Annotated in this window: 100 protein-coding genes, 2 tRNA genes, 1 other RNA gene, 2 pseudogenes and 2 riboswitches (1 of these 107 running past the window's edge); of the genes and pseudogenes, 47 read left to right on the top strand and 58 right to left on the bottom strand. The window is 66.8% G+C overall.

Annotation, left to right across the window (positions count from 1 at the left end):
- From ACFWPH_RS07680 to ACFWPH_RS07670, 3 genes are all read right to left on the bottom strand, one after another.
- A protein-coding gene (locus ACFWPH_RS07680; RefSeq protein ID WP_378748791.1) for an acyl-CoA synthetase crosses the window boundary here: on the bottom strand, positions 1–1,242 show its 5' portion. The gene continues 405 nt to the left of window position 1, outside the view; the window shows 1,242 of its 1,647 coding nt (coding positions 1–1,242); the start codon lies at positions 1,240–1,242; its stop codon lies off the left edge, out of view.
- 172 nt (positions 1,243–1,414) lie between these two features.
- A complete protein-coding gene (locus tag ACFWPH_RS07675) occupies positions 1,415–3,034 on the bottom strand; it encodes an acyl-CoA synthetase (protein WP_378748790.1) in 1,620 nt (539 codons plus the stop codon).
- Between the two features lie 209 nt (positions 3,035–3,243).
- Positions 3,244–3,879 carry a hypothetical protein gene (locus ACFWPH_RS07670; protein ID WP_378748789.1) on the bottom strand — a complete coding sequence of 212 codons (636 nt, stop codon included), beginning with the start codon at positions 3,877–3,879 and terminating at the stop codon, positions 3,244–3,246.
- 463 nt (positions 3,880–4,342) lie between these two features.
- On the opposite strand from ACFWPH_RS07670, the gene ACFWPH_RS07665 reads away from it, so the two are divergent.
- Positions 4,343–5,077 (top strand): dienelactone hydrolase family protein, encoded by a 735-nt coding sequence (locus ACFWPH_RS07665; protein WP_378748788.1) that lies wholly within the window; start codon positions 4,343–4,345, stop codon positions 5,075–5,077.
- 248 nt (positions 5,078–5,325) lie between these two features.
- On the opposite strand, the gene ACFWPH_RS07660 is transcribed toward ACFWPH_RS07665, so the two are convergent.
- From ACFWPH_RS07660 to ACFWPH_RS07625, 8 genes are all read right to left on the bottom strand, one after another.
- Positions 5,326–6,546, bottom strand: a complete 1,221-nt coding sequence (locus tag ACFWPH_RS07660; protein WP_378748787.1) for an acyl-CoA dehydrogenase family protein — start codon at positions 6,544–6,546, stop codon at positions 5,326–5,328.
- 42 nt (positions 6,547–6,588) lie between these two features.
- The gene (locus ACFWPH_RS07655) at positions 6,589–7,998 is read right to left on the bottom strand and encodes an acyl-CoA dehydrogenase family protein (protein ID WP_378748786.1); all 1,410 of its coding nucleotides are present in this window, start codon (positions 7,996–7,998) and stop codon (positions 6,589–6,591) included.
- Between the two features lie 281 nt (positions 7,999–8,279).
- Positions 8,280–9,191, bottom strand: a complete 912-nt coding sequence (ftsX, locus tag ACFWPH_RS07650) for a permease-like cell division protein FtsX (RefSeq protein WP_378748785.1) — start codon at positions 9,189–9,191, stop codon at positions 8,280–8,282.
- Positions 9,191–9,880, bottom strand: a complete 690-nt coding sequence (gene ftsE / locus ACFWPH_RS07645; RefSeq protein ID WP_033243180.1) for a cell division ATP-binding protein FtsE — start codon at positions 9,878–9,880, stop codon at positions 9,191–9,193. The genes ftsX and ftsE overlap by 1 nt, the downstream gene beginning before the upstream one ends.
- 56 nt (positions 9,881–9,936) lie before the next feature.
- Positions 9,937–10,119 (bottom strand): hypothetical protein, encoded by a 183-nt coding sequence (locus ACFWPH_RS07640; protein ID WP_378748784.1) that lies wholly within the window; start codon positions 10,117–10,119, stop codon positions 9,937–9,939.
- Positions 10,106–10,981: a mechanosensitive ion channel family protein gene (locus ACFWPH_RS07635; RefSeq protein WP_280460659.1), complete on the bottom strand. Its 876-nt coding sequence runs from the start codon at positions 10,979–10,981 to the stop codon at positions 10,106–10,108. Before ACFWPH_RS07635 ends, ACFWPH_RS07640 begins: the two co-directional genes overlap by 14 nt.
- 60 nt (positions 10,982–11,041) lie before the next feature.
- Complete coding sequence (prfB, locus tag ACFWPH_RS07630) at positions 11,042–12,163, bottom strand: peptide chain release factor 2 (protein WP_378748783.1); 1,122 nt, start codon at positions 12,161–12,163, stop codon at positions 11,042–11,044.
- A 78-nt stretch (positions 12,164–12,241) separates the two neighbouring features.
- Positions 12,242–13,096 (bottom strand): helix-turn-helix domain-containing protein, encoded by an 855-nt coding sequence (locus tag ACFWPH_RS07625; RefSeq protein ID WP_378748782.1) that lies wholly within the window; start codon positions 13,094–13,096, stop codon positions 12,242–12,244.
- Positions 13,097–13,238: 142 nt separating this feature from the next.
- Between ACFWPH_RS07625 and ACFWPH_RS07620 the strand changes: the two genes are divergently transcribed.
- Both ACFWPH_RS07620 and hisN read left to right on the top strand, forming a co-directional pair.
- Positions 13,239–13,829, top strand: a complete 591-nt coding sequence (locus ACFWPH_RS07620; protein WP_378748781.1) for an NADPH-dependent FMN reductase — start codon at positions 13,239–13,241, stop codon at positions 13,827–13,829.
- 21 nt (positions 13,830–13,850) lie between these two features.
- Complete coding sequence (gene hisN / locus ACFWPH_RS07615; protein WP_378748780.1) at positions 13,851–14,636, top strand: histidinol-phosphatase; 786 nt, start codon at positions 13,851–13,853, stop codon at positions 14,634–14,636.
- Positions 14,637–14,762: 126 nt separating this feature from the next.
- Here hisN and ACFWPH_RS07610 read toward each other — a convergent pair whose 3' ends face one another.
- Positions 14,763–15,302: a DinB family protein gene (locus ACFWPH_RS07610; RefSeq protein ID WP_378748779.1), complete on the bottom strand. Its 540-nt coding sequence runs from the start codon at positions 15,300–15,302 to the stop codon at positions 14,763–14,765.
- 123 nt (positions 15,303–15,425) lie between these two features.
- Positions 15,426–16,397, bottom strand: a complete 972-nt coding sequence (locus tag ACFWPH_RS07605; protein WP_378748778.1) for an SMP-30/gluconolactonase/LRE family protein — start codon at positions 16,395–16,397, stop codon at positions 15,426–15,428.
- A 167-nt stretch (positions 16,398–16,564) separates the two neighbouring features.
- On the opposite strand from ACFWPH_RS07605, the gene recQ reads away from it, so the two are divergent.
- From recQ to ACFWPH_RS07590, 3 genes are all read left to right on the top strand, one after another.
- Entirely contained in the window at positions 16,565–18,430 is a 1,866-nt protein-coding gene (recQ, locus tag ACFWPH_RS07600; protein WP_378748777.1) for a DNA helicase RecQ, read from the top strand.
- A gap of 98 nt (positions 18,431–18,528) precedes the next feature.
- Positions 18,529–19,296 carry a hypothetical protein gene (locus ACFWPH_RS07595; protein WP_378748776.1) on the top strand — a complete coding sequence of 256 codons (768 nt, stop codon included), beginning with the start codon at positions 18,529–18,531 and terminating at the stop codon, positions 19,294–19,296.
- A 48-nt stretch (positions 19,297–19,344) separates the two neighbouring features.
- The gene (locus ACFWPH_RS07590) at positions 19,345–20,337 is read left to right on the top strand and encodes a helix-turn-helix transcriptional regulator (RefSeq protein WP_378748775.1); all 993 of its coding nucleotides are present in this window, start codon (positions 19,345–19,347) and stop codon (positions 20,335–20,337) included.
- A gap of 216 nt (positions 20,338–20,553) precedes the next feature.
- On the opposite strand, the gene ACFWPH_RS07585 is transcribed toward ACFWPH_RS07590, so the two are convergent.
- The 4 genes from ACFWPH_RS07585 to ACFWPH_RS07570 all read right to left on the bottom strand — a co-directional run bounded on the left by ACFWPH_RS07585 (position 20,554) and on the right by ACFWPH_RS07570 (position 24,065).
- Positions 20,554–21,567: an alpha/beta fold hydrolase gene (locus ACFWPH_RS07585; protein ID WP_378748774.1), complete on the bottom strand. Its 1,014-nt coding sequence runs from the start codon at positions 21,565–21,567 to the stop codon at positions 20,554–20,556.
- Positions 21,568–21,593: 26 nt separating this feature from the next.
- Entirely contained in the window at positions 21,594–22,691 is a 1,098-nt protein-coding gene (locus tag ACFWPH_RS07580; RefSeq protein ID WP_378748773.1) for a PDR/VanB family oxidoreductase, read from the bottom strand.
- On the bottom strand, positions 22,688–23,590 hold the full coding sequence (locus ACFWPH_RS07575) for a metal-dependent hydrolase (protein ID WP_378748772.1): 903 nt from the start codon (positions 23,588–23,590) through the stop codon (positions 22,688–22,690). Before ACFWPH_RS07575 ends, ACFWPH_RS07580 begins: the two co-directional genes overlap by 4 nt.
- Positions 23,591–23,708: 118 nt before the next feature.
- On the bottom strand, positions 23,709–24,065 hold the full coding sequence (locus ACFWPH_RS07570; RefSeq protein ID WP_378748771.1) for an ArsR/SmtB family transcription factor: 357 nt from the start codon (positions 24,063–24,065) through the stop codon (positions 23,709–23,711).
- A gap of 105 nt (positions 24,066–24,170) precedes the next feature.
- Between ACFWPH_RS07570 and ACFWPH_RS07565 the strand changes: the two genes are divergently transcribed.
- A complete protein-coding gene (locus tag ACFWPH_RS07565; protein ID WP_378748770.1) occupies positions 24,171–25,385 on the top strand; it encodes an MFS transporter in 1,215 nt (404 codons plus the stop codon).
- A 236-nt stretch (positions 25,386–25,621) separates the two neighbouring features.
- Here ACFWPH_RS07565 and ACFWPH_RS07560 read toward each other — a convergent pair whose 3' ends face one another.
- The 6 genes from ACFWPH_RS07560 to ACFWPH_RS07535 all read right to left on the bottom strand — a co-directional run bounded on the left by ACFWPH_RS07560 (position 25,622) and on the right by ACFWPH_RS07535 (position 28,401).
- Positions 25,622–26,257, bottom strand: a complete 636-nt coding sequence (locus ACFWPH_RS07560; protein ID WP_378748769.1) for a DUF2461 domain-containing protein — start codon at positions 26,255–26,257, stop codon at positions 25,622–25,624.
- Positions 26,258–26,308: 51 nt separating this feature from the next.
- Positions 26,309–26,656 (bottom strand): hypothetical protein, encoded by a 348-nt coding sequence (locus ACFWPH_RS07555; RefSeq protein WP_378748768.1) that lies wholly within the window; start codon positions 26,654–26,656, stop codon positions 26,309–26,311.
- Positions 26,657–26,827: 171 nt separating this feature from the next.
- Positions 26,828–27,196: a transfer-messenger RNA gene (ssrA, locus tag ACFWPH_RS07550) on the bottom strand.
- An 87-nt stretch (positions 27,197–27,283) separates the two neighbouring features.
- The gene (gene smpB / locus ACFWPH_RS07545; protein WP_062972833.1) at positions 27,284–27,757 is read right to left on the bottom strand and encodes an SsrA-binding protein SmpB; all 474 of its coding nucleotides are present in this window, start codon (positions 27,755–27,757) and stop codon (positions 27,284–27,286) included.
- Between the two features lie 49 nt (positions 27,758–27,806).
- A complete protein-coding gene (locus tag ACFWPH_RS07540) occupies positions 27,807–28,046 on the bottom strand; it encodes a hypothetical protein (RefSeq protein ID WP_378748767.1) in 240 nt (79 codons plus the stop codon).
- A gap of 46 nt (positions 28,047–28,092) precedes the next feature.
- Positions 28,093–28,401 (bottom strand): hypothetical protein, encoded by a 309-nt coding sequence (locus ACFWPH_RS07535; protein WP_378748766.1) that lies wholly within the window; start codon positions 28,399–28,401, stop codon positions 28,093–28,095.
- 404 nt (positions 28,402–28,805) lie between these two features.
- Here ACFWPH_RS07535 and ACFWPH_RS07530 point away from each other — a divergent pair, with 404 nt between their 5' ends.
- Positions 28,806–29,549 carry an NAD-dependent deacetylase gene (locus ACFWPH_RS07530; protein WP_378748765.1) on the top strand — a complete coding sequence of 248 codons (744 nt, stop codon included), beginning with the start codon at positions 28,806–28,808 and terminating at the stop codon, positions 29,547–29,549.
- Between the two features lie 46 nt (positions 29,550–29,595).
- Here ACFWPH_RS07530 and ACFWPH_RS07525 read toward each other — a convergent pair whose 3' ends face one another.
- Together ACFWPH_RS07525 and ACFWPH_RS07520 are read right to left on the bottom strand one after the other, a co-directional pair.
- Entirely contained in the window at positions 29,596–30,891 is a 1,296-nt protein-coding gene (locus ACFWPH_RS07525) for a D-arabinono-1,4-lactone oxidase (protein WP_378748764.1), read from the bottom strand.
- A gap of 72 nt (positions 30,892–30,963) precedes the next feature.
- Positions 30,964–31,641 (bottom strand): TetR/AcrR family transcriptional regulator, encoded by a 678-nt coding sequence (locus ACFWPH_RS07520; RefSeq protein WP_378748763.1) that lies wholly within the window; start codon positions 31,639–31,641, stop codon positions 30,964–30,966.
- Positions 31,642–31,778: 137 nt separating this feature from the next.
- Between ACFWPH_RS07520 and crcB the strand changes: the two genes are divergently transcribed.
- From crcB to pgm, 3 genes are all read left to right on the top strand, one after another.
- Positions 31,779–32,222, top strand: coding sequence for a fluoride efflux transporter CrcB (gene crcB / locus ACFWPH_RS07515; protein WP_378748762.1), 444 nt, complete (start codon positions 31,779–31,781; stop codon positions 32,220–32,222).
- 92 nt (positions 32,223–32,314) lie between these two features.
- On the top strand, positions 32,315–32,674 hold the full coding sequence (locus ACFWPH_RS07510; RefSeq protein ID WP_378748761.1) for a fluoride efflux transporter FluC: 360 nt from the start codon (positions 32,315–32,317) through the stop codon (positions 32,672–32,674).
- A 47-nt stretch (positions 32,675–32,721) separates the two neighbouring features.
- Positions 32,722–34,359, top strand: coding sequence for a phosphoglucomutase (alpha-D-glucose-1,6-bisphosphate-dependent) (gene pgm, locus ACFWPH_RS07505; protein WP_378748760.1), 1,638 nt, complete (start codon positions 32,722–32,724; stop codon positions 34,357–34,359).
- A 30-nt stretch (positions 34,360–34,389) separates the two neighbouring features.
- Here pgm and ACFWPH_RS07500 read toward each other — a convergent pair whose 3' ends face one another.
- Positions 34,390–34,731 (bottom strand): hypothetical protein, encoded by a 342-nt coding sequence (locus ACFWPH_RS07500; protein ID WP_378748759.1) that lies wholly within the window; start codon positions 34,729–34,731, stop codon positions 34,390–34,392.
- A gap of 197 nt (positions 34,732–34,928) precedes the next feature.
- Between ACFWPH_RS07500 and ACFWPH_RS07495 the strand changes: the two genes are divergently transcribed.
- The 4 genes from ACFWPH_RS07495 to ACFWPH_RS07480 all read left to right on the top strand — a co-directional run bounded on the left by ACFWPH_RS07495 (position 34,929) and on the right by ACFWPH_RS07480 (position 37,927).
- Positions 34,929–36,239 carry an MFS transporter gene (locus ACFWPH_RS07495; protein WP_378749425.1) on the top strand — a complete coding sequence of 437 codons (1,311 nt, stop codon included), beginning with the start codon at positions 34,929–34,931 and terminating at the stop codon, positions 36,237–36,239.
- A 57-nt stretch (positions 36,240–36,296) separates the two neighbouring features.
- Positions 36,297–37,031, top strand: coding sequence for a DsbA family protein (locus ACFWPH_RS07490; RefSeq protein WP_378748758.1), 735 nt, complete (start codon positions 36,297–36,299; stop codon positions 37,029–37,031).
- A 94-nt stretch (positions 37,032–37,125) separates the two neighbouring features.
- Positions 37,126–37,198, top strand: a tRNA-Ala gene (locus ACFWPH_RS07485).
- Positions 37,199–37,453: 255 nt separating this feature from the next.
- Positions 37,454–37,927, top strand: a complete 474-nt coding sequence (locus ACFWPH_RS07480; RefSeq protein WP_378748757.1) for a DUF488 family protein — start codon at positions 37,454–37,456, stop codon at positions 37,925–37,927.
- Here the strand turns inward: ACFWPH_RS07480 and ACFWPH_RS07475 are convergent.
- The 4 genes from ACFWPH_RS07475 to ACFWPH_RS07460 all read right to left on the bottom strand — a co-directional run bounded on the left by ACFWPH_RS07475 (position 37,924) and on the right by ACFWPH_RS07460 (position 41,432).
- Entirely contained in the window at positions 37,924–38,712 is a 789-nt protein-coding gene (locus ACFWPH_RS07475; RefSeq protein WP_378748756.1) for a hypothetical protein, read from the bottom strand. The two genes, ACFWPH_RS07480 and ACFWPH_RS07475, sit on opposite strands and share 4 nt — an antisense overlap.
- Positions 38,713–39,017: 305 nt before the next feature.
- A complete protein-coding gene (locus ACFWPH_RS07470; RefSeq protein ID WP_378748755.1) occupies positions 39,018–39,539 on the bottom strand; it encodes a type II toxin-antitoxin system RelE/ParE family toxin in 522 nt (173 codons plus the stop codon).
- A 4-nt stretch (positions 39,540–39,543) separates the two neighbouring features.
- The gene (locus ACFWPH_RS07465) at positions 39,544–39,852 is read right to left on the bottom strand and encodes a hypothetical protein (protein WP_378748754.1); all 309 of its coding nucleotides are present in this window, start codon (positions 39,850–39,852) and stop codon (positions 39,544–39,546) included.
- Between the two features lie 314 nt (positions 39,853–40,166).
- Complete coding sequence (locus ACFWPH_RS07460; protein ID WP_378748753.1) at positions 40,167–41,432, bottom strand: cytochrome P450; 1,266 nt, start codon at positions 41,430–41,432, stop codon at positions 40,167–40,169.
- A gap of 449 nt (positions 41,433–41,881) precedes the next feature.
- A riboswitch (cobalamin riboswitch) is annotated at positions 41,882–42,113 on the top strand.
- A gap of 354 nt (positions 42,114–42,467) precedes the next feature.
- On the opposite strand from ACFWPH_RS07460, the gene ACFWPH_RS07455 reads away from it, so the two are divergent.
- From ACFWPH_RS07455 to ACFWPH_RS07435, 5 genes are all read left to right on the top strand, one after another.
- A complete protein-coding gene (locus tag ACFWPH_RS07455) occupies positions 42,468–43,895 on the top strand; it encodes a short-chain fatty acyl-CoA regulator family protein (RefSeq protein WP_378748752.1) in 1,428 nt (475 codons plus the stop codon).
- A gap of 190 nt (positions 43,896–44,085) precedes the next feature.
- On the top strand, positions 44,086–45,588 hold the full coding sequence (gene prpD, locus ACFWPH_RS07450; RefSeq protein ID WP_378748751.1) for a 2-methylcitrate dehydratase PrpD: 1,503 nt from the start codon (positions 44,086–44,088) through the stop codon (positions 45,586–45,588).
- Positions 45,588–46,502 (top strand): methylisocitrate lyase, encoded by a 915-nt coding sequence (gene prpB, locus ACFWPH_RS07445; RefSeq protein ID WP_378748750.1) that lies wholly within the window; start codon positions 45,588–45,590, stop codon positions 46,500–46,502. The genes prpD and prpB overlap by 1 nt, the downstream gene beginning before the upstream one ends.
- A 17-nt stretch (positions 46,503–46,519) precedes the next feature.
- On the top strand, positions 46,520–47,665 hold the full coding sequence (locus ACFWPH_RS07440; RefSeq protein ID WP_378749423.1) for a bifunctional 2-methylcitrate synthase/citrate synthase: 1,146 nt from the start codon (positions 46,520–46,522) through the stop codon (positions 47,663–47,665).
- A 107-nt stretch (positions 47,666–47,772) separates the two neighbouring features.
- Positions 47,773–51,177: a pyruvate carboxylase gene (locus tag ACFWPH_RS07435; protein WP_378748749.1), complete on the top strand. Its 3,405-nt coding sequence runs from the start codon at positions 47,773–47,775 to the stop codon at positions 51,175–51,177.
- An 8-nt stretch (positions 51,178–51,185) separates the two neighbouring features.
- On the opposite strand, the gene ACFWPH_RS07430 is transcribed toward ACFWPH_RS07435, so the two are convergent.
- Positions 51,186–51,845 (bottom strand): GntR family transcriptional regulator, encoded by a 660-nt coding sequence (locus ACFWPH_RS07430; protein ID WP_378748748.1) that lies wholly within the window; start codon positions 51,843–51,845, stop codon positions 51,186–51,188.
- Positions 51,846–51,920: 75 nt separating this feature from the next.
- Here ACFWPH_RS07430 and ACFWPH_RS07425 point away from each other — a divergent pair, with 75 nt between their 5' ends.
- The 6 genes from ACFWPH_RS07425 (at position 51,921) to ACFWPH_RS07400 (ending at position 60,490) form a co-directional block, all read left to right on the top strand.
- Positions 51,921–53,291 carry an LLM class flavin-dependent oxidoreductase gene (locus ACFWPH_RS07425; protein WP_378748747.1) on the top strand — a complete coding sequence of 457 codons (1,371 nt, stop codon included), beginning with the start codon at positions 51,921–51,923 and terminating at the stop codon, positions 53,289–53,291.
- A 24-nt stretch (positions 53,292–53,315) separates the two neighbouring features.
- Entirely contained in the window at positions 53,316–54,500 is a 1,185-nt protein-coding gene (locus ACFWPH_RS07420) for a CaiB/BaiF CoA transferase family protein (RefSeq protein ID WP_378749421.1), read from the top strand.
- 25 nt (positions 54,501–54,525) lie between these two features.
- On the top strand, positions 54,526–55,443 hold the full coding sequence (locus ACFWPH_RS07415; RefSeq protein ID WP_378748746.1) for an HpcH/HpaI aldolase/citrate lyase family protein: 918 nt from the start codon (positions 54,526–54,528) through the stop codon (positions 55,441–55,443).
- A 47-nt stretch (positions 55,444–55,490) separates the two neighbouring features.
- A riboswitch (cobalamin riboswitch) is annotated at positions 55,491–55,672 on the top strand.
- A 16-nt stretch (positions 55,673–55,688) separates the two neighbouring features.
- Entirely contained in the window at positions 55,689–57,290 is a 1,602-nt protein-coding gene (locus ACFWPH_RS07410) for an ABC transporter substrate-binding protein (RefSeq protein WP_378748745.1), read from the top strand.
- 3 nt (positions 57,291–57,293) lie between these two features.
- Positions 57,294–58,268, top strand: a complete 975-nt coding sequence (locus ACFWPH_RS07405; protein ID WP_378748744.1) for an ABC transporter permease — start codon at positions 57,294–57,296, stop codon at positions 58,266–58,268.
- Entirely contained in the window at positions 58,262–60,490 is a 2,229-nt protein-coding gene (locus ACFWPH_RS07400; RefSeq protein ID WP_378748743.1) for an ATP-binding cassette domain-containing protein, read from the top strand. The genes ACFWPH_RS07405 and ACFWPH_RS07400 overlap by 7 nt, the downstream gene beginning before the upstream one ends.
- A 304-nt stretch (positions 60,491–60,794) precedes the next feature.
- On the opposite strand, the gene ACFWPH_RS07395 is transcribed toward ACFWPH_RS07400, so the two are convergent.
- The 3 genes and pseudogenes from ACFWPH_RS07395 to ACFWPH_RS07385 all read right to left on the bottom strand — a co-directional run.
- Positions 60,795–62,219: a WGR domain-containing protein gene (locus ACFWPH_RS07395; protein ID WP_378748742.1), complete on the bottom strand. Its 1,425-nt coding sequence runs from the start codon at positions 62,217–62,219 to the stop codon at positions 60,795–60,797.
- A gap of 102 nt (positions 62,220–62,321) precedes the next feature.
- Entirely contained in the window at positions 62,322–63,074 is a 753-nt protein-coding gene (locus ACFWPH_RS07390; RefSeq protein WP_378748741.1) for an SDR family NAD(P)-dependent oxidoreductase, read from the bottom strand.
- Positions 63,071–63,802: pseudogene (locus ACFWPH_RS07385) on the bottom strand (lyase family protein); the annotation flags it as partial. The gene ACFWPH_RS07390 and the pseudogene ACFWPH_RS07385, both read right to left, overlap by 4 nt.
- 69 nt (positions 63,803–63,871) lie before the next feature.
- On the opposite strand from ACFWPH_RS07385, the gene ACFWPH_RS07380 reads away from it, so the two are divergent.
- Positions 63,872–65,017, top strand: a complete 1,146-nt coding sequence (locus tag ACFWPH_RS07380; protein ID WP_378748740.1) for an RNA-guided endonuclease InsQ/TnpB family protein — start codon at positions 63,872–63,874, stop codon at positions 65,015–65,017.
- Between the two features lie 82 nt (positions 65,018–65,099).
- On the opposite strand, the gene ACFWPH_RS07375 is transcribed toward ACFWPH_RS07380, so the two are convergent.
- The 5 genes from ACFWPH_RS07375 to ACFWPH_RS07355 all read right to left on the bottom strand — a co-directional run bounded on the left by ACFWPH_RS07375 (position 65,100) and on the right by ACFWPH_RS07355 (position 68,588).
- Positions 65,100–65,342, bottom strand: a complete 243-nt coding sequence (locus tag ACFWPH_RS07375) for a hypothetical protein (protein WP_378748739.1) — start codon at positions 65,340–65,342, stop codon at positions 65,100–65,102.
- Positions 65,339–66,121: a LamB/YcsF family protein gene (locus ACFWPH_RS07370; RefSeq protein WP_378748738.1), complete on the bottom strand. Its 783-nt coding sequence runs from the start codon at positions 66,119–66,121 to the stop codon at positions 65,339–65,341. The genes ACFWPH_RS07375 and ACFWPH_RS07370 overlap by 4 nt, the downstream gene beginning before the upstream one ends.
- Entirely contained in the window at positions 66,121–66,813 is a 693-nt protein-coding gene (locus tag ACFWPH_RS07365) for a GntR family transcriptional regulator (protein ID WP_378748737.1), read from the bottom strand. Before ACFWPH_RS07365 ends, ACFWPH_RS07370 begins: the two co-directional genes overlap by 1 nt.
- Positions 66,814–67,110: 297 nt before the next feature.
- Positions 67,111–67,608, bottom strand: a complete 498-nt coding sequence (locus tag ACFWPH_RS07360; RefSeq protein WP_378748736.1) for a MarR family winged helix-turn-helix transcriptional regulator — start codon at positions 67,606–67,608, stop codon at positions 67,111–67,113.
- A gap of 569 nt (positions 67,609–68,177) precedes the next feature.
- Positions 68,178–68,588 (bottom strand): hypothetical protein, encoded by a 411-nt coding sequence (locus tag ACFWPH_RS07355; protein WP_378748735.1) that lies wholly within the window; start codon positions 68,586–68,588, stop codon positions 68,178–68,180.
- Between ACFWPH_RS07355 and ACFWPH_RS07350 the strand changes: the two genes are divergently transcribed.
- Together ACFWPH_RS07350 and ACFWPH_RS07345 are read left to right on the top strand one after the other, a co-directional pair.
- Positions 68,572–68,817 (top strand): hypothetical protein, encoded by a 246-nt coding sequence (locus ACFWPH_RS07350; RefSeq protein WP_378748734.1) that lies wholly within the window; start codon positions 68,572–68,574, stop codon positions 68,815–68,817. The genes ACFWPH_RS07355 and ACFWPH_RS07350 overlap by 17 nt on opposite strands.
- A 570-nt stretch (positions 68,818–69,387) precedes the next feature.
- The gene (locus ACFWPH_RS07345) at positions 69,388–72,561 is read left to right on the top strand and encodes a BTAD domain-containing putative transcriptional regulator (RefSeq protein ID WP_378748733.1); all 3,174 of its coding nucleotides are present in this window, start codon (positions 69,388–69,390) and stop codon (positions 72,559–72,561) included.
- On the opposite strand, the gene ACFWPH_RS07340 is transcribed toward ACFWPH_RS07345, so the two are convergent.
- The 3 genes from ACFWPH_RS07340 to ACFWPH_RS07330 all read right to left on the bottom strand — a co-directional run bounded on the left by ACFWPH_RS07340 (position 72,515) and on the right by ACFWPH_RS07330 (position 74,919).
- Positions 72,515–73,363 (bottom strand): class I SAM-dependent methyltransferase, encoded by an 849-nt coding sequence (locus ACFWPH_RS07340; RefSeq protein ID WP_378748732.1) that lies wholly within the window; start codon positions 73,361–73,363, stop codon positions 72,515–72,517. The genes ACFWPH_RS07345 and ACFWPH_RS07340 overlap by 47 nt on opposite strands.
- A gap of 48 nt (positions 73,364–73,411) precedes the next feature.
- Positions 73,412–73,780, bottom strand: coding sequence for a hypothetical protein (locus ACFWPH_RS07335; protein ID WP_378748731.1), 369 nt, complete (start codon positions 73,778–73,780; stop codon positions 73,412–73,414).
- A 305-nt stretch (positions 73,781–74,085) separates the two neighbouring features.
- Positions 74,086–74,919 (bottom strand): hydrolase, encoded by an 834-nt coding sequence (locus ACFWPH_RS07330; RefSeq protein ID WP_378748730.1) that lies wholly within the window; start codon positions 74,917–74,919, stop codon positions 74,086–74,088.
- 431 nt (positions 74,920–75,350) lie between these two features.
- Between ACFWPH_RS07330 and ACFWPH_RS07325 the strand changes: the two genes are divergently transcribed.
- The 3 genes from ACFWPH_RS07325 to ACFWPH_RS07315 all read left to right on the top strand — a co-directional run bounded on the left by ACFWPH_RS07325 (position 75,351) and on the right by ACFWPH_RS07315 (position 80,409).
- A complete protein-coding gene (locus ACFWPH_RS07325) occupies positions 75,351–76,682 on the top strand; it encodes a M20/M25/M40 family metallo-hydrolase (protein WP_378748729.1) in 1,332 nt (443 codons plus the stop codon).
- A gap of 308 nt (positions 76,683–76,990) precedes the next feature.
- Complete coding sequence (locus tag ACFWPH_RS07320) at positions 76,991–77,788, top strand: lytic polysaccharide monooxygenase (RefSeq protein WP_378748728.1); 798 nt, start codon at positions 76,991–76,993, stop codon at positions 77,786–77,788.
- 281 nt (positions 77,789–78,069) lie between these two features.
- A complete protein-coding gene (locus tag ACFWPH_RS07315) occupies positions 78,070–80,409 on the top strand; it encodes a protein kinase (RefSeq protein ID WP_378748727.1) in 2,340 nt (779 codons plus the stop codon).
- 254 nt (positions 80,410–80,663) lie between these two features.
- Here ACFWPH_RS07315 and ACFWPH_RS07310 read toward each other — a convergent pair whose 3' ends face one another.
- The 3 genes from ACFWPH_RS07310 to ACFWPH_RS07300 all read right to left on the bottom strand — a co-directional run bounded on the left by ACFWPH_RS07310 (position 80,664) and on the right by ACFWPH_RS07300 (position 84,662).
- Complete coding sequence (locus ACFWPH_RS07310; protein ID WP_378748726.1) at positions 80,664–81,725, bottom strand: hypothetical protein; 1,062 nt, start codon at positions 81,723–81,725, stop codon at positions 80,664–80,666.
- Positions 81,726–81,966: 241 nt separating this feature from the next.
- Complete coding sequence (locus tag ACFWPH_RS07305) at positions 81,967–82,887, bottom strand: helix-turn-helix domain-containing protein (RefSeq protein ID WP_378748725.1); 921 nt, start codon at positions 82,885–82,887, stop codon at positions 81,967–81,969.
- Positions 82,888–82,940: 53 nt separating this feature from the next.
- Positions 82,941–84,662, bottom strand: coding sequence for a nitric oxide reductase activation protein NorD (locus ACFWPH_RS07300; RefSeq protein ID WP_378748724.1), 1,722 nt, complete (start codon positions 84,660–84,662; stop codon positions 82,941–82,943).
- Positions 84,663–84,774: 112 nt separating this feature from the next.
- Here ACFWPH_RS07300 and ACFWPH_RS07295 point away from each other — a divergent pair, with 112 nt between their 5' ends.
- Together ACFWPH_RS07295 and ACFWPH_RS07290 are read left to right on the top strand one after the other, a co-directional pair.
- Positions 84,775–85,932, top strand: a complete 1,158-nt coding sequence (locus ACFWPH_RS07295; RefSeq protein ID WP_378748723.1) for an acyl-CoA dehydrogenase family protein — start codon at positions 84,775–84,777, stop codon at positions 85,930–85,932.
- Positions 85,929–87,032, top strand: coding sequence for an acyl-CoA dehydrogenase family protein (locus ACFWPH_RS07290; RefSeq protein ID WP_378748722.1), 1,104 nt, complete (start codon positions 85,929–85,931; stop codon positions 87,030–87,032). Before ACFWPH_RS07295 ends, ACFWPH_RS07290 begins: the two co-directional genes overlap by 4 nt.
- A 28-nt stretch (positions 87,033–87,060) precedes the next feature.
- On the opposite strand, the gene ACFWPH_RS07285 is transcribed toward ACFWPH_RS07290, so the two are convergent.
- The 6 genes from ACFWPH_RS07285 to ACFWPH_RS07260 all read right to left on the bottom strand — a co-directional run bounded on the left by ACFWPH_RS07285 (position 87,061) and on the right by ACFWPH_RS07260 (position 94,231).
- The gene (locus ACFWPH_RS07285; protein WP_378748721.1) at positions 87,061–88,320 is read right to left on the bottom strand and encodes a cytochrome P450; all 1,260 of its coding nucleotides are present in this window, start codon (positions 88,318–88,320) and stop codon (positions 87,061–87,063) included.
- A gap of 29 nt (positions 88,321–88,349) precedes the next feature.
- Complete coding sequence (locus ACFWPH_RS07280) at positions 88,350–89,567, bottom strand: cytochrome P450 (protein ID WP_378748720.1); 1,218 nt, start codon at positions 89,565–89,567, stop codon at positions 88,350–88,352.
- Complete coding sequence (locus ACFWPH_RS07275; protein WP_378749419.1) at positions 89,567–91,027, bottom strand: aldehyde dehydrogenase family protein; 1,461 nt, start codon at positions 91,025–91,027, stop codon at positions 89,567–89,569. Before ACFWPH_RS07275 ends, ACFWPH_RS07280 begins: the two co-directional genes overlap by 1 nt.
- Positions 91,028–91,087: 60 nt before the next feature.
- Positions 91,088–92,218: a spirocyclase AveC family protein gene (locus tag ACFWPH_RS07270; protein ID WP_378748719.1), complete on the bottom strand. Its 1,131-nt coding sequence runs from the start codon at positions 92,216–92,218 to the stop codon at positions 91,088–91,090.
- Positions 92,215–93,333 carry an ABC transporter substrate-binding protein gene (locus ACFWPH_RS07265; RefSeq protein WP_378748718.1) on the bottom strand — a complete coding sequence of 373 codons (1,119 nt, stop codon included), beginning with the start codon at positions 93,331–93,333 and terminating at the stop codon, positions 92,215–92,217. The genes ACFWPH_RS07270 and ACFWPH_RS07265 overlap by 4 nt, the downstream gene beginning before the upstream one ends.
- Before the next feature lie 85 nt (positions 93,334–93,418).
- Positions 93,419–94,231, bottom strand: coding sequence for a CbbQ/NirQ/NorQ/GpvN family protein (locus ACFWPH_RS07260; protein ID WP_378748717.1), 813 nt, complete (start codon positions 94,229–94,231; stop codon positions 93,419–93,421).
- Positions 94,232–94,727: 496 nt separating this feature from the next.
- On the opposite strand from ACFWPH_RS07260, the gene ACFWPH_RS07255 reads away from it, so the two are divergent.
- The 6 genes from ACFWPH_RS07255 (at position 94,728) to ACFWPH_RS07230 (ending at position 101,814) form a co-directional block, all read left to right on the top strand.
- Positions 94,728–96,017: an amidohydrolase family protein gene (locus ACFWPH_RS07255; RefSeq protein WP_378748716.1), complete on the top strand. Its 1,290-nt coding sequence runs from the start codon at positions 94,728–94,730 to the stop codon at positions 96,015–96,017.
- Between the two features lie 217 nt (positions 96,018–96,234).
- Positions 96,235–97,524 (top strand): TetR/AcrR family transcriptional regulator, encoded by a 1,290-nt coding sequence (locus ACFWPH_RS07250; RefSeq protein WP_378748715.1) that lies wholly within the window; start codon positions 96,235–96,237, stop codon positions 97,522–97,524.
- Positions 97,525–97,978: 454 nt separating this feature from the next.
- Positions 97,979–98,764 carry a spirocyclase AveC family protein gene (locus ACFWPH_RS07245; RefSeq protein WP_378748714.1) on the top strand — a complete coding sequence of 262 codons (786 nt, stop codon included), beginning with the start codon at positions 97,979–97,981 and terminating at the stop codon, positions 98,762–98,764.
- A gap of 38 nt (positions 98,765–98,802) precedes the next feature.
- Complete coding sequence (locus ACFWPH_RS07240; RefSeq protein ID WP_378748713.1) at positions 98,803–100,005, top strand: cytochrome P450; 1,203 nt, start codon at positions 98,803–98,805, stop codon at positions 100,003–100,005.
- Positions 100,002–100,904: an SDR family NAD(P)-dependent oxidoreductase gene (locus ACFWPH_RS07235; protein WP_378748712.1), complete on the top strand. Its 903-nt coding sequence runs from the start codon at positions 100,002–100,004 to the stop codon at positions 100,902–100,904. The genes ACFWPH_RS07240 and ACFWPH_RS07235 overlap by 4 nt, the downstream gene beginning before the upstream one ends.
- Before the next feature lie 31 nt (positions 100,905–100,935).
- Entirely contained in the window at positions 100,936–101,814 is an 879-nt protein-coding gene (locus ACFWPH_RS07230; protein WP_378748711.1) for a mycofactocin-coupled SDR family oxidoreductase, read from the top strand.
- 111 nt (positions 101,815–101,925) lie between these two features.
- Here ACFWPH_RS07230 and ACFWPH_RS07225 read toward each other — a convergent pair whose 3' ends face one another.
- The gene (locus ACFWPH_RS07225) at positions 101,926–102,879 is read right to left on the bottom strand and encodes a DUF5996 family protein (RefSeq protein WP_378748710.1); all 954 of its coding nucleotides are present in this window, start codon (positions 102,877–102,879) and stop codon (positions 101,926–101,928) included.
- Positions 102,880–102,973: 94 nt separating this feature from the next.
- Complete coding sequence (locus ACFWPH_RS07220; protein ID WP_378748709.1) at positions 102,974–103,414, bottom strand: DUF2267 domain-containing protein; 441 nt, start codon at positions 103,412–103,414, stop codon at positions 102,974–102,976.
- 86 nt (positions 103,415–103,500) lie between these two features.
- Between ACFWPH_RS07220 and ACFWPH_RS07215 the strand changes: the two genes are divergently transcribed.
- Positions 103,501–103,573, top strand: a tRNA-Ala gene (locus ACFWPH_RS07215).
- Positions 103,574–103,576: 3 nt separating this feature from the next.
- Here the strand turns inward: ACFWPH_RS07215 and ACFWPH_RS07210 are convergent.
- Positions 103,577–104,323: a DUF1542 domain-containing protein gene (locus tag ACFWPH_RS07210; RefSeq protein ID WP_378748708.1), complete on the bottom strand. Its 747-nt coding sequence runs from the start codon at positions 104,321–104,323 to the stop codon at positions 103,577–103,579.
- A gap of 195 nt (positions 104,324–104,518) precedes the next feature.
- Between ACFWPH_RS07210 and ACFWPH_RS07205 the strand changes: the two genes are divergently transcribed.
- The gene (locus ACFWPH_RS07205) at positions 104,519–105,274 is read left to right on the top strand and encodes a class I SAM-dependent methyltransferase (protein ID WP_378748707.1); all 756 of its coding nucleotides are present in this window, start codon (positions 104,519–104,521) and stop codon (positions 105,272–105,274) included.
- A 150-nt stretch (positions 105,275–105,424) separates the two neighbouring features.
- A complete protein-coding gene (locus ACFWPH_RS07200) occupies positions 105,425–106,399 on the top strand; it encodes a DUF2804 domain-containing protein (RefSeq protein WP_378748706.1) in 975 nt (324 codons plus the stop codon).
- 14 nt (positions 106,400–106,413) lie between these two features.
- On the opposite strand, the gene ACFWPH_RS07195 is transcribed toward ACFWPH_RS07200, so the two are convergent.
- The 4 genes and pseudogenes from ACFWPH_RS07195 to ACFWPH_RS07180 form a co-directional block, all read right to left on the bottom strand.
- Positions 106,414–107,778, bottom strand: a complete 1,365-nt coding sequence (locus ACFWPH_RS07195) for an MFS transporter (protein WP_378748705.1) — start codon at positions 107,776–107,778, stop codon at positions 106,414–106,416.
- Between the two features lie 114 nt (positions 107,779–107,892).
- Positions 107,893–108,069 (bottom strand): heavy-metal-associated domain-containing protein, encoded by a 177-nt coding sequence (locus tag ACFWPH_RS07190; RefSeq protein ID WP_378748704.1) that lies wholly within the window; start codon positions 108,067–108,069, stop codon positions 107,893–107,895.
- Positions 108,066–108,356, bottom strand: a pseudogene (locus ACFWPH_RS07185) (MFS transporter); the annotation flags it as partial. The pseudogene ACFWPH_RS07185 and the gene ACFWPH_RS07190, both read right to left, overlap by 4 nt.
- Before the next feature lie 109 nt (positions 108,357–108,465).
- On the bottom strand, positions 108,466–109,299 hold the full coding sequence (locus ACFWPH_RS07180; RefSeq protein ID WP_378748703.1) for a hypothetical protein: 834 nt from the start codon (positions 109,297–109,299) through the stop codon (positions 108,466–108,468).
- Positions 109,300–109,820: 521 nt separating this feature from the next.
- On the opposite strand from ACFWPH_RS07180, the gene ACFWPH_RS07175 reads away from it, so the two are divergent.
- The 4 genes from ACFWPH_RS07175 to ACFWPH_RS07160 all read left to right on the top strand — a co-directional run bounded on the left by ACFWPH_RS07175 (position 109,821) and on the right by ACFWPH_RS07160 (position 115,301).
- Complete coding sequence (locus tag ACFWPH_RS07175; RefSeq protein ID WP_378748702.1) at positions 109,821–111,203, top strand: hypothetical protein; 1,383 nt, start codon at positions 109,821–109,823, stop codon at positions 111,201–111,203.
- Positions 111,204–111,543: 340 nt separating this feature from the next.
- Entirely contained in the window at positions 111,544–112,788 is a 1,245-nt protein-coding gene (locus tag ACFWPH_RS07170) for an AAA family ATPase (protein ID WP_378748701.1), read from the top strand.
- A complete protein-coding gene (locus ACFWPH_RS07165; RefSeq protein WP_378748700.1) occupies positions 112,785–114,020 on the top strand; it encodes a VWA-like domain-containing protein in 1,236 nt (411 codons plus the stop codon). The genes ACFWPH_RS07170 and ACFWPH_RS07165 overlap by 4 nt, the downstream gene beginning before the upstream one ends.
- Positions 114,021–114,239: 219 nt before the next feature.
- Positions 114,240–115,301: a fatty acid desaturase family protein gene (locus ACFWPH_RS07160; RefSeq protein ID WP_378748699.1), complete on the top strand. Its 1,062-nt coding sequence runs from the start codon at positions 114,240–114,242 to the stop codon at positions 115,299–115,301.
- Positions 115,302–115,343: the final 42 nt, after the last annotated feature.

Below are 115,343 nucleotides of genomic sequence, written 5' to 3'. Positions count from 1 at the left end.
GTCGGTATAGGCCTTGAACGCGTGCGGGTTGTCGATGAAGATCGTGCCGGTCACGCCGGGTTCGGTGATCCGCTTGCGACTCTCGTCGTACAGCGCGATCCGCACCCCGACCGGTGGCCGACCCGCGGTGGTCGGCTCGGCCCGTAGTTCTTCCGGGGTGGCGACGGTGATCACCGCGCATTCGGTGGAGCCGTACAGGTTGTACAGCACATCGCCGAAGTATTCGCCGGTGCGCACCACCACATCCGGTGGGATGGCCGAACCGGCCGCGAAGATGACCCGCAGCGAGGACACGTCGTAGCGGTCCAGGATTTCGCGCGGCTGGTCGAGCAGGCGCTGCAGCATGGTCGGTACCACGACGAGCGAATCCGCCCGGTAGCGCTCGATATTGGCGAGGGTGAGTTCGGGGTCGAAACGCCGCTGCTGGAAGATCACCCGGTTGCCCAGGCCGAGGCCGAGGCTGAACTGAGACAGTCCGGTGCCGTGGAAGATCGGGGCCGCCATCACCATGGTGCCGTTGCTGGGCAGCGGTACCCGGTCGATGAACTGGGCGGAGATGAAGGGGCTGACCTTGTCGCGCGGGGCGCCTTTCGGGGTGCCGGTGGTGCCGCTGGTCAGGATGACCGTGCCACCGGGTTTAGCGGGCGCGGTGAGCGGCGCGGTGGATTGTCCGGCGGATACCGATTCGACCGTGGGGATCGCCGGATCCGCCTGGTCGGATTCGTCGACCCAGGTCAGGATGCGCGGGATCGAGTCCGGGATCGCGCTCATCAGCTCGAAGAATTCGCTGTCGTGCAGTACGGCTTTGACCTTCTCGCGTTCGGCCACATCGGCGAACTGCGGTTTGGCGAAGCCGGTGTTCATCAGGACCGCGCGCAGCCCCAGCTTGCCGGAGGTCAGCATGCTCAGCACCATGCCGCGATGGTCGCGGGCCAGGATGGCCACGACATCACCGGCGCGCAGGCCGCGTTCGACGAGTCCGCGCGCGAAGGCGTTCGACTGCTCGTCCAGCTCGCGGAAGGTGAGTTCGCCTTTTTCGTCGGCGATCGCGGGGGAATGGGGCCGGTCCTGCACGGCATGCATCACGACTGCCGCGAACGGACCGTATTTGCCCGCATTGACCATCGACTTGACGGCGTGGTCGAGCCGCAGCGGATCGAACAGGCCGCGTTTACGCATCACGTTCACGGCCAGCGCGATATCGCCGGCCTTGCGAGCGGGGCCGGGCAGCGACAATGTCATCGGCGACAACCTTCCGGGGCGCAACCGCCGGACCGGCGGCCTACCTGTTCGAGCTCCAGTGCTGTGCCAACCCTAGCAATCCGGTCGACATGTGCGACGACATTGTCTCGGACAGTAAAGAAACCGGGACATCATTGTGGAATGCCCCGGTTTCGTGGTGCGAGAGGCGGCGTCAGACCTCGTATTCCACCAGGACCCGGCGCAACAGTTTCCCGGTCGGGTTGCGCGGCAGATCCTCGAGGAAGACGACCTCCCGCGGAACCTTGTACCGGGCGAGGTTCTCCTTCACGTGGGCCTTGATCTCGTCCTCGGTCGGAGTGTGGCCGGGTTCGGGCACCACGAACGCGCGCAACCGCTTACCGAACTCCACATCGTCGACACCGACCACGGCGGCATCGAAGATGTCTTCACGTTCAAGCAGCAGGTTCTCCACCTCCTGCGGGAAGACGTTCTCGCCGCCGGAGACGATCATGTCGTCGTCGCGGCCGTCGACCATCAGCAGGCCGTCCTCGGTGAAATGGCCGACATCCCCGCTGGACATGTAGCCGTCGATGATCTGCTTGTGCCGGCCGTCGGTGTATCCCTCGAAGGGGGCACCGCTGCGGACGAAGATCCGGCCGGTGACGTTCCTGGCCGTGACCTGCTTGTCGTTGTCGTCGTACAACCGCACATCACAGGTCAGCGGGGGGCGGCCCACGGTGCCGGGGGCCTTGGCGAGTTCGTCCGGCTTGGCCACCGTCGCGATGGCGACCTCGGTGGACCCGTAGAGGTTGTGCACCACGGGCCCGAACACCTCGGCCGCGCGGACGCTCAGTTCCGGCGAGAGGGCCGATCCGGCCAGCACGATGCCTTTCAGCGAGGACGTATCGTACTTCGCCCGGACCTCTTCGGGCAGTTCCACCATCCGGTGCAGCATGGTCGGTACCGCGACGAGCATTTCCGCCTTGTGGTCGGACACCATCTTCAAGGTCGCCTCGGCGTCGAAACGGCGCCGCATGACGATCTTGTTGGTCAGTCCGGTGGCCACCAGCCAGGTGCCCAGGCCCGTGCTGTGGAAGATCGGTGACACGATCACCATCGTGGCGCGTTTGCGGAACGGCATCCGGTCCAGGAACTGGGCGGTGGCCACCGGTGACGCCTTCTCGCGCGGTGCGCCCTTCGGCAGGCCGGTGGTGCCGCTGGTCAGAATGATGAAACCGCCCGGCTTACTCGGGACGGGCAGTGCCTCGAGGCCGTTCTCGGCGATCAGATCGTCGAGGCTCTTCGCGCCTTCGGGGAGTTCGGTGCCCTCGTCCACCCAGGTGAGGAAACGCGGCATATCGGCCGGCAGGGCGTCGAGCAGACCGAGGAATTCGCTGTCGTGCAGGACCGCCGCGACCTTCTCGCGTTCACACACCTCGGCGAACTGCGGTTTGGCGAACCCGGTGTTCATCAGGGCGATCTTCACACCCAGTTTGCCGGCGGCGGCCATCGACAGGATCAGGCCGCGATGGTCGCGGGCCAGGATCCCGATCACGGTGCCCTCGGTGAGGCCGGCCTTGCGCAGGCCGTTCGCGATCTTCGTGGACTGCTCGTCGAGTTCGCGGTAGCTCAGCTCGCCGCGCTCGTCGACCAGGCCCGGCGCATCCGGGGCGATCCGCGCCGAATGCATGATCAGCGTCGCCTGCGGGATATAGGTTTTGGAATCCTTCAGCGTCCGCAGGGTTTCCCCCGGATTCTTCAGATCGATGAATCCACTGGACTGCAGCAGCCCATATGCCTTGACAGTCTCCAGCGTATGCGCCAGGTTCACCCTCGAACACCTCCACAGATCCTCGCGTCGGCACTCGACCTAGCGATTCCGAACGGCATATCGGGGCTCACGGTAGCAGTGAAAGTGCGTCCGCTCACAACGTACGCACCGGACAAAAGCGACACCGCCGTTATGGCCGCAACATCCCATGAAATGGGCACGCGCCGGATATCCGGCGCGTGCCCGAGCTGTGCTTATCTGCCGGAGGCTCAGTTGTAGATCGAGCCCAGTGACGGGAAGGTGATTTCCCCGCGCGCGTACTGGAAGCCATCCGGGTGTTCCGGGCTCACCGGCACCGGCCACCGATGCCACAGGCTGCCGTAGACGGCGGCCACAACCATGCCGGGACCCGGATCGATCACCCGCGTGCGGATGGTGGTGTCGGCGATGATGTCGATATGCTCGGTCAGCGGTTCGATCCCGCTGCGGCCGTTCGACAGGTTGAGCCAGACCACCTCCAGCCGGGCTCCGGCCTGATTCGGGGCGATGGTGCCGGGGCCGCCGAAGAACGCGAACCGGAACCCGTCGATATTCAAGGCCACACCCGACCCGTACATACCCGGCCCGCCCCCGCGGCCGATATTCGATTCGGCCGGGATCTGGAACGGCTGGGCCGGCAACGCGGCCTCGCGCGCCGCATCGGTGACCCGCGGATCGCCGATGAGCATATCGACGGCACGTTCGGCGCCGGGGTCGCCCGCGGCGGCCGTCCGCAGCTGCTGGGTCGCCGAAACCCAATCGACCTGGGCCGGCTCGGCGGTGGCGTGTCCGGTGAAGAGCATGGTGGCCGCGGCCGTGGCGGCGAGCGAGGTGACGAGCCGACGGGCGAAGCCCTTTGTGCGCATAACCAGTCTCCTTGCAGATACGTTGTCCGGGGAACTGCACCCGGTGGTGGGTTCAGCAGGGTGGAGAGGGGCAACACGTACCGGCGGATCCGGGCGTCGAGCGGATATGAACCCGCCGGGTCGAACCAATCGCAAAACGTTGACACCAACATGTCACCCGGTCGGCGCACTGTCCAGACCGCCGCGCGGGCGTCGCGGGCGCAATTTCGGTTCGCCGGCATGGAGTCCCGGGCGAGGGGTGAGGCGCGTACGGCCGGGTGATTCCCGATCGGGGGCCGGACAGGAAGCCGCCGGAATAATCCGTTGGCGAACGACCGCGGCCACTGCTACCTTTCCGGGGCCGTGCCAGAGGACGAGGAGGTGGTATCCGTGAACGCAGTATCGACATGGGTGCTCCCCTCCGGGGTCACGGTCGGGCGATAGGTCGTCCGGGAGCGCCGTAGCACTCCCGAAAGGCACGACCGTGCACTTCATTACCGAACAGCACCTCGACCACGACATCCTCGAACGCACATTCACCCTCGGCGAGATCCCCGGCATTCTGTGGACGCCGGAATCGGCATCCACCCCGGTGCCGTTGATCCTGCTCGGCCATCCTCCGCTCGGCCTGCAGAAGATGTACCCGCGACTGCTGGACAGGGCCCGGCAGGTCGCGGCGGAGGGCTTCGCCGCGGCCACTATCGAGCTCCCCGGCGGCGGTGACCGGCCCGGCTCCGCTGCCACCGATCGGGCCCGCGCCGATCTGCACCGGGCGTTGCAGACCGGCGGGCCGGTCACCGCCGATATCGTCGACCGGCTCATCCTGCCGCTGGTCGACCAGGCAGTCCCGGAATGGCAGGCAGCCCTGGACGCCCTCCTCCTGCTGCCCGAGATCGACGGCCCGGTCGGCTACTCGGGTGGGGTGATCTCCATCGGCATCCGGCTGGCGGTGGTCGAACCGCGCCTGGCGGCCGCCGTCCTGTTCGCCGGTAGTTTCGTGCCCCGCGCGATACTCGCCGAGGCTCGGCAGGTCACCATTCCGCTGCACGTCCTGCTGCAATGGGACGACGAAGGAAACGACCGGCAAGCGGCCTTGGACCTGTTCGACGCCGTCGGCTCCGAGGAGAAGACGCTGCACGCCAACATGGGCGGACATACCGGCGTCCCGCAGTACGCGGGGGAGGAGGCGGGCCGGTTCTTCGGCCGGCACTTGAAATGAGGCCGAACCGTCAGGCCGGCTGTGGACAGGCGGCCAGACGTCATACCGCCATCGCTCGGGTCCCGTCCGGCCCCGGCCGGGCATGCCAGGCCGTCGCCGATGCCGTCGGCACCGCGGAGCGTCCCGCCGATGACGGCCCGCAGGCGGCCGGCGAGCTGAAGTAGGGGCGTCGAGCGCTCCAGCAGGAAACAGGACACCGGCCCGGGCCGCTTGCGGCGGCCCGGACCGGTTTTCCGCGTCCGGCCTGCTTACTTGAGTTCGGCGCTGGACTTGTTCAGCACCCGGCGGGCGACGATGAGCTGCTGGATCTGCTGGGTGCCCTCGAAGATGTCCAGGATCTTGGAGTCGCGACCCCACTTCTCCAGCAGCAGGCGCTGCGAATAACCCACGGCGCCGGCCAGTTCGACCGATTTCAGCGTCACATCGGTGCCCGTACGGCCTGCCTTCGCCTTCGACATCGAGGCCTGGAGCGAGTTGGGCTGCTTGTTGTCGGCCATCCAGGCCGCCCGCATCGCGAGCAGGTACGCGGATTCGTAGTCCGCCTCCATTCGCAGGAATTCGGCGGCCGCGGCGTGCTGGTTGTTCGCCGGGGTGTCGTAGGAGATCTCGATACCCGCGTCGGTGAGGATGGTGCGCAGTTCCTCGAGCGCGGCCCGCGTGACGCCGATGGCCATCGCCGCGACCATGGGGCGGGTGTTGTCGAAGGTCTGCATGACCCCCGCGAAACCCTTCTCGACGTTCACTTCCGGGCTGCCGAGGATATTGTCCTTCGGGATCCGGCAGTCCTGTAGCAGCAGGACCGCGGTATCGGAGGCCTTGATACCGAGCTTGTGCTCGAGCCGGGCCACCGACAGGCCGGGGGCGTCGCGCGGGACCACGAACGATTTGATGGCGGCGCGGCCGAGGCTGCGGTCCACCGAGGCCCACACCACGATATGGGTGGAGCGCTCACCGGCGGTCACGAAGATCTTTTCGCCGTTCAGCACCCACTCGTCGCCGTCGAGGACGGCAGTGGTGGTGACGGCGGCCGAATCGGAGCCGAAGCTCGGCTCGGTGATGGCCATGGAAGCCCATACCTTGCCGAACCGTTCCAGCTGCTCATCGGTGGCGACCGCGGCGATCGCGGCATTACCCAGGCCCTGATACGGGATCGACAGCATCAGCCCGACATCGCCCCAGGAGGTTTCCAGGGCATTGAGCAGGGCCGACATATTGCCGCCGTTGGCGTTGACCGGCATGGTGGCGGGGCCTTCGTCCTCGTCGGACCGGCCGCCGGCCGCACCACTGATCTTCTGGGTGCCCGAATCGCTGAGCCCGTCGACCATGGCGGCCATCGTGTCGAGCTCCACCGGGTACTCGTGCTCGGCGAGGTCGTATTTGCGCGAGATCGGCCGGAAGATCTGCGCAGCCACCTGATGCGCCTGATTCGCGCTGGCCCGCAGCTTCTTCGGCAGTTCGAGATTGATCATGGAAAGTCTCCTGAGAAGGTCTGAATCCGCAGCGGCCGGGAACTACACCAACACGATTCCCTCGGCGACACCGATACCGCGCAGGTCGCGATACCAGCGTTCGACCGGGTGTTCCTTGGTGAAACCGTGCCCACCGAGTAGCTGCACACCGTCGAGACCGATCCGCATCCCCTTGTCGGTCGCCAGTTTCTTGGCCAGCGCGGCCTCGCGGGCGAAGGTGAGCCCCTGTTCGGCGCGGGCGGCGCCGCGCAGGGTCACCAGCCGCAGGCCGTCGAGTTCGATCGCGATATCGGCGACCATGAAGGCCACCGCCTGCCGGTGGCTGATCGGTTCGCCGAACGCTTCACGCTCGTTGACGTACGGGATCACGTAGTCGAGCACGGCCTGACCGGTGCCGGCGGCCAGCGAGGCCCAGCCCAGCCGGGCCAGCTGTACCGCGTCCCGGTAGTCGGCGGCGTGCTGTTTGGCATCGCCCTCGCCGAGGATCGCGTCGGTACCGACGGCAACGTTGTCCAGGACGAGCCGGCCGAGACCGGCCGCGCGCAGACCCATACTGGGATCGGCCTCCACCGACAGGCCCTGGGCGTCGGATTCCACGATGAACAGTGCCGGGCGGCCGTCGAGTTCCGCGCCGACCACGAAGATCTCGGCGTCGGCGGCGGCCGGGACCAGGCTTTTCACACCGTTGAGCCGGTAACCGCTGGGGGAACGCACGGCCTTGGTCTGCAGGGTGAACGGATCGAACAGCGCGCGCGGTTCACTGATGACGACCGACGCCTGCGGCACGTTCTCGCCGGTGAACGCGGGCAGGTAGGTCTGCTGCTGGGCGTCGGTGCCCCACTGGGACAGCGCGACGGCGACGCCGCTGGGCGCCAGCAGCGGCAGGGCCAGACCCATATCACCGTGTGCGAGCGCCTCGGCCACCATCGCGTTGGTGACGGCGCCGCGTTCGGTGGCCGCGCCCTCGAGTTCTTCGGGCACATTGATCAGGGTGATACCGAGCTCCGCGGCGCGACCCAGCAGGTCTTTCGGCGCGGCGGCGGCCTCGTCGGCGTCGTGCGCGGCCGGGCGCAGGATCTCGGCCGCGAATTCCCGGACCGTCTCGACGATCATCTGCTGTTCGTCGGTCGGGGTGAGATCGAAGTAGTCCTTGGTCTTCGACTCGTTGTCCGGGAGCCGCTTGGGTGCGCCACCACCGGCGACCTTGTTGAAGGCGCGGGTCGCGGCACCCAGAGTCCGGAAACCGGTTCTGGTGCTCTCGTAGGTGACCCGGTCGATCGGTTTGCGCAGGTTGTACTTCTCGGCGAGTTCCGAGCCGGTGATCGTCGACATGACCCGCATGGCGGCGCCCATCCAATCCCGTTTGGGTTGGTGCAGGCCCACCCCGTTCTCCTGGCGGACGCCGTTGTCCGGACGCCGCTTGGTAGCGCTGTCTCGAATGCTCATCATCACCTGTTTTCTCGCGCGGGGTGAGGGTCTGGCCCCAGCTATCTTACTGCGGAGTAAGGCTATCTTACTGAAGAGTAAGAACGGCGTCGAGTGCCAGTCCTGTCCTGGTGAGCGGACATACCCGAGGCACCGGCCCGCCACAAGCGGCGCCGCCCGTCCGATAGGGACGGGCGGCGCCGGAAGCGTCTACGGGCGGACAGCGGAACGGGGCCGTGATCGTCGGCGACGAAGCGGCGCGAAACAGTCGGGCCGAGACCGGAGGGGGCGGCAATGCGCCGGCCCTGTTACCGCTCCTCGCGCACGTACCAGCGCAACGTGGCGTACGCGGTGAGCCCGGCGAACACCACACCGACCGGTACAACCATCAGCGCCGTGGTGAAAATATCGTCGAAGGTGATCGCCGGGAAGACATTGCTCGCGAACAGATCGCCCAAGGCCCGGTCGATTACCAGCGGGCGGGCCGCGAACAGGCCCGCTGTCGCGAGCAGCCCGCCCGCCAGCGCGGCCACCACAGCCTCCAGCAGGAACGGCAGCTGGGTGTACCAGCGGGTGGCACCGACCAGGCGCATGATGTGCACCTCGGTCCGCCGGGTGAACGCGGCGATCTGCACCATGTTCGCGATCAGCAACAGCGCCGCCACCGCCTGCAGCACGGCCATCCCGAACGCCGCGTTGCGCAACCCGTCGAACAGGCTCACCAGCCGGTCCACGATGTCCTTGTCGTTGCGCACCATGCCCACCCCGGGACTGTCGGAGAACTGCTCGTAGATCGTGGGATACAGCGATGCGTCGCTCATCTTGACCCGCAGCGAGGCCGGTAGGGGCGTTTCGCTCACGTACTCGGCGAGTTCCGGCTGGTCCTTGAAGGTTTTCTCCTTGGCTTCGCGGACCGCGGCGTCGCGGTTGAGGTACTGCACCGTCTCCACGCCGTCGACAGTTTTCAGATCGGCCATCAAGGTCTGGCAGAGATCGTTCGCGCAGTCCGGATCGTTCGCCGAGATGTCCTCGGTCAGATACAGCCGCACTTCGAGCCGGTCCAGGAAGTACTGCTCGGTCTTGTCGGCGATCCGGATCGCCAGGATGCCGCCACCGAGCATGGTCAGCGAGACCGCTGTCGTCAGGATCATCGCGATCGTCATGGTGAGGTTGCGGCGCAGGCCCTCGGAGACCTCACCGAACAGGAAACCCGCGCGCATTACCGGCCCACCTCGTAACCGCCGGTCGCCTGATCGCGAACCAGCCGGCCCTCGTAGAGCTCCACCACCCGGCGCTGCATACCGTCCACGATCAATGGGTCGTGGGTGGCCATGAGCACGGTGGTGCCCATCCGGTTGATGTGCTCGAGCAGCAGCATGATCTCGTAACTCGTCTCGGGGTCGAGGTTGCCGGTGGGTTCGTCGGCCAGCATCACCAGCGGGCGGTTCACGAAGGCCCGCGCGATCGCGACCCGCTGCTGTTCACCGCCGGACAGTTCGCTGGGCAGCCGGTCGGCTTTACCGCCCAGCCCCACCAGCTCCAGTACCTCGGGCACGGTCCGGTCGATGAACTGGCGGCGTTTACCGATCACCTCCAGCGCGAACGCCACATTCTGGGCGACGGTCCGCTGTTGCAGCAGCCGGAAGTCCTGGAACACGCAGCCCACCCGCTGCCGCAGCCGGGGGACGCGCCGGCCGGGCAGCCGGTCCACCCGGAAATCCGCGACATGGATCTCGCCCCCGGTCGGGATCTCCTCCTTGATGAGCATCCGCATGAAGGTCGATTTACCGGAGCCGGAGGGACCGATGAGGAAGACGAACTCACCCTTGTCGATATGGACGGTGACGTTCTCCAGTGCGGCTCGCGTCGCGGTCGGATACGACTTGCTGACGTCGCGCAGGGTGATCACGAGGAGTCAGTGTAACCATTCGATAACGAACCCGTCGGCGGGCGGTATCGGCGGTCCTATTCCACCCGGACAGCCACCGCCGGTGAAGGCAGTTCGAAGCCGGCAGGGGCAGCGGGGGCCACGGCGGGCGCCGGCACCGGTTGCTGCCGGGCGATATCGTCCGGTTTGACGAACAGGTACAGCACGAAGGCCGCGAGCCAGCTCCCGGCCAGCACCACTGTCGATCTACGCGCGCGCATTCAAACCCTCCCGGCGCATCGCCGCGGCCACCCGCACCCGCAACTCCCGGCTGACTTCGAACTGTTTGCCCGGCAATGTCCGGGCCACCATCCGGATGTTCATCTGGTCCACGGTCAGGTCCTCCACGCCCATCACCGTCGGCTCGTCCAGCAGTAGCGGTTCGAGGCGGGGGTCGCGGTAGGCCTGTCCGCCCACCTCGTGCAGTACTTCGTTGATCCGCAGGATATCGGCGCTCGCCGCGACGGGTACATCGATCGCCGCCCGCGCCCAATCCTTCGACAGATTCGTCACTTTCACGATCTGGCCGTTCGGGACCGTGATCACCTCACCGTCCGGGTTACGCAGTTTGGTGACCCGCAGTGTCACATCCTCCACCGTGCCCTCGGCCGGATCCGCGACACCGGTCACCGCGATCCGCACCACATCACCGAAACCGTATTGGCGTTCGGTGATGAGAAAGAACCCGGCCAGGATGTCCTGCACGATGCGCTGCGCGCCGAAACCGAGTGCGGCGCCGAGGACCGCGGCGGGCGCGACCAGCCCCGACATGGAGAACCCCAGTCGCTGCAGCACCTCCATCGCGACCAGCACATAGGCGACGGTCAGGACGACCCAGGTCAGCACCTGGGCCAGGGCGTGCCGGTGTTTGGCCGCCTCGGACCGCACGAGCGCATCGCCCCCACGGAAACCGGAATCGATGCGCTGGGTCACCCGGTCGCGCACATAGGTGGCGAAACGGGCGAACAACATGGCCCCGAGGATCAACAGGACGATCTCGAGCCCGGACGAACGCAGCCAGCCAGTCACATCGGACGATAATGCCAGGGACAGCGCCAGGGTGTCGGAACCCTGCGCACGCATCAGACCACCCGCTCCCGCATCCACTCCGGATCCCTTGCGCTTCCCCGGGATCGGGGAGGGCTAGCTCTCCTGCAGAACTGTACTCATCCGCCAGCGGATCCCGGATTCGATGAAACCGTCGATATCGCCGTCGAGTACCGCGGAGGGGTTGTTCACCTCGTAGTTGGTGCGCAGATCCTTGACCATCTGATACGGGTGCAGCACATAGGACCGCATCTGGTTGCCCCAGGACGCGCCCTCGTTGGTCTTGAGCGCATCCATCTGTGCGCGCTCTTCCTGCCGTTTACGTTCCAGCAGTTTGGCCTGCAGCACTCGCATGGCCGAAACCTTGTTCTGCAGCTGGGATTTCTCGTTCTGGCAGGTGACTACGATTCCGGTGGGGATATGGGTGATCCGGACAGCCGAATCCGTGGTGTTGACGCTCTGCCCGCCCGGCCCCGACGACCGGTACACATCGACCCGGATATCGGTTTCCGGGACATCGATATGGTCGGTGGTCTCGACCACCGGCAGCACCTCGACCTCGGCGAACGAGGTCTGGCGGCGGCCCTGGTTGTCGAACGGGCTGATCCGCACCAGCCGGTGGGTACCCATCTCCACCGAGAGGGTGCCGTAGGCGTACGGGGTCTTCACCACGAACGTGGCGCTCTTGATACCGGCTTCTTCGGCATAGGAGGTGTCGTACACCTCGACCGAGTACTTGTGCCGGTCGGCCCAGCGGATGTACATGCGCATCAGCATCTCGGCCCAGTCGGCCGCGTCCACACCGCCGGCACCCGAACGGATATTGACCAGCGCGTCACGTTTGTCGTATTCACCGGACAGCAGCGTGCGCACCTCGAGGGCCTCGACATCGGTGTGCAACGTGGCGCGTTCGGCATCGGCATCGGCGAGGGCGCTCGTCCGCGCCTCGCCCTCTTCCTCCTCGGCCAGCTCGTAGAGCACTGGCACGTCCTCCAGACGCTGCCGTAACTCCTCGACCCGGCGCAGCTCACCCTGCGCATGCGAGAGCTCACTGGTCACCCGCTGCGCATGATCCTGGTCGTTCCACAACTCGGGATCGGCCGCCTGATGCTCCAGCTCATCGATACGACGGCGCAGCTCCTCGATATCGAGGACCGACTCGACGGTCTTCAGGGTCGCGTCGAGTTCGGCGAGGTCGGCGGTAACGTCAGGATGCACGGTTTCCAAGGCTACTAGCAGCGTCGGGCGCGATGAAACCGCACAGGCGCGGAGGTCGTCGGCCGCTTCCTCGAGCGGTCAGCCGGAGACTGCGCGGAGACCGCCGTGGTGCCGGCCGGCGAGACCGTCCAGGGCCTCGGCGGTCGCGGAATCGGCCGGTAAGTGAACGATCAGCTGCTGATCGTCGTCGGCGGACAGGGTCAGGGTTTCGTAGGCGAGGCGTAGCGGCCCGGCCTCCGGATGCTCCAGCCGGGTGATGCCGGTGGGGGCGGGCAGGTTGGGGACCGTGGTCAGGCGTTCGGTGAAGGACGCACCCGCGGCGATCGTCAGCTGATCGGCCAGCGCCGCGATATGGGGGTCGGCGCGGAACGGGCCCTGTTTGAGGGTGGCGACGATATGGTCGGCCTGGTGCTCCCAATCGGGGTACACGGTGCGGGCCCGAGGATCGGTGAAGGTGAAGCGGGCGAGATTGGCGCCGTGGCCGGCATCCAGTGCGCCGGCGGGTTCCATCAACCGCCGATAGCCGGCGGTACAGGCCAGCACTTCGGTCCGGCTGTCGACCACCACCGCCGCGGCGGGTTCGAGCCGGTCGAGCAATGCCCGCACCGTCGGGCGGATCTCCCGGACCGGCTGACCCGGGCCGGTGCAGCTGAAACCGGTATCGGCCTTGGTCAGCCGGTACAGGTGGACCCGCTCGTTGGTGGACAGGCCGAGCGCGTCCGCCAGCGCCGACAGCACCTGCGGTGACGGGTTGCGATCGCGACCCTGTTCGAGCCGGATGATGTACTCCACACTCACCCCGGCCAGCGTGGCCAACTCGGCCCGGCGCAACCCGGGGGTCCGGCGCCGCGGCCCGGTGGGCAGCCCGACCTGGGCGGGGCCGACCGCCTCCCGCCGGCTGCGCAGGAACAACCCCATCTCGTTCTCGCTCACCTGATCACGGTATCCGGGCGGGCCGCGCCGAGGGTGTCCCTGTCACTACCACTCTCCGCGCGGTCTCCCTGCGGGAGCGGCGTAGCGGCAGATTCGAGATCGGACGGCGGCCGCCGGGTCGCCCGATAGGAGGGAGCACACCATGTCCGTCAGCCCCTTACGTCTCGCGGTGATCATCGGAAGTGTCCGGGAGGGCCGGTTCGGCACCGTCGTGGCCGCGTGGTTCGCCGCACAGGCCGCCACTCACGGGCGGTTCGAGATCGACGTGATCGATCTCGCCGAGGCCGATATTCCGCTGGTACTGCCCGCGGTATCGCCCGCACTGGAGCCGAACCCCGAACGTCCCGCCGGTATGCGCGACCTCACCGAACGGCTGACGGCCGCCGACGCGTTCGTCATCGTGACCCCCGACTACAACCACAGCTACCCGGCCTCGCTGAAAGCCGTCATCGACTGGCATTTCACCCAGTGGCAGCGCAAACCGGTCGCCTTCGTCGGGTACAGCGGCGCCACCGGCGGGCTCACCGCGATCGAACATCTGCGGCAGGTGTTCAGCGAACTGGATGCGCACACCGTCCGCGAATACGTATCGTTCCCGCGCTACTACCTGCTGTTCGGTGACGACGGACAGTTGCTCGCGCCCGCCGAACCCGCGGCGGCAGCGCAGCAAATGCTGGACCGGGTGCACTGGTGGGCGGAGGCGCTGGTCGCGGCGCGGGCGGTCGCGGTGTGAGACTCGCGCTAGGGTTTCGGTGTGGCTGCTCACTCCTCTGACCTCGAACTCGCGTTGCGCCTGGCCGACGAGGCGGACACGATCACCCGCGAACGGTTCGGTGCGCTGGACCTGAAGGTCGACGCCAAACCCGATCTCACGCCCGTCTCCGACGCCGATCTGGCGGTGGAGGAGGCGATCCGCCGGATGCTGCGGCACGGTCGCCCGGACGATTCGGTGCTGGGGGAGGAGTTCGGTGGCAGTGCCGAGTTCACCGGCCGGCAATGGGTTATCGATCCGATCGACGGCACCAAGAACTTCGTCCGCGGGGTGCCCGTGTGGGCCACCCTGATCGCGTTGCTCGAGGACGGGGTGCCGGTGGTGGGTGTGGTGAGCGCGCCCGCGCTGGCCCGGCGCTGGTGGGCCGCCGCGGGGCAGGGCGCGTGGTCGACCTTCCATCCCGGGGCGCCCCGGCCGATCACGGTTTCGGCCGTCGCCGAGCTGGATTCGGCCAGCCTCGCGTTCTCCAGCCTGTCGGGTTGGCGTGCCCGCGGGCTCCGCGAGAAGTTCATCGATCTCACCGACGAGGTCTGGCGGGTGCGCGGCTACGGCGATTTCCTCAGCTACTGCCTGGTCGCGGAGGGGGCGGTGGATATCGCCACCGAACCGGAAGTGTCGCTGTGGGATCTGGCCGCGCTGGACATCCTGGTCAGGGAGGCCGGTGGCACCTTCACCGCCCTCGACGGCCGGCCCGGTCCGCACGGCGGGGACGCGGTCGCGACCAACGGACGCCTGCATCGGCCGATTCTGGACTATTTCGCCCGATAGACCCGGCCCAGGAATCGGTGAACCGGAGGCAAGGCGGGGCCGGTCGCCCATATCCCGGGCGTCGGCGCCGCGATATCCGGTGCAATGAGGCCCGCCCCAGGACCGGGGCGGGCCGAAATCACGGCATCAGCCCATGGTTTTCGCTCCGTCGATGGCTTCGCGAATGATATCGGCGTGACCGGCGTGCTGCGCGGTCTCGGCGATGATGTGCAGCAGCACCTGGCGGGCCGACCACGAATCCTCCTGGAACCACGGTGCCTTGGGCAGCGGCCACGCGCGGTCGAGGTCGGCGGTGGCGATCATGGCATCGGTCCGGGCCGCCACTTCGGCGTAGGCATCGAGGACTCCGGCGAGTGTCTCGTCGGGCAGCAGCCGGAACTCGGTATCGCGCGCGGCGAAATCCTCGGCAGTCATATCGTCGAAGTCCTTCATGGCCCCGGTGCCCTCCACGATGAAGTCCGCCCAGCCCCGTTCCACACCGGTGACGTGTTTGATCAGGCCGCCGAGGCACAGTTCGCTGTCTGCCGGACTGCTCGCCGCCTGCTCGTCGGTCAGGTCGCGGGTGGTGAATCGCAGGAAAAAGCGTGTCTTGCTCAGGACGGCCAGTAGATCGGCGCGTTCGCCGGTCAGCGCGGTGGTGGTGTCGAGGGCGGCGGTCTCGGCCATGGTCTTCGCCTTTCGTCAGGGGCTGCTTCGGGTTGTTTCCGTGTTCGATTGCCACGTTATTTCCCATAGCGGCCACTTTTTGACCTCAATTACGCGCGCATCGAAAATTTCTCGGATGTCCGGTCACCGCCGGGTGGCATCGGCGGGAGTCAGGTCCACATCGGGTGGTGGCCGCAGCCGGCGCAGGGTGCCGTCCATGCTGGTGACATACAACGCCCACGAATCACCGTCGCGGGCTATACGTACCGAGGTCGCACCGTCGGGCGGCATCCGGATCGGGTCGGGGCGTTTGATCAACCCGGTGATGACAGAGCAGCCGGTCCCGGTATCCGGGTCCACCCGGTACACCGCGCCGGCCAGATGGTCGGCGACGAAGAGGTCACCGTCGCGAGTGGCTTCCATATCGTCGGGCAGGGCGACGAAATCCGGGAGCCCGGCGATCACCGACGTCTCCGCGGGTGCGTCCAGCGGGACCTGGAACAGGCTCAGGGACATATTGCCCGTATAGATCGACTTCCCGTCCGGGGCCAGCGCCAGGCCGTTGGACAACGGTACGGGCGACCAGGAAGGCGTGTACTCACCGGTCGACGGCCGATAACGGGAGATGCCGGTCGGTGCCCCGCGTACACCGATAGTTGTGAACAGCAGATCGCCGTCCGGAAGCAACAGCAACCCGTTGGGGCCGTTGAGGCCGGTGAGCAGGACTGTCACCGCGCCCGTGTCGATGTCGTAGCGCTGCAGGGTGCCGGGTGCCTCCGCGAACCCGTCGCCGGTGAGGAAATACACCGAACCTTCCGCCACTCGTACACCGGCCGGATGATCGAGCCCGGTGACCAGCTTTTCGAATGTGCCGTCGGCGGAGACGTGGCCCAGGTACCCGTCGAGGATGCCGGTGACGTAGAAGCCACCGGCGCCGTCGGAATCCAGGTTCTCCAGGTTGCCGGCGCCCTCGAGTACGGTGTCCGACTGCCATCCGTCCGCGCACGCTATCGGCAGTATCTGGGCATGCGCTGCAGGTGCGGTGGTGACCAGGCCCGCAGTGGCCAACGCCATTACGCACAGTGCGGCCCGGGCCCGACTGATCGGGGAAATCATGGACCGGAACCTACGCGACGCGGTTGTCCGGTGCCCGTTTTCGCGTGGCGACCGTGCGACGAGCTGTGTACGGCTGGGTTGTCCCCATGTGGACAACTCGGCCGATCCGGCCCGTCGGGCCGTTCTTCGCGAGGTGCGGGAATCGACGTCGCTCGTAGGATGGCCGCGTGGATACCGCCGAAGACACCGCAGTGGCAGCTCCCGCACACTCCGACGACGCCGCCCACGAGGTGTTACGCCGGGTCTTCGGGTACGACAGTTTCCGTGGTGAACAGCACGCCATCGTCGAGCAGGTGATCGATGGCGGCGATGCGCTGGTGCTCATGCCCACCGGCGGGGGCAAATCGCTGTGCTATCAGATCCCCGCGCTGGTCCGCGACGGCGTGGGGGTGGTGATATCGCCGCTCATCGCGCTCATGCAGGACCAGGTGGATGCGCTGAGCGCGCTGGGCGTGCGGGCCGGGTTCCTCAATTCCACCCTGTTCCCGGACGAACGCCGTGCCGTCGAGGCGCAGTTCGCGGCCGGGGAGCTCGACCTGCTGTACCTGGCGCCGGAACGGTTGCGGATGGAATCCACGGTGGCGTTGCTCGGGCGCGGCCGGATCGCGCTGTTCGCGATCGACGAGGCGCATTGTGTTTCGCAGTGGGGTCACGATTTCCGGCCGGACTACCTGGCGTTGTCGGTACTGCACCAGCACTGGCCGGATATCCCCCGGATCGCGTTGACCGCCACCGCCACCGAGAAGACCCGCGACGAGATCATCACCCGGCTCGATCTCGGCGGGGCGCGCCGGTTCGTCGCCAGTTTCGACCGGCCTAATATCCAGTACCGGATCGAACCGAAGAACCGGCCCGATCGCCAGTTGCTCGATTTCCTGCGCACCGAGCATCCCGGCGACGCCGGAATCGTCTACTGCCTATCACGGAATTCGGTGGAAAAGACCGCGGCATTCCTCACCGAGAACGGTATCCGCGCACTGCCGTATCACGCGGGCCTCGATCATCGCACCCGCGCCGAGAACCAGGCCCGGTTCCTGCGCGAGGAAGGGCTCGTCATCGTCGCGACCATCGCGTTCGGAATGGGTATCGATAAGCCGGACGTCCGTTTCGTCGCCCATCTCGATCTGCCCAAATCCGTGGAAGGCTACTACCAGGAGACCGGCCGCGCCGGCCGCGACGGTCTGCCGTCGACGGCCTGGATGGTGTACGGGCTGCAGGATGTGGTGCAGCAGCGCCGGTTGATCGATTCCTCGGAGGGCGACGCGGCGCACCGCAGGCAGTTGCAACTGCACCTCGACGCGATGCTGGCCCTGTGCGAGACGATCGAATGCCGGCGGGCGCGGCTGCTCGCGTATTTCGGTCAGCCCGCCCAGTCGTGCGGGAACTGCGATACCTGCCTGAGCCCGCCCGAATCGTGGGACGGCACCGTCGCCGCGCAGAAGCTGCTGTCGGCCGTTCTGCGCCTGAAACGTGAACGCGGCCAGAGCTTCGGTGCGGGCCACCTCATCGATATCCTGCTCGGCAAGAAGAACCAGAAGGTCCAGCAGTACGACCACCACGAGCTGAGCGTGTTCGGTGTCGGCGCGGATCTGCGCGATACCGAATGGCGCGGGGTCGTGCGCCAGCTCCTGGCGCAGGGCTTGCTCGCGGTGCACGGCGATTACGGTGTCCTCACCCTGACCGAGGCCAGCGAGAGCGTGCTCTTCGACGGCCGCACGGTGCGTTTCCGCCGGGAACCCGAACGCCCGACTCCCTCGCGCGCGGCGCGCAGCGCCAAGACCGCGAAATCGGCGCCGGTCGAACTCACCGATGGCGATGCCGCCCTGTTCGACAGGCTCCGCCAGTGGCGTGCCGATACCGCCAAGGAACAGGGGGTCCCGGCCTATGTGGTGTTCCACGACGCGACCTTGCGTGAAATCGCGGCTCGCAAACCGGGGGGCCTGGCGGCGCTGGGTGAGGTGAGCGGTGTGGGTGAGAGCAAGCTCGCCCGCTACGGCGAGCAGGTGCTGGAGGTGGTGACCGCCGTGGAGTGACCGGGCGGCGAGAGGTCCTGCCTGCGGGGAGCTTTCATCCGATGACTTGTCCCCGTCAGTGACGATAGGGGGCTGAACAGACCGCCTAACCTGGCACTATGCCCAGCAAGCACACTCCGTGGTCCGGCTCACGCCGCGGAGTCGACTTGCCTGCCGAGCGGTTCGGGCTCTTGGATCCGCGAATAGTCGGCGGGGCGCGCCGCTCGGCCGATGGCTGGGGGAGCGAGTCCGAAGCCTCCGGGTCCGCTACCGATATCGGCTCACCCGGTTCGAATCCGGCCGCCGCCGAAGCCACTCTCGACGAACAGCCGCGGTGTGCCGGGCGCACGGCATCGTCCGGGACAGGGGAACTGGATCCGGTCGGCTCTCCGAACCGGGCCGGCGGCGGGTATCCGGCGTACTGGGGTGGTCACGCCCTGCTGGGACTCGTGCTCGGGATCGCGGTTCTGCTGGCTGTCGGTGGTTTCTACGTCGGTCGTGTCACCGACCCCCATGCGGCCGGGGAGCCGGCGGTGACCACTTTCGTCGCGGCAACACCGCAGGTGGGCGCCACCGGGCCGGCCCCCGCCGTCGCGTCCCCGCAGCCCGAGCCGGTCGGGCCCGCCTCGCCGGAGGTCGGGGCCGGGTTCGTCTTCGGCAAGGTCCGGGCCAACGACGGCGGGGTCCTTACCGTGCGTAGCGAGATCACCCGGGCGGAGGTGGTCGTGTACCCCGACAGTTCGACCAAGCTCTACGTGCTGATCGCGAGCGATCCGGCCGGTATCGATATCGGCGCGCCCGTGTGGATATGGGGCCGCAAGCACGCGGACGGGTCGCTCACCGCCACCACCATCGCAGGTATCTCCATGCACGGTAATACCAACTAGTCGTATCCAGCGGTCAGGAACCGGCCGCAATTCGACCACAATCGAGGTATGGCGAATACGAGCACGCGGACCCTGCGCCTGCTGTCGCTGCTGCAGACCCACAAGTACTGGCCGGGTACCGAGCTGGCAGACCGTCTCGGCGTATCACCGCGGACCTTGCGGCGTGATGTCGATCGGTTGCGCGACCTCGGCTACCCGGTCGAGGCGCAACGCGGCGTCGACGGTGGCTATCAGCTGGCGGCGGGCGCGGCGCTGCCTCCGCTGATGGTCGACGACGACGAGGCGGTCGCGCTGGTCATCGGCCTGCAGGTCGCGATGCAAGGCATGGTCGAGGGAGTCGCCGAATCCTCGGTGCGGGCGCTGGCCAAGGTGGTGCAGGTGATGCCGCCGCGGCTGCGCCGCCGGGTCGAGGCGATCCGGGCGATGACTGTTCCGGCCGATTGGGGTGGCCGCTCCGATCCGGGACCGGATCCGGCCGCGCTCACCACTGTCGCCCTGGCCTGCCGCGACAGCGAGCGCCTGCGCTTCACCTACACGGCGGCCGACAGCCGGCACAGTGAGCGCCATGTCGAACCACACCGCCTGGTCGCCCTGGGGCGTCGCTGGTATCTGGTGGCCTTCGACCTGACCCGGCACGATTGGCGCAGTTTCCGGATCGACCGGCTCACCGCGCCCGTCGGCGACGGTTCCCGTTTCCGTCCACGTGAACTGCCCACCACCGACGCCGCGGAGTTCGTCCGCGCCGGGGTCGACCGGATTTCGCGCCCGTACCGCATCGAAGTCCTGGTAGAAGCCCCGGCCGAGGCGGTCCGGGAACGGATCGGGCGCTGGGCCACGGTCGAGGCCGTAGCGCCCGGCCGCTGCCGGGTTTCGATGACCACCGATTCACTGGACTGGCCCACTATGGCGCTGGGTTCACTCGAGGCCGAGTTCCGGGTCCTCGAACCGCCGGAGCTGATCGCGCAGATCCGCGACTGGAGCGAGCGTTTCGGCCGCGCGCTGGCCGGCCCGGCCGACGGTTCGGCGGGATTGCCGGCGTGACACGACCAGGAGCACCCGCCCCGTCCTGGGCCCGCCAGCGGCCCGCCGAGTTCGCAACGTAAGGCTGCACCGGAGTTTCGCTGCGGATAGGCAGCCTGCCTGTGTCGATGTCACGGCCGGCCGCACCGGGGACCAGTTCTCCCGAGACCCTGCACCGCCGGAGATGCGGGCGCGACCGCCGTCTCCAGCTGCCCGACTGCGTCGACCGGTTCCAGCTCAGCGCGTGCCGTTCTCTCGGGCCGGCTCGCGCGTGACGGGCAGCTGTCGAACTCGACCGGGCGTTTCACCGGCGGCGACTGCTTCTCCCGCGGGCAATTCGCCTGTCTCCACCGCGTCCACCAGTTCGGTGGTCGCGGTCGCGAGGAGATCGGGATGCGAGAACGGCATCCAGTGCCCGGCCGGAACATCGCGGCGCCAGAGTCGCGAAACCCACTGCGCCGAATCGTCGTATCCGGCCGGCCGGACCGCGATATCGCGCCCGGCGACGATCAGCTGGACCGGTACATCGGTGGTCCGCTCACGCGGTTTCATCAGATGCGCGACGATATTGGCCCGATAGATGAGCAGGCCGTTGACCATGTCCTGTTTCAAGGTGGGCCCGAAGAAAATGGTCGACGGCGCGGTGTTGTTCATGAGCTGGATGAACCGCCGCCAGCGCTGTTCGGTGGCGAGCGCACCGAACGCCAGCCGCGGCAGACCTGGAGTCATGAAGAACCCGGTATAGGCCGACGACAGGAGCTGAGTGAACGGCTGCCAGATATTTCGTGCGCTCGGCCGGCGCAACCGGGCCCGCACCCAGGCGGCCAGATGGTCGAGGTTGGGGCCGGATACCGAGGTGAACGAGGCGATCCGGGCGCTTGCTCCCGGTTCGCAGACCGCCTCCCATACCTGTACCGACCCCCAATCGTGGGCGAGCACGTGTACCGGCCGGTCCGGGCTCACCGCCTCGGTGACCGCGAAGAAATCGGCGGCCAGTTCGGCGAGCCGGAAATCGGCGACCCGTGCGGTGCGGGTGGAGGCGCCGTGGCCGCGCGTATCGTAGGCGACGACGTGAAAGCGCTGGGCCAGCAGCGGGATCACGCCGTTCCACAGATGGTGGGTATCGGGCCAGCCGTGGACCAGGACGACGGTTTCGGCGTCCGGGTCGCCGTATTCGTAGACGGCGAGGTCGAATCCACGGTGGTGCACCGTCCGTTCGGTCGCCGGGTAGTCCGATATCGATACCGTCACGCTGATCTCCTGGTGCTGGGGTGGGGTCAGAGGTCGAGAACGAGTCGTCCGCCTGCACAGCGTGATACACACAGCAGCAGGTCGCCGTGGTCGCGTTCGGCGGGGGTCAGGACGCGGTCGCGGTGGTCGGGAACGCCTGCCGATACCCGTACCTTGCAGGTCCGGCAGAAGCCCTGCCGGCACGAATACGGCTGGTCGGGACGGTGCTCGAGCAGAACGTCGAGTGCGGATCGGTCGGCGGGCACGTCGATCACCTCGCCGCCGGCGCCGAGCTGGATCCGGAAAGGCACGCCGTTCACGACCGGTGGCGCCGAGAAACGCTCCGAATGCAGTTCTACCGCGGGCATAGTCCGCACTGTCTCGGCCATGGACGCGATCATGGGGGCGGGTCCGCAGCAGTACACGGCGGTTCCGGCGCCTGCTCCGCCGAGAAGTTCCGCGGCTGTGGGCAGCCCGTATCGGTCGTCGGTGCGGATCGTCACGCGGTCGCCGAATCGGCGCACCTCGTCCAGGAACGGCAGCGTGTCCAGGGCTCGCCCGGTGTACACCATCGACCAATCGACGCCGAGGGTTTCGGCCAGCCGCATCATCGGCAGGATCGGCGTGATCCCGATACCTCCGGCCACGAACCGCACCCGCCGCGCGGGCGACCCGTGACCCGGCGCGGCGAACGGAAACGCGTTGCGCGGCCCCCGAACCATCAGCGCCGAGCCGACGGACAGCGCGTCGTGTACTTCGTTCGAACCCGCACCGCCCGGAATACGGCGGACCGCGATCCGGTAGTCGCGGGTCGCGGTGGGGTCGCCGCAGAGCGAATACTGCCGCAGGCGTCCGGACGGTAGTTCGATATCGAGGTGCGCTCCAGGCCGCCACCGCGGCAGGCCGCGCCGGTCCGGTGCGGACAGGCGCAGGCTCACCACGTCTTCGTCGGAGGCTTCCACCCGGCGTCCGGTCACCACCAGGGGGATGCGGCGGTCGTCGGCGCGTGGTGTCAGATCGCGCCGGTTGGTCAGTGCCGTCCAGTTCAGCCGGGCGTTCACCACGGCGTCGAGGACGCGCAGGGTGCGGTCGTGCCGGCGCCGCCCGTACAGGTCGGCGGGCAGCGGTAGTACGGGCCCGGTCACGAAGCCGCCCGGGCCGCCGGTGATTGCGCCAGGTACGCGACGGCCTGTGCGGTCGAGCCGACCGACTCCGGACTGTATCCGGGTTTGAAGGTCGACAGCGCGCTGACCAGCAGGGCCGGGATGCCGGGGAGCGCACCGCGCCACATGGATCGCAGAATCTGCTGCAGCAACCGCGGATATCCGAGAACGGGCAAGTCGGGATCGTGGTGCACCAGGTACTTGGTCCCGCGCACCAGCAGCACCAGGAACGACGGGAAGACCAGCAGCATCACCGCGCCCCGCCGCAGGTAACCGACGCCGAAATACTCGGCTACATCGTGGGCGACATTGCGGTGCTCGACCTCTTCGGCGCCGTGCCAGCGATACAGATCCAGCATGCGCGGGTCGGCATCAAACTTCTCCAGTTCGCTGTTGAGCACCCAATCGCCCAGGAAGGCGAAGAAATGTTCCAGCGCGGCGATCACCGCGAGCCGATCCACCAGCTGCTGCCGACCGGCGCGGGTGGCGGTGGACCGCCGCGGGCCGATGGTCTTGCGGAACACGTACTCGGCCTGCTTCAGGTAAGGCCGCGGGTCGATTCCATTGGCGGTGAGCAGCAGCTCGTGCGATCCGGCATGGGTTTCGGCGTGCATCGATTCCTGCCCGATGAAGCCGAGCATGTCCGCACGCAGCTTCTCGTCCCGCACGAAGGGCAGGGCCTCCCCGAAGGTCGTCAGGAAGCTGCGTTCGCCTTCGGGGAGCAGCAGGTTGAGGGCGTTGAGGACATGCGAGGCGATCGGATCGGATTTCATCCAGTGCAGTGGGATGCCGGTCCACTCGAAATGCACGTTACGGGCGTTGAGCGCGACCTCTCCCGGGTCGGTCAGCCGTTCGGAGGCGTGGTTGCGGAACAGCCTCATCGATCCTCCTCGATCGTCACCGGCACCGGTGCGCTGTCACGCGGACGCCGGTACTTGTGACGATACACGTTAGTAGGACGACGAGTAACAGACAATGCGGTGAAAAATCCGCCCGAGGTCAGTCCGGTGGCTCCCACTTCGCCACCAGGTTCAGCAAGCCGGGAAAGCGGTCGTCGAGATCGGCCACGCGCACCACGTTGCGTCGCTCCAAGCCGTGCTGCCACTGCCGGATCAGCCCGGCCTCCCGTAGTACCCGCCAGTGGTGCGTCCGGGTCGATTTCGGGCGATCGATCGGAAACCAGCCGCACGGCTGCGGGATGCCGCCCGATTCCAGGTAGTAGGCGCGGACGATGCTGAGTCGCAATGGGTCGCTCAGGGCGGCCAGGACGGTTTCCAGGCGCAGTTCTTCGCGCGTGGGCTCGGGCAGTGGTTCGCCTGTCTTGCTGAATTCGGGCGTGGCGGTGAGGTCCGGCACGGCTCTCCTCCGATCGGTCGGTACGAGAATTATCGTACTAGGTGCTACAGTTCGACTTCGTTCGTATCGGTTCGAGAAAACTCGTACTTGAGGCAGGAGTTCGATATGGCCGCACCCGCAGTTCTCGACGTGGACGCCCCGGGCGCTCGAATGGTGAGCCTTCGAATCTGGTCCGCCGCCTGGCCCGTTGCCGCCGTATTCGTTCTGGCGAACGCGGCCACCCCGCTCTATGTGCTCTGGCAAGCCGAATTCGGTTTCAGCAAGAGCACACTCACTGCCGTCTTCTGCTGCTATATGGCCGGAATGGCGGTCGCCCTGCTGGTTTCCGGTGTCGTCTCCGACCGGCTCGGTCGCAAAACGGTACTCGTGCCTGCCCTCGTACTGGCGATCGTGGCCGCGCTGATCTTCGCCGTCGCGCCGAGCACCCTCGCATTATTCGTCGCACGCACACTCACCGGCGTCGCCAGCGGTGCCATGGTGTCCGCGGGAGTCGCCGCGGTCACCGACCTCGCCGGTCCGGCGCGCGCTCGTACAGGTGCGCTCGCCGGTGCTGTCGGAATCGCGGTCGGTACCGGACTCGGCCCTTTGCTGGGTGGGATCCTCTCGGAAATCGCGCCGGGCCCCACCGTCACCGTTTTCCTGGTCGAAACCGTATTCCTGCTGATCGCGCTACTACTCGTCGCCATACTGCCGATGCCGCGGCCGGCCGAGAGCCGGGCGCAAGGCTGGGTCCGCCTACCGCGGGTGCCCCGCCCGAACCGCCGGCACCTGGTCATCGGCGTAGCGGTCGCCGGCCCGGCACTGAGCACCACCGCGTTCACACTGTCGCTCGCGCCCTCACTGCTGTCCGAACTCCTCGGCACTACCAACCGGATCATCGCCGGAGCCGTGGCTTGCCTGACGTTCACTGTCGCCACCGGCGTCCAGTTCGCGCTGCGCGGCCTGCGCGTGCGACGTCTCCTGCTCATCTCGACGGTCAGCACCGTCGCCTGCGTCGCGACCCTGGTATTCGCGGTCGGCACCTCCTCGGTACCCGGCCTCGCAGCGGCCGCCGCATTGGCCGGTCTCGCCTACGGTCCCGCCATGCTCGGCGGCCTCTCCCTGCTCAACGGCGATATCCCGGCGGACCGGCTGGCCGAGGCCAATGCCGCGCTCAATATCGGTGCCTATACCGTCGCCGGCCTCGTGATCTTGGGCTTGGGCGCCCTGAGCGATCACCTCGGATTCGCGCTCGGTGTCACGGCCTTCGCTGTCGTGGTCGCGGCGGTATCGGTGGCGGCAGCGGCTCTCGTGCTGTCCGGTGTGCGGGTGCCGCGATGAGCCGTGCCGAACACCCGGCGCCGGACCCGACCGACGGAAAGGCCTTTGCTGTCAGTGGAGAGCCCAGGCAGCCGGGGCCGCGGGCGTCGACGTTTTCCCGTAGGAGTGGGATTCGCCGCCCTCCTCAACGGTCTCGACATCGCAGTTGTCGGACGAGTAGCCCCGCCGGTGGTGGCTCGTCGGCGTGACGGCCGGATCCGAGAGCCTGTGTGGGTGCCCTCTGGACCGACTGGGGCTCAGTTCCCTACGACCGCCCCGAGCCATTCCACGATGGGGCGCAGCGTTTCCCACGACTTGCGGATCTCTGTCGCGGCCCGCGGTGTCTCCAACCAGTCGGGGGCCCCGAACTCACGGCTCATCACCAGCGACTTGTGCCGCAGCAGGTCGATGCGGGGGTGGTCGATGGGATAACCCTTGGGGCGGGTCTTCAGTTTGCCGCCGCCGAGGGTGTAGCCGGCCGCTACGAGCTTGCCGGCGATCGACTCGAGCTCGGCGCCGCGAACGTCGTCGTCGAGGGTGGTGCGCAGGCGGGACAGCTGTTCCGGTGTGGCGGCGTAGAGACCTCCGGCCACGAACAGTCCCGGTGCGCCGATCTGGACGTACCAGCCGACCCCCGGCGCGGTGTGCACGACCGCGCCCTGATGGGTCTTGTACGGTGACTTGTCCTTGGCGAACCGCACGTCGCGGTAGGGGCGGAAGATTTTGGCAGGACCGAATCCGGGTTCGAGATCGGTGATCAGCGCGGTCATCGGCCGCTTCACCGCTTCCTCGTAGATGTGCTTGTTGGCGGTCCAGAATGTCCTCGAGTTATCGGCCTCGAGATCCTCGTAGAAGTCCGGCCCCGCGATCGGAAACCCCGCGAACTCGCTCATGACATCGAACCTATCGCCCACCGCGCGAGCGGACGACAGGAAGCCGGCCGGTCAATCCCTGGGTTCGTCGTGAATCTCCATGGCCGCTGCCTCTGCGGGGCGCCGGTCCTCGGCGCGCAGTTCGTCGCGATGCCGGCGGCGGGTCCATTCCTGGTCGAGTTCGCCGGCGATTCCCAATCGGCCGGTGTCGTCGTTCTCGTGATAGCGGATGACCAGCTCTTTCGGGGGATCGGCGATATAACGCTCGTATTCGCGGACCTCGTCGGCCTGATCGTCGTCGCCCAGGTCGTAGTCCAGATCTTCGCGGTCCTCGTCGCCGATATCGAGTACCTCGTCCATCAACCGGTAGCCGGAGCTCGCTCCGTCGTGCTCCGGACCGGGATCGCGCATATCGGGCATGGCGCCCACCTCTTTCGCGGACCGGCTCACCAATCGCAACCACTGTGAGCTGTGGTTCCTACGCTACCGCCGACTGCGGCGGCGTGGAACCCGGCGCCCTCGCCGATCGCGCCGCCGGGGCTCCGGGCCGGGATACGACGAAGGCCCGGTCCGTGTGGACCGGGCCTTCGGAAGTGGAGCTGCCGGGAATCGAACCCGGGTCCTCCGCCGCTTCTCCAGGGCTTCTCCGTGTGCAGTTCGCTGAGCCTCTACTCGGATCTCCCGGTCTCGCGAACAAGCCGGGATGACGATCCCAGTCGCTGTTGGATGTCCCGCGTTACTCCGCGACCGAGTCGCGCGGTGAGCCCTCTAGCTGATGCCGGCACCGAAGCCGAGGGCGAACCTCGGGCCGACAGAGACGCTATCGCTTAGGCAGCGAGAGCGTACTCGCGCTGATGAGAATCGGCGCTTAATTGGTTGCAACGACGCTTACGGTGGTCTCTTGCCTGCACCGACACGCTTCCCCTGAATCTACGTACGCAGTCGAAACCGTTCAGCCCCGTACGTCCCGGCACTTTGCCGGGCCAGTCATATTAACACTTCGGGCACCGTCGTTCATTCCCGTTTTCCCGGTGCTGTTCGCGCCGGTCAGCGCATCCCTTTGATACGCCGGCCGAGTTCGCGGGTGACCTCGCGCTCGGCGGTGCGCCGGGCCAGATCCTGCCGTTTGTCGTAGTCCTGCTTGCCTTTGGCGAGGGCCAGTTCGACCTTCACTTTGCCGTCGGAGAAATACATCGACAGCGGGACCAGTGTCTGGTTGCCCTCGCGGGATTTGCCGACGAGGCGTTCGATCTCCCGCTTGTGCAGTAACAGCTTCCGGACCCGGCGCGGCGAGTGGTTGGTCCAGGTTCCGTGACTGAACTCCGGGATGTGCAGGCCACGCAGCCAGACTTCCCCGTTGTCTACGGTCGCGAAGGCGTCCACCAGTGAGGCTTTGCCCTCACGCAGACTCTTGACCTCGGTACCGACCAACGCGATCCCGGCCTCGTAGGTGTCCAGGATCGTGTAGTTGTGCCGTGCCCGGCGGTTGGTCGCGATGACCTTGCGCCCCTTCTCCTTCATGACGACAACCTTAAAGCGCCGCGGCAACCGGATTATTCCCGGCCGCTGCTCAGCCCGGTTGCAGTAGCAGGTAGAGGATCAGAACGGCGGAAAACGCGGTGACGAGTAGCACGGTGGAAAGCCGCGGCAGATGTGTGCCGCGCGGGCGGGAGCGGCGGTTCAGCCAGCTGTGGTCTACTGCAGGGTCCGTGCCGGGGTTGCGGTGCGGCGCATCGACCGGTTCGGCCGGTGGGCCTGGACCCCCGCTGTTGCCCTCGATACTTTCCTCGGACCCGTCCCCGGATGCCATGCTCGCAGGCTAGTCCTGCGGACAGGTATTCGGGAACGGGGCGCGATCAGCGAGGGGTTCTCAGGATGCGCAGGGTGATGCCCAGGCCGACGAGGATGCTGGCCGTGGCAATCAGTGCGGTGGAAAACGATTGGGTGATGGCGGCGATTCCGGTACTGAAAATGAGGCAGGTGGCGAGCGCCAGCAGTGCGGTGCCCCATTCCATACCGGCGATCCGGGTTGGTCGGTTACGCAGTGCTGTCATGTTTTTCGAGTACCCCGCCGTCTCGGTTATCAAACCGTTATTGCCGTAGTTCCGGGCCGGGATGTGCTGGATCCGCAGTTCTGCCGTACGGGGTGCGCGGTGGCGAGCCATGGCGGGACCTCCGTCTCGGTTGGATGTGGCAACTGTCTTCACCGTAACGGACAAATCTCTACTTGGATACCGCGTGGCAAATCTCGAGACAACCATCACACAGAGTGGGAAAAGCTGGTGATCGGCTGTGCTCCTGACGTGATCTTTCCGGGAAAACCCCTGATCAGAAGGAGTGGGTATGCCCGACACGCCCAAACCGTACTCGAGGAATGTTTCCTGGCGATTCGCGGGGATCGGACACCAATTCGCGTTTGCTGAAAAGTAGCTGTCGGGCCTCGGGGAGGCTGCGGGGAGATGAGCACGGCCCGGCTTGCCTAAGCTGGTGATATGCGGATTCAGTACCGGCGCGTATCCCGGTCGAGTGCCCCTCCCCGCGGAACAACGCCGGTCCCGGGGGCACTTCGGTGACCCGGTGGCACCAGCGGGCGGGCCGTATCGCCGTACTGACGGGCGCGGGAATTTCCACCGACAGCGGGATCCCCGATTTCCGTGGTCCGCGGGGGGTGTGGACCGAAGATCCGGTGGCGGAACTGTTGTCCACCTACGACAATTACGTTTCCGACCCCGCCCTGCGTGAACGGTCCTGGCAGGCCCGCCGCGACAACCCCGCGTGGGGTGCCGAACCGAACCCAGCGCATCTCGCACTGGTGGAGTTGGAACGGGCCGGGCGTGCGCTCACGATCGTCACCCAGAATGTCGACCGCTTGCACCAGCGCGCCGGTTCGAACTCGCAGCGGGTGATCGAGATCCACGGCAACATGTTCGATGTGGTATGCGTGGATTGCGCATATTCCGCGACCATGGCCGAGACGCTGGACCGGGTCGGCGCCGGGGAACCCGATCCGCCGTGCCCGGAATGCGGCGGCATCCTCAAGGCCGCCGTGATCATGTTCGGCCAGGCGCTGGACCACCGCACACTGCTCAAGGCCTCGCTGGCGGCCGAGACGGCGGATATCTTCCTCGCCGTCGGCACATCACTCCAGGTGGAACCCGCGGCCTCGTTGTGCGGCCGGGCGGTGGCCGCGGGTGCTTCGCTGATCATCGTGAATGCCGAACCCACACCGTACGATTCGATGGCCACCGAGGTCGTGCGTGAACCCATCGGGGAGGCACTGCCCCGGCTGGTCGACCTGATCCTGGGGCAGTGAGACCGCCGACGGGCGTGCATCGCATGTCCGGCGAATCGGAATCGGTCTACACGGGACCGAGCACTCGGTCGAGGTAATCGTTGGCGAAACGGCCCGCCGGGTCGTAGTGCCGGCGCACCGCGGCGAAACGATCCCAGTCCGGGTAGCGGGCACGAAGTGTCTCCGCGGTCTGGTAGTGACGTTTGCCCCAGTGCGGGCGGCCCTCGTAACGGTCGAAAATCGTTTCGCAGGCGCGGAAGAACGGCTCGTGTTCCATACCTTCGTACTGGTGCACCGCGATATAGCAGGTTGCGCGGCCGCCGGCGGGGGAGAGGAAGGCGTCGTCGCCCGCGACCCACCGCACCTCGATGGGCATCGGCGAATCGAAACGGCGCGCGGTTTCCTTGATCTCCCGGATCGCCTCGACCGAATATTCGCGGGGGATCGCATATTCCATCTCGGTGAACCGGAACAGCCGCGGACTGGTGAACACCCTGTAGGAGCGGTCCACCTGACGCCGGTAGCTGAAGGCGTAGGCGGCGGCGCGCTGAAGTGGCGGGATGATGGCCGGCCGCCGGCGGGCCAGCCGGCACAGGGCGTCGCTGACGTAATTGGATACGGCGATATCGGCGAACCAGTCGACCGCCTTGTGCCGTGGTGCGGGCGGCAGGTCGACCCGGTTGTTGCGTTTGGTCATCGCGATCGGGCTGTGGGCGAACATATAGAACTCGAAATGTTCGTTGCCGTCGACATAGGAGTCCAGATCGTCCAGGATCTCCGCCACCGGCACCGGTCGCTCCACGCCCTCGAGCACGAAAGAAGGGACGAGTTGCAGGGTGAAGGCGGTGATCACGCCCAGAGCGCCCACGCTCACCCGTGCCGCCCGCCACGCCTCGGCGCCGGACTGTTCGGTCAGTTCCACCGTTCTGCCGTCGGCGGTCATCAGCTCCACCCCGTGCAGTTGCGCGGAGAGGTTGGGTAGCCGGGCGCCGGTGCCGTGGGTGCCGGTGGCGGTGGCGCCGGCGATGGTCTGGGCGTCGATATCCCCGAGGTTCGGGAAGGCGAGGCCGTACTCGTCGAGCCGGTCGTTGAGCGCGGCGAGGGTCATCCCCGCCTGGACCTTGGCCAGGCCGGTCTCGCGATCCACCTCGAGTACCCGGTTCATCCGGGACAGGTCGAGTAGCAGACCGTCGGTGAGGCAGGTGTCGGTGAAGGAATGTCCCGATCCCGCGACGCGGATCCGGTGCCCGTCCGCGGCGGCCCGGCCCAGCTCATCGGCCAGTTCGGCGTGATCGCGCGGCGCGGCCAGCCGGGCCGGTGCGCATCGCTGGTCGCCGGCCCAGTTCACCCATAACTTGGTCACATGTCCAACACTAGGGGATGGCGTCTCCGGCTGCCGGGTAAACGTCCTGACACGGAGAAAACCGGGACCCGTTCAGCGACGGCGGGCCACGCACGGTTTGGCCGCTTTGGCCCGCTCCACCTCCGCAAGACTGAGCGCATTCACCGCCAACGGTTGCGGGGGCATGTCCTGGGCGCGAATGCCGTTGAGGGTGATCGCCATATATCGGCGCCAGATATCGGAATCCACCGGGCGGGCGAACTCGGCGAGCGAATCGACCATATAGATCAACGCGAACAGATCGGTGTCCGCGATCCCCGGCTGCAGTACGCCCGCGTTCCGGGCCCGCTCCATTACGGCCGCCACCGCCGGCCCGAGCTGTTCGCGCGGATGGGCGAGGCGATCGGGGTCGTCATGCATTTCGAGCATGACTTCGCTGAAACCGCGGTTGGTCGCCATATGCCGGCACGCGTAATCGAAGAGCCGTACGACACCCTCCCATGGATCCGCGGTCGCGAGTGCGTCCTGTGCGGCTTGCGCGAATTCCCGGACGTGCACGGCGAAGACCTCGGAAATCAGTTCCCGCTTATTGGCGAACCGGCGATACACGGTGCCCACTCCGACCCCCGCGCGGTCGGCCACATCGTCGAGCGTGATCTCCAGTCCACGGTCGGCGAACAGCTCCCGGGCCGCATCGATGATCCGCTGTTGATTGCGCGCCGCATCCACCCGGAGACGGCGCGTCCGGGGCGCAGTGGTGGCGAGGTTCACATCCGGAATGGTAGCAAGCTACGAATTAACGCAAACCGTTTCGATCCGGCCGAATGTAAACCCCCTCCCGCCTGCGGATACCGTTGCGGGGCACGATCCACGCGCACGTCGCCGTGGAACGCAGGAGGTCCCGCAGCATGAGCGAACCAGTGCAGCCCGCACCGATCGATGCCGCCGTCCTGGCGGCCGTCGCCTGCGGTGGTGGGCTCGGTGCCGGACTGCGCTACTGGCTCACGCTCCGGATCCCGGTCCGGCCCGCCGGTTTTCCGTGGGCCACCTTCCTCGCCAACACCCTCGGCTGCCTCGCGATCGGCATCCTGATGGTGATCGTCACCGAGGTGTTCGCGCCGCCGCGTCTGCTGCGTCCGTTCCTCGGAGTCGGGGTACTCGGTGGATTCACCACCTTTTCCAGTTACAGCGCCGAGGTTCGTACACTGCTCGAATCGGGTGCCACCGGTGTGGCGCTCGGATACCTCGGGGGAACCGTGGTGACCTGCCTGATCGCGGTCGTCGCAGGAATGACGGCCACCCGGTGGATCGCGGGGAGACGCGGCGGGACAACGCAGTACGGCACGAGCTGAACGTAAGACGGCACGAGCGAGAGGGGTCGGGTGATGGCGGTATCGGTGGGTCCGGAACATCGGCGGCGGCTGGGCACCGGCTGGAGTGGCCGGTGACCGCGGTCTGGGTGGTGCTGGGCGGAATGCTGGGTGCGCCCGCGCGTTATCTGCTCGATCGCCTCGTCACCGCGCATACCGATTCCCGGCTTCCGCTCGGCACGCTGGCGGTTAATATTGTGGGCTCGGCGCTGCTGGGTGCGTTGATCGGGTCGGGTGTGAGCGGCGCGGTGGCCGCGGCCGCGGGAATCGGATTCTGCGGTGCGTTCACCACCTTCAGCACGTTCGGCTACGAGACGGTCGGGCTCGCCACCGGTGGTGCCGCCGGGTACGCGTTCGGCAATATCGTGCTCAACACCGGGATCTGCCTCGGCGCGGTCTATCTCGGCGCTGCCGCCGTGGGACTGTTCGGATGATCACGATGACCAGCCGGGTACGGCCGACCACGAAGGGAGCTCCGAACATGGCGCACAACCGAGCCGGGCGGCCCGCCCGCCCCGGCGATCTGGTGGACGTGCCGGGGCTGGTGACCGCGTACTACAGTCGCGTTCCCGACCCCGCCGAACCCACTCAGCGGGTCGTCTTCGGAACCTCCGGGCACCGCGGTTCCAGCCTGGACGCCACGTTCAACGAGGCGCATATCCTGGCGATCACCCAGGCCGTCGTCGAATACCGTGCCACCCGCGGAATCACGGGGCCGGTGTATCTGGCCCGCGATACCCACGCCCTGTCCGAACCGGCGTGGACCACAGTGCTCGAAGTTCTCGCGGGCAACGATATCGGCGCCGTGGTGGATTCCCGTGGCCGCTACACCCCGACGCCCGCACTCAGCCACGCGGTGGTCCGGCACAACCGCGACAGTTCCCGTCCACAAGCCGACGGCATCGTCGTGACCCCGTCCCACAACCCCCCGCGCGACGGCGGTATCAAATACAACCCACCCCACGGCGGCCCGGCCGATACCGGCGCCACCGACGCCATCGCCGAACGCGCCAACGAACTGCTGCGTGGCGGCCTGGCCGGGGTGAAACGGGCCGCGCTGACGCAGGCGATGGCCGCCGCGGGCCGCTACGACTTCCTCGACCACTACGTCGCCGATCTGCCCGCGGTACTCAACCTCGACGCCATCCGCGGCGCCGGAATCCGGCTCGGCGCCGACCCGATGGGCGGTGCCAGCGTGGACTACTGGGAAGAGATCGGGCAGCGCTACGACCTCGAGCTCGAGGTCGTGAACCCGACGGTCGACCCCACCTGGCGGTTCATGACGCTCGACGGCGACGGCCAGATCCGGATGGACCCCTCGTCCCCGCATGCGATGGCGTCGCTGGTGTCGATCCGCGACGACTACGACATCTCCACCGGTAACGACGCCGACGCCGACCGGCACGGGATCGTCACACCCGACGGTGGCCTGATGAACCCGAACCATTTCCTCGCCGTCGCGATCGACTACCTGGTGGCGAACCGGCACCGTTGGGATGCGCTCACCAAGATCGGCAAGACCGCGGTGACCTCGGCGATGATCGACCGGGTCGTGCGGGTGCTGGGACGTGACGTCTACGAGGTGCCGGTCGGGTTCAAATGGTTCGTACCCGGCCTGTTCAGCGGCAGTCTCGCCTTCGGCGGTGAGGAGAGCGCCGGCGCCTCCTTCCTGCGGATGGACGGATCCGTGTGGACCACGGAAAAAGACGGCATCCTGCTTGCGCTGCTGGCCGCCGAGATCGCCGCCGTCACCGGACAGAGCCCCTCGGCCCGCTACCTCGAACTGGAACGCAACCACGGCAGTCCCGCCTACGCCCGCATCGACGCCCCCGCCGACGCCGAACAGAAGAAGCTGCTGTCCGCTCTCGACCCCGGTCAAGTGACCGCCACCGAGATCGCGGGCGAACCGATCACCGAGGTCGCCACCAAGGCCCGCGGTAACGGTGCCGCGCTCGGCGGCCTCAAGGTGAGCACGGAAAACGCCTGGTTCGCGGCCCGCCCGTCGGGCACGGAGAGCAAATACAAGATCTATGCGGAGTCCTTCCACGGACCTGACCACCTGGGACAGGTCCAGGAGGCGGCGCGGGAGCTTGTCGGGCGAGTGCTGGCGGCAGACTGAAAGACGAAGATCCGGCCCGGTTCCTCCCTCTCATGCGGCGTCGAGGGCTGCGGTGATCTTGCGGGTCATATCGGCCACAACCGGGCTCGGCCCGCCCTTCTGCGGCCGGGTAGCTGTCTCGACAGCTACGAGAACCGTGCTTCGAAAATTGTCCGCCTCCGCTGCGTCCTGCTGCTTCAACAGCAGCATGGCCGCCGTAAGGGCAGGCAACACCTGGTCCGCGAGTTCGGCGACGTTCTTGCTCTTCAGCGCGATCTCCTTCGCTGTGACTGCGGCCAGTACGTGTCCGACCTGGCCGGTTGCCGAGCCCAGCGCGATCGAGCCACTGGTGGCGGCCTGTGCGGTGAGCTCATGCCGGGGCAGCGAATTCACTTGCCGGCTGCGGCCGGGGAATTGTGACGGCTACCTCGGTGTTGGTTGCCTGGGTGAGTGGTGAGGCCGTAGCGAACGATCGATCCGGTTCCCAGAGTGCGAAGGAGCCGGTTGGGTCGAACGCCGTGGGGCGACCCTCTATTCTGGGGCGCTTCCGCCGGCGCGGCCATCGGGTTGGAAAGGCGGACAGGCCGCCGCTGCCCAGCGAGATCTGGGTCCTCATCGCCGCCGCGTTCTGTGTGGCGATCGGGTTCGGCCTGGTCTCGCCGGTGCTGCCGCAGTTCGCGCTGAGCTTCGGGGTCGGGGTGGCCGCCGCGTCCGCGATCGTCAGCGCGTTCGCCGCTATGCGGCTGCTGTTCGCGCCGGTCAGCGGGCGGCTGGTGCAGATGCTGGGGGAGCGGCGGATCTATCTGGTGGGGCTGCTCATCGTCGCGCTCTCGACCGGCGCGAGTGCCTTCGCCCAGACCTACTGGCAGCTGATGGTGCTGCGTTCGCTGGGCGGAATCGGATCGACCATGTTCACCGTCTCCTCGATGGCGCTGGTGATCCGGCTGTCCCCGCCCACCGAACGCGGCCGGGTCACCGGGCTGTGGTCGACGTGTTTCCTGATCGGCGGACTGTCCGGCCCGCTGGTCGGTGGGGCGCTGGCCGGGTTCGGCCTGCGCGCGCCGTTCCTGATCTACGCGGTCGCGCTGCTGGCCGCCGTGGCGGTGGTGTACTTCAACCTGCGGGACTCGCGGATCACCGAAACCGAATCGGCCGCCGACGCCGCCACCGTGAGTTTCGTGCAAGGTCTGGCCCGGCCCGAATATCGTGCGGCGCTGTGGTCCAACTTCGCCAACGGCGCCGCGGTGTTCGGTGTCCGGATGGCACTCGTCCCCTTGCTGGTGGTGGAAGTCCTCGGCCAACCGTCCGGTATGGCCGGGGTGGCGCTGACCGTTTTCGCCGCCGGTAACGCGACCGTCCTGTTCTTCTCGGGCCGGCTCTCCGACACCTACGGCCGGCGCCCCCTGCTGATCTCCGGGGCCCTGGTGTGCGCGATCGGCACCACCGGTCTCGGTCTGTCCCCGAACCTGGTGTGGCTGCTGGTCACCTCGTTCGTCGCCGGTGTCGGGTCAGGCCTGTTCACCCCCGCCCAGCAGGCCGCCGTCGGCGATATCATCGGCTCCCGGGCGCGCGGCGGCACCATGCTCGCCGGATTCCAGATGTCCCAGGACCTGGGTACCGTCCTCGGCCCCATCGTGGTCGGCGCCATCGCCCAGCAGCTGGGCTACGGTGCCGGGCTCGCAGCCACCGGTTCACTGCTGGCCGTGGCCGCTATTGCCTGGTTCATGGTTCCGGAGCCGATGAAACGTGCGAGCCTCGAGCCCGAACCGGAGTCGGCCGGGACGGCCGAAGGTCCGGAGCCGACAGTGGTGAAGCCTGCCGGAGACGCACACAACGCCACCTCCGCCCGGATGGGAGACGCCGACTACACCGGACACGATGCCGCGAACTCGAAGCACTGAGCCCCCGCACCACCGGGTGCGCGTGACCGATTCGCCCGGATACGGCAGAGTGGTCGCGTGAGCAAACCGCCGTCCGATTACACCCCCCGGCCGATGTCCAACGGAACCACCTACGCCCTGGGTGGGGTGGCCCTGGCGCTGATCGCGCTGATCGTCTTCTTCGCCTTCCGCTGGGGGACCGGCGACGCCGAGGTGCGCAACGACGGCTACGGATCGGTCCGCAACACCGCGGTCACGGCCGCGGTGCAGAGCGACGGCGGCGTGCGCCTCGGCCTACCCGAAGCTCCGAAAACACTCGAAATCTACGAAGACCCCATGTGCCCCGGCTGCGGCAGCCTCGAACGTCTCTACGGCCAGGAAATCGCCCAGAAAATCGACGACGGCAAACTCGCTGTCCGCTATCGCTTCGTGAACTTCCTCGACCCCAAATCCGACAGCGGCGACTACTCCACCCGCGCCACCGCCGCCCTGCAATGCGTCGCGGAGACCGGCTCCGGCGTCACCTACTCGAAGTTCCACGACGCCCTCCTCACCACCCGGCAGCCGGAGGAAGGATCCGGCCTCACCGACGACGAGCTCGCGACCATCGCCACCGAATCCGGCGCGCCCCAGCCCGCTCGCGACTGCATCACCACCGGCGCCCGCACCGACCAGGCGCGACAGCAGGCCACCGCGGCCGTCGAAGACCTGAAGACCGCCCTCGACGGCGACGCCGCCACCCCCAGTGTGTTCGACGTCGCAACCAAGCTCGACACCCAGAACCAGGAATGGGTCCAGCAGGTCGCCCCCTGACCTCGCCGTTCACCCGGAATCCAGCCGATTTGGTGCCTGACGTGGAGGTGGTGTAACTTCGTTCAGGCAGCCGGGGAACCGGCGGCAACCATCCGGGGCTATGGCGCAGCTGGTAGCGCACCACACTGGCAGTGTGGGGGTCAGGGGTTCGAGTCCCCTTAGCTCCACTTGAATCCCCAGGTCAGGCTCGGTTTAGAACCGGGCCTGACCTGTTTTATTTTGACCACCCCCGGTTTGGCCCCGAGACGGTGTGACTATGGTTCTGCCGTCGTCCTGCCAGTGAGACAGTGTGATCCGATCCGGGGTATGGCCGGGATCGGGGGGTCGTTGTAGCAACTCGGACTGAGTTGTTGTCGTGAATCGGCCGCGCACGTTCGGGGCCATCGCGCTACATCGCAGTAGTTGGTGCACCATAGGACCCTATGGGAGCCCCTGACACTGCCGCCGAGTGCGACGCCGCCGAAGGAACCCTGGTCAGCATCGGCTACGAGGGGAAAACCATCGACGATCTCGTCGCCCAGCTCGTCGAACGAGGCGTCCAGGTGCTCGTCGATGTACGTCTGACTCCGCTGAGCCGCAAACCTGGGTTGTCGAAGACGAAGCTTGCCGAGGCTCTTGCCGCGGTGGGCATCGGTTACGTCCACCATCGGGCGCTCGGCAATCCGAAGAGCAATCGGGACGGTTTCCGAGCCGGTGAGGCGGAATCCCGCGCCCGCTATCACGACGTACTCGATAGTGCCGCTGCGACTGACGCTCTTGCGCACGTGTGCGAGCTTCTCGATGGTGGTGTGGTGGCGCTGCTGTGCTTCGAGCACGACCATGCCGAGTGCCATCGAGACATGGTGGTGCGTCGACTCCTTGAAGCCCGGCCCAAGGCCGCAGTGGTACATGTCTAGAACAAGGCGAGTTCGGTCTTGGGGTACCAGACCCCGAGGACGGAGAAGGACCGGCGGTGCTGGTTCTGGTTGCCGACGTAGAAGTGGACATCGCGGTCAGGTGAGAGCATTGTGTCGCGCCACTTCCCGAGAAGCATCTCCTGCGCCCGGCGGGCACCATGGGACTTCAGCCAGCGTCGGCCGGCCTGCCCCGCCTCCCAGTCGAGCACTTTCTGGTCGTGGCCGCGGCACTTCGACGACTCGCAGCGGTATTTATATCGCACAGCGAATGGTGCGGGTTCCAGCGGTCTGAGTGAGGTGTCGAATAGGTCCGGAGCCGACGACTTGTCGATCTTCGCCTGCTCCGCTGCGGACCAGGGTTCTCCGGTGACGACGCTGACGTCGATGTCGGTCGGTTTGATGAGTCCGAGCGACGGTGACGGGGTGCCCATACCGCCGATAGGGTTTTGTGCGAGGAGCCCGCACATGGTGGCGGCGCCGATTAGACCGTCGAGGTTCATCCTGCGTCGCTGCCAATTGCTGCTCGTGTCCAGCAGCTCTACGTGTTCCAGCTCATTCTGGCGTGGGCGGAACGACTCGGGCCGGTGGTCGTTGGGTTGTCTGTATGTGCCGTTGAGGCGCAGGATCTCGTACTTTTTGAACTGTTTGTCGAAGTCCTCGTTGCGGAACTTCACCGGGTAGAGACGGATCCACTCGGGACGCTCCCGATCGAGCCTGACGCCCGCCACGCAGACGGTCTCACCGTATGTGTCGCTCGGGTTCGGGTAGGTCTTGACGGTGATCATGACCTTTACGGTCTCATCCCCGGCGCGAGGTTGCCCGAGGCCCATCGAGCCTGTGGCGCTTGGTAATTCGCTGGCCCCCATTAATCAAGCGTAACCGGGAACTCGACTCGAAACGGCCGAAACCGATGGCCTCCGTCGTGGTATCCGGACCGCGGATCTGGCCAAGGCCAACCCTCCACCGATTCCGGTCCTGGTGAACAGGATCATTGCACTCACCCCGCGGTTACCAGCGGTTCCGCCGCTGCCCTCCTGTCCCCTGTTCGGCGTCGAAGTGCCAGGCCCTGCCCGGTGTGGGAAGTTCGCGTCTACTGCGCCGGTCGCGAGGTGTATTCGGCCCAACGATCGACGGCTTGTTCGAGCCCGAGGGCTGCCACCTCGGCCGGAGCCATACCCACCGTATGGATCAGACGCTGCGCGAGCCAATCGGGGACGGGTTCACGCACTGGTTCCGATGGGATGCCGAATGGCTCGAGGTGGTGGCCGAGCCTGGCGACCACCTCGCCGAGCTTGCTGAACTCTGGTAGCCGGGCGGCCGACGCGACGATGCGAGCCGTCGCTTCCGCATAGACCTCGGAGTCGGCACGGGCACCGATTGCCCAGATCTCACAGATCTCGACGGTTTGGTCGTCGATGCTCCGGTACACGATCCGCCAGGTGTTGCGACCGACGACGAGCTTGCGGAACCCGGTCAGATCACCGCCGAGTGGATAGCCGGCATGTGGTGAATCCAATAGTAGGAGAACTTTTTTCAGGACCTTGGGTACGGCGTCAGGGCCGAGCTTGCGGAGGTCGTCGATCGCCGCGTCGGTGAAGTAGATGTCGACCATCGACCTACTCGTCGTCCTCGATTTCGGCGAGCGATTCCCGGGTATGACCGAACGCGCCGAGCACCTCGTCGAGAGAGGTCCGGCTCCCGGTGTCGGTCGCGGCCCTGGCCAGAACCAGGGCGAGGTCACGCAGGTCGGATTCCGCGCGGTCCAGTTCGGCGAGCCGATCCATGCTCACCATGGCGGCAACCGGCTTGCGATGGCGAGTTACCACCAGATCGGTGCCGCTCTCGGCGTCCGCCACCATCCCGGCGACGCCCCGTTGCGCGGCATCGGAAACGCTGAGTTCATGGGGGTTATGTAGCAGCGACATACTGTAACTGTACAGAAATCTAGATATATTTTCCGTACGACGACGATCTCCAGCCCTGGAAACGGTTGGGTAGTTCCCAGATGCCGCCCATGAAGTCGTTGCCGCCGGCGGCGCAGCAGGAGGACGCGTCCGTCGTGAGTTCACCCTCTCAGGTGGTTTCATCGCGTCCTGCAGCGCCGCCGGCGGCACATGACGAACCGAGCTGATCGAGAGCACGTCATCGCAGCGACTTTGCGCAGCAGCGAGGTTTCGCCCGCCTGGCGGCCTTCCTTCCTGGAATCAGGTGCGAGGGGACGTCGCCGTGACGACCGAGGTCAGACCAGCAAAGCGAAGCGGTCCGCGTCAGCGCTGGATGCGGGATGCGATTCAGTGGGTGCGGCCAGTCGAACCGGCAGGCTGGTCAGGCCATGAATCAGGAGGCTTTTCCGCCACGTCAGATCACTGAATTCCCCGTCGAGCGATATCTCCGGGAACTTGGCCAGCAGTCGCGAGATCGCGGTGGTGGCCTCCAGGCGGGCCAGGGCGGCACCGAGACAGTGATGGATGCCGTGCCCGAAGGCGATATGCCGGGTCTCGGGTCGTTCGAGGTCGATCCGGTCCGGGTCGGCGAAGCGCGCCGGGTCGCGGTTGGCGGCGGCGAGCGAGATCAGGATGAATTCGCCCGCGTCGATATCCTTACCGCCCAACGTGATCGGGGCGGTGGTGTAGCGAGCCGTTGCCACGTGCAACGACCCGTGGCAGCGCAGGATCTCCTCGAGGTAGGCGGGTATCGCTTCGTGGTCGGTGCGCAACCGCTCGGCCAGTGCCGGATCGCGTAGCAGCTCCAGTACCGAGTTGCCGATGAGGTTGACGGTGGTCTCATGCCCGGCTATCAGCAGGAGTAGCAGCATGGCGATGAGTTCGTGATCGTCGAGGCGGTCTTCGTGGTCTTTCGCGATGATCAGTTGGGAGAGCAGGTCGTCGCGGGGGTCGTCGGTGCGTTCGGCGATCAAGTTGGTCAGGTAGGTGAAGAAGCTGACCCCGGCGGTGGCGCGTTCCTCGAGGGTGGCCGAGTCGTTGACGACGACGGCGGTCCACGAGCGGAAATCTTCCTTGTCCTCGTCGGGGACTCCGAGCAGTTCACAGATCACCGCCGTCGGCAGCTGGAACGCGTAGCTGTCGATGAGGTCGACGGTCGTTCGCGCGCTGATCTCCTCGAGCAGGGTGTCGGCGATCGAGGTGATTCTCGGCTGGAGATCGCGGATGGCGGGACCGGCGAATGCCTTGGCGACGAGGCGGCGTAGCCGGGTGTGCTGGGGCGGGTCGGCGAACAGCATGTTGTCGCTGATGGCGGTGTTGAACATCTCGGCTGCACCGTTTTTGGCCAGCACAGCCTGCCCCTCGGGCGACCCGATGCGTTTGCTGATGGTCGGCTCCGCGAAGGCCTGTTTGGCTACGTCGTGATCGACGATCAGCCAGCCGAGCACACCGTCCAATCGAATTCGGTGCAGGGGACCGCGTTCACGCAGCGCCCGGTAGGTCGCATGCGGATCCTGGTAGAAGTCGTCTGTCAGCTCGAGGATTTCCATCGCGCCGGTCACCGCCGGCCCTCGGGCGAAAAGGTGGCATAGCTCGAATCCATGTAGTGCACAGTCCCTCAGTCCTTTCGGCGAACGATCTGACTTGCGCGCGATGCCGTCCGGAACGAGTAGTCGATCAGAAGTGCATCAGCGAGAGGTCGAGCAGTTTCGATCGGGTGAACAAGTGAGGCCCGCTAACGGATTAGCCGTGGTCGCTGTCCAGTAAACCTGCAACTACGTGACGCGGTCAGGTGCGAGTTCGCGGTGCGAGACGGCGTATGGCCGTGGATGGAGCGGAACCCGCTGACCAGATCCACAGCATTCGTCTCGCACCTGCGGAGACGGACATGATGAGGCTCGAGGGGCCGCCGGCCGCCCCGATACCGGCGCCCGCCGGTCCGGGTTTCTGGGGGCGGGCATATTCTGGCGAGCGCAGCTGGTCCGCCGTGCGCTGTTGCGATGGTGTGCGGCGTCGAAGCCCGCCGGTCGGCGTCGTGCGATGTCGAGTGGCCGGGTGAGAGGGAACCCGGTGGGAATCCGGGACTGTCCCGCAGCGGTGAGCGGGAACGACCGCCGTTATAGAGCACTGGGTTGTGTGCCCTGGGAAGCGACGGCGTAGTACAGCTCGGGGTCGATCCCGAGTCGGCCGAACGAGGTCGATGCCCGTGAGTCCGAAGACCTGCCGGTTGCGCCGGGTACGCCGTGCCCGGCGGCCGTCGCCTCGCGGATCGGGCGCTACGCCGATACCGGCGCATCCGGGAGAGTTCCTGGACGCGTAGTCGTCGTGCGCGCATGAACGGGCGAGGGCCGTTCATTGCGGACGACAGGTGTGCATCATGTCATCACTTTCGGGGTTCCCGGGGCCGCCGGGCTGCGGTCGCCGTGGGCGATCGGCACGGTCTCGCCGCTCGGCCGCCCGCCGCCCGGTGCGCTGCCGGGCTGGGTTCGGTGCCGGTCGGAGTAGTGCCCACGGCCCATCGCATCGGGTGCGATCCCAGCAGGTTCGGTCGGTGTGCCCGATTGCCGGCTCGAATATTGTGGGAAGGGGGTCGGCCGGTGGAGAAGATGTATGCGGGTGCTCGGTTGCGGGTGTTGCGTGATCAGCGGGGGCTTTCGCAGTCCGGGCTGGCCAAGGCACTCGGGTTGTCGCTGAGTTATGTCAATCAACTGGAGAATGATCAGCGGCCGCTGACGGTGCCGGTGTTGATGCGGTTGTCATCGACCTTTGATCTGGAGGTGGGCTTCTTCGCGCCGGAGACCGATGCGCGGCTGCTGGCGGATCTGCAGGAAGCGTTTACCGAGGACCCGGAAGCCGGCTCGGTGAGCGGTGGTGAACTCGACGACCTTGTTTCGCGGGCGCCGGCGGCGGCGCGGTTGCTGATCAGTCAGCATCGTCGGTTGCGTGTTGCCAACGGCCAGCTCGAGCAGCTGACCGCCGGGCTCGAATCGCCGGTGGCCGACCCACGGACAGCGATGCCCTACGAGGATGTTCGTGATTTCTTCTATGACCGCCGTAATCACATCCCGGCCTTGGACGCTGCCGCCGAGAGCCTGTTCGCGCGGCGCGGGTTCACACTCGGTGGACTGGATCTGCAACTGGCCCACCTTCTGCACGACGAACACGATGTGAAGGTCCTGATCCGCTCGGAAGACCCGGTCAGGCCCGGACCCAAACGCCTCTACGATCCGGAGAAACGCACACTTACCCTCGCACGTCGCCTGACCGCCGGGCAGCGTGCGTTCCAATTGGCCACGCAGCTTGCGTTTCTCACCCAGCCCGGGGTGATCGAGGATCTGCTTGCCGAGACCGCTGCATTGCCGGCGGAATCGCGTCGGTTGCTGCGGATCGGGCTGGCCAATTACTTCGCGGGTGCGTTGATCTTGCCCTACGGATTGTTCCTGAGTGCGGCCGAGGCGTTGCACTACGACATCGATCTGCTCGCTGCGCAGTTCGAGGTCGGTTTCGAAACGGTATGTCACCGGTTGTCGACGTTGCAGCGGCGTGGGCAGCGTGGTGTGCCGTTCTTCTTCGTCCGCACCGATCGGGCGGGCAATATCTCGAAACGGCAGTCCGCTACCGCGTTCCATTTCTCCCGGGCCGGAGGCAGCTGCCCGCTGTGGGTGGTACACGATGCGTTCGCGACGCCGGGCCGGATACGCACGCAGATCGCGGAGATGCCGGACGGGCGCACCTATCTGTGGTTGGCGCGGACCACAGGCGAGAGCAGCCCGGGCTATCTGGCGCCGTCGCGAGACTTCGCTGTCGGACTCGGATGTGACCTCGCCTACGCCGACAAACTCGTGTATTCGCACGGGCTCCCGCTCCACGATACGGCCGCCGCTGTTCCGATCGGAGCCGGCTGCCGGGTATGCGAACGTACGGCGTGCCCGCAACGCGCGTTCCCGCAAATCGGACGACCGCTCGCCGCCGACGAGAACCGACCGGCGACCACCCCGTACGCGCCCGCGGCGGCGGATAGCTGAAGTTGCCCGCATCGGGGCGGTCGGGTCGGCCCCCGGCGGCTTCCACCGGGCCGCCGGGTTCTTCACAAACTCCACAACTTTGCAGGTCGGGCTCCACAAAATACGCTTTTGCGACGGATTCCCGCAGCTCGGTCGTGTCAGTAGCGTGCGAATCGAAGCGAATCGCATCGATCCCTGGAGGCCGAAGACTGTGAAGAATCATCTCGTCCGTACCCATCGTTCCGCGGAGCATTTCCCCCGCGAGCAGCATCTGGCATGGCAGATCGCGGAGGTTGCGACGGATCCGGTGGCAGTTGCCCCGGAAACCGAGGAGATGATCGTCAACCGGATCATCGACAACGCGGCGGTTGCGGCGGCGTCGGTGACGCGGCGCCCGGTCGCCAACGCGCGCGCCCAGGCGCTCGCACATCCGTACGGTCCCGGCGCGACGGTGTTCGGCGTGGACGGCCGGTTCTCTCCCGAGTGGGCGGCCTGGGCCAACGGTGTCGCCGTCCGTGAACTCGATTTTCACGACACCTTTCTGGCTGCCGAATACTCGCATCCGGGCGATAACATCCCGTCGATTCTCGCGGTCGCCCAGCACGCCGGCCGCTCCGGCCGCGAGCTGATCCGCGGCCTGGCCACCGGCTACGAAATCCAGGTCGATCTGGTCCGGTCCGTCTGCCTGCACGAGCACAAGATCGACCATGTCGCTCATCTCGGGCCGTCCGCGGCCGCCGGTATCGGCACCCTGCTGGCCCTGGACACCGAGACCATCTACCAGGCCATCGGTCAGGCTCTGCACACCACCACCGCGACCCGGCAGTCCCGCAAGGGCGAGATCTCGAGCTGGAAGGCCTACGCACCGGCGTTCGCCGGGAAGATGGCCGTGGAGGCCGTCGACCGGGCGCTGCGTGGCGAGGGCGCACCGTCGCCGATCTGGGAAGGTGAGGACGGGGTGATCGCCTGGTTGCTGGGCGGTCCGCAGGCCGAGTACTCGGTGCCGCTGCCCGGTCCGGGGGAGGCCAAGCGCGCGATCCTCGACACCTACACCAAGGAGCATTCGGCCGAATACCAGAGCCAGGCGCCGATCGACCTGGCCCGGCGGCTGCGCGGCCGGATCGGCGATCTGGAACAGATCGCGTCGATCGTGCTGCACACCAGCCACCACACCCACGTGGTCATCGGTACCGGTTCGAACGATCCGCAGAAGTTCGACCCCACGGCCTCACGCGAAACCCTCGACCACTCGGTGATGTACATCTTCGCCGTTGCCTTGCAGGACGGCACCTGGCATCACGAACACTCCTACGCTCCGGAGCGCGCGCAGCGTCCGGACACCGTGGAATTGTGGCGCAAGATCTCCACCGCCGAGGATCCGGAGTGGACCCGCCGCTACCACTCGACCGACCCGGCGGAGAAGGCATTCGGCGCCCGCGCCGAGGTCACCTTGAAGAGCGGTGAGGTGATCGTGGACGAACTCGCCGTCGCCGACGCCCACCCGCTGGGCGCCCGTCCCTTCGCCCGCGACCAGTACATCGCCAAGTTCCGCACCCTCGCCGAGGGAGTCGTCGAGCCCGCCGAGCAGGACCGCTTTCTCGAGGTGGTCCAGCGCGCGGGTGAGCTGTCCGCGGGTGAGTTGCCGGAGCTCACCTTCACCGTCTCGCCGGATGTGCTCGCCCGCGCGCCCCGTTCCCCGAAGGGACTGTTCTGATGACCGGTCTGCTCGCCGCGTCCACCGCGGCCGCCGATAAACGCGCGGCCTTCCGCGCCGGCCTCGAATCCGGTCGTATTCAGCGGTTCCCCGGCGCGTTCAACCCGCTGGTCGCCACATTGATCCAGGAGATCGGTTTCGAAGGGGTCTACGTCTCCGGCGCGGTGCTCGCCGCCGACCTGGGGCTGCCCGATATCGGGCTGACCACGCTCTCGGAGGTGTCCGGGCGTGGGCACCAGATTGCCCGGGTCACCGACCTGCCGGTGCTGATCGATGCCGACACCGGATTCGGTGAGCCGATGAGCGCCGCACGTACGGTGACGGTGCTCGAGGACGCCGGGATCGCCGGCTGCCACCTCGAGGACCAGGTCAACCCCAAGCGGTGCGGTCACCTCGACGGCAAAGCCGTGGTGCCGGTCGACGAGATGGTGCGGCGGCTGCGGGCGGCGGTCTCGGCCCGTCGCGATCCGAACTTCGTGATCTGCGCGCGGACCGATGCGGCGGGTATCGAAGGTATCGATGCGGCCATCGATCGGGCCGAGGCCTATGCCGGCGCGGGCGCGGACCTCATTTTCACCGAAGCGCTGCACACGGCCGGTGATTTCGAGAAGTTCCGTGCCGCGGTCTCCACGCCGCTGCTGGCGAATATGACCGAATTCGGCAAATCTGAGCTTCTTTCGGCGGCGACGCTGGAAAAGATCGGCTACAACGCCGTTATCTACCCGGTCTCGACCCTGCGCCTGGCGATGTACGCGGCGGAGACGGGGCTGCGCGAAATATACGCGGAGGGCACGCAATCCGGTCTGCTGGATCGGATGCAGCACCGCAGCCGCCTCTACGAGTTGCTGCAGTACGAGCGCTACAACGAATTCGATTCGGATATCTTCAATTTCACTCTGGGGAGGAACCAGTGACGAATCCGGCTGTGGTGATAGATCCGTCGAAGAGTGCAGGTCCGTCATCCGCGATCCCGACCATCTATAAAGGTTTGGCAGGCGTAGTCGTCGACACCACGGCGATCTCGAAAGTGGTGCCGGAAACCAATTCGCTGACCTACCGTGGTTACGCTGTCCAGGATCTGGCTGCCAATTGCAGTTTCGAACAGGTCGCCTACCTGTTGTGGTACGGCGAGCTTCCCGGCGACGCCGAACTCGAGCGGTTCCAGCAGCAGGAGCGGGCCTCGCGGCGGGTCGACCGTTCGCTGCTGTCGCTGGTGGCGAAGATGCCCGATACCTGCCACCCGATGGATGTGGTGCGCACCGCGATCAGCTATCTCGGCGCGGAAGACGCTACCGAGGAAGACAACTCGGTCGAGGCGAACCGTGCCAAGGCGCTGCGGATGTTCGCGGTGCTGCCGACCATTGTCGCGGCGGATCACCGCCGCCGCCGCGATCTGGACCCGATCGCCCCGCATTCCCATATGGGCTACGCGGAGAACTTCCTGAACATGTGCTTCGGCAAGGTGCCGGCACCGGAGCTGGTGAAGGCGTTCGAGGTATCGCTGATCCTCTACGCCGAGCACAGCTTCAATGCCTCCACCTTCGCCGCGCGAGTGGTCACCTCGACGCTGTCGGATATCTACAGCGCCGTCACCGCCGCCATCGGGGCACTCAAGGGCCCGCTGCACGGCGGTGCCAACGAGGCCGTGATGCATCACATGCTGGAGATCGGCGAGCCCGGCCTGGCCGAAGAGTGGCTGCGCAGCAAGCTGGCCGCGAGGGAAAAGGTTATGGGCTTCGGCCACCGGGTCTACAAGCGCGGTGACTCCCGGGTCCCCACTATGAAGCAGGCCTTCCTGGACATCGCCGCTGTCACCGACGGGCAGCAGTGGGTACGGATGTACGAGATCCTGGAAAAGACGATGGACGACGCCACCGGGATCAAGCCGAATCTCGATTTCCCCACGGGTCCGGCCTATTACCTGCTCGGTTTCGATATCGAGGTATTCACGCCGATCTTCGTGATGAGCCGGATCACCGGCTGGACCGCCCACATCATCGAGCAGAGTGAAGCGAACGCGTTGATCCGGCCGCTGAGCGAATACGTCGGCGTACCGCAGCGCCCGGTCGTGGCCTGACGCTTCGGCATCCCGCTCATCGACGGCTCGCACTCCGAGTGCGGGCCGTCGATTCCGTTCCCCCGGCGCGCCCACCTCTGCGCCCTGATCCGACGAGGTCGACCGATATGTTCTCCAAGATCCTGGTTGCCAACCGCGGTGAGATCGCGATCCGCGCGTTCCGCGCCGCCTACGAACTCGGGACCGGTACGGTCGCGGTATTTCCCTATGAGGACCGCAATTCCCCGCATCGGCACAAGGCCGACGAGTCCTATCAGATCGGAGAACAGGGGCATCCGGTCCGCGCGTACCTGTCGGTGGACGAGGTCGTCGGCACCGCGATCGCCGCCGGTGCCGATGCGATCTATCCCGGATACGGCTTTCTCTCGGAGAACCCCCGGCTGGCGGCGGCGTGCGCCGACGCCGGGATCACCTTCATCGGCCCCTCCGCCGAGGTGCTCGAGCTGACGGGTAACAAGGCGCGGGCAGTGGCGGCCGCGCGTGCCGCCGGGTTACCGGTTTTGCAGTCCAGCCCGCCGTCGGCCGACGTCGAGGAGCTGCTCGCGGCCGCCGGGCACTTGGAGTTCCCGGTCTTCGTCAAGGCGGTCGCCGGTGGTGGCGGCCGCGGTATGCGCCGAGTACAGGCCCGCGAACAGTTGCGGGAGTCGATCGAGGCGGCCTCGCGGGAAGCCGAATCCGCGTTCGGCGACCCCACGGTCTTCCTGGAGCAGGCGGTGGTGAACCCACGCCATATCGAGGTACAGATCCTGGCCGATACCCAGGGCAATGTGATGCACCTGTTCGAGCGCGACTGTTCGGTGCAGCGGCGACACCAGAAGGTGATCGAACTCGCGCCCGCCCCGAACCTGCCCGCCGGACTACGCGAACGGATCTGCGCCGATGCCGTCGCCCTCGCCCGCGCGATCGGATACAGCTGCGCCGGAACCGTGGAGTTCCTGCTGGATGAACGCGGTAACCACGTTTTCATCGAGATGAATCCGCGCATCCAGGTCGAGCACACGGTGACCGAGGAGATCACCGATGTCGATCTGGTGCAGTCGCAGTTGCGGATCGCGGCCGGTGAATCGCTCGCCGATCTCGGGCTGAGTCAGGAGACGGTCCGGATCCGCGGTGCGGCGTTGCAATGCCGGATCACCACCGAGGATCCGGCCAATGGATTTCGCCCGGATACCGGTCGTATCACCGCGTACCGGAGTCCAGGTGGTGCGGGCGTCCGCCTGGACGGTGGTGCGCACGTCGGTGCCGAGATCGGCGCGTACTTCGACTCGATGCTGGTGAAACTGACGTGCCGCGGAGGCGATTTCGATACCGCTGTGGCCCGCGCCCGCCGGGCGGTCGCAGAGTTCCGGATCCGCGGGCTGGCGACGAATATCCCTTTCCTGCAGGCGGTTCTCGACGATCCGGCGTTCCGCGCCGGGCTGGTGACGACGAGATTCATCGAAGAGCGCCCGCACCTGCTCACCACCCGAGCCTCCGCCGACCGCGCCACTCGCATCCTCGAGTACCTGGCCGATGTGACGGTCAACAAACCGTACGGGGCGCGGCCCACGGCGGTGTATCCGCACGACAAACTGCCGGCGATCGACCTGGCGGTGGCGCCGCCGGCGGGATCGCGGCAGAAGCTGCTGCGCCTGGGGCCCGGCGGGTTCGCCGCGGCGCTGCGGGAACAGAAAGCCGTCGGCGTCACCGACACCACCTTCCGTGACGCGCACCAGTCCCTGCTCGCCACCCGCGTCCGCACCGACGGACTGGTGACGGCGGCCGGGCATATCGCCCGGATGACTCCGGAACTGCTGTCGGTGGAATGCTGGGGTGGCGCGACCTACGATGTGGCGCTGCGCTTCCTCTACGAGGATCCGTGGGAACGGCTGGCGGCGCTGCGCGAAGCGATCCCCAATATCTGCCTGCAGATGCTGCTGCGTGGCCGCAACACCGTCGGCTACACGCCGTACCCGGAGAAGGTGACCCGGGCCTTCGTCGCCGAAGCCACCGAGACCGGCATCGATATCTTCCGTATCTTCGACGCGCTCAACAATATCGACCAGATGCGCCCGGCCATCGACGCCGTCCGCGAAACCGGCACGGCCGTGGCCGAGGTCGCACTGTCCTACACCGGCGATCTGACGAGCCCGGGTGAGGATCTCTACACTCTCGACTACTACCTGCGCCTCGCCGAGCAGATCGTCGAGGCCGGGGCCCATGTGCTGGCCGTCAAGGATATGGCCGGTCTGCTCCGCGCCCCGGCCGCGGTGAAACTGGTGACCGCCCTGCGCTCGAATTTCGATCTGCCGGTCCACGTCCACACCCATGACACTCCCGGCGGTCAGCTGGCAACCTACCTCGCCGCGTGGCAGGCCGGCGCGGACGCCGTCGACGGTGCCTCGGCGGCACTGGCCGGTACCACCAGCCAGCCCGCCCTCTCGGCCATCGTGGCCGCCGCCGCGCGCACCGAATTCGACACCGGCCTCGACCTGCGGGCCGTCTGCGAACTCGAACCGTACTGGGAAGCGCTGCGCAAGGTTTACGCCCCGTTCGAATCCGGGCTCCCGGCGCCGACCGGCCGCGTCTACACCCACGAAATCCCCGGCGGTCAGCTGTCGAATCTGCGGCAGCAGGCCATCGCCCTCGGACTGGGTGACAGGTTCGAAGAGGTCGAGGCCACCTATGCCGCCGCCGATCGGATGCTGGGCCGGCTGATCAAGGTGACCCCTTCGTCGAAGGTCGTGGGGGATCTGGCGCTCGCTCTGGTGGGTTCGGGTGTGAACGCCGAATCGTTCGCCGCCGATCCAGCACGTTACGACATCCCGGATTCGGTGATCGGTTTCCTGCGCGGTGAACTCGGCACACCGGCCGGTGGCTGGCCCGAACCGTTCCGGTCCCGCGCGCTGGAAGGCCGCAGTGCCGCGAAACCGGAGGTCGCGCTCACCGAAGCAGATGAGAAAGCGCTCGACGGTGATTCGGCCGAACGCCGCGCCCGCCTGAGCCGGCTGCTGTTCCCCGGTCCCACCGGCGAATTCCTGGCACACCGGGACACCTACGGCGATACGTCGGGCCTTTCGGCCAACCAGTTCTTCTACGGCCTTCGCTACGGTGAGGAACACCGAGTCCAGCTGGAGAAAGGCGTCACCCTGCTCATCGGGCTCGAGGCCGTTTCCGAACCCGACGAACGCGGTATGCGCACGGTCATGTGCATTCTCAATGGACAGTTGCGCCCGATTGCGGTGCGCGACCGTTCCGTAGCCGGTGCGGTGAAGGCCGCGGCGAAGGCCGACCGCAACGACCCGGGGCACGTGGCGGCTCCCTTCGCCGGTGTCGTCACCCTGTCGGTGGACGAAGGCGATACCGTCACCGCCGGTGACACGCTCGGGACCATCGAGGCCATGAAAATGGAAGCGGCAATCACCGCGCCGCGGGCCGGAACGATAGCCCGGGTCGCGATCGGAACCGTCGCCCAGGTCGACGGGGGAGACCTGCTCGTCGAACTCCGATCGCCGGAAGCAGCCGCGCAATGACCTCTCGGTCAGCCCTGTCGCTCCTGTTTCCGGTGCTCGAGCCAGTCGGCCAGGAAGTGCCCGGCGGCCAGGACATGTCGCTCGGCGATGGCCCGGGCCGCGCCGGTATCCCGTGCTTCGAGTGCGTCGAGTAGTTCGTCGTGCTCGTGCAGCGAGTGCTTCTCGTGCTCAGGGAACAGGCGCAGGAAGTTCGACGGCACCACCCGCGCCGCCTGTTTGATCTGAGTGAGCAGCCGGGGCGAGTGGGCGGCGTGGTGGATGGCCTGGTGAAATCTCCAGTTCGCCTCACCGATTCCGTCGCCGCCGGCATGGTCGGCCACCGCCTGAGCCAGTTCGCGTAGCCGCACCAGTTCCTCGCCGGCGATACGCTCGGCCGCCCATGCCGCGGCCTGGCCGGTGAGTACGCCGAGCAGGACGAAACTGTCGCGCACATCGTCGCCGCTGATCCCGATCACCGTGATACCGCTCCGGGGCGCCACTCGCACGAGACCTTCGAAGGACAGCTCGAGCAGCGCCTCGCGTACCGGCGTGCGGCTGGTGGCGAACTCCTCGGTGATGGCGTCCAGGTCGACCCGCGAACCGGCGGGCAGCGCACCCGTGAGAATGCGGTCGCGCAGTTCACGTGCGGCACGTTCGCGCACGGTGCCGGAAATGTCGACAGCTGTCATCCGCCGAGCTTATCAGCACCTGGAATACCGCATCTGACCGTTGATACCTGATATATCAGATGTTACATTCGGTGCATGGCGGCGAAACGAGACGACCGGATGTCACTGGTCGCGTTCATGCAGGCGGGCAGTACATCGGTGTACTCGGGTTCCTGGCGGCATCCGAACACCGAACACGGCTACCTGGACGCGTCCTACTACGCGAAGGTCGGCAGGCAGTTGGAAGAAGGCTGTTTCGACCTGATGTTCTTCGATGACCGGCTGGCGATGCCCGGGATCTACGGTGGTTCGGTCGCCGAAGCGGTGCGCACCGGCGCCCGTCCGGTGAAGCTGGATCTCAGTGTGGTGCTCGGGGTGCTGGCGCAGGCCACATCCAAGATCGGTCTCGGCGCCACCTACTCCACCACCTACTACGCGCCGTTCCATGTGGCGCGCACCTTCGCCACGCTGGACCACCTGTCCGGCGGCCGGGCGGCCTGGAATGTGGTCACCTCGGTCAACGACAGCGAAGCGCAGAACTTCGGCCTCGAAGCGCATCTCGGCCACGAAGAGCGCTACGACCGTGCCGACGAATTCCTGGATGTGGTGGCAGGACTGTGGGATACCTGGGAACACGGCGCGCTGCAGCACGACCGGGTGGCCGGGTATTTCGCCGATCCCGCGAAAGTGCACGAACTCGGGCACACGGGCCGCTGGTTCTCCGCGCGCGGACCGCTGACAGTACCGCGGCCACCCCAGGGCCGGCCGGTGGTCATGCAGGCCGGGTCCTCCGGCCGGGGTCGCGAGTTCGCCTCGCGCTGGGCCGAGTTGATCTTCACCGGGGATCCCGGCCTGGAGGTGGCGCGCGGCCACTACGCCGACCAGAAGGCCCGCATCGATGCGGCGGGCCGGGACCCGAGGTCGGTGAAGATATGCCCGATGGCCTACGCGGTGGTCGGCGAGTCGGAGCAGCACGCCAAGGAACGCGAGGCCATGCTGCTCGACGATCTCGTGGACCCCATGGCCTCGCTGACGCTGCTCTCCGAGCTGACCAACTACGATTTCGCCCGGCACGGCCTCGACGACCAGGTGACCGACGAGGTGATCGCCTCGATCTCCGGTATCCGCGGGCTCGTGGAGAACATGCGCGCCCACCTCGGCCGCCCGGTCACGGTGCGGGATCTGGCCGGGCACCGGGCCACGCTCCTGCAGGGGCCGCGTTTCGTCGGCACCGGACCGCAGGTGGCCGAGCAGATGGCGGAATGGTTCCACGGCGAGGCGTGTGACGGCTTCGTACTGGCCGCTACCCATATGCCGGGCGCGTTCGAGGACGTGGTCCGGATGGTGGTGCCGCATCTGCAGCGGGCCGGCCTGTTCCGCACCGCTTACGAGGGGAACACGCTGCGCGAACACCTGGGTTTGGCCGTTCCCGCGTCCACGCGCGCTGCCGCCGGATCGAGCGTGTAGATGAGCGGCACCGCAAGCGGTTCCCTGCTACAGGGGATCCGCGTCCTGGACATGGCCACACTGGCGGCCGCACCGCTGGCGGCCACCTATCTCGGCGAATTCGGCGCCGAGGTGATCAAGGTCGAGCAGCCGGATTCGGGCGACCCGATCCGCGCATGGGGTAATCAGCGCGACGGAATCGGCCTCATGTGGAAATCGGTATCCCGCAACAAGAAATCGGTCACGCTGAACCTGAGAGCGCCCGAGGGGCAGGAACTGTTGCGCCGGCTCGCGGCGCAGGCCGATGTGGTGATCGCCAATACCCGGGCGCACACCCTGCGCCGCTGGGGGTTGGACTACGCGAGTCTGTCCGCGGTGAACGATCGCCTGATCATGCTGCATATCACCGGGTTCGGGCTCAGCGGGCCGAAGAGTGAACGTCCCGGGTTCGGGACGCTGGGTGAGGCGATGAGCGGTTTCGCGCATCTCACCGGGGAGGCGGACGGCCCGCCGACCCTGCCGCCGTTCATGCTTGCCGACGGTGTGGCCTCGCTGAACGCCGCCTACGCCGTGGTCATGGCGCTCTACCATCGCGATGTACACGGCGGCCCGGGACAGCTGATCGATATCAACCTGGTCGACCCGCTGGCCCGGCTGCTGGAACAAACCCTGCTCGGCTACGACCAGCTCGGTCTCGTGCCCGCACGGGCCGGAAATCGCTGGGATATCTCGGCACCCCGCAACACCTACCGCACCAGCGACGGCCGCTGGCTGGCCATGTCCGGCAGCTCACCCGCGCTCGCGCTGCGGGTATTCCGTGCCATCGGCCGTGACGACCTGGTCACCGACGCCGATTTCGCCGATCCGCAACGGCGGCTGTCCCGTGCGGCGGAGGTGGACGAGGTGGTGGCGGCGTGGGTCTCGGAACACACTCTCGCCGAGGCGATGTCGGTATTCGATGCCGCCGAGGTGGCCGCCGCCCCGGTCTACGATATCGCCGACCTGGTCGGCGACGAACAGATGCGGCATCGCGGTGTCTTCGTACCCGTCGGCGACGACGAACTGGGCACGATGACCGTCCAGGCGCCGGTGCCCCGGTTCTCCGGCGCGACAGGCCGGCTGGACCACCTGGGGCCGCGCCTCGGTCAGCACAACAGTGAGGTCTACCGCGACATCCTCGGCCTGACCGACCCCGAACTGGACGATCTGCGCGCCCGCGGCGTGCTGTGAACCACCCCGGAAAGAAGGATTTTCGATGACCTCTGTGCTGCGCCGCTCCGAACTGGCGCTCCCGGCCTGCAACGACCATATGTTCGGCAAAGCGCTCGCCAGCGGCGCCGACCTCGTATTCCTGGACCTCGAGGATGCCACACCGGAAAGCCTCAAGGAGGAATCCCGGGAGAAGGCGATCGGCGCCCTGAACGACCTCGATTGGGGCCGCACGGTCCGGGCCGTACGGATCAACGGACTCGACACCCAGTGGTGCCACGACGACATCATCGAGGTGGTGACTCGCGCCGGTAACCGGTTGGACACCATCGTCGTCCCCAAAGCCTGCACCGCCCGGGATGTGTGGTGGGTCGATCTGCTGCTCACCCAGCTGGAAACCAAACTCGGCCTCGACCGCAGAATCCGCCTCGAGGTGCTGATCGAAGAGGTCGAAGGCCTGGCCAATGCCGAGGAGATCGCGAAGGCGAGTTCGCGAGTGGACGCGCTGATCTTCGGTGTGGGCGATTTCTCGCTTTCCCAGGGAGCCCGGGTGGACACGAACTTCGAACCGCTCGGCGACTACCCCGGCGATTTCTGGCACTACGCCCGCGCGAAGGTCATCGTCGCGGCCCGGATCGCGGGCATCGTCGCGATCGACGCGCCGTTCCCGGACTACGGCAACACCGAGGGTTACGAACGCGACGCCCGCCGCGCATCACTGCTCGGCTACACCGGGAAGTGGGCGATCCACCCGGTACAGGTGCCGATCGCGAACACCGTCTATTCACCGACCGCCGGGGAAATCGCGCTGGCCGAACGCAATATCGCCGCATACCGCGACGCCGAGGCGGCGGGACGCGGTGCGGTGGGGGTCGACGGAGTGCTGGTCGATGCGGCGCATGTGAAGATGGCGCAGGCCACGCTGGCCCGCGCAGCGCTGATCGAGGGTTCGCCCGCGAGATGACGAGGGCGGGGGCCGCGCACCGTTCTCGCTGCCCGGATCCGCCGAGTAGAACGCATTCCCGGTAACGTCCTCCGTGGAGCAGGGAACACCGGTGCGAATCCGGGGCTGTCCCGCAACTGTCACCGAGGAGCGATCCGCCATCAGTAGCCACGACCTACCCGGGTCGGAAGGCAGGCGGGGATGCGTCGATCCGGGAGCCAGGACACCTGCGCCACGGTATCGGGTGACACCCCACGAGGATGGCGATGAACAACTCCACAACCGGTCGGACAGTGCTCGGCCGCCGACGACTGCTGGCAACCGGCGCGGGTCTGCTCGGACTGACCGCTCTGGGCGGCGCCGGGCTGCTCACGGGCTGTGGTACAGCGGACGGGCCGTCCGGGCCGCCGTCCGGCCCACCGCAATCGGGCGGCCGGCTGCGGTCGTTGATCGCGGGGCGGTCCGCGACCTCCGATGTGCTGGACCCGCACGAGGCGGGGAGTTCGGCCGGCGGGGCGGTATCGAAAAATGTCTGGGACAAGCTGGTCGCCTACAACAACGATCTCACCCTGCGGTACCGCCTGGCCCGGTCCTTGGAACCGAACGCCGACGGCAGCGTCTGGCGGATCAGTCTGCGACCCGGGGTGGTGTTCAGCGACGGAAGTCCGCTGACCTCCCGCGATGTGCTGTGGAGTTTCGAGCGGATGCTCGACCCGGCGCGGGCCTCGTCCGGTGACCTGGCAATGGTCGATATGGCGCGGACCAAGGCGGACGGCGAACTCGACGTGCTGGTCGCCATGAAAACACCGATCGCCGACTTCGGATCGGTGCTCGCGGGGTGGTACTGCTATGTCGTCAAGGACGGCACCACGGAGTTCGACCAGCGCACCCTGCCCGTGGGTACCGGGCCGTTCGCGCTGGTCGCCTGGTCGCCGGGCGACCGCACGCTACTGCGCCGCAACGACCGCCACTGGGACGGCCCGGCGCTGCTGGACGAGGTCGAGATCGTCCAGATCGCCGAAACCGAAGCCCGGATGAACGCCTTTCTCTCCGGTGAGGGCGACGTGGTGCACGAGATGAGCTACCTGCAGGCTCGCAACCTGGAGAACGACCCGGCCGCGACGGTATACGTACCGCCCGAGGGGCTGATGGGGTGTTTCCAGATGCGCACCGATCTGGCGCCGTTCGACGATGTGCGGGTGCGGCAGGCGATGCGGCTGGCCGTGGACCGGCAGGCGATGGTCGATGCCGTCTACTACGGGTACGGCGAGGTCGGCAACGATATCTATGGCAAGGGAGCGCCGTACTACAACGACACCCTGCCGCAGCGCAGCTACGACCCGCAGCGTGCCCGGGACCTGCTGCGGGCCGCGGGGAAGGAAAACCTCGAGGTCGCGCTGGTGACCGCCGACGGTATGCCGGGCATGGTGGAATCGGCCACCCTCTACGCCGAACAGGCGAAGGCCGCGGGCATCACCATCCGGCTCGAATCCGCGCCCGCCGATACCTACTTCTCCCAGGTCTCCGGTAAACGCGCGCTCACGCATGTGGGGTGGTGGAACTACAGCCTGGACTATTTCTACGGCCAGACCGGAACCAGTACCTCACCGAGCAACGGCACCGCATGGCGGCGGCCCGCCTGGGATGCGAAATTCGCCCGGGCCCGGGCCGCCATGAATCCCGAGCGGCGCCGCGAACTGTACTTCGAACTCCAGGACGAGCTGTGGCGGGAAGGCGGGCTCATCCTGCACAGCTTCGCCAAACGGCCCGACGCCGCCCGCAACACCGTCGGAGGGATGCGCGCCGGCGTTCCGGGTACCGACGACTGGGCGAACTACGCCACCACCTGGATGACTCCGCAGGCCTGAGGCGTGCTGCGATATATTCTCGGCCGCGCCGGCGCCGGGGCGGGTGTGCTCGCCGCGGTCACCGTGCTGGTTTTCCTGCTGTTCGAACTGCTGGATTCGGATGCGGCGGTGGTGGTGCTGTCCCGGCGTGGCGCGGGTGATCCCCCGCCCGAGCAGTTGGCGGCACTGCGTGCGGAAATGGGCCTGGACCGGCCGGCGCCGGTCCGGTTCGCCGAATGGGTCGCCGGATTCCTGCGGGGTGACCTCGGTGATTCGCTGATCTCCGGCCGCCCGGTCGCCGAGGTGCTGTTCGACCGTTTGGCCAACAGTGCCGCGCTGGGACTGCTCACGATCGTGCTGCTGATCCCGCTGGCGCTGGGGCTGGGGCTGCTGGCCGGCGCCCGCCCGGGGTCGCGCACCGACCGGGTGGTCAGCGCCGGTGCGCTGGCCGTCGAATCGGTGCCGCCGTTCATCACCGGTGTCCTGCTGGTGGCGATCACCGCGCTGTCGCTGCGGCTGCTGCCCGCGGTATCGCTGGTTCCCACCGGCACGAGCGTCTGGGATAGGCCCGCGGTGCTGGTGCTGCCCGTGATCTGTCTCCTGGCGGGCCTGTCACCGCATCCCGCGCGGATCGTGCGCGCCCAGACTGCCGAGGTCATGGCGACCGAATACATCCGCACCGCACGGCTCAACGGTGTCGGCGGGTTCCGGCTGGCGTGGCGGCATATCGCGCCCAACGCCGTGTCCGCCTCCATCCATCCGCTCGCCGGGTCGGTGGTGGGTTTGATCGGTGGCATTGCGGTCGTGGAAACCCTCTTCTCCTATCCCGGCGTATCCAAGGAACTGTTGATCGCGATCGCGGCGCGGGATTACCCGTTCGTCCAGTCCGCAGCTGTGCTGCTGGCGGCATTCGGGATCGCTGTCTACCTGCTGGCGGATCTGCTCGCCCTGCTGATCAGCCCGCGAGCCCGCACACTCTTGGGGGCAGGACGATGGTGAGGAAATCGGGCTGGGCGCTGGTCGTCGCGGGGATTCTGGGTCTGGTGGCGCTCGGACCGTTGCTCGCCCCGTATCCGCCCACGGCCTCGGTCGCGGCACCGTTCCGGCCGCCCGGCGCGGAGCATCTGCTCGGCACCGATGTCGTGGGCCGGGATGTGCTGTCCCGTCTGCTGCACGGCGGTTGGTCGCTGATCAGCGTCTCGGCGGCGTCGCTGTTCATCGCCTACACGCTCGGGCTGACACTGGGTCTGCTGGCCGGACTGCGGCCACGGGCGGATCCGTGGATCATGCGGCCGGTGGACGCGATCGTCGTCATCCCGTGGTTCTTGGTGCTGGCGGTGACGGCCACCGCGCTCGGCCCGGGAGCGGCGGCCGTACTGCTGACTTCCTCCTTGGCTGCCGCGCCGTGGATCGCGCGGATCGTCCGCACCGCGGTGCACGATATCGCCGGTGCGGGTTATGTGGAATCGGCCCGCGCCCGGGGCGAACCGCTGTGGCGGATTGCCGTGGTCGAGATCCTGCCCAATCTGCGTGGTGTGGTGCTGGCCGACGCCGGTGTGCGCTTGTCGGGGGTTATCTCGATCGTGGCGGTCGGTGGTTTCCTCGGACTCGGCCTGCGCCCGCCGGCACCGGACTGGGCACTGATGATCACCGAGAACCGGCCGGGATTCGGTATGCAACCGTGGTCCGTGCTCGCCCCGGCGTTGCTGATCATGGTTCTGGTGGTCTCGGTCAATATGCTCAGTGACCGGGTGATCGTCCCACCTCGCCGCCGCAACAGCACGGCGGCACCGGAAGCGGATGCCGGCGAAGGATTGCGCGCCGAGCAACTCACTGTCCGGACCGACGCCGGACGTGTGCTCCTCGAGGACGTCTCCGTGCAGTTGGCCCCGGGACGAGGGCTGGCTGTCATCGGGCCCTCCGGTGCCGGGAAAACGACCTTCGTCTCGGCCGTGCTCGGTGCGCTGCCGCGCGGGCTGTCGGCCTCGGGCACGGCCACCGTCGGCCGGGGCGTGCGGCACCGCCGGGCCGTCGGGTTCGTACCGCAGGATCCGGCCACCGGTCTGAACCCGGCGCTGCGGATCGGCACCTCGATCACCGAGATCATCCGGGCGAGCGGACTCGAACGAACCGGTGACGATGTGGCGGCCGCCCTGCGCCGCGTGGGCCTGCCCGCCGATCGTGCGTTCCGCCGCAGGTTCCCGCACGAGTTGTCCGGCGGCCAGCAGCAGCGAGTCCTGGTGGCCATGGCCATGATCGGCGATCCCGCAGTGATCGTCCTCGATGAACCCACGACCGGACTTGACCTGCGGGCCCGCGTCGATCTCGTCGAGATGCTGGGCGAGGTACGCCGGGATGCGGCCACCACCTTCGTGATCATCACGCACGATCTCCCCGGCATCGCACCGCTCGTCGACGATGTGCTCGAACTCGACGCCGGCCGGGTTGTTTCCCATCGGCCGATACGCGGCTCCGACAGCCGAGCAGCGGCGGTGACGATGCGGAAACCACAGCTCTCCGGCCAGGAGCCGATTCTGCAGGTGGCAGCGCTGACGGTCGGGTACCGCTCACGGCGGGTTGTCGACGGTCTCTCCTTCGACCTGCTCCCCGGCTCCTGTCTCGCGCTCACCGGGGTCTCCGGAGCGGGGAAGACCACCGTGGCCCGGGCGCTGACCGGTCTGCACCCGGCGGCGAGCGGCACCATCCGGCTGGCCGGGACAATCCTGCCGCCCGGTACCGACGAACGCACGACACCGCAGCGTCGCGCACTGCAACTGATCCCGCAGAACCCCGCCACCGCGCTGAACCCGGCGCACCGCGTCGGCACCCAGATCCGCCGGCCACTGACCCTGCTGCGCGGAATGGATACCGCCACAGCCGACCTCGAGGTGACCCGCCTGCTGACCGAGGTCGGCCTCGACCCGGACCTGGCCACCCGCCACCCCGGAGAACTCTCCGGCGGGCAACAGCAGCGGATAGCCCTCGCCCGTGCCCTGGCCGCCGACCCGCAGATCCTGATCTGTGACGAGATCACCGCCTCACTCGACGCGAAGTCCCAGCAGACAGTGATCGACCTGCTCGACCGGCTACGCCGCGACGGGCCCGCGCTCCTGATCATCAGTCACCAGAGCGCGGTGCTGGACCAGTTGGCCGACACCGTCCTGGATCTGGACGATCCGGACCCCACTGTGCGGGAGTCCGAAGATCCGCCGCACGGATGAGGTCGTCGCCTCGCTGCGTAATCTCGTCGCGGCGGCCCAGGCGCTGCGCTGACCTGTTACCGGGGCGTCCGCGCGGCGGGGGCCCGCCCGCGCACCCATTCCGCGACGCGGGTTCCGTTCTCCGTCGAGCCCTCGATTACGCCGAGGCCACCACGCAGGTGCTCACCCATCTCGGCTACGAAGTGACAGCAGCGCCGCAGCCGGCGATGGACGGCTGATCGGGATCGGCTCCACCGGAGACCCTCAGGGTTCTCCGCATTGCTGGAGGGGTGGATGTTGGATCATATTTCGCGGCTCACTCGGATCAGCTCAATCGGCGGATATCGCCCCGCACCCGGTAGAACCCGCCGCGAGCGGATTCGGTCACCCCGTCCACCACATAGCGGGTCCCGGCCTGCCGGATATCGCGGGGGAACTGCACGTTCCATTCTCGTTGAAAGCCGGGGGAGACGACGTGCACGCGCAGCCGTCCGTCCAGGTCGACGCATTCGACGACGACTCCACCGGAACTGTCGGTAGCAACTTCCAAGGTGCTGCTGGGTACCACCGCGGCCATCGGCGGCGCTTTCACGGAAACTGTCTGTGGCAGTAGGCCCTGTTCGGCGTCGTGGACGGCGGTCTCGCTCACATCGAGGCAGGCCAGGGTGCCGCTGGTGGTGACGAGGTACAGCCGTGCGTCGTGGTACTGCATCGAATAGGCCGAACCGCAGCCGGTGCCGAGTTTCCAGCGGCGCCGCCCGTCGGCATCGAAGCAGTAGACCGACGAGAAGTTGTCGCCGGCGAAGACGTACCGCCCGTCCGGTGAGGCCGCGCACGAGTACACCGCCGCATCGCATTGGAATGCACGATCGGAGCGGCCGGCTTTGTCCACCATCCTGACCTGATTACGCGCGGTCCCCGCGTACACGGCTTCGGCTTCCTGCCAGCCGAAGAGTACGGGTCCGCCGGTGTCCCGGTTCCATCGGTGGTTGCCGTCGACCAGGTCGTATTTCGTGACCCCGGCCGAGTGGCCGTGGTAGACGCCGTCGTCGTCGATTCGTACCATCCAACCGGAATCGCCGTGGCTGCGGCGGTTCCACAGCGACTCTTCCTCGTGATCGATAACGGTGAGCCCACCCTCCACATCGGAGACACCGAGGATGCCGTCGTGGATATCGAGCCAGTAGATATCGACATTTGCGGCGATATCGTAGGCCGCCCGGGGGACCTTGCCCGACAGATCGTAGACGCGACCGTCGTCGCAGCCGGCGTAGATCCAGAAGTCGTCGGCGACGATGCATTTCACGGAGTCCGGCAACCGGAATCGGCCGACCACGTCACCGCCGGGTGTCAGCGTGAACACATCCCCGTTCTCGTTGCCTATCCAGCAGCGTTCGTTGTCGACGAATATCCCGAATGCCGCGGCACCGGAATCGAAGCTCCACAGCACCGGCGCGGTACGAGCGGTCGAGCGGCGGCTGGCTATGGCGCGTCGCGTCACCGGGCGGGCCGCCCGCGCACCCGGTACGGCCGGTGCGTAACCCTTCCGCTTCTTCTCGTTGATCTTCTTCTGTGCCGCCGCGTGCGCCTTCTGTGCGTCGGCGAAAGAACTGACCTTGCTTTGGCCTTGCTCTCCGATGCGTCCGTACCGGATGGTGACCCGGTTGCCGTCCGCGACGACCTCGTAGAACTTGTGCGCCGACCCTCCCTCTTCCGACAGCTCGAGATATGTCGTGGTTGCCGCAGTCATACCGTTCCCGCTCTTCGTTGTTGTGTTGCGAGCGAAAGTTAGCAACGGGCACCGACATACGAGCGCGCACCCGCCTCGCGCGGGCTACGCCGCCCGGGGCCCTCAGAGCCGGAGATGTGATGCTCCGTTCATATCGAGGATGGCTCCGGCGGCCCAGGTGGCTTCGGGCGATGCCAGATAGACGACCGCGGACGCGATTTCCTCCGGCTGAGCGACCCTTCCGAAGGGGCTCTGCGCGCGGATGCCGGGACCTTCGGGACCGTGCAATCGTTCCGCCACCCGTTCGGTCTCCACGAATCCGGGGGCTACAGCGCCGACCACGATGCCGTGGGGTGCCAGCGCGACGGCCAGCGACTGACTCATCGCCAGCAGAGCCGCTTTACTGGCACCGTAGGCAGGGTGGTCCGGTTCACCGCGGAAAGCGCCTCGCGAACCTACGTTCACGATATGCCCGCCCCGGCCTGCCGCCATCATGGCCTGGGCGGCGCAGTAGCAGACATTCGACGCGGCGACGAGGTTGACGTTCAGGGTATCGGTCCAGGCGCGTTGCCATTCGGAGTAGGACACCGTCGCCGGGGGATGCGGTGTCATCACTGCCGCATTGTTGACGACGACGTCGAGCCCGTTGTGGAGTCCGGCGGCCCGGTCGACCACGCTTCGTACGGTTTCGGGATCGGTCAGCGAACCGTGCACGAGCAAGTGGCCGCTGCCCTCGAGTGACTCCAGTGTGGCCATCGCGTCGTCCCTGCGATTCGCGTAGTGGACCACGACGCTGTCTCCGCGGGCGGCGAACGCTCGGCAGACCGCTCGCCCGATTCCCCGCGACGTGCCCGTGACGAGGACGGTTCGGCTCATAGGCGACCTTTCGTCTCGCCGGATCGGCTCTTGCGGTGGACCAGACTGTCCGGTGCGAGGATACGGCCGATCTCGTCCGGGGTGAGCAGGCCCGCGCCGACGGCGAGCTCGGGGATCGTCGAATCCGAGGTGAGCGCGCGTGCCGCGAGGGCGGTTGCGGCCTCGTATCCGATATGCGGATTCAGGGCGGTGACCAGTCCGATCGAGCGCTCGACGGTCGACCGCATATGGTCGATATCCGCGGTGATCCCCCGGACACAGCGAACCGTGAGGGTATCGGCCGCTGCGGTGAGATGCGTGATCGATTCCAGGAGCTTGTGCGCGATCACGGGTTCGAAGGCATTGAGCTGGAGCTGTCCCGCCTCCCCGGCCATCGTGATCGCGATATCGTTGCCCACGATCTCGTAGGCCACCTGGTTCACCACTTCCGGGATGACCGGGTTGACCTTGCCCGGCATGATCGACGATCCGGCTTGTACCGCGGGCAGGCGGATCTCGCCGAATCCCGAGCGGGGGCCGGAGGAGAGCAGCCGCAGATCGTTGCAGACCTTCGACAGTTTGACCGCGGTCCGTTTGACGATGCCCGAGATCTGGATGAAAACACCGGTGTCCTGTGTCGATTCGACGAGATCTGCTGCGGTCACCAGGTCGAGGCCGGTGACCGATCTCAGATGCGCGCAGGCCAGCGCGGGATAGTCGGACGGAGCGTTGAGACCGGTACCGATCGCATAGCGCATCAACCGCTTCGCGATTAGGGCTCGAGGGTTTCTGTCGGTGGTCGTTGTTACCGTGCGCGGGTGCAGCTTCGGTACAACTTCCGCGTCTACCCGACGCCCGTTCAGCGCATTGCGCTGGCGCAAGCGTTCGGGTGTGCGCGGGTGGTGTACAACGACAACCTCCACGCTCGCGAAGCTGCGCACGCAGCCGGGTTGAAACTATCCGATACCGAACTGCAGCGGCGGGTGGTCACCGAAGCCAAACGCACCCCCGAACGGGCATGGCTGGCCGGGGTGTCGTCGGTGGTGCTGGTGCAAGCCTGCCAGGACGCCCGCGCCGCCTATCGGAACTGGTTCGACTCCCTGTCTGGGAAACGTAAAGGCCCGAAACTCGGCAAACCGCGGTTCCGTTCCCGGAAAGACCATCGCCAAGCGATCCGGCTCACCCGCAACGGATTCACCGTGCGAGCGAACCGGAAACTGTACGTCGCCAAGATCGGCGAACTGAAAGTTGCCTGGTCACGGGAGTTGCCATCGGAGCCGTCGTCGGTCACGATCGTCAAGGATTCGGCGGGCCGGTACTTCGCGTCGTTCGTGGTCACGGTCGGCGACCATCCGTTGCCGGAGGTCGAGTCCGAGGTGGGTATCGATCTGGGGCTTACGACGTTCGCGGTCCTGTCGAACGGACACAAAATCGACAGCCCCAGGTTTCTGCGGCAGGCCGAACGCCGGTTGAAGAAGGCACAACAGTGCCTTTCTCGTAAGGAGAAAGGTTCGCAGAATCGGGTGAAGGCCCGGGTCAGGGTCGCGAAGGCGCACGCCCGGGTGGCTGATACGCGACGGGACTGGTCGCATAAGCATTCCACGAGGATTGTTCGCGAGAACCAAGCGATATTCGTGGAGGACTTGTGCGTGCGAGGGCTGGCGCGGACGCGGCTGGCGAAGTCGGTGCACGATGCGGGGTGGGCGATGTTCACCCGGATGTTGGAGGAGAAAGCCGCCCGGTTCGGCCGTAGGTTCGGCAGGGTGGATCGCTGGTTTCCTTCGACTCGATTGTGTTCGGTGTGTGGGGTGGTCGGGGAGTCCAAGCCGTTGCATGTGCGGGAGTGGACGTGCACCTGTGGTGTTGTGCACGATCGGGATCTGAATGCTGCTCGGAATGTTCTCGCCGCAGGGCTTGCGGAGAGTCGAAACGCTTGTGGAGAGGCGGTAAGTCCGGCCGCGTAGCGGACGGCTCGCCTCGGTGAAGCAGGAACCTGAGGACCGCGAGGTTCGGGAGGAATCCCGGTCGTTCACGGCCGGGAGGAAGTCAAATGCTCGAGCGGATGGAGCCGGCGGAGTCGAGCAGATGCCGGATTCGGGTCGCCACGTGGTCCATATCTGTGGAATCGTTCGCGCAGAACAGGATCGAGCGTGAGGCCGGGATGATGTCCTGTACCAGGGACGACCAGTCCTGAACGCGCGCGGACCGCACCACGGAGGCGACGAGCTCCGGCTCCAGATCCACCATCCAGCCCCGGTCGCCGGCACGCAGCAATGCCGGGCCGGTCATCGCGCCGGTCCGATCGGGGCCGGCGTGGAACCATTGCGTTCGAGCACCTTCCGGGTTTCGCGGGCGATCTCCACGGCGCCGGGAGTGTCGCTGTGCACGCAGAGCGCCACCGCCGGGGGCTGTTCAGGTAGCACCGTCGTCCGGACGCCGCCGACCGAGACCACGCTTGCGGTGCTGACGATCTCCCAGGCCCGCGCCGCGGCCAGGCCCGGCTCGGCGAGCAGGGCATCGGGGTGGCTCCGCGCGACGAGCAGACCCTCATCGGTGTACCCGCGATCCACGAATATCTCTGCGTGCGACAGTAATCCGGCGGATATCGCGAGTTCCCACACTCGGGTCCGGTATTGGCACAGCACCGGTAATGCCCGGTCGACCAGTCCGACCGCCTCGACGATCGCCCACGCGTGTCCCTCGTGGCGGGCCGCGGCGTTGTAGAGCGCACCGTGCGCTTTGACGTAGGTGACTTCCGTGCCGGAAATCCGCGCGAACGCCTGGAGGGCGCCGATCTGGTAGACGATATCGTTCACGAGGGTGGTCGGCGGTACATCGATGAACCTGCGTCCGAAGCCGGCCAGGTCTCGGTAGGACACCTGGGCCCCGATGGAGACACCCAGCTCGGCGGCGGTATCGCAGGTGCGGCGCAGGATATCCGGATCGCCCGCGTGGAACCCGCAGGCGATATTCGCGGCCGTGACCTCCGCCAACAAGGCCGACTCGTCCGCGACGCCCCAGACACCGAAGCCCTCACCGACATCGGTGTTGATCGACAGCACGGTCATCAGGCGCGCTCCGCCCAGTAGGAACGCATCTCGTCGCGCGAGTTCTCCCAGGCCCGGTGCAGGCCGGTCTGGCCGCCCTCGATATGGGCGAGGATCTGCGTGGCCAATGTCTCGGCGTCGCCGTCCACAAGCGCCTGCACCATGGCCTTGTGCTCGTGCTGCACCCGGTCGTACGCGCAGGTCCGGTGCACATAGAACCGGGAGTACGGCTCGAGGCGGTGATACATCTGGGCGATGGTCTCGTACCGCAACGGCAGCCGCGACAGTCGGTACATATCCAGGTGGAACGCCAGGTTGGTACGGGACCACGAGTCGGCCCCGGTCTCGGCCACCTTGTCCATCTGCTCGGCCATCGCCGCGAAACGGGAAATATCCCGGCGCGATACCCGTTCGGTGACGTGCTCCGCGAAGCTCGGCTCGATCAGCCGGCGCAGATCGTAGATCTCGTCGATCTCCTCGATATCGAGTGCGGTGACGAAAGTGCCGCGGCCGGGGAGCGACCGGAGCAGCCCTTCCCCGGCCAGGGTGCGAATGGCCTCGCGCAGCGGGATACGGGACACCCCGAAGCGGTCTGCCAGTTCTTCCTGCACCAGGCGGTGACCTGGAGGGTAGATGCCCTCGACGATCGACATCCGCAGGCGGGACGTCAGATCCTCGCCCTCGGCTTCGAAGTCATGTGACGTAGGCGACATATCCACTGTATACACTGAATGCGGCTGCAGAATCCAGCCCATCCGGCGAATCCACGAGATCGTTTACACGAACGACCCCGGGCGTAACACCACGTCCCACTCCGGTGCCGGCCGGCAGGCGCCGGGCCGGCCTCTTGCCTCTTGCTGGTCGATCTCAGCTCGTCGCCGTGACCAGCACCGTGCTGAAGGCGGCCGCGATCGAGACGCGGATAAAGAATTTCACAGGAAAGTACGAGCGCTGAATTTCGGAGCGCCTCGGATTATCGCTCGAACTTATGTAAGGCTTCGTAAAGTATTTCAGGGTTTCGAGTAGGGGTCCACGTCCCGCAGCCGTTCCCGGTGGATTCGTTGCAGTTCACCCGCGCGGGTGAGAAAGTCGGCGATTATGTCGAGCTCGGCGGAATCGTACGAGCTCAGCAACATCTTGTAGCTCTCCACGATCATGGGCACGACGAGTTCCTGTATGCGATGGGCCGCGAGTTCGGTGGCCATCACAATCACGCGACGACGATCGGTCGGGTGCAGTGATCGGGCGATGTAGCCCTGCTTCTCCAGCCGATTGAGCATGATCGTGACGCCGGCCGCGGTGAGGCCGAGCCGTTCGGCCAGTATTCCCGGCGTCGTGGCCTTCTTGTCCTCGAGCAGGACGATCTCCAGTGCGCGCCGATCGGTCTCGTTCACGCCCAATACTCTGATCAATTCGCGGATCAGATCCTCGACGGTTCCGTGATAGAACTCCAGGGCCCTCTTGAGCTCGACCGAGATCCGGGCGGGCTCGGTGGTTCTCAGGCACATAGGACTTCCCTTTGATCACTTGAAACACGGGACCGCTCAGCGGAATTCACCGAGCACGACGCGCCGGTACTTCAGCGCCCTATTCTGCCCGGGGAGTCAGGGGGATCGGTGGAATCGATGAATGCCACAGGGGGCGGTAGCGAATCGGGGATCGTGGGGAGCCGGGTGATCACTGGTGAATGCCATTGTTTTCGCTGAGTGCGGTAGGGATCGCCGCTGGGGGTGCGAACCGGACATGTGGGCTCCTGTCAATCGATTGGCCGGCAGCCCGAACCGGGCTGACGACCATCACGAAATCGGGCACTGCTCCGGCCGTCGAAGCGACCGTGGCTGTGTGGGATATGCACTGTACGACACAGCGGCCGATGCCGTGTTGTGCTTCTCGCATTTCGGCCGAAGTGGTTGCCACTACACCGAATTCGAAGCGCGATCACCAGCGGGAACGGGGCGCACCCGGTCCGGCCGGGAGGCCTGGACCGGGCTGCCGGGGCACAGCCCGGTCCAGGCATGTTCACCACCGGCCGCCGGCGCAGGCGCCGGTCATTACGCCGTGGTGCCTGTCCGCAGGCTCAGCTGACAGTTGTGGTGGTGAGGGTCGGGGACGGGTCCGGGAAGCACGAGGTCGCGACATTGCCGACCAAGGCGACGTTGGTCGTCATGGTCATGCCGGGATCGGTGTAGCTGGTGCCCGCGTACTTGCTGGTGATCGGAGTTCCGGCAGCGCCGGCGGTGACGTTGATGGTCACCGCCGGCGGGGTGAAGCTGGTACCGCCGTCGATCGGACCCGGTACGGTCAGAACGACATTCCCACCCGAGGTGGAGACGGTGCCGTCCACGGTGCCCCCGGAGACGTCAGCCGAGACCAATGTCGAATTCGCCGGAGTCGGAATGGTCATCTTCAGGTTGCTGATGTTGTTCACGGTGAAACCGGAAGCCGAACCGGGAACCGACGAGACACCCGGTGTGACGGTGATCGCCACCGCGGAACCCGATGCCGCCGAGCTCGGCGCGGTGCCGGTAACCGATGTGGTCATGGTCGACGTTTGGCCGATACCGAGGATCGTGCCCTGGCAGCTCCAGTTCACGCTGACGGGGGCGGCGTTCGCCGGTGCGGTCGAACAAAAGACGGTAGCGATGGCCACCGGAGCAAGAATGCCGGCGCGAAGCAGGGATGAGGTCGATCTCATGGCTATCTCCAGGAAATGTTGAGCAACGGTGCGACCGGATGTCGGACCCTCTGAAATGGGTTTTTAAAATATAGCCTGTTCGAATCTGTCCGTGGTCGAAACCATAGAATTCGACGCGCCGGAAAATATCATTATCCGCTATTAACTATTCAATCGGAATAGTTAATAGCGGCAAGATTATCTGCAGGATCAGATGTTGTCGTTCCTGCATATCTGCGGATCCAACTCGGGGGTGATATGCCTGCAATTCGCTGGAATATGGGCTCGACCTAAGGTTCTATACACTTCCGTCGGGCGTCAGCTTTCATATAGTTACCGTTCACGATATTCACTCACCCACCTCTCCAGATGCTACGGAACCCGGACCCGACCGGTCATCCGTTCGGTTGGCTCCCGAGGCGCGGCGTTCGGACCTGGTCGCCACGTGTGGCATCGGCGATGCGACAGCGTACGTTGTACTCCTAAACTGTGCTCAGCTGCCCATGTGCTCAGCTGCCCACAGGGGTGGTGGTGCTTTCGACGTCGAGGAGGGTCCGCGCATGATGTTCGTCGAGGCGTTCGTGCCGAAGGCCCGCTGCGAATGCGGCCTGTCATGACGGCCCCGGTTACGTGGGTGGGCGTGCTCGGACCGCTCGAGATCGTGGTGGGTGGCACGCTTGTTCGGCTCGGTGGCGGGCGGTTGCGTGCGCTGGTGTGCCGGCTCGCGGTGGACGCGGGCCGGGTGGTGCCGACGGGCAGTCTCGTGGACGCGGTGTGGCCGGACGGCGGCGTAACCGACTCGAAGCACGCCTTGCACTCGTTGATGACCCGGCTCCGGGGTGCGCTGCCGAACCCGTCGGTCCTGAGGTCGGAAGGCACCGGCTACTGCTGGAGTGCGCCGACCGAAGCGGTGGACGTCCGGCATTTCGAATGTCTGGCCCACGACGGCCGACGTGCACTCGCCCGGGGCGAGCCGGCGTTGGCGGTCCGGCTGCTGAGCGAGGGGCTCGGGCTGTGGCGGGGCGAGGCGCTGGCCGACGCCGGTGCGGCGCCGTACGTGACCGCAGCCGTGGTTCGGCTGGCCGAGCTGCGGGTAACGGCGATCGAAGACAGGGTGACGGCCCAGTTGGTGATCGGGCTGGTGCCCGACGAGACCGTGGCCGAGTTGGAGGAGCTGATCTCGCAGTACCCCTTGCGGGAGCGACTGTGGATGCTGCTCGTCCGGACCCTGCATGCGGGTGGTCGGTCGGCCGAGGCGCTGAGCCGTTATGCGGAGGTTCGCCGGTCTTTGGTCGAGGAGTTGGGCGCCGAGCCCGGTCCCGAGCTGGCGGCGGCGCACCTGGCGGTCCTGCGTGGCCGGCCCCCGATACGCCGCCGGGGAAATCTCCGGGCCGGGATGACCAGCCTGATCGGCCGGTCCCGCGAGGTGGCGCAGATTCGGAACGAGCTCGCCGCCGGCCGGCTGGTGACGCTCGTCGGCCCGGGCGGCTCCGGCAAGACCCGCCTCGCCACCGGCGTCGCTGCCGAACTGGCCGACGAGGTGCCCGGCGGCGCGTGGCTGGTGGAGTTGGCGCAGGTCACCGATCCGGCGGACCTGCCGTCGGCGGTCATCGGCGCGCTCGGTTTGCACGACTCACCGCTGCCGGATCTCGCTGCCGTACCCCGGGATGTGGTGGACCGGCTGGTCGAGGCGTTCTCGGCCACCGAAACCCTGCTGGTGCTGGACAATTGCGAGCACCTGGTGGAGTGGGTGGCGGGCTGTGTGGCCGAGCTACTGGGGCGTTGCCCCGGCCTGCGTGTGCTGGCCACCGCTCGGGAGCCGCTCGGCGTGCTGGGCGAGATGCTGATCGACGTGCCGCCGCTGGCCCTGCCGGCCGCCGGCGCCTCGCCTGCCGAGGCGATGACGGCCCCGTCCGTGCGGCTGTTCGTCGACCGGTCGCGTTCGGGGCGGCGGGACTTCGCGGTCACCGAGGACAACGTCCGCGCCGTCGTCGAGGTCTGCCGCCGGCTCGACGGGTTACCGCTGGCGATCGAGCTGGCCGCGGCCCGGATGCGGTCGCTGTCGCCCGCGCAGTTGGTCGCGCGGCTCGACGACCGGTTCCGAGTGCTGACCGGCGGCAGTCGCGCGGCCTTGCCACGGCACCGCACGCTGCGTGCCGCGGTGGACGCCAGCTGGGAGTCGCTGTCGAACGAGGAACGCCGGTGTGCGCGGTGGTCGGCCACTCTCAGCGGCGGATTCACCCTCGACGCCGTCGAGGCGATATGCGGCAGTGCCGGGGTCGAGCTGCTGGGGGCACTGGTCGACAAGTCGTTCGTGCGGCCGGTGCACGGATCCGAGCAACGCTACCGAATGCTCGAGACGATCCGGGAGTACTGCCTGGCACGCCTGGCCGAGGCCGGCGAGACCGCCACCGCGAGGGTCGCTCTCACCCAGCACCTCCTGCGGCTGCTCGACTCGGCAGGACCGCACCTGCGCGGCGGTGGACAGGTGCCGTGGCTGCGCAGGCTCACCGCGGAACACACCAACCTGCTCGATGCGTTGCGGTTCGCCCGCGACGCCGGAGAGCAGGACACAGCAGTCCGGCTCGCCGCCCATATGGGTCAACTGTGGACGATCCGGGGCGAGCATGCCGAGGCCGCGGCGCACCTGCGATTCGTGCTGGACCTGCCGGCGCAGGCTGCATCGCCGGCACATTCCGCCGCGACCGTCTGGTACCTGCTCAATACCGTGCTGTCCGGCGGCATCTCACGCAGTGAGCTTTCACCGGCCGAGATCTCGGCCCGCTTGCCCGAACCCGACCCGGACGATTCGGTCGGCGTGTTGTTGGAGCCGGCCCTGACACTGGCCGTCGACGACCTCGTCGCCGGGCAGGACGTGGTCGACCGGCTGCTGCGGACCACCGACGGCTGGCCCCGGGCGATGCTGTACCTGCTGCGCGCATTGCTGGAGGCCAACCACGACGCGGCCGGCCAGATGCGCGCGGACCTGTCCACCGCGGCCGAGCTGTTCCGCGGCTGCGGTGAGCGCTGGGGCCTGGCCCTGTCGCTGTCGTTCCTTGCCTATACGGAGCTGACGAACGGTGGCTTCGACTGTGCCATCGACGCGCTACACGAATCGATCCGGCTGCAGCGGGAGATCGCTTCCGGCGACGGCGCCGTACTGGAGCGGGTGTGGCTGGCGCAGGCCTACCACCGGAAAGGCGCTGTCGCGCAAGCCCGCGCACAGTTCGACGAGCTGGCCGAATCAGGTTCGGCGACCCGGTACCGGTCCTATATCGGGATCTCGCTCGGTGACCTGGCGCGGCAGGCAGGCGACCTCGACGCGGCGGAACGGCACTATCGCGCCGCCGGCCGAACCGACGACGGTCCCGTCCACCGCGCCATGCTCGGATGCGCCCTCGGCCACCTCGCCCTGGACCGGGATGCGCCGGCCACGGCGCTCCGGCACCTCGCGGCGAGCCTGTCCGCGGCGTCGGAAACGCTGGACATGCCACTGGTCGCGACGGTCGCAGTCGCGGTGGCCCGGCTGCGTGAGCGCGGGACCACCGCCCAGGACGCCGCCGAGGTGCTGGGCGCGGCCGAGTCGCTGCGTGGAACCGCCGATCGGTTCCATCCCGATGTGGTGCCGCTCACCGACCGACTACAGACCACGCTCGGCGAGCGCACCTATCTGGCCGCCTACGACCGTGGACGCGCGCTCGACCGCCCCGCAGCCCTTGCTCTCCTCGACGAAAGCCTGCTCATAACCTGCCGGGCCACGTCGCCGACACCAACCAGGCGGCCGTGACGGCGGTGACCGCACCGTCTTTCTCCAGGGCCCGCAGCGCCGTCGTTACGGCCTCGCGGGCGCGGCCGACGGCCGCCTCGTCGGCATCGCGCAGCCAGAACCGCACCGGACCCCAGCCGAAGATGAACTCGGCGGCCTCGGTCGCGTCCCTGCCGTACACGGCCTCGGCGTCGCCCGGGCGTAGCGCGACATCGTGGAAACCCGCCTGGGTCAGTACCTTGCGGATGTGCTCCTCGGTGGTGAACGTGGCCGGTCCCGGCGCGGTGTCCTCGGCCGGATCCGGCAGGGCGATATGCTTACCCATCGCCGCCCACACCGTGCCGAACTGGTCCTCGTCGGCTTCCCGGCCACACCAGAACGTCAACCGGCCACCAGGCCGCAATGCCGAGCCGATATTCGCGAACGCCGCCACCGGATCAGCGAAGTACATGATCCCGCCGCGGCTGATGGCCGCATCGAACCGCGCCTGTGGGAACTCGAACACCTGCGCGTCCCCCTGCTGGAAGGTCACGTTGGCAATACCCTCATCGCCGGCTGTGCTGCGGGCGCGGTCCAGCATCGGCCCGGACAGATCGACGCCGAACGCGTGCCCGCCCGCCGCCTTGCGGGCGGCGATCCTGGTCGTCTGACCGGTGCCACAACCGATATCGAGCACCTGGTGGCCCCGCTCGATGCCGGCCGCCTCGAACAGCAGGACATTGCTCGCGGCGAGCATCCGATCGTAGCGATCCTGGTTCCGGGCCCAGTGCCGACCCTCGTAGTCGTTCCATGCCTCGGCCTGGTGGGTGTTCACAATCGTCATACCAGCCAGGTTGCTCCGAGGTGCGCACAGATCACACACATCTCACACTCACCACCAGAAGAGCGCGACGAAATCCGAGCGGTTGGGTCGCTTGCCCAGGCGGGCGGCGACCGCAGCCCAGCACGGCTCGCCGGAGAGCAGGGTCGCAGCACCGGAGAGGTAATCGGCGTCCGGGAACGACTGAGGATTCTCCGGATCCGGCCATTTCATCGCTTCCGAGCCTGTTCGGAAGGCTGCGCGAGGACCCGGTAGCCCGGCGAGTACCTCCGCACGCTGGACGACGATCGCCGCGATCAGGTCCCGGAGCAGGGTCGTCTTACCGGTTCCCGGTGGGCCGTTGACCGCGTACAGGCCGCGAGCATGCGGTGCGGAGAGCTTGTGCATGATGTTGTTGACGGCGAACTGCTGGCTCGACACCAGCGGCTGATCGGGCCGCCCCGGCCAACGCCCATCCGGTGTGACGGCCGGGTGCAGGTCTCGGAGCACCCGGACCGGATCTTTTCGTACATCCAGCCGTTGAAGGTTTGCTGCGGTCTCCTCGGAAGCCAAGTCCAGATAGCGCCCACGGTAGCTGTTGCCCTGCAGAGGCTTTCACCGTGTCCTTGCCGTACCCGGGACGGTCGATCCCGGATGGCGGGCTGAAGTACTCCACCGACCGCCAGTACCGGAGGATCCGAGCCTGCCGACGAGATTCCTCATTGCCGCGAACCAGCAGTTGGTGGTCAGGTCAAGTGGTCGAATTCACCACTGGCCCAGCGGATATGGCTGTTCGCCGAGCGGTGTACAACCTGCCGTGCGTCCTGCTCGATGGTATCGCCGCCGAGTGTGTAGATCCGGTCGTATTCGTAGGCGTCGAGCCGGTCGACGATGCGGCGCACCACCGTGGGAGACAGCGGGACGAGTTTGGGATAGTTGCGGGTGAACGATACCCAGGCGGGGTGTGTCGGAACCCCGGTGAGCGTGTCCCCGACGAGCAGGGTTCCGTCGCTCGTGCGCGCGACCGAACTGCCCCGCATATGCCCGCCGAGCTGGATGAGCTCGATACCGGGCAGCGGCTCGACCTGGCCTTTCCAGTAGCGGATGACGGGGTCCGTCCTCGGTATCCACTCCTGATCGTCCTCGTTGACCAGCACGCTGACGTGGCCGAAAGCGTGGCTCCAACTGATCTGGGCAGCGAACATGTGTGGGTGGCTCGTCGCGATCGCGGCAACCCCACCGAGTTCGCGGACCATGCCGACGACCTGGTCGTCGAGGTAGGCCGGCGGGTCCCACAGCAGGTTACCGTGCGCAGTTTGCACCAGGAACGACCGATGTCCGATGGCGAATCTCGGTACCCTGTGCAGGCTGTGCACGCCGCGCCCGTGGTCTCGGTGCTGCGTCTCGTGTGGCTGTGCCGCCAGCTCCGAATGGGTGGTCCAGCCTTGCCCGTGCGTTCCCAGGTCGCCACGTTCTTCGATGCCGATCTCGCCTCGATCGAACACACAGCCGTCGGCGGGCGGAGGTTCGGTCGAATCGGGATGTTCCAGTCCACATCCGTCGCAGATCCATGTATTCATACAGCAATCGTCTTACCTCGAGTGGACTCGAGGTCAAGACGGAGTGGAACTGCGCGGGGGTGACTCCGGTTGACACGCATGGGGGTACGTGTCGGTCCGCGTCGCCGAACCCGGCGCCGCGTCTGCTCGGCGCGGGCTATGCGGCCGCTAGTCCGGGCTGTCCGCCAGACCCGGATCGCCGGCCGGCCACAACCCGCGCCGCGGCGTCACCGCGACGGCGCGCCAGCCAGGCCTCGAGCGCGTTGGCTGACGCGACCGGGCACCAGACGTTGTAGTCGATCGTGCCGTCCCGTGTCTGTGGTGGCTCCGTGTTCACAGTGGCAACCCGATGGTAGTTGCGGTGAGGTAGCCCGGTATCACGCCGGGCGGGCGCTAGGCTGTGAACCGGGCTCCACACGCCGACCATGCATCTTCTCGCGGGAGGAACCGGTATGCCGGACGTCGCCATCGATATCGATCTCGCAGTGCGGCGATTCGCCACCTTGCTGCAGATTCCCACGGTGAGCACGCCGGACGGGAACGATACCGATTGGACCCGGTTCGCCACCTTTCGCGATGCCCTGGACGAGCTGTATCCCCTGGTAGCCGCCAAATTGCAGAAGCAGATATTCGCCGGCCACACCCTGCTCTACCGCTGGGCGACCGGATCCGCCGACGATCCGATCGTGCTCATGGCTCATCAAGATGTCGTTTCGCCGGGGGATCCCGACGGCTGGACCCATCCGCCGTTCTCGGGGACCGTCGCCGACGGTGAGATCTGGGGCCGGGGCGCCATCGATGACAAAGGCCCGCTGGTGTGCATTCTCGAGGCCGTCGAAAATCTGCTGGCACAGGGTTTCACGCCCGACCGTGATGTCTATCTGTTGTTCGGTCACAACGAGGAAGTCGCGGGTGACGGCGTCCCGGCTGTTGTCGACTATTTCCGGCAGGAAAAGATCGTGCCCGGCCTGGTCGTCGACGAGGGCGGCGGGGTGGCCGGCGATATCTTCCCGATCCGGGAGAAGGTCGCCGTGATCGGTACCGCTGAGAAGGGCATGCTCGACCTGCAGTTGACCGCGGCCGATCCGGGCGGCCACGCCTCGATGCCGGGGAAACATCCGGCCACCACCCGTATCGCGCGTGCTCTGGTGCAGATCGGCGACGGCGGTTTTCCGGCCACTATCACCCCGCCGATCGTGGATATGCTGACGACCATCGGTGCGCACGTGGGTGGTCCGCTCGGTGCGGTTCTTTCCCGCGCCGGTAGTCTGCAATGGCTGATCACGACCCTTATGCGCCGTTCCGGGCCACTGCTGAACGCGATGATCCGCACGACCGCGGTGCCCACCGTGCTCGAAGGCAGCAAGGGCAGCAATGTCATGGCCGAATCCGCGCGTGCGGTCGTCAATATCCGCATCCTGACCGGCGAAACGGTCGCCGGAACCGTCGAGCGGATCCGCAGGGCCATCGACGATCCCGAGGTCCGGCTCGAAATTCTCAATTCCTCCGAACCGACCCCCGTATCGCCCGCGGCCGGGCCTGCGTTCGCCCGAGTCGAAAAGGCCGTCGCCGAAACCTTTCCCGGATCGATCACCGCGCCTTATCTCGTCGTCGGCGGCAGCGACGCCCGCCACCTCGCGCAAATCAGTGACCACGTCTACCGCTTCTACCCGTTCGAGATGAACGCCGAGGCGCGCGGTCTCCTGCATTCCACCGACGAGCGGCTCGGCATCGACGATCTCGAACGCGGAATCCGCTTCTATACTTCTGTATTACGCGGATAGCACCGCCCCGATACGGCACCGCACCCAGCGTTGTCCCTTATACGACATTCGACGAGGTCTGCCGATTTGCATGCCGCTATCGCCCGGCATTGTTCGCAGTTTGAGCGATGTGGACACCGGCCTCTCTGCGACGACCGCCCGCCGCTCGGTTGACCCCTCGGTTGCCGAGCCATACGGTCGGTCTCGGCTGGTTTTAGAGTAAACAAATACTCCAAATCAGCTCGACATCATCGATGCTCTGCCGAGTATCGACCGTAGGAACGCGTGAGCCGGCCGCGCTACCTCCACAATTCCGCACAGGAGAATCAGTGAGCAGAAGAATCATGTCCCTCGTCGGCGCGGCCGCCGGAATCGCGCCGATCCTGATCGCGGTGCTACCGGCCGCTTCGGCAAGCGCGCACGGCTATATTTCCTCGCCACTCAGCCGGCAGGCTCAATGCGCCCAGGGGCTGGTGTCCTGCGGTGAGATCAGCTATGAACCGCAAAGTGTGGAAGGCCCGAAAGGCCTGAAGAGCTGCGGTGCGGACAAGTATCCCGAGCTCGACGACGACAGTTTGGGCTGGAAGGCCGAAGAGGTCGGCAGCACGGTCGATTTCACCTGGACCAACACGGCCGAGCACCGCACCGAAGGATGGCAATATTTCATCGGGGACACGCTGGTCGCCGAGGTCGACGGCAAGAACGAATTACCGGGTAAGTCCGTTACGCACACTGTCGACCTGAGTGGATTCACAGGGCCGCAGAAACTCGTCGGCGTGTGGAATATCGGCGATACCGCCAACGCCTTCTATTCCTGTGTCGACCTGAATATCGGCGGCGACGGGGCAGCGACGACGACACCGGCTACCACGACCCCCGCCCCGACCACGACGCCCACATCCACCCAGCCCAGTCCGACTGCACCGCCGGCCACGTCGACGCTGCCGACAACCACAACTTCCGCGCCGCCGGCTCCGGCGGATCGGGCTTGGGAGCAGGGCGCCGACTACGAGGTCGGCGATGTGGTGACCTATCAGGGCGCCGACTACAGGTGCCTGCAGACGCACATAGCCGACGATCCGGGCTGGACGCCTGCGGCCACACCCGCACTCTGGCAGAAGATCTAGGTTCCGCGCCGGTACCGGGTGGCGCCGCCCTATGGCGCCACCCTCGGTCGGCTGGTTCGAGCCGCCGGCGCCTGCCATACTTCCTCTCGCGGGTTCGAATGTGCTGCTGCCGGGGGGATTGCGCATCTGAAGGCGGCCCGGCCGTACCTCGGTGACCGGGCGGCTCGATCAATTCCGGCGGTACCGCCGCGACGGCCGCCGGACCTGCGCCCCGCGAGTTTGCCTGTGGGCTCGGCATGCGGTGTGATCATCGGACCGGCGTGTATGGGAGGTATCGGACGTTGGCTGCATTGGCGCCCGGATCGGTGTTCGCCGGTTACATCATCGAACGTCTGCTCGGCGCCGGTGGTATGGGGGAGGTGTATGCGGCCCGGCATCCGCGGCTGCCCAGGTCGGATGCGGTGAAAGTGCTTGCCGCGCCGCTCACGTATGACGATTCGTACCGGCGTCGTTTCGAGCGGGAGGCCGACCTTGCCGCCTCGTTATCGCACCCCGGGGTCGTCAGCGTTCACGATCGTGGGGAATTCGACGGGCGATTGTGGATCGCGTTGCAGCTGATCGACGGTGTCGACGCGTCGGCGTTGCTGCGGGCCGCGCCGGAGGGGATGGCTGTTGCCGATGTTGTACGGGCAGTCGCGGAGGTGGCGGATGCGCTCGATTACGCGGGTGCGCGCGGGCTGGTTCACCGGGATGTGAAACCCGCCAATATCCTGCTCGCGGGAACGGGGCACTACCTGCTGACCGATTTCGGGATTGCCCGGATGGGGCCGGAGGCCTCGGATCTCACCGGCACCGGCCTGACCGTCGGTACCGTCGCGTACGCGTCGCCGGAGCAGATGCAGGGGCTGCCGGTCGGTCCGCAATCGGATCAGTATGCATTGGCCGCCACCGCGTTTCACCTGCTCACCGGGGTACAGCCGTTCACCGGAACCAATCCGGTCGCGGTGATCATGGCTCATGCGCAGCAGCCGGTACCGAGTGTGCGGCAGCGGCGGCCCGATCTCTCGCCGTACGTCGATCCGGTGCTGGCGCGGGCCATGGCCAAGACCCCGGAACAACGCTTTCCGAGCAGCAGGGATTTTGCCGCCGCCCTGGCCCATACCCTCGCGTTGCGGCCGCCGCAATCTCCGACCGCGGCGACCGGCCACTACGCGGACACAGCCGTCAACCCGTCCGCGGCCGGCGGCGAACCGCAGTACCGAAACCCGCCGTTGCCGGTGAGCACGGAACAACGTCCGACTCGCCGGCGAAGCGTCCTGCTCATCGGAGCGCTGGCTGCTGTGGCGGTACTGGTCGGTGCCGGTGTCCTCGGGACGTGGGCACTTCGGCAGAACGCCGGCGCAGAGGAAGCCGCGCAAATCCCTCGCCGTCCCGTGACGGCGATGCTCCCGGCACTGGATTCGCGGCCGGACAGCCCGGTGTGGACGTTGCAGGTAACGCCCGGCCCGCCGGGCTCCGAGACCCTGGACACGCAAGTGCTCGGCGGCGACTCCGAGATCGTTCTGGTCAACCGCGAAGTCCGCACGGCCGAGGGAAGCACCATCGATTACCTCGATATCGTCGATGCGAACACCGGCCGGCTCCGGCATGGCACCGCGCCGATCCCGGTGGACACGGCGGTGCGGAACCTGGACCGCTGCGTGGTCAACCGCAGCCGTTCGAGTGCCGCCTGCGGCCTGCAGGGTGCGTCGGTACCGGACGATGCGGTCGTGATCATCGATCTCGCCGCCGGCCGGATCATCACCACGATCAGCTCGAGAGAACATGTTTTCAACCTGACCGCCGCTGGCGAGCGTTTCGTGTTCGTGGACAGCACCGATGACGGCTGGCCCCCGGCGCTGCGGTCGATCGGTGCCGACGGCGGAGAACTTCCGGCGCTCAGCTGGCCCGATTCCCGGCCCTCGCCCGAAACCCATCACTGGATCGATATTTTCGGCGCGGCCCGGTTGGCGGTGATCAAATCCGCGCCGGCCCCGGCCCAACCGCTTTCGAAATGGGAATTCCGGGTGATCCGGCTCGAAGACGGAATAGAAGTGTTCCGACGCGATTCGGTCGAGGAGATCCGTAACGATCACTGGAATGTCTTCGTCGACGGATTCGTCGTCGCCGAGCGCGGATCCGCGCCCGAAATCTACGACCGCAACGGCACCGAGACCGCCGAAATCGCCGGCGGGTGGCTTCCGAGCCGGCATCCGCCGACCGCGTTCGAGACGACCGCGGCCGAGACATCGGTACCGACCGTCGTGAAAACGGACGGGGACAAGACGACCTACGCGGGAATTGCGCCGCGGACAGGGACAGTGCTGTGGGAGAACGAATCCTACGGTGCCGACGACAGTGCCGAGCTGATGTTGCGCGGTATCGGCACATTGATCGCCACTTCGGATTCCGGCCGGGTGATAGACGCCTACACCGGCGAATACGTGATTCCCGGTTATGTACCGCAAGGCACCCCACTCGGTACCGACGGCGAGAACATCGCGGTCGCCACCGAAACTTCCGGTGCGGGCCACTCACTGGAGGTGTGGAACGCTACGGATCAGGTATGGGAGATCACCAGCGAGTACACGCCGGTTTCGGTGGGCGGGAAGGTCTACATCGGGAACCTGCGAATCTTCTGACCGTCCACGCCTGCGGCACCGGTGGGCGGGCCGGGTACCCCTTCCGGCGCCAAGCTGTGCGCAACCGCCTGGGGGGTTGCGCACACTGCTTCGGGACTGACCGGCAGCCGCCGGGAGCCGTACTCGTTCGGCTACAGATCGGCGCGACGCCGGCCTCGGACAAGCAAAAGCGCGGTAGCCCGCCTGCAAGCGGAGCTACCGCACAATGCCGGCAGCGGGGAGGACCCGACAGGCGTCCCGCGGGAAGTCTCGGGTCAGTCGGTTTCGACCGGGGTGAGTGTGAATCCGTCGTTGGGTTTGCCGCCGAGGAAGGCGGCGAGCCCGCCGCTGAGTGCGTAGGTCGTCCCGCCGGGTCCTTCGGTCACGTCGCTGGTGACGGGATCGGCCACAGTGTCGGTGACCTTCACGGTGGCGTTCTGCCAGCCGTCGCTCGGCTGCACCCGCTGGATCTGGGCTGGTTCGCCGGACAGCAGACCACTACTGACCGCGGAGATCGAGCCGTCGGGCAGCAGTCGCATGCCGGCAGTGGGGGACACCAGCGGCGCGGAGAGCTGCACCGGCTGCGCCTGCTCGGGATGTTGGACCGGCACGCGGATCAAGGAACCTTCGGCCATGGCGATGATCAACTGGTCACCGTCGACCCATTCCACCGCGGCCATTCCCACACCATCGAGGAAGTCGGGGATATCTAGCTTTCCGCGCAGCAGGTCGTTCTGCAGGAAGACCGAGGCGCTGCCTTGCTGGTCGATGCGGAATATCGTCGGGGTCAGTTCGTCGACGGCGTAGGCGGTGCCGTCGGGTGCCACTGTCACGTCCGAGATCAGGTGCTTGCGACCGTCCTGGAGGATCGCGGCCAGATCGACGCACCAGTGCTGACGTCCGGTGGCCAGGTCGTAGCTACCGACACCGGCGATGCGGAAGGGGTCCTCTTTGTTGGAGCGGTCGGCGAGGCCGTAGTCGGTATTACTGACCAGAACGCGGTTGCGTTCCCGGTCGACGTTGACGGCCTGGGCCGACACGATGGCGGGATCCTGGATGAAGGGACTCACCTTTCCGTCCGGCCCCACCGTAGATACCGCGCCGCTCTTCAGCGAACCGGCATAGAACGTTTTCGACTGGATATCGAAGTCCGCCGAGTGTGGGAACACATTCGGGCCGTCGGCCTCGATCGCCCCGGGTGGCTGGGGCTGGTTCTGTTCGAGCCGGGGCTGGCCGGGGCTCAGCGGAGAGCCCTGTGCGGTCGCCATCGTCGCGGTGGCTGCGAAAGCGATGAGTGCCGTGCCGGCGATGGCGGTCTTCAACTTCGTGTTCGTCATGGTTCTTGCTCCTCGAAACAGATGGTGCCGGTTGTGCTGTGCGGTGTTTGCCGGAAAGAAGCTCGCTGGTATCGCGTCTCAGCGGGCGGCCGGGCGGGTCGTTGCCGGAGGCATGTTCCGCGGCGGACGGATAAAGGCGCGCGTGATGGAGCCCCAATCGGCCTCGGGCCGGGCGGCTATGAGTGATTGTTCGGATAGATTTTCGGTGTGGGCGGCGGTTTCGGTTCGGCCCGTGAGTGATTCAGACGAGCCGCGGTGGCACGCCGCCTGCTGCGGAGCGGGCGATGGGTGGTTTGTCCACGGCGGGGACCAGGGCCTGACCGAGCAACTGCAGGGCCGCCTGACCGGCGGAGCCCGGCGCGGCCGTGGTCACTACCAGCTTCATCCCCTGCTCGCGGGGTACCGCAAGCGTATGTTGCAGTACGTCCAGCTCACCGATCAGGGGATGCCGCATCCGATACTCGGCCGTATCCCAGGCCCGTACCCGGTGCTCGGCCCACAAGGTGGCGAATTCGACGCTGTGCACGGTCAATTCACCGATGAGAGCGGCGAGCTGAGGATCGTCCGGGTATACGCCGACCGCCTGCCGCAGTTTGCCTACCACATCTCGCGCCTTTCGGGGCCAGTCCACGTACAGCTCCCGCGTATGGGCGTCCAGGAACACCATCCGTGCCGTATTGGGCCGGGCGGCTGCTCGATCGGGGCTGTCCGGGGCCAGATGACCGGCGAACAACGCATGCCCACAACGGTTCCACGCCAGGACATCCGAGCGGCGGCCGACGACTACCACGGGCGAGTCGCCGAAGGCATCCATCAACTGGCGCACTGCCGCGGTGACCCGCTCGCCGGGCAGCCGGCGCCGTCGCGGCCGGGCCTCACCGGACAGGGAGTGCAGGTGGCGCCGCTCCGCATCGTCCAACCGTAGCGCTGTGGCCAGCGCGTCGAGGACCTGCGGAGAAGCATTGAGTGACAACCCCTGTTCCAGCCGGATGTAGTAGGCCGTGCTCACGCCGGCCAGCTGTGCCAGTTCTTCACGCCGCAGCCCCGGAACCCGGCGGCGGTCACCGTAATCCGGCAACCCCACATGTTCCGGTTTCAGCTGTGCGCGGCGCGTGGACAGGAACTCCCCGAGCAGCGACTTGCCCTGCGTTGTGTCGTTCATGGGATCGAGTATGGCCAGATCCTCCGCCGTCAGCCTGCCCCTGCCAGTAGTAGTCACGCGGCCGTGGGCGCCGGGCGGTCGCGGTGCCGGGCCGGGCGGCCTATACGTGTTCCCGGCATATGCAGCGCCGAACGGAAGAGCGGGCCGACAATTGCGGGCAGGTGCTCGGGGCCGGGGACGGTGACGTACGCGGCGCTGCCGAAGACTCTGGCCAGGTCGGCATCGCCCGTGTCGGCTCCGATGGTCAGGCATAGGCAACCTATGCCGTCCCGCCGGGTTTCGGCGAGGGCGCGGTGAGCGTCGGCCGCACCGTAGGCCCGGTCGTACCCGTGGTCGTAGGCGAGTCCGTCCGACAATACGAGCAGTAGTCGCCGGGCCGTGCCGCCGTCGGCCCGCAGCACCGCGGTGCCGTGCCGGATCGCCGCGCCGAGGCGTGAATACGCGCCGGGCCGCAGACTGTGCAGGCGTTGCAGGACCGGCGTCGCCAGCAGTTCGTCGAAACGTTTGACGGGGAGGATGTGTACTGCGGAACGCCCTTGGGAGCGGAACGCGTACAGCGCTACCCGGTCGCCGAGTCCGTGCAGCGCCGAGACCAGGGACGCGGCGGCGGTCCGCTGCTGATCGTGGATCGGCACACCATTGCCACCGGCTTGCGCAACCGACCCTGAGATATCGAGCAGGACCAGTACGGACAGATCGCGCCGGTGGCGCAGGGTGTCGAGGTATACGGCCTCGTCCGGTGCGGACCCGGACAGGATCCGTGTCCTCGCTTCGACGACCGCGTCGAGATCGAGATCGTCGCCTTGGGGCCGGCGCCGGGCGGTTCCGGGAGCCGAACCGAGCCGCGCCAGCGGTCGTTGCAGACCGTGCCTGTCGGGGTGGGGCAGCCATGGTTGCGGATCGGCGTCCGGCGGGGTTTCGAGCACGGTGCACCAGTGCGGTCGGTACCGGCTCCGGTGCGCATCCCATTCCGGGTAGAGGCAGGCGCCCGGACTGTTGTCGCTGAGACCGGGGGAGTCGGCGCCGACCGCCGAGCCGGAGGTGACCGCGCCGGCCCCGCGCGTACCGGGCCGGCCGCGGTATCCGGCCGAGTCGGCACCGGGCGGACCGTTTCCGCCGGGTTTCCGTACCGCATCGAGCATCGCGCGGAACAGTCTGCCGATCGCGCCGCCGCCCCCTATGGGATTGGTGAACACATCGGGGAGGTCGTCGTCGGTCGCCTCGTCGTCGTCCGACAGTTCGGACTCCCCCTGTCGATCTGATCGCGGGCGATATGCGCCGGCTGCACTCGCCTGCGGTTCCGCGGCGTGGGTGAGCAGCACGGTCCGGGCGCGTACGACGCCGAAATATGCCGGCGCATCCGGTAGCGGCATTCTGCTTCGGGCGATCATGAGGGCGGCGTCGGCGCTGTCGGCGAGGGCGGCGATCTCGCGGTCGATCATTGTCCGGGCGTAGTGGGGGAGTGTGTCTGCGTTGGCCAGCAGCGCCCGATGGCCTTCCACGGTGAGATATCGGGCGGCGAGAGAGGCCTTGCGGCCGAGTGTGCGCAGGATCGCCGGTGCGAGGCTACCGCCGGAGATCAGCGAGGCGTGCAATGCCAGCGACTGCCGCTGGTAGGTCGGTGTCCGGCTCGGATCGAGGTATATGCAATTCCCGTCCGTCCAAGTCGGTTCTCCCGCCGGCACGTAGGCGATGCGGACCGTACGGCCCGCGATCGCCGAGGCCAGCGTGGCGAGACCACCCGATTCCGGCTCGGCGCTCTGCTCGGCGATCATCGTGCCCTCCTTCGGCCGGTTTGCGCCCGGCGTCACGGAACGCGTTGACCAAATATCTGTTCCACGATATTGTTCCGATTTGTCCGAGTCAATGTTCGCCGGATGGAGAACCATGGACTTCTCGTACCCACCCGAGACCGAGCGTTTCCGGACGGAACTACGGACCTGGCTCGCAGCCAATCTCTCCGGCAAAGTGATCGAGAGCAGTGCCCGGCGCGGCACCGACGATGCGGCCTTCGAAACGTTGCGAACCTGGGACGCGACGATGGCCGATGCCGGTTGGGCCGCGATGGCGTTACCCGCCGAATACGGCGGGCGCGGGGCGGGCGTCCTCGAACAGCTGGTCTATGTGGAAGAGACCACTCGGACGCGAGTACCACTGCCGCTCAACATCATAGGATTGAACAATATCGCCCCCGCGATCCTGCACTACGGCACGGAAGAGCAGAAATCTGGTCTGCTGCGCCGGATGATCCGGGCCGACGATATCTGGTGCCAGGGTATGTCCGAACCCGACGCGGGATCGGATCTGGCCTCGTTGCGGACGAAGGCGGTGCGGGCCGGCGACGACTACATCATCAGTGGACAGAAAATCTGGACCTCGCTGGGGCATCGAGCGGACTGGTGCCAGCTCTACGCCCGCACGGACCCGCAAGCCCCGAAACATTGCGGCATCACTTGTTTTCTCGTCGATATGTCCTCACCGGGTATCGAGACAAAGCCGCTGGTGACGCTGAACGGCGACGCGGATTTCGCGGAGATCTTCTTCGATGAAGCACGGGTCCCCGCCGCCGCGATACTGGGCCCGCTCGACGGGGGATGGCAGGTGGCCACCACCACCTTGAGTCATGAGCGGGCCGGTGCGGCGCGCCTCTACGTCGAACAGCAGATACTGCTCGAAGAGTTGATCGCCGATCTGGCTGCGGTCGAGGAAAACGGCCGGCGAGCCCTGGACGACCCGGTTGTCCTCGGCAGACTGGGAAAACTCTCCGTTCGCATCACCTACCTAGAAATACTGTGTCGCCGCGCGGTTTCCGCGGCAGCGCACGGGGGCGATGAATTACGTACCGCCAGTCTCGCGAAAACGGTATGGGGGGAGGTCGGGCAGGAGCTCGCGGATACGGCCTACGACCTGCTGGGCGACGGAGGCGGTAACGGGCGATGGGCCCGGCACCGCCTCGCCGCCCGGTCCTTGACGATCGCCGGGGGAACTACACAGATCAACAAGAACGTCACTGCCGGTCGAATGCTAGGACTGCCACGCTCATGAATCTCGAACTCGACGAGCACCATTTCGCCCTGCGGTCCTCGGTCCGGGCATTCCTGGAACGTAGCGCCGGTGTATCCGGACATACGCGTGCGTTGCTGAGTGATGCGCGCGGGACCACCGGTTCGGTATGGCAGGGCCTTGCGACGCTCGGCGTCACCGGTCTGCTCGTGCCCGAGGAACACGGCGGGAGCGGGGCCGCGCTGGTCGATGCGCTGGTGGTACTCGAGGAGCTGGGCGCCGCTCTGTACTCGGGTCCCTGGTTGTCGGCGGCGGTCGCGGCGCCACGTGCGCTGTACCGGTTCGGAGCCGGCTCCGCGGATGCCCTGTCGACGGCATTCGCCGCTGGTTCGACAATTGCCACGGTCGGTCCGCTCGATCCCGGATCCCGGCGGCCGCAGGTGTCGTGGCTCTCCGGGAACACTGTCCTGAACGGCCGGTTGCACGCTGTTCCGGACGCCGCGGCCGCACAAATTCTACTGGTCTTCGCGGACAGCCCGGACGGTATCGGGCTCTTCTCGGTGCCGACGGCCGATCCGACCGTCGGCATCGTCAGGCGTTCGACGGTGGATCTCACCCGGCGAGTATTCGATATAACCCTCGATGACACTCCTGCCACCGAACTGGCGACCGGCGGCATGGCCGAACTGGTGGCAGTGCGTGACGACGTGTTCGCGGCGTATGCCGCCGACGCGGTCGGCGCCGCACGTGCGGTCACGGACCTGGTCATCGCATATGCGAAAGTTCGCCATCAGTTCGGCCGGCCGATCGGGTCCTTCCAAGCGGTACAGCACCTGTGTGTCGATATGTACGAAACAGTCGAACTGGCCTACGGCGGCGCCGTGCACGCACTGTGGGCGGCCGATCATCCCGACGACGAGCAGCGGACCCGGGCTGCGCTGCATGCCAAGGCGTATTCGCGCAACCTCGCCACCGTGGGAGACAACGCGATCCAGGTGCTCGGCGGGCTCGGGTACACCGACGCGCACGATGCACACCTCTACCTGCGGCGCCTGCTCGGCTGGAGTACGTTCCTCGGCGGTGGGGATCGCTATCTCGAACAGGTGGGCCGGCACGTCGTGGGCGCGTGCCGGTCGATGTGACCGACGGGCACGCGCCCGGTAGCCGCTGTCATTTCCCGGTATCGAATTCCACATGCAATTCCGACAGGCCGCGCATGACGAACGTCGGTTCGTATCGGTAGGTCCGTGCGCCCGGTTCGCCGTGCCGGGACTCGTCGATACGCAGATCGGTGAACCGATCGAGTATCCGGTTGATCGAAATACGCGCTTCCGCCCGCGCGAGTGGCGCCCCGGGGCACGAATGGGCGCCCCGGCCGAACGCAATGTGCTCGCGCGCATTGCGGCGGTCCACCTCGAACCGGTCGGGGTCGGGGAATTTACGCGGGTCACGATTGCTCGCGCCTGGTAACAGCATCACCGTCGCGCCTGCCGCGATCGGGCATCCGCCGATTTCGGTGCTGGTCCGTGCCATCCGGAAGTGGCTCTTCACCGGGCTCTCCAGCCGCAGGGTTTCCTCCAGGAAGCCGGGCACCAACTGCCGGTCGTTGCGGATCCGGTCCTGGATTCCGGGGTTCTCGGCCACATTCCGCACGGCCGCGCTCAGCAGCTTGGTGGTGGTGTCCTGACCGGCCGCGAAGAGGAATGTCGCGAGTTTCACGACCTCCTCGATCGTGGGGACGGAGCCGTCGGGATAGGTCGCCCGTGCCAGTGCGGTCAGCACATCGGCACGCGGGCTCTCCCGCCGCGAGGAGATATAACCGCGGAACTTGTCATCGAGCCATTCCAGCGGGTTGTGGGCGAGTTCGCCGCCGAGACTTCCCACGATCTGCCCGCCCAGTACGGCCCGGAACTCGGTGTGATCGGTGGCAGGTACACCGAGTAGGTCCGCAATCACCAGGGTGGAGAACGGTTTCGCGTAGCCGGACAAGAATTCGACCCGGCCGGTAGCGGCGAAGGTGTCGAGTTGCTCGTCGGCGAGCTTCCACATGAACTCTTCGTTCTCGCTCAGCCGTTTCGGTGTCAGCAATTTGCTCAGCAGGCCCCTGGTCCGTTGATGCCGGTCGGCGTCCATGGTCACCACGTGCTCGGCCATCGGAATGGCGTCACGGTGCAGTTCGAGCAGTTCGGTGATGTCATCGCCTTCCGCGGTGAACGGCAGCGGTGCGAACGGGCCCACCACGGCATTACAGGAGGAGAACGCCGCGTCCCGGTACGCGGCGACGGCTTCCGCGTATCCGGTGACCGTGACCACGCCCGCCGGTCCATCGGTGAGAATCGGTGATTTGCCGCGTAGGTGGTCGAAATAGGGGTAGGGGTCGGGAATCAGGGATTCGTCGGTGAAATAGTCGACCGATTCGAATTCGGGCACGAGTCCTCCTGGGGACGGGGCGGGACAGCTCAGTCCGTACCGGCCGTGAACAAGACGGGAAGCGCTGCGGGAGACCGGAAGACCTGTCCCCGGATATGGGGGTCTGCTGCTGCCGGATCGAGCCGCAGATCCGGCAGCCGGTCGAGGAGCAGTTCCACAGCCACGCGCATTTCCAGCCGTGCGAGATGCATACCGAGGCAGATATGCGCACCGTGACCCCACGAGATGGCGGGCCGGGCCGGGCGGAAGATATCGAAGGAGTCGGGATCGTCGTATCGGTCCTCCTGCCGGTTGGCGGCGCCCAGCATCGGCATCACCGATGAGCCCGCGGGGATCGGTACTCCGCCCAGTTCGGTATCGGTGGTCGCGACGCGGGTGATGGTGAGTAGCGGCGCCTCCCAGCGCACGGCTTCTTCGATCGCCTGCGGGATCAGGCTCCGATCCGCGCGCACGGCCGCGAGTTGTGGCGGATGGGTGAACAATCCGAACAGGAGGTTGCCCAGCGACCGATAGGTTGTCTCGACCCCGGCGGGGAGCAGTAGTCGCAGGAAGGAGAAGATCTCCGGGTCGGTGAGGTGTTCTCCGTCGATCTCGGCGGCCGCGAGCCGGCTGATGAGGTCGTCGCGCGGCTGGGCGCGGCGGGCCGCCAGAATCGGGGCGAAATACTCCTCGAGCGCAACCGATGCCGCTTTCCCGCGTTCCGGGTTGATCGTGAAACTCAGCAGCGAGATGGACCATTTCTGGAATTGCGCGAAGTCTTCGCGGGGCAGCCCCAGCAGCCCGGCGATGATCTGCGTCGGGAACGGAAACGTGAATTCCTTCACCAGATCGGCGCTACCCCGCGCCACGAATCGGTCGATCAGCTCGTTGCCGACCGTCCGGACCAGGCTGTCCTCCCATTTGGCCAGTGCCTTCTGCGCGAAGGCTTTCGAGACCAGTGCGCGATGCCGCCCGTGCTCGGGTTCGTCCATACCGAGCATGACGTGGCGGCCCAGGGAATCGCCGAAGGCCTGGATGATGATCGCGGAGGAGAACGTTTCGTTATCGCGGAGAATATGGCGGATATCGTCGTAGCGGTAGGCGATGAACAGTGGTTTGGTGTCGTCTCCCGGCATCGTGGACATATCGATGCGCTGCACCGGCTCCGCCCGCCGCTGCCGCGCCAATTCGGTGTAGGGATCGCGGATATTGCCGGAGACCACCTCGTCGAAGGTGCCGAAGTCGTCCAGATCGTCGAACAACTGCATCAGAGTTTCTCCTGGGTGGCGGGATAGGCGATGGATTTGATCTCGGTGTACTGGTCGAAACCCACGCTGCCGTTCTGGCGGCCGATACCGCTGGCCTTGTAACCGCCGAACGGGACGTCGGCGCTGTAGCCCGCGGCGCCGTTGAGCCCGATGAACCCCGCGCGCAGCCGGCGCCCCAGCGCGAGAGCACGATCGATGGATCCGGACATCACATTTCCGGCCAATCCGTACATGCTGTCGTTGGCGATCCGCACCGCGTCGTCGTCATCGTCGTACGGGATGACGGACAGAACCGGGCCGAAGATCTCCTCCTGCGCGATCGTCATCGAATTATCGACGTCGGCGAACAGGGTGGGCTGCACCCAGAACCCTTTGTCCCGGCCGGCCGGAGCCTCGGTACCACCGGCGAGCAGAGTGGCGCCTTCGTCGATACCTTTCCGGATGTAGCCGAGTACACGATCGCGCTGCTTGGCGGAGACGACCGGTCCGCACAGTGTCGCGGGATCCTGGGGGTCGCCGGGGGCGATGTTGTCGTACATCGCCTTCAACAGCGCGACCCCCTCGTCGTAGCGGGACCGGGGCAGCAACATCCGGGTCGGGTTCGCACAGCCCTGCCCGGCATGCATACAGGGTGCGATACCGATGGCGCAGGCGAACCCGAGATCGGCGTCATCGCAGACGATCGTGGCCGATTTCCCACCGAGTTCCAGGAACAGCCGTTTCATGGTCGCGGCGCCCTTCGCCATGATGCGCCGCCCGACGGTGGTCGAACCGGTGAACGAGATGAGATCGACCTTCGGCGAGAGGGTGAGCTCCTCGGCCACCAGATGGTCCGAGGCGGTGACGATATTGACCACACCGGCCGGGATATCGGTCTGCTCCGCGATCAGGCGTCCGATCCGGGTAGCGTTGAACGGGGTATCCGGGGCCGGTTTGAGGACGACGGTGTTCCCGGTGGCCAAAGCCTGACCGAGTTTGTGGACCGCGACCTCGAACGGAAAATTCCACGGCACGATGGCGCCGACGACACCCACCGGCTCCCGCACGACCTTGCGGGTTGTCAGCACCCCGGTCAGCGGGACGAAGGCGTCACCGAGGTCCACTTCCCACGGATAGGTGCCGATGAGGTCCGCGGGATAGGTCAGCGCGTCCGCGAGCGGGGCGTCGAGCTGGGGCCCGTAGGTGATCGCCCGCGGGCATCCCGCTTCCCTGATGAGTTCCTCACGCAGCTGCTCCTGTTCGCCCACCAGCGCGGTATGCAGTTGCCGGAGGCAGTGTGCGCGAAAGGCGCGACCGGTCGCCCAGGTGGTGTCGTCGAATGCGCGACGGGCCGCGTCGATCGCCCGGTGCATATCGTTGTTCGACGCATCGGCCACCTCGCCCAGGACTTCTTCCGTGGCCGGGTCGATATCGGTGAACGTGCCGGCCTCGCCGTCGACGAGCCGGCCGTCGACGAGCATTCTCGACTCGAATTGCGGTACGAAGGAATCAGCCATGATCCGGGCTCGTTTCTGTGGGGGTCATTCGGCCGGCGCGCATCGTCCACCGTCGGCGGGTGCCGCGACATGGGGACGGCCGTCGGGTTGTGCGCTCATCCACGTCGACCAGATCCCGGCCGAATACGGGCCCGGCTGACCGTTCTGTTCGTAGAAACCCTGCGGGTCGTACACCTTGGCCTCCGGGTAGGGCCACGGGCAGGCGACCGAGGTCGCGACCCGGGTCCATTTGATGACCGCGAACCACCCGCCGTAGACGAAATACGAGACGTTCATGATCACGAACATCACCAGCACCATCCCCACCAGCGGCCGGCCGGCGAAAATCTTGGCCCGCGCGGCGAGCTTCTCGGCGACCGTGCGCCCGGTGTCGTCCCGATAGATCAGCACCCCCGCCGGGATCATCACGAACGTCACCGCCAGCGACTCCCAGAGCAGCGGGAACTGATGGGGCGTGCCGGCGAACACCGAGCCGAACGGAATGACCTGCGAATAGATGTACATCCCGGTGCGGACCAGCGAGACCTCGAGGATCATGTCGAAGACGAATCCGATGGGCAGGATCAGCAGCGCCAGACTGATCAGCGGATGCCGCCAGACGAACGACTCCGGGGACCGCCGCGCCTGGAGTTTGCGCAGGAGCCAGATCGCCGGGAAATAGGGTCCGAGGTAGAACAGCACGTACCCGAAGACGACGAAGGGTTCGACCGTCGGCGACAGCGATACCAGGGGCCAATCCTCGGGCCAGTGCCAGAGTTCGGGGTTGTAGACCGCGAACGGCGCCCAGTTCATGATCGGGTCCTGCCAGACGATCGCCGTCGTCATGAAACCCATGATCAGAACGGGGTCGCGGGGATTGCGGCGGAACATCCGGACCCAGATGCCGATCACCAGCAGTACCGCGGCGAGCGTGCCGATATGGATCACATCGATCCAGTGATCGAAGCCGAAGAGCGGCTCCACCGGGCGCGGTGCCCCTTCGATTTCCGGGTTGCGGATCCGGTCCGACACCGCGCCGCGCCGGGCGTACGCCGCGGCCACCCCGATGGCCAGAAGTGCCACGGCCAGCAGGCCCCAGCGCAGGTAGTTCGGTGTGGTCGCGGCACCCGCGGACCCGGCGGAATCGCGCGCCGGGACCGTTTCGTGCGCCTTCATGAGATGTCCGATCCGAATCGGTCGACGAGATAGGAGGTGACTCCGTCCGGATCGAGCCGGCGGGCCACGAGGTAGCCCGCGCCCATCCACGCCCGCCGGGTCCACTTGCCTAGGGATACGCGAGTACCGGGAGCGCCCGAGGCGGCGGGCAGCATCTTGACCCGTTCGAGTGCTTCTTTGATCCCGCGCGGGCTCAGCGGGTGTGCGTCGGTGAGCGCGCGCAGCAGTGTCTGCGCGATATCGTGATTGACCACCGGCACGCAGTATTGCGGCCGTCGGCCGTACCGCTTCTCGAAGCGATCGAGATAGGCCTGCCCGACCGGATTGGTCTCGTCGTACTGGTCGACGCCGATCCAGCCGGTGAACGCCTTCCACATGATCGGATTGACCCAGGCGTTCTGGAACGCCGTGCTGGTATAGCGGGGCGGATCCCAGCCGAGCGCTTCCAGTGCGGGATTGATGAATACGATGCCGAAGCCGAAGCCGCAGTGCACGATCGCGTCGGGTGCCGCACTGTGCAGTGTCTGCACCGCTGCGGAGATGTCCTGTCCTGTCTGGGCTATCGCGGCTTCGGCGACGATACGAATCCCTTTGCCGGCGGCCGCGCGCCGGAAGTTGCGGAGATAGGTTTCGCCGATCAGGGAATCCTCGACGAGCATCCCCACGGTCGAATGTCCCGCTTTCGCCAGCAGATCGGCCCAAAAGATCGGTTCGTCGGTCATCGAGCCCTGCGGGAAGGAGAACGTCCATTCACCGAGCCAGTCGTCGGTGCCGGTAACCGATATGGCGGGGATACGGAACCGGTTTTCGATGGCCTCCTTGGTGGCGACGCAGTTATCGGTGATGTTGGGCCCGAAGACCAGTACACAACCTTCGTCGACGAGTTCACCGAATCCATCGATCACAGCTTTGACCGTGCCCTTGGGCAGACCCTCGACCTCTTTGTAGACGATCTGCACCGGGCGATCGATGACGCCTGCCGCGAGTGCCTCCTCGAAAACGAGCTCGAACGGTAGCGACAGATCGTCGTACATATCCTCGGGGAAGGACTCGGGGAGCCGGAAGTCCATGAGATAACCGATTTTGATCGGTTCCGCCGTGCTCTCGTAGGCCATGGTGGCTTCCTCCTGATTGCCCGCAACCTCCGCGGTTGCGAGATGGGCTGGTATTCGTTGGCTGGGCCGGGACGCCGGGGCTCGGCTACGACTGCGGGCTGGACACGTAGGCCTCGATCAGTTCGCACAGTCCGCGGGCTGCTACGGGATCGTCGGTCAACGGCCCGGCCACAGCCGCCCGGGCCGCGGCACGGGCGGGTAATCCTTCGGTGATCAGCCGCGCCGTGGAGATCAGGACACGAGTGGAGGCGACCTCGCGCAGAGTGCCGGTCTCCAGCCGCCGGATGGCATGACCCAGCCGCACCAGTTCGGACGCCGTCTCCGCGCCGACCCCCGATTCCGCGACAATGATCGACTGTTCCAGTTCGGGGTCGGGATAGTCGAAGGTGATCGCCACCATGCGCTGCCGGGTGGAATCCTTGAGGTCCTTCAGCACACTTTGATATCCGGGGTTGTAGGACACGACCAATCCGAACCGGGGATCCGCGACGATATCTGTCCCCAGCCGTTCGAGCGGTAGCCGGCGCCGGTGATCGGCGAGCGGATGCAGTACCACCGTGGTGTCCTGACGAGCTTCGACGACCTCGTCGAGATAGCAGATCGCGCCGGTGCGCACGGCCCTGGTCAGTGGTCCGTCGACCCACTCCGTCTCGCCACCACGCAACAGATACCGGCCGACCAGATCGGCCGCCGTGAGATCGTCGTGGCACGACACCGTCACCAAGGGTCTGCCCAGTTGGTGCGCCATCGCTTCGACGAAACGTGTCTTGCCGCAACCGGTCGGCCCCTTCAGCAGGATCGGCATGCGCTGCCGATATGCCGCTGTGAAGGTCGCGACCTCGTCGCCGACCGGTTCGTAGTAGGGCCGCGCCGTCTCTCGTTCCAATGTCGTACTCACTGTCGACACCTCGTTCCGCCTGCGAGTTCCCGGTGCCGGTGCACTACGTGGATTCGCGGTGAAATGCCGCTCGGGGGATACCGAAGCCGAGCCGCAAACCTAACTTTTGTTCTGAGAATAGCCACGCTTGATCGGCGCGGTCAATGATCGGGTGGCTTTTCCTTTTTCCCGGCGCCGCTGCCGGTTTCGTGTGATCATGGGCCGTTTGCCCCGGATGGCGTCGCCCCTGTGCCCCGCCGGAACTAACCGGATCATCATTGACCAAATATCTGTTCCTTGGCTACAGTTGGGGCACTCGAAATCCGGTAGAGCGAGGTCGATCGATGACCGTGCACACCTGTGGGCGCGAGCCGTTCGAGCGCCGGCCGCCCCGACGCGGAGCGGGGTTCGATCCGGAAACCCCGCGCCCTTCCGGCCACGCGCCGCCGGAGTGCCCCGATAAGCCCTGGAGGCCACCGACAACGCCGTGCGATACGGCGACGCCAAGGAGTGCGGTATGGATATGAACGATTTCGTCCTCGTATCGGTCGACGATCACCTCGTCGAGCCGCCGGATATGTTCGATGACCACATACCCGCGAAGTACAGGGACGATGTGCCCGAACTGATTCAGCGGGCCGATGGTACGGACGCCTGGGTCTTCGAAGGGCAGGAAGCCACCAATGTCGGCCTGAACGCAGTTGCGGGGCGCCCGCCCGACGAGTACGGCGCCGAACCCACCAAGTTGAGCGAGATCCGCGAGGGGTGTTACGACATCCACGAACGTATCCGCGATATGAACGTCAACGGCGTGGCCGCGGCGCTGAACTTCCCCTCGTATCCGCAGTTCTGCGGACAGTACTTCGCGCGCGCCAAGGACAAGGATCTCGGCCTGGCGGTGCTGCGGGCCTACAACGACTGGCATATCGACGAATGGTGCGGGACGTACCCGGGGCGCATGATTCCGCAAGCCCTACCGCCGATCTGGGACCCGGAGCTGATGGCCGAGGAAGTGCGGCGGGTGGCGAAAAAGGGTTGTCACGCGGTCTCGTTCTCGGAGAATCCCACCAAACTGCAATACCCCTCGCTGCACGATCCGCACTGGGATCCCTTCTGGCGGGCGTGCAGCGACGAGAACACCGTGGTGAACCTGCATATCGGTTCCTCGTCCAGCGTGGTCATCACTTCGATCGACGCACCGGTGGACACCATGATGACCCTCCAGCCGATGAGTATCGTCGAGGCGGCCGCCGATCTGATCTGGTCGCCCACACTGCGGCGGTTCCCGGACCTCACCTTCGCGCTGTCCGAGGGTGGTATCGGCTGGGTGCCGTATTTCCTCGAACGAGTCGATCGGGTGTACAAGATGCACCGGGCGTGGACGCACCAGAACTTCGGCGACAAACTGCCCAGCGAAGTCTTCCTCGAACGTATTGCGTTGTGCTTCATCGACGATGGTTTCGGTGTGGAGAGCCGTCATAAGCTGAACCTCGATATGGTCGCGTGGGAATGCGATTACCCGCATTCCGATTCGACCTGGCCGCTGGCGCCGGAATCGCTGGCCGGGAATCTCGGCGGCGTGCCCGATGACGAGGTGGACAAGATCACCCACCAGAACGCCCTCCGGCTGTACTCCTTCGATATGTTCGGGCACTTGAACAGGGAGGACGTCACGGTCGGAGCGCTGCGTGCCCAGGCGCACGATGTCGACCTGGGCTTCCGTTCCTCCGAGCGGCTGAAGAAGACCGGCACCGATACAGTGACCGTCCTCGATCTGGCGCAGAGACTGCCCACGTCCACTTCCTAGTCCGGGCCCGGAGCGGCGCTCGGCGTAGTAGCCGTACCGGGGCCACGGTACGGCTACTACGGGTAGGTGCCCGCGGCAGGCCGCAACGCCCTGTGATACCGGGCTTCTGGTACCTTCGAACAAATATTGGGTATCGGCGAATCGGGTGGCCACGGTCGTTCGACGGCCCGGACTGTGCCGGCTCGGTCACGGCCGGGAGATGCGCTGTGGAGGAGTTGTGGGGCGTGGACAGGTGACGGTGCAGCAGGGTGATGGCGGCCGTGCCTACGACGACGGCACCCGGCGCACCGAGATACTCCAGACCGCGGCCGGTTTGATCGCCCGCTCGGGTTTGCGCACCTCGTTGCAGGAAATCGCCGATGCGTGCGGGATTCTGCCCGGCAGCCTGTATCACCACTTCGAATCCAAGGAAGCAATTCTCGTCGAACTGCTCCGGCGCTATCACGCCGATCTGGACGAAGTTGCCGTCGATGCGCAAGAGAGGTTGAACGGTCCGGATTCGCGCTCGGCGTTCGATCGGATCGCCGAGCTCGGATCGGCGATCGCGCGCTGTGCGGTGGCTCACCGCGCGGCACTGCAGATGTCGTTCTATGAGGGACCCAGCGCCAATCCGGAACTCATTTCGATGATCCGCCGCCAGCCCACGGCGATCCTCGAGGCGATGCTGCAGACTCTGCGGGCAGCTAAATGGGGCGGGTATCTCAGGGCAGACGTCGATCTGCCGGTCCTCGCCGATCGGATCTGCCAGTCGATGTTGCAGGTGGGGCTGGATGTTATCCGGCACAATGCGCCGGTGGAACGAGTCGCCACTCTGCTGTGCCGGATCCTGCTGGAGGGGCTGGCGACGGACCCGCCGGCCGATGACGAGCTCGACGGGTCCGCCGCATTCCGTGCGGCCGACGGTGTGGTGCGGACCTGGTCCGATGCGGAGGATGATCCCGACGACAAAGCGGCACGTGTCCGCGCGGTCGCGCGCGCCGAATTCGGCCGGCGCGGCTATGAGAGTACGACGGTGCGCGATATCGCCGCGGCGGCCGGTCTCGGCACCGGAACCGTGTACCGGCTCATCGGGTCGAAAGAGGAATTGCTGATCACGATCATGCGCTCGTTCGGCGAGAAGATCGCCGTCGGCTGGACCGATGTACTGCGGTCGGAATCCTCGGCGGTCGAGAAGCTGGACGCGCTGAGCTGGCTCAATACCAATGCGCTGGATCGTTTCGGTGACGAGTTCCGCATTCAGCTCGCCTGGATGCGGCAGTGCCCGCCCGATACCCCGAACCCCGGCTGGATGTTCGCCAAACGGGTCCGTCAGATGAAAACCCTCCTCGCCGAGGGTATTCGATCCGGTGAGATCGGTATCGACAGTCCGTCCAACGAAATGCTCGCCCGGTGTGTGATCGGGCTCGGCTGGTTCCCGGAGAACATCGTACGTGACCTGGGCACGCGGGCCTCTCAGATCCATGTGCGGGATACCGTGCTGCGGGGAGTCGTCCAGCGCACTGCATGAGCGCTCCGGCGCGAACGTGGCGGGATCGATGGAAAGCGTGAACAGAACAGATCTTTGGTTGAGTGCCCGCTGAGCGGTGCCCTCGGGCAGATCGGCGGTATCCCCGGTATGGGTTGTGGTCTATCGGATATCGCCGGGCATCGCGTTTCTTGGCGTGGTAGGGAAACGGTTTCCACCAGCGCGATCATATCGGCCAGCGCAGTTCGCTGAGCGTTCGTCGTAATCCCCCGGGGTCGAAGTGTTCGAAAAGTGGGGCGGGACGGTGTCGAGTTGGCTATCGTAGCGATGGAACAATTATTAGGTTCGCGGTGCGAGTTGATTGCAAGTGAGGGGTTCGAGGTATGGGGCAACTCATCATGGTGGGGTCGATGGTGGTCATCTTCGTTCTCGTCGTCGGTCTCGTGTACCGGTTCGATCCGGAGGCGCGACGCCGGCCGTCGAAGGAGAGCGATCGGTGAACACCGAGTTGACCCCATTACTGACGGTCTCGATCGCGTTCGCGTATACCGGTGGCATCACCTTCGTCGCCCTCGGCACGTATCTGTCGATCCGCCGGCGCCGGCTACATCCGCTGCTGCTGGTTTGTATTGCGGCGATCTCGATCTCGTGGATCGAGGCACCGTACGACTGGGCGGTGTACGCACAGTTTCCGCCGGCCATCCCGCGGATGCCCTCGTGGTGGCCGCTGAACATGACCTGGGGCGGATTGCCCGCATCGGTTCCCCCGGGCTACATCGCCTACTTCGTCCTACCCGCCTTTATCGGCGTCGGCCTCGGACGACTGCTGATCTCGAGATTCGGGTGGCGCCGGCCCACCGTGTTCCTGACAGTGGGGTTCGTCGTCGGGTTCGTATGGGCGTTCCTGTTCAATGCCATCGTCGGGGCCCAGCTCGGCCTGTTCTACTACGGGCGGGTGCTCCCGGGGATGGCGATCTTCGAAGGCACGAAACACCAGTATCCGATCTACGACACCGTCGCCATGGCTCTCCAGATGATGGTGTTCACCTACATTCTCGGCCGGACGGATACCGAGGGGCGCACCATCATCGACATATGGGCCGATGCGAAGGCAAAGACCCGCATCGGTTCGTCGGCGTTGTCGGTGGTGGCTGTTGTCGCGATCGGAACCGCCATGTACAGCGCTGTTTTCGCGCCGCATCTGGTCACCAAACTCGGCGGATGGGTGACGTCCGGGTCCACCGAGCAACTGTTCCCGGGCGTGGAGAACCAACCCCTATGAGAAGAGCCGAAAAAGCGTCCGGTCGAGAGGATTCGAGCATGGCGACCACCGGTCCGGCCACTGTGTATTACGACCCGTTCGATTTCGATATCGACGACGACCCGTACCCGATATGGAAGCGCATGCGGGCCGAAGCGCCGCTGTACCACAACGACAGATTCGGCTTCTATGCGTTGAGCCGGTACGACGATGTCGCCGAGGCACTGCCCGACTGGGAGACCTTCCGGTCCGGGCGTGGGACAACGGCCGATATTCTGTTCAACAACATGGAAGTGCCGCCGGGCATTCTCCTGTTCGAAGACCCTCCGCTGCACGACCTGCATCGCAAACTGCTGTCCAAGGTGTTCACGCCGCGACGCATGCTGGCGGTGGAGGATCTCGTCCGTGGATTCTGCCGGCGGGCACTCGATCCGCTCGTCGGTGCAGGTGGGTTCGATTTCATCGCGCACCTCGGGGCGATGATGCCGATGCAAACCATCGGGTACCTGCTGGGAATTCCGGAACAGGACCAGGCGGACATCCGCGACAGGGCCGGTATCAGGATCGAGCTCGCGGCCGGCTTCACACCGGGGGAGATCAATCCGAAGCTGTTCGAAGAATCGATCATCATGTTCGCCGAGTACATCGAATGGCGCGCCGCCCACCCCTCCGACGATCTGATGACCGATCTGCTGAACGCGGAAATCGAGGAAGCGGACGGCACCGTCCGGCAACTCACCCGCACGGAGGTCCTGGCCTATACGGCGATGATCGCCGGCGCGGGTAACGAGACCACCGCCCGGCTCATCGGGTTCATGGGCCAATTGCTGTCGGACCATCCCGAACAGCGACGTGAGCTTGCTGCGGACCCCTTGTTGCTTCCGGGAGCGATCGAGGAGACATTGCGATTCGAGCCGCCGTCGCCGGTGCAGGCCCGGTACGTAGCACGCGATACCACGTACTACGGCCATACCGTGCCCGCAGGGTCGTACATGCTGTTGCTCAACGGATCGGCGAACCGGGACGAATCGCGGTTCACGGATCCGGATACCTACGACATCCATCGCACGACCGGCCACCTGAGCTTCGGGCACGGCGTGCATTTCTGTCTCGGATCGGCACTCGCCCGCCTCGAGGCCAGAGTCGCCTTCGAGGAGGTGCTCCAGCGATGGCCCGACTGGCAGGTCGACTACGCGAACGCCGAGCGTGCGCACACCTCGAGCGTCCGGGGCTGGGCACGACTTCCGGTGCTGACGCGATGAGCCCGGCCCGATCCGGCGCGCAAAGCCGAAGTGCCGTTATCACCGGCGCCGCGCGTGGCCTCGGACTCGCCTCGGCAGCGCGGCTGTACCGCGACGGTTGGACCGTCGTGGCTGCGATGCGTTCGGTGGAGGCGGGTATGGCGAACCTACGCCACGTCACCGGGGCTGCCGAACGCGATCCGCGCATCATCGGCGTAGCGCTCGATCTGACCGATCCGGTATCGATCGAACGAGCCGCCGCCGCGATCCAGGAATCGGTGGGTGCACCGGACGCGCTGATCCACAACGCCGGAATCTCGGCTGCCGGAATGGCGGAAGAGACGCCGGCCGATGTGTGGGATCGGATGTTCGCCACCTCGGTGACAGGTCCGGTCGCCTTGACCTCCGCGCTGTTGCCGTCGATGCGCGCTGCCGGCGGGGGGCGGATCGTGCTGGTGTCGAGCCAAGCCGCCGTTCGCGGGATGCCCGCTACCGCACCCTATGCCGCCGTCAAAGCCGCGATGGAGCGCTGGGGGGAGGCCCTGGCCGGTGAAACAGCCCCGTTCGGTATCGGTGTGACGATCCTCGTCACCGGAACCTATGAAACCGACATCATCACCGATGCCGGGACCATCGACTGCCGCGATCTGCACGGGCCCTACGCGCCGCATCACCGGACGATGGATGCACGTGGCCGCAAGGCCATGAAATCGGCTGCTCGGTCCCCGGGGAAATTCGCCGACGGATTGGCCGCGGCCCTCGAGACCGGCCGGCCGTTCACCCGCCGGGCTATCGGCCCCGACGCCCGAATGCTGTTGATCGCCAACAGGTTGTTACCGGCCGCCGGGATGCACCACCTCACCCGCATGATGCTCGGAATACCGCGTTTCGGTGCGCTGCGCCACGGTTCGAACCGGTGAGGTGCTCTGTTCGAGAGAAGGAGAACAGCACATGTCAGGCAAACTGGAGGGCAAAGTCGCTCTCATCACCGGGGCCGCGCGCGGGCAGGGTCGCGCGCATGCCGTCGCGATGGCGAAGGAGGGCGCGGATATCATCGCGCTGGACATCTGCCGCGATATCCCGTCCAACCCCTACCCCCTGGCCGGCCCCGAAGATCTTGCCGAGACGGAGCGTGCTGTCGAAGGCTGCGGCCGGCGAGTGGTGGCCCGAGTAGCCGATGTACGCGAACGCAGCGAGCTGCGCGAGGCAGTCGAAGCAGGTGTGCGCGGTCTGGGCGGACTCGATATCGTCGTCGCGAACGCCGGGATCCTGCCGATGGCGATGGGCGAGCCCGACCCGATGCACTTCGTCGACGCCTCCGATGTCGATCTGCTGGGCGTGATGAATACCGTGGCGGTCGCCATCCCGCAGCTGCCCGACGGAGCGTCGATCATCGTCACCGGATCGACCGCCGGCATGATCCGCGGCACCACCGACAACCCGGATATGGGTCCCGGTGGCGCGGGGTACGGCTGGAGCAAACGCATCGTCATGGAGTACGTGGACGAGATGTGTCTCGTGCTCGCACCGAGAATGATCCGGATCAACGCGATCCATCCGACGAACTGCAATACCCATCTATTGCAGAACGAGGGCATGTACGGCGTGTTCCGGCCCGACCTCCGGGCGGCAGGAAAGACGGCGACCCGTGCAGACGCCGAACCGTTGTTCACCCTCTTCCAGGCGATGCCGATCCCGTATATCGAACCGGAGGATTCGGCGAACCTGGGCGTTTTCCTGGCGAGCGACGAGAGCCGCTACATCACCGGCCAGCACATTCGGATCGACGCCGGATCGCTGCTGAAATGGCCCAACGGCCCCGGAAAATGAGTTCGCGCCCGTTACCCGGCTGCCGGCGGCGTCCCGGGCGATCCAGCCGGCCGGCGGCCTGGCAACCGGCTCGCCGGTCGAACAGCAGAACCGGATGCCATCGGGGTCCGCTCAGTGTGGCTCTGTGACGTAGCGGGTGGCTGTCCGGTGCGCGGGGTCGACGTCCAGAAGTTCGCGGTCCCAGCCGACGCCGGCGGCTGCCTCATAGGTTGATTGCAGGAACTCCAGCACGGTCGCTTCGGGCTCGTCGGCGCAGCGCACGGTCTCATAGGGAAGCAGGAATTCGTGGATCGCGGCGTCGTAGTAGCCCGCCGGTGGACGGATAGGTGTGTCCGCGTAGCCGCTGGGTTCAGGGTAGGCGTAGGCGTAGAAACTGCCCTCGGCCGTGCCGCCGGGCCAGAATCCGGCACTGGCCAGCTCGCGTGAATAGCCTTCGACCATGACCCAGTCGGCGCAGTTCGGCGCACCGCCTGGATGGGGCGGAGCAGTGCGCCCGGAGAATCGGCTGTAGGCCAGGTCCATCGCCCCCCAGAAGAAGTGCACGGGGCTGGCCTTGCCGGTGAACTGCCCGCGGAACCGGTTCAGGACACGGTCGGCAGCCACCAGCTGGCGCCAGAAGGTGTGCGCGTGATCCCGGTCGTAGGCCGCGTGCGTGATGTCCTCCGCGAACGGGATCGCTGTTTCGACCTCGACCGGTCTGGCCAGAATCGTTATCTCGATATCCAGTGCGTGCAGCGCGGCCATGACCTCGGCGTAGAAGGCGGCCACGGACTTGGGCTCCAGATTGATCCGGTGTCGCGCGCCGGTGCCGGCGCGGATGTGTAGCTGATGGTCGATGAAATCGAACTCGATATCGAATATGCCCTGGTCGTAGGGGATGGCCGAGGTCGTCAAACCGCGGGCGGAGACATAGAGGGGGACATGCCACCAGTGATTGACCTCAGGCGCCTGGGCCAGGCGCAGTTTGCCGATGATCTGTGTCCACATATGCAAGGTGTCACGGGTGGCGGTCCACTCGTCCACCCGTAGCGCCGGCCAGAGTTCGTTTCGCGATGTGCCCGGCATACCGCTCCCTTCAGCCGTGGTACTCGGCCGGCGACGGTCGCCCGCAGGGCACCCGGGGATGGTCGATTCGATTGTTGACGGCCTCCGGCGTGGTTCAGGCTCCGGCCAGCGACTCCTGACCCCGGAGCACGCTGGTCAACCGGTCCGGGAACACGGCGAATACGTGGTTCAGCTGGCCGGGCGACATCATCCGGTCCAGCGCGGAGGTTACGCAGCCCGCCGTGAACGCGACATCGCCCACGGAGATACCTGCCCGTTGCGCGAACTCCTCGACGAAATCCGCGATGCCGTGTCCGCCCGGCACTCGGCTCGGTACCCATCCCTCGTACCAGATACCGCGCAGGAAATCCGGTAGCTGAGCGGTGAGATGTGCGGAATTCGCGACGCTTATCCTGTCACGGACAGTGTGCATCCAGGCGCGCAGTGCCCGCAGGGCGAACGTGAGATCTTCGGTGCCCAGGTCGTCGGCGACGGCACGCAGCCAGATATGGGCGGTGTGGGTGCCGGCGGCGAGGGGATCATGGTGATGCGTCATTGGTTTGCCTACCTTCCAGGTGGCCGGTCCGATGCGCTGGTCTATGCCACAATTCTACGGCGGGACCCGGATACGATGTTTCCGGCCATGGAGTAGCTCAGTCGGTAGGTTCCCAATTCGGCACGTGGGGAGTCGCGGGTTCGATTCCTGCCTCCATGACGCTCAGAAGTCGAATCCGCCGGCGTCGAACCCGCCCCAGTCGCCCCCGCTGTCGCCGCCTCCGGCGTCTGCGCCCTGGTCACCGGCCGAGAGCCCGTCCTGGAATCCCTCGCCGTAGCCGTTCTCGAAACCCTGCGCGCCGTAGCCGACGCCCGCCATACCGGTGAAAAGCGACGTGAACAGCAGTGTCGAGCCGATACCCCAGGCACCCGCGATCATGGCGGGCCGCCACCACGGTTCGGAATACCAACCGGCCGGGACCGGCCGACCGGCCACTCGTCCGCCGGGATAGTAGTTCGGTGTCGTGGACGAGGGGCGGGGTGAGGCGGCTATTCGGCGGTTCTCGAAGTCGATCTCGCGGTCTTCGCTGACCTCGCCCGCGGTCGCCCGGCCCTCCAGTTCGGGCACCGCGGGCCCGGGATCCATCTCCATGGCGATACGGGCGGCACGGATGTAGTACAGGCCTTCGACAGCGGTTTGCTTCGCCAGCTGCGCCTGCGCAGCGGACGCGGCCTGGTCGAGCTGGCCGCCGGCGGCGTTATGGCGTTCCGCGGCGTCGGCGAGTGCCTGTTTTGCGGCGGTGTTGGTGCCGGCCAGGTTGTAGATCTGCCCACCCAGGCGTTCGTTGGTGCGGCGGGCGTCGGCGAGTGCGTCGGTCAGCTCGATCGCGCGTTGTTCACGCTGCCGGGACCGCCACACCAGAATCAACGCCACCGCGACGATCGCCGCGGCAATCAGCAGCCACTCCATCGTTTTCGCACTCCCTCGGTCGCCGGAGCACACTGCTCACCAGCCTACCCGTGCCCGCATCTGCCTGTTGGCGCCGCAAAACAGGTGGTGACCGAGCCGCGCCCGGTCTCCCGGAGGGCCTCGCCGACCGCGCGGGTCTCCGCGGCACCGGAAATCGGTCGACCCCGGACCGTCCCGATGGCAGGCTCTTCCCCCATGGATCGGACTTTCCAGGACCTCGTCGAGGAAGCCGCGTCGGTATCCGTCGCGGGCTGGGATTTCTCCTGGCTCGACGGCCGGGCCACCGAAGCGCGCCCGTCCTGGGGGTACCAGCGGCTCATGAGCGCCCGGCTGGAAACTGCCACCGCGGCGCTGGATATCCAGACCGGTGGCGGTGAGGTCCTCGCCGGTGCCGAGACGTTCCCGCCGACCATGGTGGCCACCGAATCGTGGCCGCCGAATATCGCGAAGGCCACCGCGCGGTTGCATCCGCGAGGTGTGGTCGTCGTCGCCACCCCCGACGAGGCTCCGCTGCCGTTCGCCGACGCGGCGTTCGACCTGGTCACCTGCCGGCATCCGGCGACCATCCGGTGGGACGAGATCGCCCGGGTGCTGCAATCGGGCGGAACCTACTTCGCGCAGCACGTCGGGCCGGCGAGCGTATTCGAACTGGTCGAATATTTCCTCGGCCCGCAACCGGAAGCGCGGCGGGCCCGGGACCCGGCCGACGAGGCCGCCGCTGCCGGCGCTGCCGGGCTCACGATCACCGACCAGCGCACCGAACGGTTGCGGATGGAATTCCACGATATCGGCGCCGTGGTGTATTTCCTGCGGAAGGTCGTCTGGATGGTTCCCGGGTTCACCGTCGAAACCTACGATGACCGGCTGCGCCGGCTACACGACCGGATTCAGCAGCAGGGGCCCTTTGTCGCGTATTCCGCCCGGACCCTTGTCGAGGCCACCAAACCCTGATTACGCCGGACGGTTCGGGAATCGCGGCCCCATGGCCATGACCCGCTACGGTGTCGATCCCGTGGATCGTGTCGCCGGTGCGGCGGGCTCGGCCGAGTAGTGTCCTCTGCTGCGATATGGATGCCGAGTCGTGAGGAGCTGCGGACGGGTATGGCAACGGAACGCGAAATCACCGAATCCGTCGACCTGTGCCGCCCGGACGGCCGGCTCGACCCCGCCGCTGTCGGATGGACGCGGCGGCCCCTGCACCGGGGGAATCTCCGCGGGTGGGGTCGCCGGAAACGGTGGGAGTACTGGGGCGTCGTCACCCCGGAACATATCGTGGGGATCGTCGCGTCCACGCTCGATTACGCCGGGGTGCACGGCATCTATGTGCTGGACCGGGAAACAGGTGAAGAGACCACGCGGGACGCGGTGGTGCCGTTCGGGCGAGGAGCGGTGCTGGGGGAGCGCAGCGGGGAAGGGGTGAACTCGGTGCGTGGCGGGGGCGTCGATATCGAATTGTCGAACGACGCGTCGGGGACCGTGATCGAGGCCCGCGCGACCGGTGTGCGGGTATCGGTCCGGGCGGAGCTGCCGCCGGGCCACGAATCCCTGGGGGTGGTCGTGCCGTGGAGTCCGCGGCGTTTCCAGTACACGGTCAAGGATGTGGGCCGGCCGGCTTCCGGGACTCTGACACTGGGGGCGCGGGAGTACGTATTCGACGACGCTTTCGCGGTGCTGGACCACGGCCGCGGGAAATGGCCGTATGCCATCAGCTGGAACTGGGCCGCCGGTTACCAGCCGGGTCTCGGGATCCAGTTCGGTGGTAAATGGACCGAAGGTACCGGCAGCACCGAGAACGCTCTCCTCGTGGACGGCCGGGTCCACAAGATCAGTGACGAATTGCGCTGGGACTACGACCGCGAGAATTGGTTGCGGCCCTGGCGTATCAGCGGCGAACGGGTCGAAGCCGAATTCCGGCCGTTCCATACGCGCACGGCGAAAACCGATCTGCTGGTGCTGGCCAACGACGTCCACCAGTGCTTCGGGACTTTCCACGGCCGCGCCCGCACCGACGAGGGCCGCTGGCTGGACCTCGACGGTGCGGTCGGCTGGGCGGAGGAGACACGTAACCGCTGGTGAGCGCCGCCTCGGGTTCATACTGCCGGCGCATGGTGTCGGGCGGGCCACCGGGGGTGTTCGGCGTCGATGACGTAAACGTGCGTGTGCCGGTAGAGACGGTCGTTCAGGCGGACGGCGTCGGTCAGGCGGGCGGGATCGATGGTTCCGATCTCGTGGAGGTGGGTCAGTTCGGCGGGGTCGTGACGGGGCCACAGGCGGACCGCGACGGCGGCCGCGCCGGTGGCGAGGACGGCGAGAACAACCCAGGTCGTGGTGAGCCCGGCGGTGGTGGTGAGCCAACCGGTGAGCGGGTAGGTGGCCAGCCAGGCGACGTGGGACAGCGAGAACTGGGCGGCGAAGAGGGCCGGGCGATCCGCGGGATGCGACGAGCGTCGCAGAACTTGCCCGGTCGGGGTGAGCACGGCCGCGGTGCCCGCTCCGATGATCGCCCAGACGGCCGGCGCGGCGATCCGGTGCCACTCCCCGGTCTCGGTCGCAGCGAGCGCGACGGCGGCCGCGAGTCCGGTGACCAGGACGGCGGCGCCGGTGAGCATGACCGGACGGGCACCGGCCCGGTCGAGAATCCGGGGTAGTGCGAGCGCGATGACCATGGTGCCGAAACCGTTGGCCGCCAGAAGTTTCGCCACATCGGCCTGATCGCCGCCCAGGGTGTCACGGGCGTAGTTGACGGTGTTGACCATGACGATCGACCCCGCGGCCGCGATGACGAGGTTGAGCGCGAGCAACCCGCGCAGCCGGGGTGTGGCCAGGAAAATCCGCATGCCCAGCGCGATGCGTTCGCGGAAAGACCCCTCCGCCGCGGCGCCGGCGTCCGGGATACGGGTAGTCACCACGAGTACGGCAGAGACGACGAAACCGATCGCGGTGCCCACGAACAGCCAGTGGAAACTGATGAGGGCCAGCGCGGCCGCTGCCAGCATCGGACTGAGCAGAGTCTCCATGGTCGCGGCCAGTTGCGCGGCCGACAGTGCCCTCGTGTAGTCGCGTTCGTCGGGGAGGATATCGGGGATAACGGCCTGATAGGTGGGGGTGAAGGCGGCCGAGGCGGTTTGCAGGACCGCGATCAGCACGTAGATCTGCCAGATCTGGTCGGCGAACGGCAGCACCGCCACCACGCCCGCTCGAATGATGTTGAGACCCACCAGGAATGTCCGGCGTGGAATACGATCCGCGTAGGCGCCGACGACAGGTGCCACCGTGACGTAGACGACCATCTTGATGGTGAGTGCGAGGCCGAGGACGGCAGCCGCATCGGCGCCGGCGAGCTCATAGGCGAGCAGTCCCAGGGCCACGGTGGTCAATCCGGTGCCGAACAATGCCGAGATCTGGGCGATGAAGAGTCGTAGGTAATCGCGGTGGGCGAACAGTGAGGTGATCATCGGACCCTCCGGGAGGCTCGCGCCGCTCACCACGATACCTCTGTGTTCGAGGCCGGCGGTTCGGGCGGACCCTCCGTGGAGGGCCCGCCCGGTGTGGTGTCGTCGCGGCGGGTGTTATTCGGTGACGGTGTACCCGGCCCGTCCGATCGCGCTCGCGATCAGGCCGGGGTCGATAGGGGTGGTGCTCTCGATGCTGACTGCCCCGGTGCCGAGGTCGACGGCCACGGCGATGACGCCGGAGACTCGCTCGACCTCTTTGCGCACCGAGGTAACGCAGCATCCGCAGGTCATTCCGGTGACGGTGACGACATGGTGGCGGCGGTCAGGCCTGCGCCCACGAGCGCGATGGCGCCCGCGCCGAGGAACGCGGCCGAATAGCCGTCGGTGAGTTGTGGCAGATCGGTGAGCTGGCCGGCGCCGAACGCGGCGGCCAGTGCGGTCATCGCCGCCAGGCCGATTGCCGAACCGATCTGGTAGCTGACATTGACGATGCCGGAGGCGAGTCCGCCTTCTTCGGGCCGGGCCGCGCCGATAGCGGTACCCAGCGAGGGGATGAACGCCGGCGACATCCCACCGGCTGGTCGTGGGACGTGTCTGCGTTGTCATGACGATTCCTATTTACTCTACCCGGGTAGGGTATTGAGAGAGAGGTCGGCCGTAACTCCGGGCGATCACCAAGGGGGTCGGTCAGTGGGTGGCCGGTGTTGCGTTCAAGGTGAACGCCGCGGTCCGCACGAGCCCGCGGTGGCGGAAATCGAGGAAAAGCCGGTACGTACCCGGCCCGGGCGCCACGGTGTGGAAGTCGATTCCGGGCCCGGCCGGGGTGAACCCGTCCCCGGGTTCGCCGCTGGGGTGGACGTGGACATAGGCGAGGTCGCCGGCGCGCAGAACGACAAGGTGCCCGTATGCGCCGAGGTAGGGGGCGAGGTCGGTGACCGGTGCGCCGTCCTTGTGGATGGTGAAGTTCAAGGTGCGGCCTGCGCCGGGAATCAGGTCGCCCTCGACGGTGACCTGGTAGTCGTCGACCGTGATCGTGCGCTCTGTGGTGGGGGTGTGGCGGGGTTCGTAATTCCCCGCGACGGCGAGATCGGCGCCGAGGGTGAGCGTGCGCCCGAGTGCCCGGGGCGCTATATCGGTGAATACGCGGTAAGCGCCGGGCTCGGTCAGGTCGAGGCGAATCGACCAGATGCCGTGCTCGTCGCGTACCGGGTGTACGTGCTGAAAGCCGGTCAGTTCGCGGCGCGCCACGATCAGATGTAGTTCGCGTTCGTGGATGGGGGTGAAATCGGTGACCACCGCGCCGTCCGGGCCGAGGATCCGGAACCGGAAGTCGATCTCACCGGCAGCGGCGATCGGGGTCTCGAGCGCCAGAGTGTAACCCGCTTCGGTGATCTGCAAGCCGCCCGGAGTCGTGCCGGTGTGCCCGCCGTGGGGGTCCGGGGTGTGGTGTGCGTGCCCGCGGGGAGTGCCCGGGGTGTGGTGTTCGTCGGCGGTGTGGTGTGTGTGGGCGGTGGCGTTCATGTCGGGCCTCCTGGGTCCTTTTCGGTTCGACATTGGGAACATTAATACCCCCATGGGGTATAAGCAAGTGCTGATTTTCTCCTGTTCGATACGAGCGTCGCGCCGCTGTCTTCGAGGTGATCGGCACGGCGTCAGGCGGCCGGATGGCTGCTGGGCCGGTCCGGCGGAATGGTCGCCGATGTGGTTCCGTCGCGGGTCCCGTGGCCGGCCGCAGCGCCGGTGGTGTGCGAGGTGCCGGATCGGTCGCGCCTGGGCGTCTCTCCTGATGTGGTCGAGACATGGGGGCAGTTGTGGTGCCCCGGCTCCAGGGTGGGGAATCCCGCGGCCCCCGGGGCGGGCGACCGGCCGGCTCTCGACGGGGGCTGACCGGATCCCGGCGCGTGGCCGACCGGATTTCGGCTGCGTGGCCGAACCGGATCGGAGCAGGTATAGCCGGGGCCGGCTCCGAACGTTATGATCAACTCCGTGATGACTCGTTCCGAGCAAAGATTGGGGGTCCCCTTCGTGCCAGGTGAGTGCTGATGCGCACTCCGAACACGAATGGGAACGATTCCCGCCTTTCCTTCTGGCTGCGCGTGCGTGAGTTCGCCGTGCCGCCTTCCATGATCGAAACCGCGACTGCCCGCCGGACCGTCGGCGATTGGGCGGGGGCATGTGCCGCAGCGGGTTTCGATACCGATATCGATTTACGTACGCTGGCGCGAATACGCGGCCGTGAGGTCGCGGACCGGGTGCGTGCGGATCTGCGCCATCTGGCTCCAGACCTGTTGCGCTGGCACCTGCCCCGGGTTGCTCCGGACGGTTTGCTCCGGCCGGGCACCACCGTCGCGCTGGCCCGATACGATCCGCCGGATTATCGAAGCCCTTGTGGTGGTATCGGTTCGGTCCATCTCGTCGCCCGGACCGCCCCGGCTTGGGCGGAGGCCGGTCAACGGATCGGTCTCGCACTGTGGGACGGGTCCCGTGCCGGTCCCTATCCGCATCCGCGGCCCGACCGGCGTTTCCGGCTCGACCTCCACCGTCATCTGTGGGACGCCCGAAGGTCGCGCGAGCTTCGAATACGTTCGGAGAACGCCGATTTCGCAGACAGCGGTCGTGCCGATCCCAACCTGGCGGATACCGTGCCCGAAGGTTGTGCCGTGGACAGATGGGCGGCCGAGGCGGCGATACTGTTGCGCGCCGAAGGCCGGTCGGCCGGACCGCTGCGGGTGCGGACCGGGTCGCGGCGCCCACTGGTCGTCGAGCTTTCCCCGGATCCCGGCCCGCCCGCCTTGCGGATCGCGGAGTCCTACCCGCGTGGCGCGGTGTCCGCGCTGCCGGTGCTGCCCGATGCGGCGACATGGACGCTGCCCGATCTGGCACTGCTCCGGGCCGGCGCGATAACAGCGGACCGGCTGCATCCGCTGGTTGCCGCCGCCCTGGTACCGCAGTGGACCCCGGCCGCACCACAGCGGTCCGCCGACCCGGCCGACCGGCCGTTCTCGGTGGAGTGTCGCGGCGAGCAGCATCGCATCGGGTTGCTCGACGGTGTGCTGGCGGCGCTCGATCACGATCCCGCGGAGATCCGGCGGGAGGAACTGCTGGTCGCGCTGACCGGTACTCCGCTGCCCTGCCTGCGGGCCATCGATCGGGCCCACCGGCAACCGGATTGTCTTGCCGGTGTCCGGGAACGTCTGGATCACGGCGATACCGCCGGTGCGCTGGCCGTTGTCGAAGGTCTGCTCGGCACCGGCGCCGTATTGCGCGACGGCCCGCTCCGCGACGCACTGGCGGCGTCCGCGCAACGGCGGATCACCTACGGGTTGTTCCGGGCCGGGTTGACCGGATACGGGCCGCCACGCGGCCGGTCCGATCGCCGGGCCGGTCATCGCCGCGCCCACCCCCGTAACGCAAACCTGCGCTGACCCAACAGCGTCCGATCGGCTCTATTCCAGCCAGCCGCGAACCCGGACACCGCCGGTCCCAACGTCCGTCCGCTGCGCACTGGTGATGAACCAGCGACGACCCCGAAACAACGGCCCGCCCTCGAACAACCGCGAAAGCCGCGAAACACCGGTACACCCCAACTGCCACCGGAGACAGGGACGGCGTGCCGGTCCGTGTGGGTCCGGCTCGGTCTCCGTCAGCCGCAGGTCCCTATCGAGCAGATGACTCCGACCCGTCCACTGCTCTGTGCCCTACCCGCCCAGTCCTGCACATCCTCGCTCCACTGTGAATATGACCACAACACAAGGTGATTCGAATATGACTGCATTTCTTCGCGCGCCGAGCTCCGACCGCGCCCGCCCCACCGAACTCGATATTGCCGGTGAACTACTGGCCATGCTCGGCGACGTCACGACCGAACCGCGCCCCGACACCCAATTGGAGGCCTTGACTCTGGCCGTCGCCGCCGACCTGCCGGTGCTGCTGTGGGGTGAACCGGGAATCGGCAAAACCGCGGCCCTGACGCAGCTCGCCGAATCGCTGGATCTCCCGCTGACCACGGTGATCGCGAGCGTGCACGAACCGTCGGATTTCTCGGGTCTGCCCATCATCGGCGAGGATCCGGCCGAGCACGGTGTGCCGATGGCTCCGCCCGATTGGGCGGTCCGGCTCGTGCAGTCGGGCCGCGGGCTGTTGTTCCTGGACGAACTGTCGACAGCACCACCGGCCGTGCAGGCCGCCTTGCTGCGCCTGGTTCTGGAACGCCGGATCGGTGCCCTGCAACTGCCACCCGGTGTTCGTATCGTGGCCGCCGCCAACCCGCGCTCGTCGGCGGCCGACGGCTGGGAGTTGAGCCCACCGCTGGCCAACCGCTTCGTGCATCTGCAGTGGACCCACGACCATGATGTGGTCGTGCGCGGGCTCGGCGGAACCTGGCCGCGGGCGACCCTGCCTCGGCTCGAGCCGGAAAAATTCACGGAAGCAGTGACTTTCGCCCGCCGTGCCGTATGCGGGCTGCTCGCGGCCCGCCCCGCGCTCGTCCATCAGCTGCCCGGTAGTGAGACCCGCCGCGGCGGCGCCTGGCCCTCACCGCGGAGCTGGGATATGACAGTGCGGCTGATCGCCTTCGCCACCGCGGCCGGGTCTTCGAAAGATGTGCTCTCCCTGCTGGTCCGGGGCGCTGTGGGCGACGGGCCCGGTTTCGAACTGCTGGCGAGTATGGACCGGATGGACCTCCCCGATCCCGAGATGCTGCTCGCCGATCCGGTCGCCGCCGAACTACCCGAGCGCGGTGATCTGCGGCAGGCTGTGCTCGACGCAGTGGTGGCGGCGGTGCGCCGGCAACCGTCGGAGGTCCGCTGGGATGCGGCCTGGTCGCTGCTGGTGCGGGCGGTGGAAACGGGGGCGCCGGACCTGGTGGTCGTTCCCGCGACCACTCTGGCCACCTTGCGCCGCGATGAGTGGGTCGTGCCGGCGGCTATCGAGGAGCTCGCCGGAATGGTGTCGGTTTCCCAGGGAGCTGAGCGCGCCGCGGCCCGGGTCGCCACGAAGGTGGGCCGATGACCGACGTCGCGAAACTCGATTCCGGCAAACTGTTCGCCGCCCGCCTGCAAGCTGCCCGCGCCCGGCCGTACCTGGCGACCGCCCTGTACGCGCTGCATATCGTGGAGTCACGCGAAGCGCGGACGATGGGCGTGGACCGGTACTGGCGGTGCTACATCTCGCCCGCATTCGTGGATTACACGCCCGTGGAAGAACTGGCGTCGGTACTCGTCCACGAGGTCTCCCATCTGCTCCGCGACCACCACCGGCGCAGCGACCGGTTCGCCCGCACACATGAGCTCACCGGGCCGGCGGAACGGTTGCGGATGAATATCGCCGCGGACGCCGAGATCAACGACGACGCGTTCGGCGACGGGTTGGTTCAACCTGCGGGCGCGGTCCTGCCGGAGACTCTGGGTTTGTCCCGCGGCGAACTCATGGAGGACTACCTCCGGCAATTCCGCCTCGGCCCGCGCACCCAGGTGCTGGCCTGGCTGGACTGCGGTAGCGGCGCCGACGGATCGGACCGCGAATGGGAGCTGGGCCCCGACGGTGCGGACGGTCTCAGCGAACAGGAACGCGAACTGGTGCGGTTCCGAGTGGCCCACGGTATTACCGGCCGTCCGGGCACTGCTTCCCGAGCGTGGCGCCGCTGGGCTGATGAGGCGTTGCATCCGCCGCAACCGTGGCGGGACCTGCTGGGAGCGGCCATCCGTTCGGCGGCTTCGGCCCCCGGTATCGGCGCGGACTACACCTACGGCAGACCTGCCCGGCGCTCGGCCGGTGTGCCCGGGGCGGTACTGCCGAGCCTGCGGCGCACACCTCCCCGGGTCAGCGTGATCATCGATACGTCGGGGTCGGTCAGCGATGCGGAATTGGGTAGTGCGCTGCTCGAGGTTGCCGCCATCAGTCGCGCCGTCGGTGGGCGGCGCGATCTGGTGACCGTATTGTCGTGTGATGCGGCGGCACGAGTCGCGCACCCGCTGTGCCGCGCGGAGGGAATACCGTTGGTGGGCGGTGGTGGTACGGATCTGCGTACGGGGTTCGCCAAGGCGTTGCGCGCGAGGCCGCGCCCCGATGTGCTGGTCGTACTGACCGACGGACAGACTCCGTGGCCGAGCAGCCGGCCGCAGTGCCGGACGGTGGTCGGGCTGTTCCGCCGGAACCGGGGCTGGAGCGAACACAGCCCGGATTACGTCCCGGACCGGCCACCGGCCTGGGCGCGGGTGGTGGAGATCGCAACGGCGGCCTGACACAGCGGCCGGCCATCTCACACCGGAGAGCTACTCCGTTCCGGTACCGCAGGATTACCCGCAACGAGAATCCGGCCGATAAGTTCGGGGTATCGAATTCGTCACCTGTCCCGACGCACCGAGCAGTACCCTCTGGTTCGAACTCCGATCATCGATTGCGGTCGTTCGTCACCGGAACGGGCGGAGCTGGGTTCGGTGTCCCGACTCTCAGGAAGATCTATGACGACACCTGCCCTGGTTCGAAATCCCGCTCCACGATCATCGCGGCGTGGTGCCGACGGTGATTACGGCCGCTTGTTGCGCCGGATCTCCGCCGCCGGACTGATGGAGCGGCGACCCGGCTACTACGTCGTCCGGCTCGCCGCCGTCGGGCTCGCCTTCGTGGCAGGCTGGGTGGCGTTCGTCCTCGTCGGTGATTCGTGGTGGACGCTACTGATCGCGGTGTTCATGGCCGTGACCTTCGCTCAGGTCGCGCTCGTCATGCACGATGTCGCGCACCGTCAGGTCTTCCGGTTGCGGCGGCCGACGGAGATCGTGGGCCGGGTCGTCGGCAATGCCGGTATCGGCCTGGGCTACGGCTGGTGGCAGGACAAGCACACCCGCCATCACGCCAATCCCAACCATGAGGAACTCGACCCCGATGTCGCGCCCGATATTCTCGTGTGGTCGCAGCGGCAGGCCCGGGCGAGCCGCGGGCCTGCTCGCCTCATCGGCCGGGCACAGGCGTTCCTGTTCTTCCCGCTGCTCATGCTGGAAGGTCTGAACCTCCATCTGGCGGGCGTGCGGGCGCTGCGGAATCGGTCGATCAAGAACCGCGTGCTCGAGGGCACACTGCTGTTCGCCCATTTCGCCGGCTACCTGGGGGCGCTGTTCGCGGTCCTGCCCGCCGACAAGGCCCTGGTGTTCTTCGCCGTCCACCAGGCGCTGTTCGGGGTGTACATGGGCTGCATATTCGCCCCGAACCACAAGGGCATGCCGACCCTGACCGGTGACGACCGCCCCGACTACCTGCGCCGCCAGGTGCTCACCTCACGCAACGTCCGGGGTGGTGTGCTGACCGATATCGCCCTCGGCGGGCTCAACTATCAGATCGAGCACCATTTGTTCCCGAGTATGCCGTCGCCGAATCTCCGTCGCGCCCAGGTGATCGTCCGCGACTACTGCGCCGAAATCGGGGTGCCCTATCACGAGACCGGGCTGATCGCCTCGTACGGTGAGGCGTTGCGGCATCTGCACCGTGTCGGTGTACCCCTGCGTACCGGTGACCGGATACCCGCATGAGCGCACGGCCGCGGGGGTAGCGGCCATTCGCGGTCGAGGGCT

The sequence above is a fragment of the Nocardia sp. NPDC058499 genome, from assembly GCF_042719915.1.
Lineage (GTDB): Bacteria > Actinomycetota > Actinomycetes > Mycobacteriales > Mycobacteriaceae > Nocardia.
Note: the sequence above shows the minus strand (reverse complement) of the source record. Positions and strands in the feature narration are given on the sequence as shown.

Bases quoted from the DNA above. Each gene is read 5' to 3' on its own strand.
- ACFWPH_RS07670 (WP_378748789.1), bottom strand. From the start codon at position 3,879: ATGCGCACAAAGGGCTTCGCCCGTCGGCTCGTCACCTCGCTCGCCGCC.
- ACFWPH_RS07660 (WP_378748787.1), bottom strand. From the start codon at position 6,546: ATGATCAATCTCGAACTGCCGAAGAAGCTGCGGGCCAGCGCGAATCAG.
- ftsX (WP_378748785.1), bottom strand. From the start codon at position 9,191: ATGCGCGCGGGTTTCCTGTTCGGTGAGGTCTCCGAGGGCCTGCGCCGC.
- ACFWPH_RS07640 (WP_378748784.1), bottom strand. From the start codon at position 10,119: ATGCGCGCGCGTAGATCGACAGTGGTGCTGGCCGGGAGCTGGCTCGCG.
- ACFWPH_RS07635 (WP_280460659.1), bottom strand. From the start codon at position 10,981: ATGCGTGCGCAGGGTTCCGACACCCTGGCGCTGTCCCTGGCATTATCG.
- ACFWPH_RS07620 (WP_378748781.1), top strand. From the start codon at position 13,239: ATGTCCGTCAGCCCCTTACGTCTCGCGGTGATCATCGGAAGTGTCCGG.
- ACFWPH_RS07610 (WP_378748779.1), bottom strand. From the start codon at position 15,302: ATGGCCGAGACCGCCGCCCTCGACACCACCACCGCGCTGACCGGCGAA.
- ACFWPH_RS07605 (WP_378748778.1), bottom strand. From the start codon at position 16,397: ATGATTTCCCCGATCAGTCGGGCCCGGGCCGCACTGTGCGTAATGGCG.
- ACFWPH_RS07595 (WP_378748776.1), top strand. From the start codon at position 18,529: ATGCCCAGCAAGCACACTCCGTGGTCCGGCTCACGCCGCGGAGTCGAC.
- ACFWPH_RS07590 (WP_378748775.1), top strand. From the start codon at position 19,345: ATGGCGAATACGAGCACGCGGACCCTGCGCCTGCTGTCGCTGCTGCAG.
- ACFWPH_RS07575 (WP_378748772.1), bottom strand. From the start codon at position 23,590: ATGAGGCTGTTCCGCAACCACGCCTCCGAACGGCTGACCGACCCGGGA.
- ACFWPH_RS07565 (WP_378748770.1), top strand. From the start codon at position 24,171: ATGGCCGCACCCGCAGTTCTCGACGTGGACGCCCCGGGCGCTCGAATG.
- ACFWPH_RS07560 (WP_378748769.1), bottom strand. From the start codon at position 26,257: ATGAGCGAGTTCGCGGGGTTTCCGATCGCGGGGCCGGACTTCTACGAG.
- ACFWPH_RS07555 (WP_378748768.1), bottom strand. From the start codon at position 26,656: ATGCCCGATATGCGCGATCCCGGTCCGGAGCACGACGGAGCGAGCTCC.
- smpB (WP_062972833.1), bottom strand. From the start codon at position 27,757: ATGAAGGAGAAGGGGCGCAAGGTCATCGCGACCAACCGCCGGGCACGG.
- ACFWPH_RS07540 (WP_378748767.1), bottom strand. From the start codon at position 28,046: ATGGCATCCGGGGACGGGTCCGAGGAAAGTATCGAGGGCAACAGCGGG.
- ACFWPH_RS07535 (WP_378748766.1), bottom strand. From the start codon at position 28,401: ATGGCTCGCCACCGCGCACCCCGTACGGCAGAACTGCGGATCCAGCAC.
- crcB (WP_378748762.1), top strand. From the start codon at position 31,779: ATGAGCGAACCAGTGCAGCCCGCACCGATCGATGCCGCCGTCCTGGCG.
- pgm (WP_378748760.1), top strand. From the start codon at position 32,722: ATGGCGCACAACCGAGCCGGGCGGCCCGCCCGCCCCGGCGATCTGGTG.
- ACFWPH_RS07480 (WP_378748757.1), top strand. From the start codon at position 37,454: ATGGGAGCCCCTGACACTGCCGCCGAGTGCGACGCCGCCGAAGGAACC.
- ACFWPH_RS07475 (WP_378748756.1), bottom strand. From the start codon at position 38,712: ATGATCACCGTCAAGACCTACCCGAACCCGAGCGACACATACGGTGAG.
- ACFWPH_RS07470 (WP_378748755.1), bottom strand. From the start codon at position 39,539: ATGGTCGACATCTACTTCACCGACGCGGCGATCGACGACCTCCGCAAG.
- ACFWPH_RS07465 (WP_378748754.1), bottom strand. From the start codon at position 39,852: ATGTCGCTGCTACATAACCCCCATGAACTCAGCGTTTCCGATGCCGCG.
- prpB (WP_378748750.1), top strand. From the start codon at position 45,588: ATGACCGGTCTGCTCGCCGCGTCCACCGCGGCCGCCGATAAACGCGCG.
- ACFWPH_RS07435 (WP_378748749.1), top strand. From the start codon at position 47,773: ATGTTCTCCAAGATCCTGGTTGCCAACCGCGGTGAGATCGCGATCCGC.
- ACFWPH_RS07430 (WP_378748748.1), bottom strand. From the start codon at position 51,845: ATGACAGCTGTCGACATTTCCGGCACCGTGCGCGAACGTGCCGCACGT.
- ACFWPH_RS07425 (WP_378748747.1), top strand. From the start codon at position 51,921: ATGGCGGCGAAACGAGACGACCGGATGTCACTGGTCGCGTTCATGCAG.
- ACFWPH_RS07415 (WP_378748746.1), top strand. From the start codon at position 54,526: ATGACCTCTGTGCTGCGCCGCTCCGAACTGGCGCTCCCGGCCTGCAAC.
- ACFWPH_RS07410 (WP_378748745.1), top strand. From the start codon at position 55,689: ATGAACAACTCCACAACCGGTCGGACAGTGCTCGGCCGCCGACGACTG.
- ACFWPH_RS07400 (WP_378748743.1), top strand. From the start codon at position 58,262: ATGGTGAGGAAATCGGGCTGGGCGCTGGTCGTCGCGGGGATTCTGGGT.
- ACFWPH_RS07395 (WP_378748742.1), bottom strand. From the start codon at position 62,219: ATGACTGCGGCAACCACGACATATCTCGAGCTGTCGGAAGAGGGAGGG.
- ACFWPH_RS07390 (WP_378748741.1), bottom strand. From the start codon at position 63,074: ATGAGCCGAACCGTCCTCGTCACGGGCACGTCGCGGGGAATCGGGCGA.
- ACFWPH_RS07375 (WP_378748739.1), bottom strand. From the start codon at position 65,342: ATGACCGGCCCGGCATTGCTGCGTGCCGGCGACCGGGGCTGGATGGTG.
- ACFWPH_RS07370 (WP_378748738.1), bottom strand. From the start codon at position 66,121: ATGACCGTGCTGTCGATCAACACCGATGTCGGTGAGGGCTTCGGTGTC.
- ACFWPH_RS07365 (WP_378748737.1), bottom strand. From the start codon at position 66,813: ATGTCGCCTACGTCACATGACTTCGAAGCCGAGGGCGAGGATCTGACG.
- ACFWPH_RS07360 (WP_378748736.1), bottom strand. From the start codon at position 67,608: ATGTGCCTGAGAACCACCGAGCCCGCCCGGATCTCGGTCGAGCTCAAG.
- ACFWPH_RS07345 (WP_378748733.1), top strand. From the start codon at position 69,388: ATGACGGCCCCGGTTACGTGGGTGGGCGTGCTCGGACCGCTCGAGATC.
- ACFWPH_RS07340 (WP_378748732.1), bottom strand. From the start codon at position 73,363: ATGACGATTGTGAACACCCACCAGGCCGAGGCATGGAACGACTACGAG.
- ACFWPH_RS07330 (WP_378748730.1), bottom strand. From the start codon at position 74,919: ATGAATACATGGATCTGCGACGGATGTGGACTGGAACATCCCGATTCG.
- ACFWPH_RS07325 (WP_378748729.1), top strand. From the start codon at position 75,351: ATGCCGGACGTCGCCATCGATATCGATCTCGCAGTGCGGCGATTCGCC.
- ACFWPH_RS07310 (WP_378748726.1), bottom strand. From the start codon at position 81,725: ATGACGAACACGAAGTTGAAGACCGCCATCGCCGGCACGGCACTCATC.
- ACFWPH_RS07305 (WP_378748725.1), bottom strand. From the start codon at position 82,887: ATGAACGACACAACGCAGGGCAAGTCGCTGCTCGGGGAGTTCCTGTCC.
- ACFWPH_RS07300 (WP_378748724.1), bottom strand. From the start codon at position 84,662: ATGATCGCCGAGCAGAGCGCCGAGCCGGAATCGGGTGGTCTCGCCACG.
- ACFWPH_RS07295 (WP_378748723.1), top strand. From the start codon at position 84,775: ATGGACTTCTCGTACCCACCCGAGACCGAGCGTTTCCGGACGGAACTA.
- ACFWPH_RS07290 (WP_378748722.1), top strand. From the start codon at position 85,929: ATGAATCTCGAACTCGACGAGCACCATTTCGCCCTGCGGTCCTCGGTC.
- ACFWPH_RS07280 (WP_378748720.1), bottom strand. From the start codon at position 89,567: ATGCAGTTGTTCGACGATCTGGACGACTTCGGCACCTTCGACGAGGTG.
- ACFWPH_RS07275 (WP_378749419.1), bottom strand. From the start codon at position 91,027: ATGCTCGTCGACGGCCGGCTCGTCGACGGCGAGGCCGGCACGTTCACC.
- ACFWPH_RS07270 (WP_378748719.1), bottom strand. From the start codon at position 92,218: ATGAAGGCGCACGAAACGGTCCCGGCGCGCGATTCCGCCGGGTCCGCG.
- ACFWPH_RS07265 (WP_378748718.1), bottom strand. From the start codon at position 93,333: ATGGCCTACGAGAGCACGGCGGAACCGATCAAAATCGGTTATCTCATG.
- ACFWPH_RS07255 (WP_378748716.1), top strand. From the start codon at position 94,728: ATGGATATGAACGATTTCGTCCTCGTATCGGTCGACGATCACCTCGTC.
- ACFWPH_RS07240 (WP_378748713.1), top strand. From the start codon at position 98,803: ATGGCGACCACCGGTCCGGCCACTGTGTATTACGACCCGTTCGATTTC.
- ACFWPH_RS07235 (WP_378748712.1), top strand. From the start codon at position 100,002: ATGAGCCCGGCCCGATCCGGCGCGCAAAGCCGAAGTGCCGTTATCACC.
- ACFWPH_RS07230 (WP_378748711.1), top strand. From the start codon at position 100,936: ATGTCAGGCAAACTGGAGGGCAAAGTCGCTCTCATCACCGGGGCCGCG.
- ACFWPH_RS07225 (WP_378748710.1), bottom strand. From the start codon at position 102,879: ATGCCGGGCACATCGCGAAACGAACTCTGGCCGGCGCTACGGGTGGAC.
- ACFWPH_RS07220 (WP_378748709.1), bottom strand. From the start codon at position 103,414: ATGACGCATCACCATGATCCCCTCGCCGCCGGCACCCACACCGCCCAT.
- ACFWPH_RS07210 (WP_378748708.1), bottom strand. From the start codon at position 104,323: ATGGAGTGGCTGCTGATTGCCGCGGCGATCGTCGCGGTGGCGTTGATT.
- ACFWPH_RS07205 (WP_378748707.1), top strand. From the start codon at position 104,519: ATGGATCGGACTTTCCAGGACCTCGTCGAGGAAGCCGCGTCGGTATCC.
- ACFWPH_RS07200 (WP_378748706.1), top strand. From the start codon at position 105,425: ATGGCAACGGAACGCGAAATCACCGAATCCGTCGACCTGTGCCGCCCG.
- ACFWPH_RS07195 (WP_378748705.1), bottom strand. From the start codon at position 107,778: ATGATCACCTCACTGTTCGCCCACCGCGATTACCTACGACTCTTCATC.
- ACFWPH_RS07190 (WP_378748704.1), bottom strand. From the start codon at position 108,069: ATGACCTGCGGATGCTGCGTTACCTCGGTGCGCAAAGAGGTCGAGCGA.
- ACFWPH_RS07180 (WP_378748703.1), bottom strand. From the start codon at position 109,299: ATGAACGCCACCGCCCACACACACCACACCGCCGACGAACACCACACC.
- ACFWPH_RS07175 (WP_378748702.1), top strand. From the start codon at position 109,821: ATGCGCACTCCGAACACGAATGGGAACGATTCCCGCCTTTCCTTCTGG.
- ACFWPH_RS07170 (WP_378748701.1), top strand. From the start codon at position 111,544: ATGACTGCATTTCTTCGCGCGCCGAGCTCCGACCGCGCCCGCCCCACC.
- ACFWPH_RS07165 (WP_378748700.1), top strand. From the start codon at position 112,785: ATGACCGACGTCGCGAAACTCGATTCCGGCAAACTGTTCGCCGCCCGC.
- ACFWPH_RS07160 (WP_378748699.1), top strand. From the start codon at position 114,240: ATGACGACACCTGCCCTGGTTCGAAATCCCGCTCCACGATCATCGCGG.